Here is a 111,487-nt window from a genome sequence, read left to right as displayed (position 1 = left end):
CGGCACGCCCTGGATGCCCTGCACCGCATGCACAGTCGCATTCTGGCGGGTGTTATCGCCGCACCCGATTCCTACGAGCTCGAAGGCGCCCTGACCGCTGTGCGGGCCCATCTCGACCTCGGCCACACCCTGCCCGCCTGTGAGCTGCTCGCCGAACTGCTGCCCCGGTACGCCCAGGATTGGCGCATCGAATGGTTCGTCGGGGTGGCGGCGCTGCTGGACCGGCACCCCGATCGCGCGTACCGGCATTTCGAGACCGTCGCGTCGCTGCTGCCGGGCGAGATCGCACCGCTGCTGGCGCTGGCCGCCAGCGCGGAACTGGCGGTGGAAACCGAGTCCGCCGTTGCCGATCCACAGCGATGGCGTACCGCGGCGCTGGAGTACTACCGCACGGTGTGGCAGGTCAATCACGGCGTGATCAGCGCGGCGGTCGGATTGGCCCGGCGACTCGTGGCGGACGGAACGACACTGGGTGCGGTCGAAATCCTGGACCAGGTGCCGGAGTCCTCGCGGCATTTCACCGTGACCCGGCTGACCGGCTGCCTGCTGCTGGTCTCGCGGCCCGTCGCCGAGATCACCGATACCGATCTCGACACCGCCGCCGCCCGGCTCGAGGAGCTGGCCGACGAGCCGCGCACCGCACAGCTGCGGGTGATCGTCATCGGCGCGGCGCTGGAATGCCTACGCGGCGGCGGCCGTCCGGAACGCCCGGCGGTCATGATTCTCGGATTCCCGATGACCGAGGAAGGCTTGCGAATGGGTCTGGAGTCGAGCCTGCGTGATCTGGCGCGCACGGTCGCCGATCGCTTCCATCGCTATCGACTGGTGGATCTGGCCAACCATATTCGGCCGCACACCCGCTGGTAGCGGTGTCATCGCCGGCGCCTGGCGAGCAGCAGCAGCGCCGGGATCACGCCGAACAGCAATAGCCACAGCACATTTCCCAGCACCAGCCAGCACACGATCGCCGCGATCGCGACCGCACCGGCCCGCACCACCATCCCGGGGATCGGGCCGACCTCCGATCCGGGCACCAGCGCGGGGGCCGCGGGCAGATCGGCGAAGGTCCGGGCCAGCTCCCGCCGGGTGTCCGCGGCCCATACCGCGGTGCTGCGCTCCTCGAACTCCGGTGCGGTCAGGCGGCCGCCGCTGAAGTGCCGGGACAGTTCACCCAGGGCGCGCTCGCGTTCGTCCTCGCTCACCCGGGTGTGCGACGATTCGTTCATCGAGTCAGGATAGAGCCGGTTGGCCCCCGCATCGGCAGACCAATTGCCAACGGCGGGAAGAGATTCCATGGTCGATCGGGATCGAGGGTCGAACCGCCCCGCCGACACGGGCAGCGGGGGTAACCCGTCGCCGAACGGCGCACCGATCGGCGCGACACCAGGCATAGGACCCGCACCGCCTCGATGTGGTTTCCTTTAGATATGACAGGAGGGCCCGAATACACGATCGACGAGCTCGCGCGTGCTGCCGACAGCACCGTGCGCAGCGTCCGCGTGTATCACGAGAGGGGGGTTCTCCCGCCGCCGGAGGTGCGCGGGAGAACGGGCTATTACGGGGCGGAACATCTCAATCGAGTCCGCACCATCAGCCGTTTGCTTGATCGTGGCATCAAACTCAATGGAATCAAGGAATTGCTGGCGGCCTTCGACCGCGGCGATGATCTGGGTGATCTGCTCGGCGTGCCCGAGTCCGATCAGCTGCCCCGCGAGCTCGGGGACGATCAGGCCGTGGTCACCGCCACCGATCTGCAACAGCGCTTCGCCGAGGTGCCGAACGGGTTCGCCCGGGTGGTGACCGCCGGGGTGTTCGAACCGGTGGACGCCACCACCTATCGAATCGCCGATGCCGATCTCGCGAGTCTGCTGGACCGGCTCGAGCTCGCCGGGGTGCCGATCGCGGCCGGGCTCGGCGAAGTCGAGCGGCTCAAGGCCGATTGCGATCGAATCGCGCGCCGCGTGGTGGATCTGGTGCGCGAACACGCCTGGGGGGCATTCTCGAATTCGGACCGGACCGCGGCGGATATCGCCGATTTCAGTGCCCGCGTCGATACGTTGCGGGTGGTCCCCGGCCATACCGCGGCGGGTCTGCTGAACCGTCTCATCGATCGTCAACTCGCCCAGGATGTCGAGATCAGCGCGGTGCTGAACCCCGATTCCTGACAGTCGTCTGCTTCCCACGTCTGGCTACAACGCGGGCCTAATGTGCCGTTAGCCATCGGTACATTATCGATGTCAGCGACAGTGCCGCAGCACGGGTAAATCTCGGCGCGGAGCGGCAGACGGTAATGGAGACATCGATGTTCACGAGCACTACGCGCCCTCGAACCACTTCTCACAATCCCCGGATCGGACGGCGCGCCCGCGTGCTGTCCGCCGCCCTGGCCGCCTTCGGTGCGCTCACCTTCGGAATGGCCACCACCCCCGCGCAGGCGCAGGCTTCGCGAGTGCCCTGCCTGTGGGACGGGGCGGGCTATATGCAGGGCGGCACGCTCTACGCGGGCGGCAACGCATTCACCTGCGGCGCAGACGCTTTCGGTGCGGCGCGGTGGTTCCGCGGTCCGAGCGGCGGGCATCGCGGCGATACCGTCTTCAGCCCGGGAACCGGAAATCCGGTGGGCCAGTTCAGTCCCGGTGCCCGCCAGCCAGGCAGTGCTTACAACGACTACTGCGTCGGCAACCAGCTCATCCCGGGCACCGACGACGTCTACGAACTGTTCGTGGTCGGCGGCACCATCATGTGGAAGGCGGTCGGCCCGATCTCGGACTGGGTCTTCGACTCCCCGGTCGTCCGCCCCGCGGCGACCTGGCGTTCCTCGAGCATGTGTTACGACGGCGTACTCAGCTGAACACACGAAAAAGCCCTTACCGGAATCGATTCCGGTAAGGGCTTTTTCGTATGCTCACTTGCCGCGGACAACAGGCACGCGGGTGTTCGACTGCGCGTCGTCGCTGTGGCCGTTGTCCCAGGGCGCATCGCCGGCGCCGGGGGCCTGGTCACGGTCGCTGCCGCGGCGGTTGTCGGTGGTGTCGCCGCCGTTGTCCTGCTCGTCGATGCGGCGGCCCTGAGTGTTGCCGGTGCCGAGATTCCGGCCGTCGAGGCTGCGATTGTCGGCACCCGCGTTGGCCTGGGGGCCACGGCCGTAGCGGCCGCCGGTCTCCTTGCCGCCGCCGTTCTTGCCGCCGCCGGAGTGGTCGCTGTCATGGCTGCCGCCCGCGTGGACCAGCAGGTTCGCCGGTGCGGCGGTCGCGGAGGCCGCGGTCACGACCGGGACCACGGCCACCGAGGCGGCGAGCAGGGAGGAGGCGACGATCTTGCGGATGGTGGGGACGCTCATCACTGGTTCCTTCTAATGTGCCGTTAGATAGCGTTACATCAACTAGTGTTCCACTAAGTGACTTGGCCAGTGTTCCCCTGAATGAGAAGCGCGGAATCGAGTCCGGAAACGCCGAACGCCGGGTCCGCCGCAGGTGCGGCAGACCCGGCGTTCACGGGTTCGGTGCAGCGATATGCGGGCTGATCAGCCCGCCGCGCTACTCGAGTTGTGGCTCAGCAGCTTCCGAACGAGCCACTGCATACGCGCGGCGGCAGGAACGGGCGACCGTGACGGTAGTCGCGCGGGCCGTCCCAGGAGGGCGGGAACATGCCCGGGAACGGCGCGCCGGGCAGGCGACCGGTCCAATCGGACATATCGCGCTCCCAGTTGTTATTGCGCGGGTAGCCGTCATTGCGCGGCCAGCCGTCATTGCGGTGATGCGGGCGCTCCACCGCGATCGAGGTGCCCGGATCGATGGGCTCGGCGGAGGCCGCGATATCCACTGCGGCCAGCGGCAGCACAGCCAGCGCGGTAATCACGCACGCCCGTGCGGCCGTTCGGCGCAAAGCCGGTATTTTCGTGTCTGACATGGGGTTTCCCTTCTTGTTGGACCGGTACCGCAGTGCGGCCCGGCTACTTATCGAGGTGGTTCGTCGCCCAGGACCGCGCCCTCGCGGCGAGGGTCGGCACCGCCGATCCAGCCGCGCCCGTCCCGGGCCAGCGCGGACGCGCCGCTCGATTGCGGTGCGACCGAGACCTGATGGCCGAGCTCGCGCAATCGCCGCACGAGCGCGTCGTGGTCGCCGTTCGAGGTGGCATCGACAGCGGGATGCTCCCCGCCGACATTGGTGGTGCCGGTATTGGCCGCGCCGAAATCGATCATCGAGACCGCCTGCTGCGGATCCAGGCCCCAATCAAGCATGGCCACAAGTGTTTTCACCACGAACTGGATGATCACCGCACCGCCCGGCGAACCCGCGACATGGCTGAGTGGACCGCGCGAACCGTCCGCGGCGCGCTCGAAGACCAGCGTCGGAGCCATCGAGCTGCGCGGCCGCTTACCCGCTTCGAGCCGATTGGCCACGGGTACACCGGCGGCGTCCAGCGGTTCGGCGGCGAAGTCGGTGAGTTGGTTGTTCAATACGAACCCGTCGACGAGATGGAATGCGCCGAAGGCGGATTCGACCGTTGTGGTCATGCTCGCGGCATTGCCGTAGCTGTCGACGATGCTGATATGGCTGGTGCCGTGCTCGATCTGCTGGGTGCCGTTGCCGACCGGGACCGGGCCGAAGTCCCCGGGCTGGGCGGTGCCCATACTGTGTGCGGGATCGATCAGCGCTGCGCGCCGCGTCAGATAGGCCGGGTCGATCAGCGTTCGGGGTGAATTACCGGGCGGGGCAACGAAATCCGGATCGGCGAGGTATTTGTCGCGGTCGGCGTAGGCGAGCCGTTCGGCCTCGGAGATCACGTGTACGGCGGTGGCGGTGGGCTTGCCGCCATCGCGGTCGGCTTCGGAATCTCCGCCGGTGTGTTCGGGTTTCATCGCGGCCATGTCGCTAGTGGCGAGCATGCCGAGCACCTGCGCCACCGCGGTACCGCCCGAGGATGGCGCGGGCATCCCGCAGACTTCATGGGTGCGATACGGCGCGCACAGCGCGGTGCGCTTCTTGGCCTGATATGCGGCCAGATCCGCGGTCGTGGTCAGCCCGGGGGTGCGCCCGCCCGAGGCATCGGCGATCGTGGCCGCGATATCGGCGGCGATGGCCCCGGTATAGAAGGCGTTCACTCCCTCCGACGCGATCGCCGAAAGAGTTTTGGCCATAGCGGGATTGGTCAACGTGGTGCCCGCGCGCTTGGGGCTGCCATCCGGCTCGAGGAAGTAGGCGCGGGATCCGGGATCCTTGGCGAGATCTGCGGTCGATTCGGTGATCTGGGCAGCCATCCGAGGGCTGATCTTGAACCCTCGGTCGGCAAGATCGACAGCGGGAGTCATCAATTCGCGCCACGGCTGCCGACCATGCTCGCGCTGGGCGAGTTCGAGCAGCCGCAGCACGCCCGGCGTCCCGATCGATCGGCCACTGGCGCGCGTATTCGGCTGCGGCGCAGTGTGATCGGTGTCGCTGACCCACCGCAGATAGTCCGGTGTCGCGGCGGCGGGCGCGGTCTCGCGGCCGTCATAGGCGTCCACGCTCTTGGTGGCGGCGTCGTAGTAGAGCAGGAACGCCCCGCCACCGATGCCGGTGGCCTGCGGCTCCACCAGACCGAGCACGGTTTGCGCGACGACCAACGCGTCCGCGGCGGTGCCGCCGTCGCGCAGCACCGCGCATGCCGCCTCGGTGGCAACGGGATTGGCGGTGGCGACCGCGAAGGTGCCGGTGCGCACCGGCGTCATTCCTGTGCGGTAGCCGGTCGCGACCTCGGGGTGCAGGGATAGATCGGTGGTGGCGGAACCGACCGCGGTGGCGGCCGTATGCGGAGTCCCGTTGGGGACGGTGATGCAGGATGCCGGACGCTGGTCGTTATCGGACGAGCAGGCGGTGAGCAATCCGATCAGCAGCAGTGGGGCGACACAGGTGGCGCCCCAGGCTCGCGTTCGTGTGCGCCTCATGTCTTCGGACCCTATCGGTGTGGCCACCACTGGGAAGAGGACGTGACATGCACTTCGAACGCTGAAATGCTTTCTCACACATGGGAATCCGCTGAACAAATACTTGCCACCGGCGGGAAGTCCGTCCCGTCGTATCGATGCGATACTCCTGGTATGACTCGAACTCGCCGCGTTCGTGGGCGGGCCGGCACCGCACCGCGACCGACGCGTGGTGCGGTGTCTGTGCCACGGCTAGTTTCGGGCACACCTGCGATAGGCGTCCGGCGTCTGTCCGGTCCAGCGTCGGAACGCCCGGCCCATGGCGCGATGATCGCTGTACCCGAGCTGTCCGGCGATCGAGCCGACCGGCAGCTCGGTATCGAGCAGCAGCCGCACGGCTCGTTCATGGCGGACGGACTCGATTTCGGCGCGCCCGCTGGTGCCGTGTTCGGCGAGCCGGCGTTGCAGCGTGCGGGGGCTCACCGAAAGTCGCTGTGCCACATCATCGAGAATCGTTCCGGTGGCGGGTCCGGTGCTGAGCACCATGAGCAGCACATCGCGAAAGTTCTCCAGCCAGCTGCGCGCGGGCCGCGCACTCGCCATGATCGAGCGCGCGTACACCCGCATGATGCGGCTGAGTTCGGGATCGCCCGCGGTGCCCGAACCGGCCCGATCGGGATCCAGGAAAGTGAGCGTATCGGCATCCTGATCGAAATGGATGTTGCCGGTACCGAATTCGTCGACGAGATACGCGTGCCGCGCGGGCGCGCGATGCGCGAAGCCGACCCGTACCGGTGTGGCGGCGGCCCCGCGTGCCTCCCGTGCCCGGCGCAGCAACAGTGCCAGTGCGAACTCGCTGATCTGCCAGTCCACCGCCTCGGAGTACCTGGCCCCGTAATACCCGACGGTCAGGCGCGGTCCGTCCGAGATCACGGTGAGCACCAGCGCCGGATCGGCGACGGTCGAAAGGTATTGCGCCGCATCGACAAATCCCTCGGCCAGCGTGGTCGCACTGGTGAGCATATAGTCCCAGACGTGCAGTCGGCCGACCTCGGCCATGCGCGCGGCCTGCAGTCCGACGCCGGGCCCGCCGCTGGCGTGCACGATTTCCCACAGTCGATGCTGTGCGCTCGTCGGAACGCGATCGAGATTGTCCTGCCCCGCGGCCAGGTCGCTGATGAATGCGGTCTCGTGCGGTGACACGCCCACGTGCGCGGCCACATCGAGGACCAGCGTGGTCAGGCGCGCGGACACCGTATCGGCAAGTGCGCTGGGCTGCTGGGGGATTGGCTCGGACCCGCTGTGCGGTGTCAGATGCGGCATCCGATTCGCGTGGTCCATGGCGTCCTTCCGGTGTGCTCGTCGAGCGGGGTCGGCCCGATTCAGTGGGCGCGTCGGAACGCGTCCGGGGTTTGCCCGGTCCAGCGGTGGAACGCCCGGCGCAGCGCGCGCGGGTTGCGGTAGCCGACCCGACCGGCGATCGACTGCATCGGCAACCGGGTGTCTCGCAGCAGCAGCGTGGCCTGCTGACATCGCACGGTCTCCAATTCCCGCCGCCACGAGGTGCCGTGATCGGCGAGCCGTCGTTGCAGGGTACGTGGGCTCAGCGCCAGCCGCTGGGCGACGACTTCTATTTCCGCGCTTTGTTTTTCGGCCAGCGCGGCGGTGATCTCCGCGCGCAGGGTGTCTTCCCAGGTCGGCGCGGGCCGAGCGGTGTCGATAATGAGCTGGGCGTAGCGCAGCAGAATATGGCGCAGTTCGGGATCGTAGGGGCGGCCGTCGCGCGCGCGTTCGGCATCGGGCAGCGTCACCGCGGTGCGAGGCTGATCGAAATGAATATTGCCGGTGCCGAATGTCTCGATGAGATAGCTCGGATCGGGTGGCGCGGGATGCGCGAAATCGAGGCGAATCGGCGCGGCGGCGCTACCGGCGAACGCACGCGCCCGATGTACCAGCACAGCCATCGAGAATTCGTTCACCACCGGGGCGATGGCCTCATCGTATGGCCTGCCACGGAATTCGGCGATGAACTGCCCGTCGAGCATGGTGACTACGAGCGCGGTGTCGGGGTCCGCCATGACCGAGGCGAATCGCGCGGCATCGGCAAAGCCGTCGGCCAGACTCGACGCCCCGCTGATGAGGTAGTCCCAAATGTGCAGCCGTCCCGGTCGCGCCACCTCGGCCACTCGCACACCGGCCCCGATTCCGCCTGTCGCACTTATCAATTCCCACAGGCGCAGCAGCGCCGTCGAGGGGATGCGGAGGAAGTCATCGCCGAGTAGTTCCTGCCCGAGCCCGCTGATCGTGGCGATATCCCCATCGGATACGCCGATCTGCAACGCCGCCTCCAGCACCCATCGCGTCAGATGCGATGAAACGGTGCCTTCGATCTCGGACAAGAGTGCTCCCGTGGTTGCGCGCGAAAGGTAGTTCCGATCAGCCTGCTTTCCATCGCGCTCGGGAACAACATCGAATCTCTACACGAACGATCACTATTGCTAATCAACGAATCCTGCGAACGCACGATTGCGCGCCTCAGAGCTGATCCAGCGTGCCCAATTCACGGACGACATCGGCGAATGCCCGGATCGGTTCGGTCTCGAAGTCGCTGCGCCACACCGGCGCCCACCGTACTCGATGTGAATCGGCAATGGGTACATAGGCGACGCCGGGCCGATTGTAGTAACGGGCGATATGGCTCATACCGCTGGTGAAGGTGCCCGAGGTGCTGGCGGTGGTGAGAATGTCCTCGAGGGTCGAGATCGGGGTGACCCGGTCGATGGGCCGCCCGCGCGGGGTGTAGAACGGGCTCACCGCGTCCTCCCAATAGTCCGGCATCGGATCACTGGGCGCGAAAACCCCGCGATCCCCGAAAACCTCCATCGACACGTATTTCTCACCGGCCAGTTCGTGATCGACCGGCATGATCGCCACCATCGGCTCGACGGACATGATCGGGCCGACCGTCAACCCGGGCTCGTCCACGGGCACCCAGGCGATGACGATATCGGCCTCCCCGCGGTGCAGTGGCCCGAACTGATCGCTGAACTCACTACTGCGCACCCGCAATTCCCACATCGGATGTCGTCTGCGAAAGGCATCCCAGAACGGCCGGTAGTCATAGGCGTTATAACCGATCATCGAAACCCGCAGCGTCCCGGAGATCCCCGCTGCCGCCTGCCGGGCATGCTCGACAGCCGAAATCACGTCCCGATACGCGGGTTTCAGCTCCGCGACCAGCTGATGTCCCAGCGGAGTGAGCTGCACACTGCGAGGATTCGACCGATCGACCAGCAGCCCGCCGATCCGGCGTTCCTGACTCTTGATGGACTGACTCACGCGCGCCGTCGAAAGATACAGTCGCTGAGCGGCTTTGCCGAAATGTAGTTCCTCGGCCAGGGTCAGGAAGATCTCGATATCCCGCAACTCCACGCTGATCCTCCTGACAGCAGATACGACATCGTCTTCCGATTCTCGAGCGTGAATCCCGCCGATCCATTTCCGAGCTTCCCGAAGCTGGGAAGGCGCCGCGCCCCCGACTGGCTAGGCTGCGGGAGGGTAAGTGGCCGAGGAAGGTGAATGATGGTTGCCTCGTTGGACCTACCAGCCGCCGGTGCCGACGTGAAGCTCAACCGAGTCTCGCAGGCACCGATGCTGAACGATTTCATCGGCACCACCGAGCAGGTCATGCAGCTGCTTCTGGACACCCTCGGCAAGGGCATCGCCCAGCAAATTACCGCCAAGGCGTTGAACGACGCCACCGGTCAGTCGGCGGGCACCGGTGCCGCCGCGACCCAGTACCACGCGACCGACACCCAACTCACACAGTACAAATCCGAACTGAATTCACTCGACACCCATATCGCCGATATCGCGCAGAAGTCCGCGGGCATCACCGAGAAGACCCGCGCCGAGGTGAAGGCATTGCGCGACACGATCAACGGCATCATCGGCACCGTGCCCGCAAAGCCCAGCGTGCAAGCACAATTGGGTGCCATCGATCAGATCGACAACGCCGTGGGCAAAGCCGAGGACGCCGTGGTGCAGGCCTGGGATCTGAACAACGCCCACGGTGCCACCGTGCCGCAGAGCTATCAGGGCGGCGATGGGGGTTCGTCGGGTGGCGGTTCAGGTGGTTCGAGCTTCCCGGGCTTCATTCCGAGCAGTTCCGGTGGCAGTGGATCGGGCGGCGGGAGAAACAGTTACGTGCCCACCAATGGCAGCGGTGGCTATAACAGCCAATACACTTCGCCGGTCAATTCCACCGGTGGTTCCACTCCGCACCGCCGCCTCAGCTCAACCGAGATCGACGCCTACATCGGCAAGGCGCTCGATGCTCTGGGTATCACCGATCCGGTCGCCCGCGCGAACTGGACCCGCGGCTACCGCGTACTGATCGAGCGTGAGTCCGGCGGCGATATCGGCTCGATCAACCTGAGCGATTCGAACGCCCGCGCCGGTACTCCGTCGCAAGGCCTCACCCAGACCATTCCCGGCACATTCTCCGCGTACCACGTCGCCGGCACGTCCTCGAATATCACCGACCCGCAGGCCAATATCGCCGCCAGTATGAACTACGTCATGGCCCGGTACCACGTTTCGCGAGATGGTTCGAACCTGGCTGCGAACGTGCAACAGGCCGATCCCGGTCGTTCGCCGAAGGGTTATTGAACCGGCGCCCGTGATCGGCCGAGGCCTCGATGGCCGCAGAGTTCTCCGCTAATCTGTCCAATGCGGCAATTGGCTTGGTACGCACGCTCATTCGGGAAACCGAACTGGCTGTCGAGTCCCCGACCAGTGTGAGTCGACAGGTCGCCTCACGCATGCGCGCCGTATGCACCGATGCTGATGGTGTCGAGCGCACCGCTGTGCGCGCGATAGCCGATTCCCAATCCTCGCGGCTGTCCGCTATTACCCACGCGAGCAATGAGGCGGGGGAGCGGTACGGCGAGAGGGTGCTCGGTCCGATCCGAGATCGCTTGCCCCGCAGCGAACTTCAGGAGGCATACATCTACACCTCTGGTCCGGTACTCAATCGCGTACTGCGATTCGACGATCCCGGCGTGGGGTTGAACTGGATGCGGGCCGAAAGCGAACGCTATCGACGGCTTCGCTCTCTCACTGATTCCCACCTGCCCGAGCCGGAAGACATCACCCGCGTACTGCGGAATCCGGAGCTGCCCTCGTCGGATAGGGCCCTGCTGGAATCGATTCTCTCCCATCCCGCTCCAACTGCCCGAGTCGAGGAACTGTTCACCAATTTCGCACACTACGACCACCTCTGGGAGATCTTACAGTCCAGGCCCTCGCTCGCACTCATCGAGACACGCGTCACGCGTATGGACCGGGCGGTAGCCCAACCCCTGCCCGATTCCGTTCGCGCGGTGCGAGGTCTGGAATCCATCGACCATCTGGTCGATCAGAACGGTATTCCCATCGGTGCTCGCGATCCCGCACTGCTGCGGGGAGTCGTCCAGAAGGAACGCGGCTACAGCTCGACAAGCCTTGGCGCGGCCCCACCGGATTACTACGCCCGCGGCTACCGCCTCGAACTGGACGTGCCCGCGGGATCACACGGATTGTGGATGGGTCAGGAGAGCCGCAACATATACCAGCGCGAGCTGATCCTGCCCCGCGACCTGGAATACCGTATCGACGAGGTGATACCCAACCCCTCCGGCAAGCACTATGAGGGTGTGGATTACCTGTTCAGGGCGACGGTTATCCCGCCGGGCGTCTGACAATCGCGTCCGTGCCACACATGCGGATGTCCCCGGCATCGGGAAACGGCGGATCAACTTCTTCCCAAGAACGGGAACAGTGCCGCGCGTCGGGCATTCTGCGGCGGTGCCGATGACCGAACCAGTTGGTAGGTAACGAGATAGCTATAGGGCAACCCGCCAGGCAAACTCGTCGAGCTGATGAGCAGGGTCAGTTCAACGATCCAGGTCGAAGTAGCTCTCGGCTACGAGCAAGCGGCTGCCCGTACCCGCAAGATCTCCAGTGCGGTACGGCGCGCGGCGCTATTGTTCCTCAAGGACCACACGGGCGAACGCCATGTCACTGTGCACGAGGGCGACCGGATCGAGTTCGCCGGACAGTCGTGATGCGTCACGACGGTGTACGAGTCGGTCGCCGGTGCCGGCAGGGGTCCGGTGGCAACGCTCACCGAGATCCCGCCGGTGGCGAATCCATGAGGTCTCGCCGGACCTCGCCGGACATCGGACCGCTTAAACGAATACCGACTGTGCGAACTCGTGCTGTTCCACCGCGTCCACGAATGCCATGAACTCGCGGTGGTCGAAGTACAGCCGAGCGTCTCCCGCGGACGCGCTGCATTCCGCGTCCGCGCTGAATTCGTAGAGCCCGTCGAATCTTCGGTTGATCACCAGGAAGCGATCAACCGGTTCCCCGGCTCGGATCGCTTCCTGGATCACTTCGAATTGCTCGTGGTCGAAGCTCAGGCACTGTCCCGGCGGGACGTGCGGGGTGTCGACGGTGGCGGCGAGTTTGTCGTCCCAGATCAGCGTGCGCTGGTCGTCGCGGTAGACCATGACGCAGGCTTGTTGCGGGGAGCTGGAGCTGGCCTTGCGGAATTGTCCGACGGTCGGTGTCGACAGCATGGTGGATCCTTTCGAACGTGCGCCGGCGACATCGGCGGCCGCACAGCACACCTATCTATTCGCGCTAGGGGAGGGTTCCGATAGCAGCGAAGTTGCATGGACGGGCGTAATCGGTGGTGTCCACCGGTTCTTCGGGATGCCAGTCCGTGGCGTAGGTGATGCCCGGATCCGCCAATTTCCAACCGGTGAAGAAGGTTTCGAATTGGTGCCGGGTGCGCAGGGTGACGGGGGTGCTGGCGTCACCGAAGACCGCCGCGCCCGCTGCTACCTGCTGCTTTATCTCGGTGCCCGCGTCCTCGAGGGAGACGTGGGTCATGGCGAGTTGGCTGCCGGGCACCACGGCGGCGCGGAACTGCCCCAGCAGTGACGCCGGATCGGCCGCGTCGGGAATCCAGGGCAGCACCGAGATCAGCAGCAGCCCAACCGGTTCGGAGAAGTCGATCAGGCGTTTGGTGTCGGGATGATCGAGGATGCGCGCGGGTTCGCGCAGATCGGCGTCGACCATCGCCGTGGTTTCCAGCACGTCCTGTTGACGCAGCAGGTCGCGGGCGCGGTTGATGGCTTCCTCGTCATTGTCGACGTACACCACGCGGGTGCCGGGGGCCAGGCTCCGGGCCACCTCGTGGGTGTTGCCGCCGGTCGGCAAACCCGAACCGATATCGAGGAATTGGCGGATTCCGGAGTCGACCATATGCCGCACCGCGCGGCCCAGGAAGCGCCGATTGTGCTGCGCCCACAGGGGATAGAACGGAATCTCCTCGTACAGCCGGTGAATGAACGGCAGATCGGATTCGAAGATCACCTCACCGGTGATCATGTGGTGGTAGATCCGCGCCGGACTCGGCTTGTGGGTGTCGATGGGGCGGGGCTCGAAGTCACTGCTGGACATCGTGTTTCCTATGCAATTGGGGTGTCATCGGACGGTGGGGCGGCTGCGCAGTCCGCGCACGAGGTGTTCCATGAACTGTCGGGAGTCGGCGAGGGACAGGGCGGTCATGGCCAGTCGATTGAAGATGCGGTCGCGGATGCCGACCGCGGGTTTGTCGTCGATATAACGGATTTCGCCCTGCGCCTCCACGACCACCATCTCCAGATCGCCCGCCGCACCGGGGGAGGGCACGCGGACCAGGATGTAGCGGTCCTCCATTCCCGCGCCGGGGGCCTGGTGTGTGAAGGGCATGATCTGGATCTGGATATTGGGCCGCTGGGTGAGTTCGATGAGGTGCCCGAGTTGATCGAGCATCACGCTGTCCCCGCCGTAGGTGCGCCGTAAACAGGATTCGGACAGGATGGCGTGGAACTCGGGCGCACCTTTTTTGAACAGGATCTGCTGCCGCGCGGACCGCGCTCGCACGTAATCCTCGACCGTCACCGCATCCGGATCGTCCGGATCCGGTTGCAGCGGTTCATGTAACGCGCGGATGTAGCTGGGATGCTGGAGCAGACCGGGCACGATCTCCGCACCTGTCTCGCGCAACCGGTCGGCCACATTCTCCAGATCGACCAGCAGCCGCAGTTCCTCGATATAGGCCCGCCGGTATCCGGAGTTCCAGAACCCGCGGCGATGGCTGTCTTCGCGCAGGTCCAACAGGATTCGCAGATAGCCCTCATCGGTGACGCCGAGTCTGCGAGCGAGCTCACCGAGGTCCTCGGCCGTCAGATTGCCGGTGCCCGCTATGGCCGCCGCAATCCGGGATTGACTGACTCCGATGAGTTTGCCCGCCTCGGCCTGGGTTGTCCGCGCGCGCCGCAGCATCGCGTCGATTTCCCGTCCCAATAGTACTTTTCGCGCGGTTCTTGGCATGGCTCCCCACCGTATCGGGCTGTGTCGCCTTGGGCCGCTTCAAGTTTCGCAATCCTGATTATCAGGATAGATTATCGGACACGATAATTCCGCGAACAAGCCCGAACGGGAAACCGAACCGTGACCGGCCTGCCGCGGGTAGTGAGCCGGTGAAGGACGGGGCCACTCATGGACGCCACGGACCCCAGAGACCCGCACGCGGGAGCGACGACCACCTGGGGACGACGCCTACGTAGCTTTCGACGCGCCCAATTGGGGCTCAGCCGTGGGGATTTCGCCGAACTGGTCAACGAGCACGCGCGCCGGTTGGGTATCAACGCCGCCTGTTCGGAGCGCCATATCGCGCGCTGGGAGCTCGGCGAGGTTCGCAGACCGAACAAAACATATCGAGACCTGCTGGCCGCCGTCGGCGCACCCGAACCCGACTTCGTGCCCACCGCAACGGATTCGAATGTCAGGTCCGAGCCCGTGATGTCATGTTCGGAGGATTCCGGCACCGGCCGCACGGAGAATTCGACCTTCCTGGAAGCTCTCGCGACCGCGGTCGTCGGCTCACCGGACATTCTGCTGCCGTGGCTGCCGTCCCTGGGCGGGCCCGAGGCGGTGTTCGGCGGTACTGAACCGGACCTGGACTTCGTGCGCGTCACCACCGCCAGATTGCGCGAAATCGACCAGCGCCATGGCGGTTCCGCCATTGTGTCCGCGGCCGCGAGCCTGCTCAAATGGTCGACGACTCTGCTATCACGCTGTCGGGGCCAGGCCCGCGAGCACGCCATGCTGATCGCGTCGGCCGATCTTGCCCGCCTGGCGGGCTGGGCCAGCCACGATATCGGCGACCAGCATCGCGCTCGCCAATTCGCGACCATGGCAATGGTTTTCGCGCGGCGTGCGGGCGCGGACAGCCTGGTCGCGTCAATCCTGTACGTACTGGGCCGAATCAGCCTGATCGAACGCGATCCGCGCACCGCGCTGCGCATGTTCCAGCTCGGCCAACTCCCCGCTCAGGATGCCGCCAACGGCGGGGAATCGGCCCGCCTGTACGCCAATGAGGCGTGGGCACACGCGATGATGAACGACGCCGGTCGCATGCGCCTGGCGCTGGCCCGCGCCGAGGAGGAGATCGCCCGCGTCGGCGATCTCATCGACCCGTGGACCCGGGTCTTCTTCAGCCCCGGCGAGTTCACGGGCATGCAGTCGGTGATCTACAACGAGTATGCACTGACCGCCGACGGCAACGAGGCCGAGCAGTACACGCTCAAAGCCGTTGACAGCGCGCGTGCCTCGCTGGCCGCATACGCACCGGGTCGGCCCGCGCGCAGCCTGCTGTTCGACAACATCACCCTCGCCACCGGCGCTTTCCGGCTGCGTCAGATCGATGAGGCGGTGGAATTCGCCGGTGCCTCACTGAGTTTGACCGGTCAGGTCGACAGCGGCCGCGTCGCCGACCGGCTGGGCTGGATGCTGCGTGCGGCCACCCTGTCCTCACCTCGCTCGGATGTGCGTGATGTCTGTCAGGAGATCCGGCAAACCATCGAAATGCCCTCGCACCAGCTGTATTCGCCGGTGGAGCACCGTCTGGCTACCGCGTAGGAGGACACTATTCAGCATGTCCGGCATGACATAGTCACGCGTACATGACATTTCGAAATGTCATGGTGGTGAGGACGATGTCCTGCCCGCGACAGGTCCTCGTCCGCAACTGACCTACCGAATGTCATTGCCGCAGAATCAATTTCCCGCTTGACTCGATATATGTGGTTCGGATACGCCCGCCTCGAGTTGCTGGCGGATGCCCCTGGTGCGGTGGCGCACGCGATCCGCGAGTATGCCGCCGACGCCGGGTTCAGTGACGGCACAGTGATTTTCGAGCCCATCGCCGCGGAAGTACTACTACGCGAGATGCTCAGCGAGATCGATCGCGGCAACCCCGCGGCACCCCTGCTGCGTCAGCTCGAACATGTCGCGCAATCGTGGAACGTCGATCTCGCGCGGCTTTTCAATCCCTGGCCCCGCGCCGACACGCTATGGCACATCCTCGATGCTCTCGACGATTCGGTGCAGACGCACCTGATCGTGCCCGGCCGGGACCACCTGATGACGCTCGGCCCATCCGGCCGGGCACTGCTGGCGCAGTTCGCCCGCGCGGGCACCGCCATCCACTATCTCGACGCACCCCACCCGACCGAGCCGCTCGCCCGGCCCGATGCCCAGGTGCACATTCTCGTCGAATCCCGGATCGGCGCCATTCCCGCCGTGGCCCAACTCGACGCGGCCACCGAGCTTTTCCGCCTCGGCCGCATCGCGGCCATCCAATCGGTCGACATGATCTACGCGGCCCTGATCAACGATGCCATCCGCCCGGCCACACCCGAATCCGAATCCGCGGTGATCCGTCTGCTCGGCACGCCTAGCGGCCGACTGGTCATCGAACTCGAAGAACCTCACCCGCGCGACGACGAGGTCGCCACCCGCCTGACCACCCTGTGCGAGTCCACCCATCGATTCATCGACGGCGGCCGCACCTTCACCCGCTGCACCCTGCCCCTGGAAACCTCCGCCCCGGACGTCATGACGTGAGACCGAGAACCAGATCGATGATGCGCGCAGCCCCTTCCCACGACACCCGATCCGACAGCGAACGCGCCCGCCCCACCGAGGGTTTGCTCGAAGCGCGCCACCTGCTGCTGGCCGTGGCCGGAACCCTGCAAGGGGGCTCGCCGCTGATCGGCTGGTCCCGCGAACTGGCCTACCTGCACGCCACCCTGCTGACCGCATCGGTGTCACCCACCCGTCGCCCCACCGGTTTCGACGCCACCGTCACCCGAGGCCGGATCAATATCCTCATCGGCCTGATAGACGACTGGTCCGCCTTCCACCTCCCACGCCCCAGTACCGGCCGCCGCCATACCCATTCGCTCGGCGAGGTCATCAGCCACGTCGCCGCCACCTATGCCCAGATGCAATGGACCCTGCGCCACAGCTCCAGCGCTCAACAGCAACACGACGCGGCGCTGCGCTTCGCCCAGATCCAGGAGGGTTATGCCGACCTGGTCGAGGAGATCCGCACCCTGCGCGTCGCACTTCCACTGGGCTGGAGTGGAATCCGCCCCACCTGAGATCCCGAGCACTCACAGGCAGGCCGATACCGCTGTGTCCCAGCGGTATTCAGAGTGCTGCCAGCTCAACGGCCAGCTCGTCGAGTCCCAGCGAACCCTGCGAGACCGCCGCCATATGCCAGGCTTTGAGGTCGAAGGAATCCCCGTGCGCCTTGCGGGCGGCATCTCGGCCCGCGAGCCAAACCCGTTGCCCTAGTTTGTAAGTGATGGCCTGTCCAGGCAAACTCAGGTACCGGATGATCTCGGCGTCGAGCTGGTCGCCGGGCAGCCCGCAATAGGCACCGAAGAAGGCCCGTGCGTTCTCGGGGCTCACCGGCTTTCCGGCCAGCATCGGTGCCGATGCCGGAAAGCTCAACCCGGCGTGCATACCGATATCGATGATGACGCGCTGGATGCGCTGCATCTGCGCGTTGAGGTAGCCCAGCCGGATCGCCGGATCTTTGTCGTAGTACCCGAGTTCGTCCATGAAATGCTCGGCGTACATCGCCCAGCCTTCGGCATTGGCGGCGACGAAGCCCATGGTGCTCTGGTAGACGGTGAGTTCCTTTGCCAGATACGTCCATTGGCCCAGCTGAACGTGATGCCCCGGAACGCTCTCGTGATACCACAGGTCGACCAGCCGCCAGATCGGGAATCGGGTTTTGCCGCCGGTCGGCAGCCAGGTCCGGCCGGGGCGGGAGAAATCGACGGCGGGCGGGCTGTAGTACGGCGCGGCGGCGGACGCTCCGGCCGGAGCGATCATCGCCTCGACCTTCAACAGCGGTTCGGCGAGGTCGAAGTATTTACCCTGCATATCGCCGATCGCCCGGTCGATCTGCCGTTGCAGATACGCGCGGATGGCATCGGTGCCCTCGTACGCCTCGCCGTGCTCATCCAGCCACGCCATGGCCTGAAGCGGTGCCGCGCCGGGCCGCACGGTCTGTGCGACCTGCCGCATCTCGGCCTCGACATCGGTGAACTGCCGCCAGGCCCAGTGGTAGGCCTCGTCGAGATCGAGGTCCGCCCCGCACCAATACCGGACCCAGCGCGCATAGCGTTGCTGCCCCACGGTGTCCGGTTGCTCGATCACCGCGGGCGCGTAGACCTGTTCCAGCCAGTCCTTCATCCCGGCCATCGCCGTGCCTGCCGCCGTGGCCGCCGCATCCACTTCCGGGCGCACCGATTCCGGCGCGGCGGAAGCGAAGTCGCCGAACCAGCCGCCGGCACTGCTCCCGGATATCAACTGTTTCAGCGCCCCGAGCACCTCGGACACCTGCTTCGGTCCGCACAGCAGATCGCGGTGGATCGCATCGGTCAGAGTCGCGCGGTACTGCTCCAGCGCCGCGGGGATATTCGCCATTCGCCGCCCGATGACCTGCCATTGCTCGGGGGTTTCGGTGGGCATCAGGGTGAAGATGTCGCGCAGACCCATCACCGGCGATGCCGACGGCGCGGTCAGGGTGAGGGCGTTGAACGGCAGCACGGTACGCCGGTCCTCACCGGCCGCGCGCAAATCCAGTTCGATGGTCAGTCGTTCGCGAAGCAGCGTGGCGCAGCGCTGTTCGCCCGCATCGGTGACCCGGTTGCCCTTCTCGGTGGCGTCCAGCTGGGTCAGTGTGCGGCGGGCCAACTCCGCGACGGCGGTCAGGCCATCCGGCGACAGATCCGGCAGTGCGCCATCAGGGGTGTCCAGCCCGGTGCGCACCCCGAGAAAAGCGTCCAAGGCTGCCAACTCGTGAATGTAGGTATCGGCGATGGCGCGGGGCGTGCCGGCATCGGTGATCGGGTCGTGTGATCTGGACATCGCGGCTTGCCTCCATGGTCAGCGATCGCGGTCGATTGCCTACGAGAAGTCGAGCGGTTTGCGGTGTAGTCCTTCGATCAGTGTCGCAGACCCGCATGCCACGCCCCGATCGGCATAGCCTGCTGGGCTGAGGCGAGCATGTTACTGATCAATCTTCAGAGAACTGGCAGGTCGAATCGGGTTCTCTCAGGCAGGCCAACAGACTTCCGATCATTGACGCCTATCGCCCAGGGCAATTAAGTTACTATCCATTCTGATCGGAGTGGGAGTTGCTCCGCGGCTGTGCCGATTTGCCCGTACGACCAAGGGAACCATCATGACCGCTGACCCGGAACCGCAGTACGAGGACGTTCCGAAGAGCCGCTTCGCGGTTGTTCCGGATGGCCCCGTCGCCGCGGGCGGTAAGCCGTTGACCAATGCGCAGACGCGGATTCCGATTCCGTCGATTCATCGCTCCGAGACCAAGCGGCCGCCGCAATTGCAGGACGCGCTGGACTTCTGGCAGTTCTCCGGCGCGGCGGCCAATGTCGCCATGCAGTTGGCGCATCCGGGGGTCGGGCGCGGGGTGCTGGAGAGCAAGGTCGAATCCGGTTCGCTGATGGCGCATCCGTGGAAGCGCTTGCGTACCACCGCCTCCTACCTGGCGGTCGCGATTCTGGGTTCGCCCGAGGAGAAGGCGATATTCCGCGAGGCGGTCAATGTCGCGCATCGGCAGGTCAAGTCCGAGCCCGGTGCGAAGGTCAAGTACAACGCCTTCGATCGGAATCTGCAGCGCTGGGTCGCGGCGAGCATCTATGTCGGATTCGAGGATTCGTACCAATTGCTGCACGGCAAGATGAGTCCGGAGCAGGCCGAGGCGTTCTATTCGACGTCCTCGACGCTGGGCACCACATTGCAGGTCACCGAGGATATGTGGCCCAAGACCCGCGCCGATTTCGACGTGTTCTGGAATGAGGCGTGCCAGAGCATCGCGGTCGATCCCGAAGTGCGCGCGTACATCGACGATCTGCTGCACCTGCGGATGATCCACTGGTATCTGCGGCTGATGTTCGGGGGTCTGCTGCGATTCCTCACCGCCGGATATCTGGCGCCGTACTTTCGCGAGGCGATGGGGGTGGAGTGGACCGCGACCGATCAGCGGCGCTTCGAGCACCTGTTCGTCTTCGTCGGATTCGTGAATCGGTTCGTGCCCAAGTTTCTGCGCTTCGCGGGCACCAAGTCGATGATGCGAGATGTGCAGCGCCGCATGCGTAAACAGGCCGCGCTGATTTAGCGGCGCTCGGGCGCGCCCTGTCGTACTCGATCGAGTACGACAGGGCGCAGGTTCATGCCGAGCGCGGATAGATCTCGGCCGGTTCGGTCAGCTGCGCGGCCGCGAGTTCGCGTTCGATAGCCGTTGCCGCGTAATGCATTCCGTTGACGTGCAGTTGCTTGATCCGATGCTGGACCGAATCGATTCCATACGAGCGAACGACATCGGCGATGTCGAGCCTGTGATAGGCGCCGGAGCCGAGTCCGGCGGTGGTGTAACTCGTTTCCATGTGAGCCCCCAAAAAGGGATCCCGGCAGATCCCGCACGCATCATACCTCGCTGCACGTGCATCGGCACGTGCACAGTTTTTCGAACTCGTGATGGAATAGGTTGTGGCACACTCGTGTTCGCGACACCGACGCCGACAGGAGTGGCAGTGATCGAGGACTCTAGGCAAACCTGCGCTGATGACGACCCGGGGGAGGACCCCGCACTGCTGCGCAGGGTGCTCGGGGTTCGCCTGCGAAAGCTCCGGGAAACGGCCGGGATCAGCGGCGAGACCGCCGGGCGGGCGATTCGCGCCTCGCATTCCAAGATCAGCCGACTCGAAGCCGGACGGGTGATCTTCCGCGCCAAGGACATCGACGATCTGCTGACCGCCTACGGTGTGCGCGATGCCGCCACGCGTTCGGAATTCCGGCGACTGGCCGAGCGCGCCAACGCCACCGGCCGCTGGCAGGCCGGTGCGGATCTGGCCACCGCGCGACCGGACACCTACCTCGCGCTCGAGGATTCCGCGGCGCTGATCCGCTGCTACGCACCGAGTCTGCTGCCGGATCTGGTGTGGACGCCGTCCTACGCGCACACCATTTTCGCCATCGCCGATCAACAACCCGCCGCCGCCATCCAGAACCGCATCGAGTTGCTGACCCGCCGCCAGCGCCTGCTCACCCGCGCGGACGCGCCCAAGGCGTGGTTCGTCATCGAGGAGGCCGCGCTGCGCCGCCCGCTCGGCGGAGCCGCCATCTGGCAGGGCCAGGTGGACCATCTGGCCGAACTGGTTGCCCGCCCGAACATCACCGTGCAGGTGCTGCCCGATCACATCGGCGGCCCCGCGATCAGTGGCACCGCGTTCACCATGCTGCGGTTCGCCGCACCCGAACTCAGCGATCTCGCGCACTTCCCGCACCCGTCCGGCCCGCAATTCCTGGACCGGCCCGGCGATGTGGACCGATTCAACGCGACCTGGGCCCGCCTGTGCGTCTGCGCGCTGCCGCCCGACCGCACCGCTCACCTGCTCGACACCTTCCGCACCACCCGCCCGCGACACTGATCGGAATACAGTTCCCATGCCCGACGACGCTTTCGACACCCAGCTACCCACCGAGATCGACACCACCATCGCCCACGAGGCCCGCGTCTACGACTATTGGCTAGGCGGCAAGGAGAACTACCCGGCGGACCGCGCGCTCGGTGACGCCATCGCCGAACACGTCCCGACCATCAAGACCATGGCGCGCGCCAATCGCGCCTTCCTGTCCCGCGCGGTCCGGCATCTGGTCTCCGACGCCGGGATCACCCAGTTCCTCGATATCGGCACCGGAATCCCCACGGCCGGAAACACACACGAGGTCGCCCAGCAGCTCGATTCGAACGCGCGGGTGGTCTACGTCGACAAGGATCCGATCGTGCTGGCGCACGCTCGCGCGCTGATGGACAGCACCCCGCAGGGGCGCACCCGCTTCATCCACGCCGATCTGCATGATCCGCGCTCGATCCTGGAGCATCCGGATCTGACCGGCACGCTGGATCTGTCCGAGCCGGTCGCGATCATGCTCGTCGCCATCATGATGTACTTCGGGGACAAGGACCGTCCGCAGGATATCGTCGCCGAGCTGCTGGCCGCGGTGCCGTCCGGCAGCTACCTCGTAATCACCCACCCCACAGCGGATTTCGCGCCCGAGGCGATGGCCGGCGTGGTGGGCGCGGCGGTGGCCTCGGGTATCGAATTCCATCCGCGTAGCAAGTCCGACACCAGCGATCTGTTCGCGGGCACCACGCTCGTGGATCCGGGCCTGGTCCCGGTCGCGTCGTGGCGGCCCGATCTCACCGACCGGCCGGTGGCCGTCGGCGAAGCCGAAAGTGCTTGGTACTGGGCGGGTATCGGCCGCAAGCCCTAGCGAGACGATGACACCGACCAGGTTCTCCGGAATGTTCATCGAAGATCTGTTGCGGGAGTGGAATATTCGACCCGGTGGCGAAGTGGTGTTGAAGCATCCCTTCGCCTCGGGTGGGATCGCGGACCCGGCGCTCGTGGCCAAGCTCAGTGAAATACTGGCGGCCCCGTTGTCCTCACTGGACCAAACGCTGGCGCTCGACTCCGAACGTCTCAAAGCGCGTTGCTGGACAGCGGGATTCGAGGGCGAAACGATTCACGGCATGACCGTCGGGCAGCGCACGCGCGCGGGTGTCGAGATCCAGGTATTGCTCAGCTCGTATCCGGGTACGACGGAATGGGGCGATCGGGTGCGGATGCTCAGTGGTGATCTATTGCCCGGGCAGTCGTGGGATCTGCCCGCTGGCACCGATTTGACTGTCTTACCACTGGATTCGGGTGAGCGGGTCGATCCTCGCCTGCCATTCGACGCGACCGCAGATATCGTCCTGCACAGCCCAGTCTCGCTGCGTCCAGTCGCGGGGATCGATGATGTGCGGACCATCGTCTCGCACGCGGCGGCCGTCTACGGTGAGCGTGATACCGGCCTGCGAATGATGGCGAAGCCGAATCTGTTGAGCCTGTGGACATGCGAGATCTCGGGCATCCCGGTCGAGGCCGCCAGCCTGATTCGCGTCGATCACGAACTGCGCGTTCAGACAATGACTCTCGCGTTCCGCCCCTGGCCAGTGGTGCGGCTGTTCCGCGATCGGGTTATCGCGCGGACCCGCGATCTCATCGATCCGTCCTACTACGATCCGAACTGAAATCGACTGTCAGGCACGCAAATCCAGTGCGTGTCCCAGTCGTTCCAGGGCATCGGCGAAGTCGTCGACGTTATCGGGGCCGACGGCCTCTTCGAGCAATTCATTGATCACCGCGAGTGCCTGATGGAGCCCGGTCATCGCCTCGCGTCCCGCCGTCGTCGGCCACAGCTCCCACGCGCGTGAATCTGCGGCGCTGGGGCGGCGTTCGACCAATCCGGCGGTCTCGAGCCGGGCCGCCATCGTGGTGATCGCCGATTCGCGCTGACCCAGCTCATCGGCGAGCAGCCGCTGCGCGCAGCCGGGATTGCGCACCACGATCGCCAGTGCCGCCGCCTGCGATGTGGTGATCCCCCCGGCCACCCGGAACTGTTCATCGGCGGCCACTTTCAACCGCTGCGCGACCCTTTGCAGGTTGAAATACACGCGCCGATTGCCCGAGTGAAACTGTCTGGGGGAGTCCATGATTGACGACACTACACTAGTGAAGTATGTTTGTCCGGTATGACACGAATCATCGACGCCTGGTCACAGCAACCGAACGAGTTATTCCTGAGCCAGCCCTGGCTCGCCACCCTGCTGCGCTGGACCCGTCAGGATGGCGGTGCCCTCGCTGCCGCCTCCATGACCGATGCGACGCTGGCGGCAATGGACGCCGCCGGCGTCGAACGCGCACTACTGTGCGCGTGGTCGAGCCCGCAGGGCATGCTGATCGACAATGACGAAGTCGCCGCCGCCGTGCGCGCACATCCGGACCGCTTCACCGGCGTAGCCGCGGTGGACCTACGCTACCCGGTCGACGCCGTCCGCGAATTGCGCCGCGCGGTAACCGATCTCGGCCTGGTCGCACTCCGAGTGGTGCCCTGGCTGTGGAACCTGCCCCCGGACGACCGCCGCTACTACCCGCTCTACGCCACCTGCGTAGAACTCGGCATCCCCTTCTGCACCCAGATCGGCCACACCGGCCCACTGTGCCCCTCCGAACCCGGCCGCCCCATCCCATACCTCGACAATGTCCTGCTCGAATTCCCCGACCTCGTGGTCGTAGGCGGCCACGTCGGCTACCCCTGGATCGACGAGGTCATCTCCCTGGCCACCAAATACCCCAACTTCCACGTCGACACCTCGGCCTACGCCGTGCACCGCCTCCCCGCCACACTGATCGACTACATGCGAGGCCCCGGCCGCACCCGCGTCCTGTTCGGCACCAACTGGCCGATGCTGTCCGCGGACCGCTGCCTGCAACACATCGACAAACTAGGCCTCGACGCCGAAGCTCGAGATCTGTTCCTCGGCGGCAACGCGGCGCGAATCTTCAACCTCTGACACGGGATCGGCGTCGTCTACCGCAACCGCTCCATGCCGGCACCACTGATCCCGACATCGACGTTACAGCCAGCAGCAATTCTCTGGCGCACTTGTGTGGCCAGTCGCGCACTCACCCTGACGTATGTTGGCGCTGCGCGAGACGCGCGACCAGGCGATCCGCCTGCCGTTCCGCCCATTTGACCGCGCGGATGTTTTTACGGTCGCGGGCGATACGCTTCTCCCAGGCCAGCCGATCGCGCTCCCGAGTAACTTCGTTCGTCACACCTGCGCTCGATTCGCTGGAAGGAACGGTCGATTGCGGCTCTACGGCACGCGCTGTTCGCGCTAAATTTCACTGTCACGCAACCAATCGAGGAGTATCGGTGACGCCAGACGGTGAGTGGTTCCGGTTTCGGGTCGAGGCCGCGTACACGCTGACGGGGCGAGGGACCGCAGTTGTCGGATATGTCGAGTGCGGTGTAGTGGCCGTTGGTGATCGGGTCATGGTGGTGCGGACGGACGGAAGGTTGGGTCCGGCGGCGACCTGCGTCGCTATCGATGGCTCGAACAGGGTGGGACCGGAGGGCGTAGTTCAGCTCGGACTCGTGGTTCCCGAGCTGCGGAAGTCGGATTTCGAGGCTGGCGACGTCATCGTGAGTGTTGTTGAGGGGGAAGAGGATTTGCCGCGCTGATCATGGTGAGGACGTCTGCGGTGGGGCGGACGTCGCCGAACGATCTGTAGATCGTGTGGAGGGTGGCGTTGTGTTCGGTATCGAGGCGGGTGGCGTTGGCGTCGGCGATCATGATTACTCGGAAGCCGAGGGTGGAGGCGTCGCGGGCGGAGGATTCGCAGCAGACGTTGGTGACGGTGCCCGTGATGAGGACTGTGTCGATGTGGCGCTGTTCGAGTAGGTGGCGCAAGGGGCTGCGGCCTGGGAAGAAGGCGCTGAAAGCGGACTTTTCGGCGAAAAGGTCCCGAGGTTCGGTGTGTAGGTCCGGCCAGATGCGGGCGTGGGCAGGGCCGGAACCGCCTGTCTTGCTGTAGGTCTCAGCCAGTCGGGGGCCGAAGAAGTCGATCATCGCGGGGGTCGGGGCGGTGGCGCCGGGTATTACCCAGGCCACGGTTCCGCCCGCCGCGCGCAGTGATGCGGCCAAGCTGTTGATATTGGGCACTATCCCTCGGCAGTAGGGATTGTCGGCGACGTGGAACGGCACCGTGTCGATGACGACCAGGGCGGTGGTGCGAGGGTCGATGTCGGGGTAGGCGAAGCGGCGGCCGCGGTGGGATTCCTGGCGCTCGTACTCGCGTGATGCGATGTGCCAGTTGTGTATCCGTGCCTCGGGAGTGGTGTCGTCCACAGTCGCCGAGTATCTCACCGCGTGGTGGCGATATGGCCTCTGTCGCAGAGTGTTCGGAGCGCGGGTGATCTTGCCGAAATGGCCTGCCGGTGTCATGATGGCTGAAATTGGATCTAAGTTACCGGACAGTAACTTGAATGTTTGTGCTGTTCAGGGGCTTTCTCGAGACCGGGGGGTCGGTGTGAGTACCGCGACCATCACGTTGGGGATCATCGGAGCGCTCATCACGCTGTACTGCTGGGGCGTGCTCGGCGTCGGGTTGGCGCGGATGGTTCGGGTGCTGCGGGCTGGGCAGGCGGATCGGTCGCGGTGGCGGCCGGTGGTGCCTCGGCTGAAGACCGTTGTCGTCGAGGTGGCGGCGCATACGCGGATGAACAAGTTCCGCACTGTCGGGTGGGCGCATTGGCTGGTGATGGTCGGGTTCCTGCTCGGGATGGTGTTCTATTTCGAGTCGTACGGGCAGACTTTCGATCCCGAGTTCGGGTGGCCGATCGTGGGCCATACGGTCGGGTATCACCTGCTCGAGGAGATTTTGAGTATCGGCACCCTGCTCGGTATCGGGGCGTTGATCATCATCCGGCAGTTGAATCATCCGCGTCGCGCCGATCGGCTGTCGCGGTTCGGCGGATCCAACTTCCGGGCGGCGTACATCATCGAAACGATCGTGGCCACACACGGTTTCGGAGATGTGCTCGTCAAGGCCGGGCGGATTGCCACCTATGGCGGTGGGCATCTCGCGACCGATCCGGTGACGATGCAGGTGGCCAAGTTGCTGCCCGCCAGCCCGGTGCTCATCTCGTGTTTCGCTTTCGTCAAAATGCTTGCGGGAGCCGCGTTTCTGTATCTGGTCGGCAGGTATCTGACCTGGGGCGTTGCCTGGCATCGGCTGTCGGCGTTCGTGAATATCTACTTCAAGCGTGAACCCGACGGCGGCGTTGCGCTGGGTGCGGCCAAGCCGATGATGTCCGGCGGCAAAGTGCTCGATATGGAGAGCGCAGACCCGGACGTGGACGCGTTCGGTGCGGGCAAGGTCGAGGACTTCAGCTGGAAAGCGTTGCTGGACTTCACCACCTGCACCGAGTGCGGTCGGTGCCAGAGTCAGTGCCCGGCCTGGAATACCGGAAAACCGTTGTCGCCCAAGCTGCTCATCACCTCACTGCGCGATCACACCTATGCGAAAGCGCCGTACCTGCTCGGTGGTGATACGGCCAAGCTGTCGGAATCGCAACGCGCAGAAGCTGAACGGCCTCTGGTGGGGGAGTATCAGGGCCCCGACTCCGGCGGTGTGATCGATCCGGAGGTGTTGTGGTCGTGCACGACCTGTGGTGCGTGTGTGGAGCAGTGCCCGGTCGATATCGAGCATGTGGATCACATCATCGATATGCGCCGTTACCAGGTGCTGATCGAGTCGGAGTTCCCGTCCGAGCTCGCGGGTCTGTTCAAGAACCTGGAGAACAAGGGCAATCCGTGGGGTCAGAACGCCAAGGATCGCCTGAACTGGATCAGCGAAATCGATTTCGAGGTCCCGGTTTTCGGTAAGGACGCCGATAGCTTCGACGGGTACGAGTACCTGTTCTGGGTCGGTTGTGCCGGTGCGTACGAGGATCGTGCGAAGAAGACCACCAAGGCCGTGGCCGAGTTGCTGGCCACCGCGGGTGTGAAGTTCATGGTGCTGGGTCAGGAGGAGACCTGCACCGGTGACTCGGCGCGGCGTGCGGGTAACGAGTTCCTGTTCCAGCAGTTGGCCATGCAGAACATCGCGGTGCTGGATTCGGTGTTCGAGGGCGTCGAGGCGTCCAAGAAGAAGATCGTGGTCACCTGTGCGCACTGCTTCAACGCGTTGAACAATGAGTACCCGCAGGTCGGCGGCACCTACGAGGTGGTGCACCACACCCAGCTGCTGAACCGCCTGGTGCGTTCGAAGAACCTGATCCCGGTGTCCCCGGTCGCGCAGAACGTCACCTACCACGACCCCTGCTACCTGGGCCGGCACAACAAGATCTACGACGCGCCGCGTGAGCTGATGGAGGCCTCGGGCTCCAAGCTGATCGAAATGCCCCGCCACGGTGAACGTTCCATGTGCTGTGGCGCCGGTGGCGCGCGCATGTGGATGGAAGAACAACTCGGCAAACGCATCAATATCGACCGTGCCGACGAAGCTCTCGCCACCCTCTCTGCCACGCCGACCCCGGGCAAGATCGCTACCGGCTGCCCGTTCTGCCGCGTCATGCTCTCGGACGGCGTCACCGCCCGCCAGGACGGACTCGACACCGCGCAGAAAGTCGAGGTCGTCGATGTCGCCCAGCTCATGCTCGACGCCATCACCCGTATCGATCCCGCCACCCTGTCGCAGAACCTGCGGGTGGACCGGACCTCGGAGATTCGCGGCACCGATCCCACCGTGGTCACCGCCGACTCTCCCGCCCAAATCCAGAGTCCGACAGCGGATCTCGACGACGAAATCTCTGCCGCGGTTCTCCCCGCGCCCCCTGCGAAGGGTCTGGCAATGAAGGGCCTCGCCAAGAAACCGGGAGCGAAGGCCCCCGGCGCCGCGACAATCCCGACTGCCAAGTCGGCCCCGGTCGCAGGTCTGGCGATGAAAGGCTCGATCAAGGCACCAGGCAAGCGAGGCTAACGTCGCCGAGATCGCCGCAATAGCAGGACCGAGCCTCCCGCCACAGCCGAACCGGCGACGATGAGGAACCCATCGGTCGAATGGCGAAGTGACCGTTGCTGTTCGAAATCCCGCGTCACGGCATGCCCCTTCTCGGTTCGGGTGCACACCTCGGTCGATCCCATGGTGTGCCCCGAACATTGAACGGGCACCAGCGCCAGACGAATGACCCCGGCCAGCAGGAGCGCCAAGCCCACACAGATGCCGATCGTGTGGGCGATCGTCAGTGATCGTCGAGTCGGACTGGACACGTTCATTCCCATGCTGGTCGCTTCGGTCGGCGTATTGGTACCGGAGTTTCGCGAGGCCGTCAACATTTCGATCTGCCGCCGAAATTGCCCAGCGCGCACCGATGAAGATGATCGAGGTGATCAGAGCGCGTTGAGGTCGACCGCTGCGGCCATCGCCTGGTACCCCGCGCCGTTGGGATGTTTGTGGTCACCGGAATCGCAAGCGGGATTGAGCTTTTCGCTGTCGAACTGGTCGGCGACCGCGGCATTGAAGTCGGCCACGGCGTCGTACTCACCGCTGGTGCGCATCCACTCGTTGAACTCGCGAATCTTCGCCGCGGAAGTCGCCGTGTAGTACTCCGCTCCCTTCATCGGAAGCAGGGTCGCGCCGATGATCCGTACCCCGGCGTCATGCGCCGCGGCGATCAGCCTGCGGTGCCCATCGATCAACTGCTGCACCGACACTTGCGGATTGGGCTTGTAGGTGGGCAGATCCACCTCGGAGAATCCGATGTCGTTGAGTCCGCCCAGCACGATCACGCTCTTCACATCCGGCTTGGACAGCACGTCGCGCTCGAACCGCGCGACACCGCTCTCCCCGAACCAGGCTGAATCATGCAGGACCAGATTGCCTCCGATCCCCTCGTTGAGCACGGTGCGAGGTATCCCGGCGGCAGCGAGCCGCTGCGCGAGGTGATCTGGATACCGGGTATTGGTGTCGTTGGCCGATCCGAATCCGTCGGTGATCGAATCACCGAAAGTCACGACAGTGGAGCGAGTTTCGGCGTCGGGTGCACCGCTGACCTGGACATCGGTGAGGTAGTACCAGGAGTGGGTGACCGCGGTGAAGGAGTCCGCCGCCGCATCGGCGGCATGTTCACCGTCGGCGCGATAGCTGCTGGCGTACGCCTGCGAGTGGAAAGTGGCCGGACCGGTCGGACCGGACAGATACAGGGTCACCGTGACCGAATCGAACGGTGCGAGAGGCAGATCGGCGGCATCGCTGGTCAAAGTGCCACCGGCTGAGATGTCGATCGCCTTATCGCCGTGGAAGGTCAAGTCCCGCAGTGAATTCGGATCGACCGCGGCTCCCTGCGCGGTACGGGCGACGGTGGCGCGTCCGATACGCAGCGCGTGATCACCGTATTGGTTGGACAGGGTGATCCGAGCGGCCGATCCACCGTCGGTAATCCGCACGACCTGCCGCACGGTCTGATTGTCGAAACCCTGCTCGGCCCAGTTCGGCTCGAATCCGATGCTCGGCAACTGCGGAGCCGCCGACCATGCGGCATCCCACGCGAGGGCGGGTTCACCATCGGCGCGAATGGCCGTCAGTCCGATTCCGCCCGCGACAACCACGGCAGCAGCTCCGGCGGCCAAACGTGCCCACCAGGTGTTCTTCATCGATCTGTCCTTCCGACAACTCCTTAACGGTTCTGAAGTTCCGTTAAGTGGAGACGGAAGGGGTAACCAGCGCTAACGGGACTTAATTCCCGTTTGGGTGATCAATTCCGAACCCGGGGATTCCGTGGGCCGGGAGCCTTCGCGCCGGGGGAACAGTAGCGGGCTGGCGAGGATCAGCAGCCCCGCAACCGCAATCGCCGTGCGCGCACTGGTGAGAGCCGCTATTGCTCCGCCGAGTGTGCTCAGCGTGGCAATGGCTGCGCCCGTGCCGACGGACCAGGCTGAAAGCGTTCGCGCGACAAGCTCTTCAGGTGTGTGCTCGAGTCGATAGGTGGCCAGCACCGGGTTGTACAGGCTCATGCTGATGATAATCGCGAGCTCAACGCCCATCACGGTCACCAGACCGACGAGCCCGGGCTGAACGAAGACCAGGCCGATCAGCCAGACCGCGCGCAAGGCGCCGACCACTCGCAGGATCCGGTCTCGCCCATATCGCGCCACCACGCGACTCGCCAGCCGCGAGCCGATCAGCCCACCCAGGCAGGGCGCGGCGAAAGCGAGTCCGTATTGCCAGGGCGCGAATCCGAGCTCTCGCAGTAGCAGGACAGCCAACAGCGGTTCGGTAGCCATGATCAATCCGCTGACGATCAGCTGATTGAGATAGAGCGCACGCAGGCCGGGGTGCGTGAACAAATGCCGCCAACCGTCGAACAGTTGCCCACCCCGCATCCCGGGTGCGCCGACATGTGGCGGCTCTTCGTCCCGATCGCGAATCGCGCTGAGCGCCAACGCGGAAAGCAGGTAACTCAGCGCATCCGCCACCACCGTGACCACCGGCCCGAATACCCCGATCGCCGCGCCACCCAGTGGCGGGCCGACGGCAATGGAACTCCAGTTCGTCGATTCGAACCGCGCATTGGCAACGAGCAGATTCTCTTGCCGGACAATGGATTTGAGATAGGCCCCGCTCGCCGCGTTGAACGCGATCTTGGCGGCGGCCACCACCGCCGAAACAACAAGCAGCTGAACGAATCCGAGCCACCCCACCGCGTACGCAATCGGAATCGACACCATGGCCGCGCACCGAATCACATCCATCGCGACCATCACCGGCCGCTTACGCCGAAACTCCACCCAAGGCCCGAGCGGCAGCGCGATCAGCGCCCCCACCGCCGGCCCCATCGCCGCCAGCATCGACACCTCGATCGGACTGGCATCCAATACCAGCACCGCGATGAGCGGTAGCGCCCCGAACCCCAACCCCGAGCCATACGCGCTGACCGCATAGGACGTCCACAGCCATCGGAACCGGCGGCCCAAAGATCGTCTGGCAGCCACGAAATCCACCTCTCACCGAACAACTCACTGTTGATCGCTGAGATCAAAGCAAGGCCGAAGAGTGCCGATCAAACAACAACCCGATCGGCGAGCCACAACCAACGGTTGTTCGACTAGGTTGGCTGCGTGGATCTCAACGCCGTGCGCACCTTCGTCACCGCCGCGGAGACGGGCCAATTCTCCGAAGCCGCCGACGCCCTGTCGATCACCCAGCAGGCTGTCTCCAAACGCATTGCGGCACTGGAGAAATACCTCGACGTGCGACTGTTCGCCCGCACTCCCCGAGGCGCGCAACTGACCATCGACGGCCAAGCCTTCCTCCCGCATGCTCGCGAACTCCTCCGCGTAGCCGACCGCGCCGACGCTTCGGTGCGCCCCGGCCGCCGGGCGCTGCGCGTCGACATCGTCGCCCGCCGCATCATCACCTCCACACTCTTGCACGACTTCCACCGCGCACACCCCGGCATCGACCTGGACATCATCACCCTCGACGCCGACCTGGACGGGGCGGTCACCGCCGTCGACACCGGAACAATCGACGCGACCTTCCACGCCGTCCCCACGCACCACCGCCTCCCCGAATCGATCCGCACCGCTCGAATAATCGACGAACCCCACCAACTCCTCGTCGGCCCCCGCCACCCCCTCGCCAACGCCCGCACCCTCAGCCCGCATCAACTACCCGGCCACCGAATCTGGATGCCCGGCCTCCCCACTCAAGGCGAAGTAGCCGACTATTTCACCGAACTCACCACCACCTTCGGCTTCACCATCGACCGACTAGGCCCGGTCTTCGCGAAAGAAGCGCTCCTGGAGGAGATCTCCGAATCCAATGACCTGGCCACCCTGATCGGCGAAGGCACCCGCTTCCTCTGGCCCGACAGCTACGACCTACGCCGCATCCCCATCCGCAAACCCGCCCTGATCTATCCCCTCTCGATCATCTGGCGCACCGACAACCCTCACCCTGCCCTGGTGACTCTGCGCGACTATCTGCACTCCCGGCGAGAGTCCGCACCCGTCACCGAGGGTTGGACGCCTCGGTGGGCGTAACCCTTTGGAACGCACAGACCGCGATGGCCCGCAACTCGGCGTTCACAGCGGTTTCTCAACGGGCTGCTGCGAGTCTGTGCGCGTGACAAACCCTGTGACGGCGCCTGTTTCGCCCGCGCGTCAGTTGTTGAGCAAAGTCCCCGAGATCAGCGTGCTGTTCTGGCTGATCAAGATCCTGTCCACCGGAATGGGGGAGACGTTCTCCGATTTCCTGGTGAACACCTTTCCGCCGGAGGTGGCGGTCGGTGGCGGAGTGCTCCTGTTGAGCGTGAGTCTGTGGCTGCAATTCCGTGCGTCGAGGTATCAGGTGTGGATCTATTGGACCGCGGTGGTGATGGTGAGCATCGTGGGCACCATGGTCGCCGATATCGTCGATTTCGTGGCGGGTATTCCGCTGCCCGCGTCCACGATCGCGTTCTCGATCGCCGTCGCGAGCATTCTGGCGGCCTGGTACCGGAGTGAGAGAACACTTTCCGTGCACAGCATTACGACGCGGCGCCGGGAGGCGTTCTATTGGGCGACGGTCATGACGACCTTCGCGCTGGGCACCGTGGCCGGGGATCTGACCGCTGCGACCCTGCATCTGGGTTACCTGGCCTCGGCGGTGTTGTTCGGTGTCGCGATCGCCGTGCCCGCCGTCGCGCATCGCTGGTTCGGGATGGGCGCGGTCGCGGCGTTCTGGTCGGCCTACGTCGTCACCCGCCCGCTGGGTGCGTCCATTACCGACTGGTTGGCGTCATCGCATTCGGACGGGCTGGGATTGGGGACGGGCTGGATATCGCTCGCGGTGACGATCCCGATGGTGGCCGGAATCGCGGTGGCGGCTCGCCGAGAGCGCTTGCGGCGCAACGAGATCTGAAGGTCGATGGTGTCGGGACGACGTGGACTGCGTGGCGCTACACGCTCTCGGTCGGTGAGAAATGCGTGGGTGGGCAGTCCTGTGACGAGTGATATCCCGACGTCTTCGTGCCATTCGATAACACTCCGGGCAGGCCGGCCGTGTCTCTCAGCGTGTCCACAGCGAGGCTGCGGCAGGGTTGCCGGCATGACACCGTTGATCGCCGAGGACCTGCTGTGGCTATTGCATGATGACCGCACCGGGGAGCCGATGCTCGCCCGTCCGGTCATGGACAGAGTGGTGGCCGGTGCGGTGCTGCTCGAATTGACCAGTGTCGCACCGAACCGGCCGGTGCCGGCGGTACGGATTGTCGAGAGCCGCCGCGCACCGCGCGCGATCGCGAACCTCGATACGCCGCTCGCGGACACCGATGGAATCCTGCTCGCCGCGCGGGCGGCGATCGCGGGTAAGCCGCAGACTCCGGCGCGACTGCTCGATGGGCTCGGGCGTGGCTTGCGCGACGATCTGCTGGTCCGGCTGATCGCACGGGGGCGGGTGCGATGTGAGCGCACGCGCGTACTGGGTGTGTTCGGGGTCGATAGCTGGCCCACCGTCGACGTGGCGGGCAAACGGCGGCTCCGCTCGCAATTGCAGCGGGTACTGCTGGACTGCCATCCTGCGGACTCGAGGACCGCGGGATTGCTCGCGTTGCTGTCATCGGTGCGCGCTACCGGAGCCCAATGTGCCGGTTGGGCACCGGATGTGGTGGAGCGGCGGGCCCGCGCGCAGCAGCGCGAGGGCGTGTGCGCACCGGTGGTGCAGGTGATCGAACGCGCCGTGCACACCACTCAGGCGGGCCTGTTCACCGGCGCTGTCTGATCGGATAGTCATGCGGGCGCTCGGTGCGGAACTGGCTTCCGGCACCGAGCGACCGCTGAGGTGGACCCGCTCTCACACACCCAGGGCGGCGGCGAACACCGGCCACGAGTCGTGCAGATCGTCCTGCCAGTACGGCCAGGCGTGCGTGCCGTTGCGGAAGACGGTGGTAGCCGGGATACCCAGCGCCGCAAGACGATCGGTCAGGGACCGGGTGCAGTCGTGCACCACTGTTTCCATGGTTCCGCCGATCGCCAGCCGGTCGGTCAAGCGCGGGACATCGCCGCCGATCGAAGGATCGCCGAGGGTGTCGTGGATGCCGGGCATCCCATTGCCCGCCGAAATGTACAGCGCCACACCGCGTAACCGCTCGGCATTGAGCACCGCGTCGTTGGCCGCCCAGGCGGGATCACCCGGAGACCACATATTGTCCGGGTTCGCGCCGAACAGCCGGAGCTGCGCCCGCACCATCGCCCGCGAGACCGGATCGTCGGTGCGCGGGCAGCCGCTGTATGAGCCGACCGCCGCGAACCGCCCGGGTGCGGCGGCGGCCAGAGCCAAGGCCGACCCCGCCGACATCGATGTTCCCGCAATGGCATTGGCGCCGTTCAACGCGAATCGATCGGACAGCACGGCGGGCAGTTCATCGAGCAGGAAGCTGGACCATTTATTGCGTCCGAGCACCGGATCGTCGGCGGCCCAGTCGGTGTAGAGCGAGGCGCGACCGCCGATCGGCTGGATCACGGTCACCGGTTTATCGGCGAAGAATGCCGCCGCGTCGGTGCGCTGGGTCCAGGGCCCGCCCGCCTCGCCGCCGTCGATCGCATTGAGCAGATACAGTGCGGGCGCGGAATGCCCCGGGTGAGAAATCCACACCGGGACAACCCGATCCATCGCCGCCGAATACACGCTGGCCTCGAACTGATTGCCGCCGAGCGGCCGTACGCCCAATAGCGCCGGGCCACCGCCCGGATCGGCGTGCGCCGCAGCGGGCAGCAGCGCCGCCAGCAGCAGGCATATCGTCGTGAGACCCCGCAGCAGGCGGCGAGTCATTTTGTGTCCCTTCTGAATACGAGGGTGTCAGTGACAGTTGGAAGGTGCCGGAATGCCCGCGAAACGGTCCGACAGATAGTTCATGGCCCGCATCGCGCCCGGCAGCATCGCGGTGGCGTGATCGCCGCCGATGATGTCGAACTGCACGGGAGTGCCCGCGGCGCAATAGCGTCCGGCCGTGGCCAGCGCTTGATCGAGCGGCACCTGATCGCTGCCGCCGTGCCACTGATAGATCGGCGCGCGCGGCACCTCCGGGGCGACCTCGAGCGCATTGTCATGCATGGCCGCGATCATGGTCGGATCGTTTTCCATACCGCGGTTGAACATTTCGCCGATCGAGTGACCCGCGCCCGCGGAGATGATGTCGTCGGTGCAGGCGTTGGCGATGCGATCACGCAGTGCGAATCCGGCCGGGGTCAGCGCTCGATCCAGTGGCAGCGCGGACGGGTATTCGCGTTCGACGCCCATCGCCACCGCGAAACCGAGCCCGAACAACGGATGCGGAGTATCGCCCACAGCGATGGCCATCTTGCCGGGATTGACCGGCAAACCACCCTGTGCGGCACCGACAATCGGCAACTCGGGCGCGTACTCGGGTGCCAGCGCGGCGGCGAAACCGGTGGACATCGCGCCACCGGAGTAACCTGCCATGCCGACCGGGGACCCCGCGAGTCCGGCGGGCGCGAAGCGCTTGACCGCGCGGATGCCGTCGAGGGTGATCTGCCCGCCGAGGCGAGCCGCACCGTAGGCACTGGTCGGTCCGAGGTGATCGGGCACCGCCAGCGCCCAGCCGCGCGCCAGCAGCATATTGAGCGCGCCCGCCTCCTTGAGTCCGCCGTCGAACAACGCGTGCGAAGGAGCGCATTGCAGGCCCAGGGAATTGACGAACGGCTGATACGACAGCAGCGGACGGTTCGCGCCGCCCCCTGCTGGGATGATCAGGGTCGTGACGGCGGGGATGGGTGCGCCCTGGGAATTGGTCGAGCGAAAAGACAACTGCCACACCGTGGCTCCGGGCCACGGGTGTGCGGCCACCGGTCGGGAACCCAGAATGTCTCCGGGTGCGAAGTCACCGAGATTAGCGGGACCGTAATAGAACCCGTCGGGCTCGGCTATCGGGTAGAGCGCGCCCGCGTGTGCGGCCGGGGCTGCGATGGCGAGAGCTGTCGTCGCTGCCGCCATGGCAATCAGCGCCCGGATCAGCGCCCTGGGTAGAGCCGAGGTGAGCATCGGTGTCCCTTCGGTTGGTCCATCCCCCGAGTAAGACTTCGTCCAGGTGGTAGCTAAGGGTTGGCTGAAATGTGTGATCTACACCACACCTACCGGTTCGAAGGTGAAGTTCTAAGGCGATTATCTCTATTCGTCTGAGGTAAAGCGCGTTTGCTACTTGCTAGCCATTCTCGATCACGACGGGTGGTCTTGCCGCGCGGCTCGCACGAGCCGGCTGTCGGGCGGCCATCGAGACAGTTGCAAAGAGGCTTTGCAAACTACCTTTGCATGAATTATGGTCGGAGCCATGGCAGATCGACCACCCGCTCGGACCATCACCGATATCGCCGTTCTGCGTCTGCTCGCCCATCCGCTGCGCCGCCGGATCGAAGAACAGCTACGCAAAGGCCCGGTGAATGCCACCTCATTGGCCCAGGCATTGGGCGAGAGCACCGGCCTCACCAGCTATCACCTGCGCCAGCTGGCCAAACATGGCTTCGTCGAGGAGGTTCCCGAACTCGCCAGCGGCAAGGAGCGCTGGTGGCGCGCGGTGCCGGGCGACCGTCGCTTCCCTGCCTACAGTGAACAGACCGACGAAATGCGCACGGCCACTGCGGAAATGACCCGGCACAACCTGGCCGAACTGGTCGAACTCTACGAAGCGTACGAGCGCGCGGCGCCCGAGCTGGGGGAGTGGGCCGACGCGTTCCTGTTCTCGCGCGCCACGATTCGCGTCGATCCTGCACAGCTGCGCGAGTTCTTCGAGGAATACATCCAACTCGTCCAGCGCTACGGCCTGGCCGACGACTCCGATCCCGACCGAAAAGCCGTCCTGCTGCGCATGTTCGGCTTTCCGGAGATCTGAAGACCGCTCCAAGGGGCTAGCCATGAACCACCTCCCTGTCAGCCGCCTATTCGGCGTCGCATGTGTGCTCGCGCTACTCATGGCGGTCTTGTCCATCGCCCCGGCCGGACCGGCCACCGCCACAACGCCATTCGACTGCGACGGCTTCACCTGCACCGACGTGACATTCACGGGCGGCAACGGCCTGACCCTGCACGGCACCGTGATCGGCCCGGCCGAGCCACACGCGCAGCTGCCGGGGATCGTCCTGGTGGGCGGCTCGGGCCCGGTACCCCGCACCCAAGTCCAGTACGAGGCACGCGCTTTCGCCGCGGCGGGACTCACCGCACTCGTTTACGACAAACGCACGGACGGCTACTCATACGCCCATCGAGACTTCTCGCTACTGGCCGACGACACCCTGGCCGCAGTCCAAACCCTGCGCCGCACAACGGGTGTCAGAGCCGATCAGGTCGGAGTCTGGGGATTCAGCGAAGGCGGCTGGGTCGCCCCACTCGCGGCCTCACGCTCCGGCGATATCGCCTTCGTGCTCACCCTCGGTGCATCCGGCTTCAGCCCCCTGCGTACGCAAACCTGGAGTCTGGCAATGACATTGCGCCATCGCGGCGCGGGCGGATCACTGAGCGACACCATCGCCGGTCCCGCCGCCCGCCTCCTCGGCGACACCGGCGCCTTCCCCGAAGCAAACTTCGACCCACTACCCGCCCTCGCCGCCCTGCACATTCCCGTCCTCGCCCTCTGGGGCCAATACGACGTGCAGGTGCCTCCCGCCGAAAGCGCCGCGGTACTGCGGAACACACTCACCGCCGCACCCTCGGTCACCATCGGCTTCCTCCCCGATACCGCACACAACGGCCGCGCGACCACCGACGGATTCGACCGACTCGGCACCGCACCGAGTCCGGGAGCGCCTCGTGGAGCATTCGCACCCGGCTACCTCGACACCATGACGACCTGGATTCACCGGGTAACGGGCGGCACTCCACCTCCGTCGTCCGCGGCCACCCCACCGATTCAAGCTGTCACCAGTAGCGATCCCGGCCACGGCTGGACAACCTCCGCGCGAACACAACTGGCCCTGATCGCTGCCCTGGTTCTCGTCTTCACCATCTGTCTGTGGCGGACGTTTGCTCATCGAGATACCCACACCGGTTCGACCACTCGACGCCGCACCCGCGCACTTGTCTGCACCGGACTCCTGTCGGTACTCGCTACGGTCGCCTACGCAATCTCGATCCTCGCCTTCAACGCTCGAACAACCGGCCCGATCATCGCGTCGCGTCCATTGGCATGGCTCGTCCTGCAACTGCTGGCGGTGCTCACCGCCGCATTATTCGCGGGCAGCGCACTGGCGGCGGTCCGCACGAAACTGCCGATACGGCAACGATTCTCACAGGTCGCTCCGCTTCTCGCCGGTTGCCTGTGGTTCACGTGGTCGATCACCTGGGGATTGTTCACCTTCTGACGGCAGCGCAACCCCCGCATGCGAGGATTGCGGTGCGTTCGATGCTCAATCAATAAGGGAGACTTGGTGTCCGCAAGATTTGTTGGGGTCGGCATGCTGTGCGCGGGACTCATGGTCGGCGTAACCGCGTGCGGGGGTTCGACAAACAGTGAATCGCGGTCACCCGCCACGGCGACGACGGCCGCATCGGTCACCGATCAATGCCACGCTAAACCGTGGCCGCTCGCCCTGCCCGATTGGCGGGGACAACGGCTCGACTCGGCGATTCAAGGCGACGGCGCGTGCTTCCACGTGACGACCGCAAGCGCACCCGATGGACACAATGTGCTATTCGACAGTGGCGACAGTCCAACGTATTTCGTCGTCGATCAGAGTCCGGCCCCCGGCACGGTGGTTTCCGAAAGGCAGCCGATCACGGTCAAACTCGCTCTGACACAGGGCGGTTAGTACTACGACGACCCGAGCCGGCGGCTGGTCCCGGTTCGACGCTGCGTTCATCCGATTCGATACCCACGCGACCGACCTTGACGGGCTAGTTCATCGAGGTCGGCGAGCAGGCTCGGGCGCATGAGTCGGTACCAGGTGACGTAACCGGCGCAGAGCAACAGGTACAGGACCAGAATCCCGGTCGGCACGAGCCGAAATCCCGCAATCGATGCTTGGGCGACCAACATCGCCGCTGCCCACAGTCCGAACAGGGCGATCACCCATCCTTGGAGCTGTTGCTTCCGCAGTCGGTTCCGCTCGGCGATGATGTGCTCATGCCACCACGGCGGATGGATTCGATCGGGGAGTCGACGCTCGTCCTGTGCGGTGTAGAACTCGAGTTGGAGTTCGCGGGCACCGAATCGGCGCGATGTATCGATCCTGCGAAAGTACGCTCCGCCGGCGAACCCTATGACGAAATACACCACTGCCCACACCGGGCCGGGCCGGCCGAAGGCAGCCAAAATGACCACCATGGAGACTCCGCCCAGCATCGGCGCTGACGCCCACCAGCGACGAAGCGCTCGAAGTGGGCCGCGCAAACCATCCGCCATCGATGCGGTGGAACTGGTTGTCTGCACCGTTCCTCCTGGTGGCTACCGGCATACTGTGCATTCGCTGATTAGTTGCTAAATTCTGTAACCTCGATCGATTGATATCCAGGGAAAGGCATCAAGTGAGATAGCTATCTCATAGCTGTTGTCGATATCGCGGTCGCCGTGCCCGTTCCTCGATGGCTCGTTGGCGGGGCCACCATCCCACTCCGCGCAGGCCGCCCGGTACTCAACAGTGACGAGGCGTACCGTCGAAACCGCGGACGGAAGGGGTTTGTATGACCGTCGTGTGGGTGATTGTCGGCATCGTCGTGTTCGCGATTGTCTTGGATCGGGCCCTCGTCTTCGCGGAGCGTCGGGGCTGGATCTCCTCGCGCAGCGAGTCGACAGGTGGCGGTGGGGCGGGGCTGTTCGGGAAATTGCAGGCACTGGTGGCCCCGTCGAGTCAGCACACCCAGGAGGAACTTCGCAGCCGTGAGATGCGCGGCGAACAACTCGAGACTTCCGGGGACCCGCTCGGCGTGGACCTGGCAAACGGCATCGTCCGATTGCCGAGCGCCAATCCTGAGCCGCGCCAGTCGGATCCGCCCAAGGGCTGAACGTTCGGTGGCACGTTGGTCCCGCTGAGCGGGGTGCCGAATTGCGGAAATATTGATTTTCAAAACCCGTCCGCAAGGACTCTTTGCAGTGCTAACGTCTGCCTGCCCGTAAGGGCACTTGACACATGGGAGACGTATGAAAACAACAGCAGCACAAGGCCGTTGGTTTGGGGCGGGCATACTGACCGCGGCGGCTGTCGCCTCGGTGGCGATGGGTGCGGGGCAATCGGTCGCCGACACCACACCGCCCACGCCGACTTCGATCACGATTTCGGGCACCGATCACTATGTAGGGACCGCCTACACGATCACGGTGCACTGCCAGGTGCAGAGCACGGTGGGGGTCGCGATCGACTCGGATCCCTATGACGGTGACCTGCTCGGCGGACGCGCTATCGCCCCGGACGCCAATCTGCTTGCCACCGTGCAATGGACGCCCACCACCACGGGCACGCACGTGGTCCAGGCATACGGCTGCGCGAGCGGCGCCGGCTGGCCGGGCTCCCGACCGCCGACCGCGACTCTCGCTGTCGTGGTGACCAACCCGCCACCCGCGAGCACCGGCAGTGCGAGCGGGAGCGCGGGCATCCCGATCATCGGTCCGCTCTTGAGCAAACTGTTCGGCTGATCCGAAAACCGAGTGGGCCCCGACCATTTCGCGGTAGGGGCCCACTCCGTTCGTCACCGTTTGGCGATCGGCTCCTGGAGTTCGGTCACCCAATCATCTTGATCGGCAGGGCATTCCAGGTTGATCTCCCTCGGATAGCCGGTCGAGCGATAGCCATTCGCATCGATCCAGCGGCCCAGTGTCTGCACGGTCGGCAGCACGGTCGCCATCGAACCGCGGTGCACAATGGTCGCCGCACTCTCGACCGGCGGCAGATCCACGATCCGCAATCCGTCATCCTCCCCGAGCGGTGCGCTGACCTCGACGCCCGCGTGCACCAGAATCCCGCCGTCGGGAGCGTCCTCGTAATACGCGATACCGGGGCCGGAGAGGGCGATCCCCGCCGCCTCCAGGCGTTTGGTCAACTCGCTGTACAGCGGTCCGATGACTGGACTGATGTTATCGAAACCGGTTGCCACACCGGTCAATTCGGCAACCCGCACACTGGGCAATTTCTTGATTACGACATCGTAGGCAGGCATGCGCCCCTCACTTTCGATCGAACGGAGCCTCGCCTCGACCTGAACCAGCCGGTCCGCAGCCGCCTGCATGGCCGCTCCCAGCTCGGCCTGCCGCAATCGCAGCATCGCGCGCAGTTCCCCCGTCGTCACCTTCTCGTCCAGGATTTCCTGCACCTGAGCGAGCGTGAATCCGAGATCCTTGAGCGCGATTATGCGATTGAGGCGAGCCAGCTGTGCGGCGTTGTAATACCGGTAGCCGTTGACCAGGTCGACCCGGTCGGGCCGCAACAGGCCGATCGCGTCATAGTGGCGCAGCATCCGGACCGAAATGCGGCCGTGCCGGGCGAAGTCTCCAATGCTGAACATGACCCCTCCTACCTGACCACCTGACACCGTGTGAGGGTCAAGACTCTATCGAGCGACGGTTGAGCGAACCGAAATCCGGTGGTCGCCAACACCGCCCCGAGGCGATGATGACCGCCATGAGCCTGATTTCCCATTGGCCTCTGGCCGGATTGCGAATTCGCACGCCGAACCTGGAATTGCGACTCCCCGACCTGGATGACCTGGGTGCACTCGCCGCCTTGGCGGCCGCGGGCGTCCACGACCCCGCGGTGCAACCGTTCCGAATCGCGTGGACCGATGCCGAGCCTGATGAGGTGGCACGGAGCGTGATGCAGTGGCATTGGCGCTGTTGGGCCGACTGGCGCGTGGACGAATGGGAACTCAACCTCGTCGTGCTCCGCGATGGTGAAGTCGTCGGTTCGCAGTCGATCGGCGCGAAGGATTTCGCCGTCTGCGGCGAAGTGAGCACCGGATCATGGCTGGGCAGAACCCATCACGGTCAAGGAATAGGAACCGAGATGCGCGCGGCGGTCCTGGCGCTGGCCTTCGTCGAGCTCGGGGCCGAGACCGCGCTGTCGGGCGCTTACGAGAACAATCTCGGCTCGAACGGCGTCTCACGCAAACTCGGTTATCAGCCCGACGGCGTCGAGATGCACGCCGTGCGTGGCAAACCCTTGGTGCTCAACCGATTCCGTTTGACCCGTGCCCGATGGGCAGCCGGTCGCACCGTGCCGGTGGAAGTGACCGGACTGGCCGAGTGCCTGCCGCTGTTCGGGAGATCGGCGACTGGCGCTTGATCAACGGCAGCTGGTCCGAGCCGCTGAGCGTGCTTAGGGTCAAGATCAGCGGGTAGCCGGTGTAGATGACCGAATCCACCATCGCTGTCCTGGACATCGACGGGACGCTCATCGACTCCAACTATCAGCATGCTTTGGCATGGTTCCGGGCTTTGCGCTCGGTCGGTGAGACGTACCCCATCTGGCGGCTGCATCGGCTCATCGGCATGGGCGGAGACCAGTTGTTGACGGCGCTCGGCGGTGCGGATCTGGAGCGGCGCGTGGGTGATCAGGCCCGCGATCAGCAGGGCAAAGAGGTCGACGCACTGATCGAGGAGATGGTGCCGCTACCCGGTGCGCGCGAGCTGCTCCTGGCCATCAAGCAGCGCGGTCACCGGGTGGTGCTCGCCAGCTCCGGTCAACAGCGCCACGTGGACATCTTTCTGGACAAGCTGGACGCGCGCGACATCATCGACGATTGGACCACCAGCGACGATGTGGAGACATCCAAACCAGCGCCCGATCTACTGCGGGTGGCTCTGAAGAAGCTGTCCGCGCCGCAGGACGCCTCGAGCGTCATGATCGGCGACTCGGTGTGGGATGTCGAAGCGGCCAAACGCGCCGCCATGCCAGCGATCATTGTGCGATCCGGAGGTTTCGGAGACGACGAGCTTCGCGGTGCGGGCGCCCTCGAGCTGTACGACACCCCGGGCGATCTGGCGGAAGTGCTGGATGACACTCCGTTGGCGTGAGGTTCGCCGACGCCCGTCTCCACACAGCGACCTCGGGTTTGCGCTGTGTGCGTCCGGGTATGGCGCAGATGCGCTCCACATGATCAACACGCAATTCGCCAAGGCATTGGGAAAGGACCGAGGATGACCGCGAAATCCGACAAAGAGCAAGCCGAAACCATCGCCTCCCGGCGGGACGATGACGAGCAATCGACGGCGCGGAAAGATCCCGAAGCCACCACCGAGGATCAGGCCGCGAATATGGACTTCGAGGGCGACGTTCCGCGCTGAGGCGATTCCGGGTCCGCTCGTCGCCGATCCGAAATCCGCTCCGCCTTTACCCGCGCTTCGTCGGCGCAGTCGGCGACTCCTCAGGCATGCTGACCTGAGATGCCTTGTCAGGGAGGAACTGTGGATATCACCGAGCTGATCCTTGATGACCACCGCGAGCAGCGGCGGCTCTTCGCGATCCTGGAGCAGATCGATCGCTCCGACACCGGTGTGCTGTCGGCGATATGGGCCAGACTGGCCGCATTTCTCGAGTTACACGCCCTTGCCGAGGAGGAGATCTTCTATCCGGCATTGCTGCGGGTCGGCATCGCCGCACACCGTAAGGGCGGGGTCGAGGACGAGACGCTCGACGCGATCCACGACCACAACGAGATTCGGGACGCGATCGCCGATGTGGCATCGCATCCGGTCGGTACCGACGCCTGGTATGCGGCCGTGGCGGCGGCGAACCTGGCCAATAGCGATCACATGGCCGAGGAGGAGCGTGAAGGGCTCACCGACTTCCGTCGCCTGGCCGGGTTGCAGACGCGGCACCAGCTCGCGGTGTCGTTCGCTGCGTTCGAGGCGCGGAACTTCACCGGTGTCGAACCTGTGGACAAGGACCCCGCCGAGTACGTTCGCGAGGTGGAGCAGGGACAGCGGGTTCAGGCGAGCGGATCGTTGAGTGTCGGCAGCATGAAGCGGAACTGACCTTTCATGGACCAGCGGTCGGCCTGGGAAGCCGGGCCACCGTCCGGCGCTGGGCGGAACGCGGTTTATGCGGCGGCAAATCGGCAACCCGGGTTTCATGATCGGAAACCTTCGCTCGGTAGTGCTCGACAGTAGGGATCCCGCCGCCTTGGCGAGTTTCTATCAGCGCGTACTCGGCGGCACCGTCGAAACCGCCGATGACACCTGGACGGTATTGACCGACGCGCAGGGCCGTCGACTCGCGTTCCAGTTGGCACCCGAACACGAGCCACCGCGATTCCCGGATCCGCGCGGTTCCCAGCAGTTCCATCTCGACATCGAGGTGGACGAGATCGAGACTGCCCAGCGAGATGTGTTGGCGCTGGGCGCGACTCGGGTGACCGACGCCGAGGGGGAGGACAACTTCAGGGTCTTTCGTGACCCGGCGGGGCATCCTTTCTGCCTGGTCTGGGGCACGATGGCGAGCGATAGCTGAGGTCAGGGATTGGTGGCCAGCTCTCGGGCGGCACCGGCGGCGGCCGACACGGTGGGCCGGGTGGTGTATCGGTAGTGGTCCAGCGGGAAATGCCGGTTGCTCCAATACATTCCGGCCTGGGTGGTGGCTCGGAAAGCCGGGCCATCGCCTTGGTAGTTGATGTAGTAGGTGCGTGATTCGGCGCACCCTTGCTTGAACAGGTAGGTGTTCTTGTTGCGTGCGTACATGCGCGCGAAGTACTCATCGTGCGGCTGCTGCCGGATCTCGACGCGAGTGGCGTTGCGGCGCAATGTTTCCTTGATCGCCCGGGCGCTGTGTGCGGCGGTCGCCTCGATGAGCGGGATGACCGAGCCGGGGGCGTATCCGTAGGGGCCGAAAATGTGGAACATATTCGGGAACGCGGGCACTGAGACGCCCTCGTAGGCCTGGTATTTGTTCTGGTCCCAGAACTCGCCCAATTCGATTCCGCCGCAGCCATATACGGGATATGGCGGGGTCGCGCCCTTGTCCATGACCTGGAAGCCGGTGGCGGTCACGACCATATCGAACTCGCGCAGCGTCCCGTCTTCGGTGGCGATGCCGTCGGCGGTGAACTTCTCGATCGGATTGGTGATCAGCTCCACGTGCGGCTGGGTGTAGGTCCGGAAATAGGTATTGGAGATCGAAGGCCGTTTGCAGCCGAGCCGGTAGGTCGGGGTGAGCGCCTGTCGCAGCTGAGGATCGCGAATCTGGGTGTACAGATAGGCTTTCAATGCCGCCTCGCCGGTCCCGAGCACCGCGGAAGTCAGTCGCGGATAGTCCGACAGCGCGAATCCGATGCCCAGGAACGCGTTCACCGCGACATTGCCGATGAACCGCACCGCCTGCTGCGCGGGCGGAAAGTCCAGTGCGCGATTGCTGATCGTGCCCATCGGGAAATCGGGTTTGGGCGCGACCCAGATCGCGGTGCGCTGGAATACCGTCAGCTGTTCGACCTTGGCTGCCAGCTGCGGAATCACCTGTAGCGCAGTGGCTCCGGTGCCGATGACGGCGACCCGCTTACCGCTGTAGTCATAGGAGTGATCCCAGCGCGCGGTGTGCATGAGGCGTCCGGAGTAGCTGTCGATGCCCGGAATCGCCGGTGGCTTGGGCTGTTCCAGCGCGCCGACCGCGCTCACCAGAAAGCGCGCGGTGATCTCGTCACCGTCGCTGGTGCGCACCCGCCACATATCCGCGGTCTCGTCGAAGCGGGCCTCGCTCGCTCCGCAGCCCAGGCGCAGCTTGCCACGCAAACCCTGCTGATCCACTACCTCCTCGGCATAATGCTGAATCTCGTTGCCGGGCGCGAAGAATCGCGACCAGCGTGAGCGCTGCTGGAAGGAGAAGTTGTAGATCGGCGAGGGGACGTCGACGGCGACGCCCGGATAGGTATTGGCATTCCAGGTGCCGCCGACGCTGTGCCACTTGTCGATGATCAGGAAGTTCTCGATGCCCGCGCGGCGCAGGGCCGCGCCGGTCCCGATCCCGCCGAATCCCGCGCCGATGACGAGTACGTCGAAGGATGGTGTGCTCTTCGTGCCCATGGGTGTCTCACTAGGTGATCAGGTTCAGCAGTGGCTCGGTCATGGATGTCCGGGCACGAATGCGACAGTGAGCAGCACTCAATTACCGGACAGCAATGTCATCAAAATAAGCTGTCCCAGACAGATTCGCAAGAGTGTGCGCGACGAACGGTTCTGCGGTTACGCCCGATGCTGCGGGTGGTAGTGGCTGAGGAACATGTCGACGCCGTCGCGAATGAGACGATCGGTGAGGTCGGAGTCGATGGAGCTGCCGAAGGAGCCCATGATCAGGTGGGGGTAGACGGTCAGTCCGAAGAATTGGATGACCGCTACCTCGGGATCGGGGATCTCCAATTGACCTCGGTCGCATAGGTCTTGGAGGGCGGCGGCGAGGTTGGCCGCGGATCGCGCCGGGCCGCGCTGCTGCCAGGCGTCGCCGAGTTCGGGGAAGCGATGTAGTTCTGCGGTGACCACATTGCGCAGACCGAGCCGTGAGGGATCGTTCGCGGTGTTGATCAGGGCCCAGGCGATGCGAATCAGGGCTTCGCGGGTGTCCTCGGCGTCGGCGAGGTCGGCGCGCACATCGGCCAGGGTGGCGTGGGCTTCGTCCATCGCCTCGCCGATGACTTCGCTGAACAGGTCCTGTTTGCTCTTGAAGTGGTTGTAGACGGTCACCTTGGAAACCCCGGCCGATGCCGCGATCGCATCCATGCCGATGTCGAATCCATTGCGCACGAACGCTTCCCGCGCGGCGGACACAATCGCCTGGCGGCTGCGTTCGGCGCGCTTGCCGGTGGGAGCCGCGGCGGGGACTCGTTCCTGATCGGTCGTCACAGGTCCCATAGTACCTACTAACTGAACTGTTGAGTACGGATCAACTGTCCTGTACCGTTCAGTTAAGTTAGTCGGACAGCATGGCTTGACGCACAGGAGTGCCCAATGATTTCCGAATCCGTTGTATCCACCCCCGCCCACACCCTCGAGGTCGACGATGCGCGCCTGCACTATGAACTGCGCGGCACCGGCCCCCTGATCGCTCTGGTCGGAGCGCCGATGGACGCGTCGGCGTTCGCGCCGCTGGCCGAGCTGCTGGCGGTCGACCACACAGTGCTCACCACCGATCCGCGCGGTATCAATCGCAGCCCGGTCCATGATCCCGAGCAGGAGTCCACCCCGCAGCTGCGCGCGGGGGACTTGTCGCGGCTGCTCGCCCATATCGATGCCGGGCCGGCCACGGTATTCGGTTCCAGCGGTGGCGCGGTGACGGTGCTGGCGCTCGCCGAGGCGCATCCCGAACAGGTGCATACCGTCATCGCTCATGAGCCGCCGTTGATCGAACTACTCGACGATCGGGTGGAACTGCATGCCGGTACCGAGGAGATCATCGCCACCCATCTGAGCGGCGATACGCTAGGCGCCTGGGGAAAGTTCATGAGCCAGGCCAATATTCAGTTGCCCCCGGGCCTGCTGGAGATGATGTTCGGCGGGGAGCGCGATCCGCGCCAGCTCGCCGACGAGCACCGCTGGTTCACCCGTGAACTGCGTGCGACCACGCACTTCTCGCCCGATATCGCTGCCCTCCGCGACGCGAGCGCACGCATCGTGATCGGTATCGGCGAGGATTCTTCCGGGCAGCTCTGCGATCGTTCGTCGCGGGCGCTCACCACGGCGCTGGGTAGCGAACCCACACTGTTCCCCGGTGACCACACCGGATTCGTCGGTGATCCCGACTCGTTCGCGACCCGGCTGCGTGCGGTGTTGCGCGAGAGCTAGTCCGAATCTTTCGATGACATCACGGCTCACTGCCGAACGATCTTCGATACTGTGCGGAGGTGCGAAACGATCCTTTGGTGCCGATGACAGCCGTGGACCCGATGCGAACCGCACCGGCGCTCGATGCCGTTGACCTGGTGCTGCTGGACGAGCTCGCGCGCGATGGCCGTATGACCAATAGCGCGCTGGCCGCGGCCGCGGGTATCGCACCCTCCACCTGCCTGGGGCGGGTGCGAAACCTCGTCGAGCGCGGGGTGATTCGCGGATTCCATGCCGATATCGATCCGGCCGCGCTGGGCCGCGATCTGCAGGCGATGATCGCGGTTCGGGTGCATTCGGACGCTCGCGGCCAGCTCGCCGCCTTCGGTGAGCAGATGGCCGCGGTGCCCGAGGTCGAGAACGTCTATTTCATCGCCGGAGCCGACGACTATCTGATTCACGTGGCGACGGCGAACTCCGATGCCCTGCGGCGGTTCGTGCTCGACAATCTCAGCGCCCATCCCGCGGTCGCCTCGACCGAGACCATCCTGATCTTCGAACACATCCAGACCGCAGGACGCGAATCATCCTGAGCTGCTAGACCGCCACCCGCTCGACGGCGTAATCATGCGCGGCGGCAACCGATTCCGAGAGCAGCGCACCGGCATGGGTGCTCAGCCCGGCGGCCAGTCCGGGATCCGCGGCGGTCGCACCCCGCCAGCCCTTATCGGCCAGCGCCACCACGTACGGCAGAGTCGCGTTGGTCAGCGCAACCGTCGAGGTGTGCGGCACCGCGCCCGGCATATTCGCCACGCAATAGAAGATCGAGTCGTGCACGCGATAGGTGGGCTCGTCATGGGTGGTGGGTCGCGAGTCCGCGAAGCAGCCACCCTGATCGATCGCGATATCGACCAACACCGAACCCGGCTTCATGTGCGAGACAAGGGCATTGGACACCAGCGTCGGGGCCTTCGCGCCCGGCACCAATACCGCACCGATCACCAGATCCGCTTCGAGCACCAGGTTGTCGATCTCGGTGCGATTGGACACCACGGTGCGCACCTGCCCGTGATACAGATCGTCGATCTCGCGCAGCCGTGCGACATTCAGATCCAGCACGGTGACATCGGCGCGCATCCCGTGCGCGATGGCAATCGCATTGCGCCCGGCCACACCCGCGCCGATGACCACCACATTCGCGGGCCGCACGCCCGGCACGCCTCCGAGCAGCACGCCGCGCCCACCGCCACTGCGCATCAGGTGGTACGCACCGGACTGGGTCGCCAACCGCCCGGCCACCTCGCTCATCGGAGCCAGCAGCGGCAGCGATCCGTCCGCGGCGGTGACGGTTTCGTAGGCGATGGAGGTGATTCCGGAGGCCAGCAGCGCATCGGTGCAATCGCGCGATGCGGCCAGGTGCAGGTAGGTGAACAGCACCTGCCCGGCCCGCAATCGCGAATACTCCTCGGCCACCGGCTCTTTCACCTTCAGGACCAGGTCTGCCGCACCCCACACCTCATCGGCGGACTCCAGCACCCGCGCCCCGGCATCGAGGTAGGCCGCATTGTCGAACGAGGATCCGATTCCGGCATCGCTCTCTATGTAGACCTCATGTCCGCGATGCACCAACTCCCGCACGCCCGCGGGCGTCGACGCGACCCGGTACTCGTGATTCTTCACTTCGCGGGGGATTCCGATCCTCATTCAGTACTCCCTGAACGTCAGCGACTGCGGCCGAATGACCGCTCACGGAGAGTATGAATATGATTCGAATCGATCGCTATATCTCTGAAGATAATTCTGTAGGCGCCGCGTTCATCATTCAAAGTTGCTGAATTGTGGCACGAGTCACCCGCTCAGCTGAAGGATCTTCGCCCGCCCGCCGGAACTCGCCGGGCGAGCGACCGGTCTGCCGCTGAAAGGCCCGCTGCAGCGCGCGCGGGTCGGTGTACCCCAGCCGGGTCGCAATCGACCGAATTGGAAGATCGGTCTCCCGCAACAGTTCAGCAGCCTGCTCGTGGCGGATCGCGTCGACCTCATCACGCCAACTGGTGCCCTGTTCGCGTAGTCGCCGCTGCAGCGTGCGCGGGCTGATCGACAACCGCTGCGCAACCAGCTCGAGCCGGTATTCACCACCCCGAACCGCTTCGTGCAACGCCATTCGCACCCGATCACCCTGATGCGGCGGCAGTTTCGCCTCGACCAGCAGCAGTTCGGCATGCCGCCGATGAATCCTCCCGAGCTCCGGATCGCTACCGGTTGGCAACTCGGCCACGTCGAGAAATGTCATCTCGGCATACGGTGCGTCGAATTCGATACGGTCGGTGCCGAATACATCTTTCAGATGCCGGTGCTCACGAGGCGCCGCGTGCCGAAAGCTCACCCGAATCGGCACCAGATGCTGCCCTGTAGCCTCGCGCGCCCGCTGCAACATCACCGACAGCGTGAACTCATCCACCATCCCCAGAATCGGCCCGGGCTCAACCGCCGACAAATCCCGCACCGTCAACAGTCCACCACTGACGATCACCTCGGCCCCACCGCGCGGATCAGCCACCACCGCACGCATTCCCGTCACCGTCCGCAAACTCTCCGCGAGCGTAGCGCCACTGGTGAACAAGTAGTCCCACACCGTGAGCCGCCCTCGCGTCGCGGTCGCCGCCACCCGCAACCCCGACCGACATCCCACAGCCGCATAAAGCAATTCCCACATCCGCCAAGCGGACTCGGTAGGCACCCGCACCAAATCATCCCCCAGCACCGCGGCGTCCACCCCCAGCCCACCCGCCAACTGCGCCCGGCACACCCCAGCCCGCAACGCCGTCTCCCACACCAGCGACGCCAGCCGCGAGGAGATGGTGTTCTCGATCATCGAAGCACCCTATCCCCAACCACTTGCTTCCACCTGGTGGTTTCCCCACCCGCCAACTCTTCTCGAAGTCGCGCGCCGATGTAGCTGTGTGGAAAGAGTGCACAGCTCGTACCATTCGGCGGGCATGAGGTAGGTGCGAAAGGCAGCGATCGATGAGTGCGTTGACGGAGCAATCGATGTTTCTCGTCCGTAAGACGCTGACTCCCGAGCAGGTTGAGAAGCGACGCCTTGATGCCGAGAAGATCTTGGGCCGTCAATTGCCCCCTCGCTCGAGTCGCCCGGCCGAACGTTGATCAGACCATCAAGCTGGCACGGCGGGTAGGGTCCACGGTGGTGCGTGTGGGCCGCGGAGGATATCCCTAGCAAACCGTTCGGTCTTGAATTGCCGATATGCTCCGCCGGTGATCGAAGGCACCATCCCCACTCGCACCGCGCTCGTGCTCCAGCAGACCGCATTGACCGTCGGTGTGTCCCCGACTCATCTGTCCGGCGCGGTGGAGATGGATCCGGTCGCGTTGGGGGACGATCGGATACGGGTGCCCATCGAATCGGCGTGGCGGATGTGGGAGATGATCGGGTTCGCCGGCGGGCCGGGGGCGGGACTGTGCGCCAGCGCTGCGGCTGGGCGCGGGACGCTGGGGGTTTGGGATTATCTGTTTTCCAGCCGGGCGACGCTGGCTGAAAGTCTGCGCACGGTAATGGAATTGCGGTCGGCGGTGACTGATCCGTCGGTCGACTGGCAGGTGCTCGAGGACGGTGGCATGCTCACCGTTCGAGTCGGGGTGGCCGTGGAGGCCGATCCGGTCTTCGTGCCGGTCGAAGAATTCGTGCTCGCGCTGGTGCTGCGCCGGGTGCGCGAGGCCACCGGAACGCACATCATTCCGATTCGGGTCGCGTTCACCCATCGCGCCAGCGGGCGACATGCGCATTTGATCGACGAATTCGGCACCAGCCGAATCGATTTCGGCGCCTCGCATTCGGAGATCAGTTTTCTCGACATCGCGGATCTGCCCACCGGGCGCGATCCGCACCTCGGTGATCTGCTGTGTGACTACGCGCGGCTGACGCTCGCTGGAGCGCGGCCGCTCCCCTCTTGGCTGGATCGGTTTCACACCGCCGTCGCCGATGCGATCGCGTCCGGTGATCTGAGCCTGGGCACGGTATCGGCTCGAATGCTCACCAGCCCGCGCACCTTGCAGCGCCGACTGACCGAACTGGGCACCGGCTGGCGCGACGAAGTCGACCGGGTGCGACGGCAGCGGGCCATGGATCTGCTGCGCGAAACCGACCTCACCGTGCAGGCGGTCGCCGCGCGGGTCGGTTTCTCCGATGCCCGCGCGCTGCGACGCGCCTTCGTGCAGTGGACCGGGCAGAGCCCGGCCGATTTCCGCACCGGCCAGCCGGTTCAGGCCCACCGCGGACCCCTCTGACAGCGGTGAACCGAACGACCAACCGGGCGTTGCCGCCCCGCTATGACACGAGGCGGGCTATCCGGAGGTTCAGCGAGTCAGCACCGAACGGAAGTGTGCCGCGGCGGCGTCGGCGGCGGCATTGATCAGCCGCGGATCGTCGTAGAAGTCGATCTGACCGACCGAGTCGAGCCACAGCTCGGACTTGGGGCTCGACACCGTCGCGTAGAACTTGCGGGCGAACGGCGGCACCAGCGCGTTCTCCGAATGCACCATCGTGAACGGCACCGCGAGCCGGGCAGCGGCCTCGATGGTGTCGAAATCCGAGTAGGCGAAGGATTGCACCGCGTACCCGTTGGTGTAGTTCGGCACCGCGCCCCGGGAGGTGCCGTAGTACTCGTACGCCTCGCGCAACGGCATACCCACATCGCCGCCATCGGGCGCGACCGCCGGAATCGTCTCCGCGACACCGGTTTCCCGCCACACCTGCTCGGCGGCCCGCCCGCGAGCGATCGCCTCCTGGCTCGGCGGGGCGTCGGCGGTATCGGAGTAGTACCCGGCCACACCCGCGAACGCCTGGATCCGCGCATCATCCGCGACCGCACGCGCCATGTATCCCGCTCCCGCGCACACCCCGACCGCGACCACCGGCAGCCCGCTGGTCCGCTCATCGGCGAGCAGCGCGGTCACCGCCTGCTGAATATCCTGGGCCTTGCCGATCGGATTCTCGAACTGCCGTGGCTGGCCTTCGCTCTCACCGAAGGTTCGGTGATCGAAAGCCAGTGCGGCGAAACCGCGTTCGGCCATCGCCCGGGCATACGCACCGGCGGCCTGCTCCTTGACCGAGGTCAGCGGGCCGCTGGTGACGATCGCGGCGAGCGGCTCGCCCTCGGGCAGGTGCAGGACGCCTACCAGCTGATCGCCGTCGTTGCTGAAGGTGAAGTGTTCGGTTCTCACGCCGGAAGCCTATGGCGGGTTCGGTCACCCCAAACGGTCATCCCGCGTCAATAGGGGGACGTGGAACGCCAACCGCACCATCCGGAATCATTGCCGCCGCTCACGCCGCCGCGGATTTGCTAGCCTGCGCGAGTGGGATCGGCAGGTGAGCACGCTCGACTCTGGACCGCCGACGCCAGCTCCCAGGTGGATCTGCTGGCCGCCCGCTTCGAAACGTTCGAATTCGACAAGCACAGCCATGATCAGCTGTCGGTGGGGATGATCGAACAGGGTGCGGAGGGGCTGCACATGGCGGGCGGCAAGGTGGTGATTCCGGCCGGTCAGCTGGTGATCATCAATCCCGGCCAGGTGCACACCGGTTTCGCCGCCGCCGAATCCGGATGGCGCTATCGGATGTTCTATTTCGACACCGCTCTGGTCGAGGAGCTGGCGGGCGCGCAGCTGGGGACCCGTGAGGTGTGGTTTCCCGAAACTGCGGTGCGCGATGACGAATTGTTCGCGCGACTGCGGATCGTGCATCAGGCCCAGGAGCAGGCGACCGATCCGCTGAGCGCGGAGTCGTTGCTGCTCACCGGGCTCGGCGCGGTGCTGGGGCGGCACGCGCGGGGCGGTCGTGAGCGTGCGGGAATTCCACTGCCCCGCCACGGAGTCGAGGCCGCACGCCAACTCCTGCATGATCGATGGCGCGAAGCCGTCACCGTCGCCGAACTCACCGCCGTGTCCGGGATTTCGCGCGCCACGCTGATCCCGGCGTTCCGGCAGGCATATGGTCTACCGCCACACGCCTACCTATTGCGGTTGCGCGCCAACCACGCTCGCCGATTGCTGCTGACCGGTGGGCAACCGGCGGCGGTGGCGGCCGAGACCGGTTTCGCCGACCAGGCGCACCTGACGCGAATCTGCAAGCGCTACTTCGGCGTGACGCCTGGCGCGATCAGACCCTGACCTTCGAATCCGCCGGGCGATGTCCACTCATCGCCCGTGCTGAGATTTTTGTTCAATACCTCGCCCCACCCCGGCGGCCAGGCTGTGTCGCAGTAGGAAGCGACGAACCGCCGTGGGAGGCAATGATGTGGGCATTAGCGGTATCGCCGCTGGTCGTGGTGCTGGGCATGATCATGGGACTGCGCCGCCCGGCGCACTGGGCGGCCACGACCGGCGCGGTCGTTGCGGCACTGTTGATTTGGTGGCGGCCGGAGTTCACTCTCTCCGGTGACGCCATGCGCGGGGGCGCTGGGGGAGCCGGACTGCTGGTACTCAACGCGGCCGCTGTCATGCTGCCCGGTGTCTACCTCAGCCAGGTACTCACCCGCCAAGGCGTGCACCATTCCCTACAGGAATGGGTCCGCGGGTTACCGCTCTCGGGGCCAGCGAAAATCGCATTGGTGGTCGCCGGAATCGCCCCAACAGTGGAGGCGCTCACCGGATTCGGAGTCTCGCTCCTGGTCACCGTTCCGGTGCTGCTGGCCCTCGCTCCGCCCGCGACCGCGCTGCGCCAAGCCATGCTCGGCATGAATATCATCCCTTGGGGCACACTGGGTTTGGCCACGGTGATCGGAGCCGCGCTCACGCAAATGCCGGTAGCCACCCTCGGCACCGCCACCGCGATTACCAGCGCCATGATCTTCCCATTGGTGACGGTCTGGGCGGCGTTGCTATCCCAGCCCGAAAACCGCATGCGCACAGCGGTTCTCGCCGCCGGAGCCGGTTCGCTACTCTCCCTCGGACTGCTGATCATCAACCGCCTGGGTATCGTCCCGCCTGCTGGTGTCCTGGCCGGACTGTTCGCCACGACGGTCGGCCTCACCCTGAGCGCGATTCGACGGCATCGCATCGAATCGCAAACGATCCGATCGCAAAGCGGCACACCCGGTGACAGTCCTGCGGCTGCCGAAATCGGTGCGTCCGAGGGGAACAGCCTGCTTGCGGAAAACGGCGGCTCCGGCGGCACCGCTCTGGTTACGGCAGGCTCCGTACCCGCGGGGCGATTGCTTCCACCGGGCGCTGTTCTGCGCGCCTACGGAATTGTCTTGGGCGGCATCGCAATTCTGCGCATAGCGACCGCGGCAGGTGTCCCAACCCTGGCCCTGCACGCCGGAGGCGCGAGCTTCGCCCTGCTGTCCTCCCTGGGTCTGCCACTGCTGGCCGCCGCCCTGCTGCTGGACCGAGGCCGCCCGCACCTGCCCGACGCCCGCGCCGCCCTCACCCGCGTAACCCGACCCCTGCTCGCCCTGACAGGTTTCGTCATCCTCGGCCGCCTCATGGCCGACAGCGGCATGATCGCCCACCTCGGCGCGGCGGTAGCCACCGCCCCCGAACTCGTTGTCGCCCTTGCGGCCCCCGCCCTCGGCATGCTCAGCGGCTTCGTCACCGGCTCGAACGTAGGCGGCAATGTCCTGATGATGTCCCTCCAACAGCAACTCGCCCCCACCGGCCTCACCACCTGGTTCGCCGCCCTCCAGAACAGCGCCGCCGGCCACGCCGTCTTCACCTCCCTCCCGATGATCATGCTCATCCTGGCGGTAGCCGGCGACCGCGCCACCACCGCGGGCATTACCGAAAACCAATTGCTGCGCTTCGGATTACGAGTAGCCGCCGTGATCTACCTACTGCTTGCTCTGACGGCGGTTGTCGTGGTGTCCCTCGCCTGAACCTTCGATACCCTCGAGCAAATGGAGTCTCCTATGAGCCTGTTGCCCGTGCTGTCCGCTGTCGAGATCGCAGCGGACAGGGTGCTGCTACGCAAGGCGCGCGCCACCGATCGAGACGGCCTCATCGAGCTGCAAACCGACCCGCAAGTCTGGACCCACATCGCTGCTCCACGCACCCGTGAGGATGCCGAGCAGCGTCTCGACAGAATCGGAGGCCCAGTCAACACGACCGCCACTCCAGGCCATTTCATCGTCGCCGACAAGATCACCGACACCATGCTCGGCACCTTCGAAATCAAGCGGCGCCCCGCCGACTGGCCCGGCCATGTCGTGGACGGCGGCGGCGAACTCGAACTCGGCTACCTGATGCGCCGCGAAACCTGGGGCGCCGGACTGGCATTCGAGGCCGCGACCGCCGCCTTGCGCGCGACCGCCGCCGAACTCCCCGACCAGCCGGTGCTGATAGCGACCCGAACGGCAAACAAGCGCTCACTCGATCTCGCGGCCCGCTTGGGATTCGAAACCGTCAGTACCTTCGAATGGTTCGACACCGACCAGACCCTGCTCCTCGCAAGCCTGCATTCATTCAAAGTGTGAGCGGCGCGTCGATCCCGAACTCCTGCCTGAGATGCGAGCTATCGCATAGGGATCGGTGACGTGGAGTGCACGGCGACCGACTTATCGTGCCGTCACGGGTGTTGAGTATGGCTTGTGCCAGCGATGACAACTACTGTCGCACTCGGGGATTCGAGGGTGGGCCATGGTCTCGCGCTCACCGGATGTGGTCGTTTGGCTATTTGGCCGCATCCGCTTCGGATGCCCGGGGCCGCCTGCCCTGCGGCTCCTGAATGGTCCTTCTGCCAGCCATGGAAGTGACCGAGTATGAGGTTGCCCGGCCGTCGGCGGGGGAGTGCATGTCCGTGCTCTCCCGTCAACGGTGCTAAGTGTCTGACGATTCTAGCGGAAATCGAGGATTTGACAGCGTCTTATATGGCTGTAAGTTAGTCATTGTTCGACGCCAATGCCCTGCTGACCCGCAAACGGCAGGGGTCGGACCCGAGGGTCGTTCGCTGGACGCGCTGCCCCGTGTGAACAGCGGCGATGCTTCGACGCGGTGCCGGAGGAATCCCACTCCGGCACCGCAATTCGATCCTTGGCCCGGCTGGGCCGGAGGCTTCCGCGGCGCGGGAGATTCATTCACGCAGCCCGAGTGCGGCACATTCCGGACCGAATTTGATGTACGTCACTTCGCGCGTGCGGCGGCACACGGATAGCCGATAATTTGCCAACCGGATCATCCGGATAACCACCAACTCGTTCGTGAACTCCGAGTGAGAAGAGGGCAGTCATGGTCGGTGTACAGCATTTTCTCGCTGCGGGTTCGATTACCGCGGCTATGTTCGCGGGAGCGGCCGGAACAGCGGTGGCCGATCCGGGCGGAGCCTGGTGTTCAGGCAATATGTGTTACAACGATAGTGACTCCCCAGCGCTCGCGACCGGCGACTACACCTGCCCCAGCGGACTGGTGTTCCCCTCGTTCGCGATCGTGCCACCGCGCACCGCGGTGCCGATCTTCCCCGCCCGCTGCTCCTGACCGGGATCGTTCAGGTCTGGCGAATATCGTGAACCGAATGCGTTTGCTGTACGGTTCCCGGCTGGTCGGACGCGCCGGGTGGTGGAGCTTCATCGTGGTCTCATGCCTGGTCGGCGGGGTGTGGTGGTTGCCGGACGGCCAGGCCCGGCAGCTCGATTTCGCGTTCATAGGCAACCGATCCGCGGGCACCCTGACCTACGGCACCGGCGACGGAATCCGCCGATATGCCGATTACCAGCCCGCCGGCTGGTTCGGGTCGATCGGCAGCATTTCGACGTTCGGGATGGTCGCATTCATCGTGGTGGTCGCGGCGGCTGTGGTCGAAGCCGCCGCGATCGGCCGGTGGCGGCGTGGCATCGTGACGATCGCGGTGCCGTTCCTATGTCTGCTCCTCGTCGCATGCACACTTCCCGACGGGCGCTGGGGATTTCAGCCGAGTCTGGCGATCTCGGTTTTCGGTGTGCTCATCGCGGTCGCAATCCGCGAGACCTGGGCTCGTCGATCGGTGACCGCCGCCGAGCCCAGATGAGTTGTCCCTGAGGCGAATTGGGAATCGGCTACGTGAGGCGGACATCCATCGTGGCGAGGCCGAAGATCTTGCGCCCGGCCGACTTCGCGATGAGAACCACTGTGGCGGTGTGGGTTTCGGGGTCGATCGATTTGACCTTGCCGCTGAACTCGACGTCACCAGCCGTGCCGGCTTCGATGACGGTGTAGTTCGACAGGCGGGCTCCGAATCGGACAATGGCGCCCGGATCGCCCAGCCAATCGGTGATGAACCCCGCCCCCAGGCCCATGGTCAGCATGCCGTGTGCGATCACATCGGGGAGCCCGGCCAGCGAAGCGACTTCCTCATGCCAGTGGATCGGATTCACATCACCGGCGACGCCCGCGTAGTTCACCAGATCGCCTCGGGTCAGTTTGACCGTCCGCGCCGGTAGCTCATCGCCTACGGCGATATCCTCGAACCGGAGTGCGGTGTGCGGCAACCGCGTTCGTGAGTGCTGCGAATACCGAGCACTCGCCTGTACCGGCTGATCCATCACCGTGTGCGGCACCGCGGACACGGGCGACGACCCGTCCAGACCACTCATGATCACCCCGTCGACCGCATCGCCGATATCGGCCCCGACGTCGTCGCCGGTAATTCCGACGACGGTCGTATGCATGACATGGACGACCTCGCCGGACTGATCGGTGAAGGTATTGGTGATGGTCAGCAGATCCTTACCCGCCACCGTGCGCACCGAGGACAACTCGACATCGCTGGTCAACCGATCCCCTGCGAGCACCGGCTTGTACATCTCGAAAACCTGATCGGTATGCACGAACGTGTCGTACCCGGTCATCACGCTTTCGAGCAGCACCCGATTGGCCCGCATGGCCACGATCGACGCGAACGTCGTAGGCGCGATCAGGCCGTCGTACCCGAGTTCACCGGCGGCCGTCTCGGTCCAATGCGCCGGATGGAAATCCTGCACGGCCCGCGCGTACTCGCGAATCTTCTCCCGCCCGACCTCGTAGTAGTCATCCACGCGATACCGATAACCAACCAGTTCAGCGACATCGAACGCCGTGTCCATCAATCAACCCTTCATCATTCAACCGACTCGGCTCCGAACCTACACATGCGAATTCCCGAGCGGGTGAACTCTTTCCGGCGGAAGCAGTGCGTTATACGCCGCACCTGGCTGATTGGGTGAATTCGGTAGGGATCAGCCATGATTCGTCCGGGTCGGGAAGACGTGTTCACGAAGGAAAGTGCTTGATGAAGTTCATAGGCAAGGCAGTTGTCGCGGTGGCAGCGGTGGGTCTTGCGGGTGGGACAGTGATCGGGGCGGGTACCGCGAATGCGGCTGGGCTGCACGGTGCGATCGCATTCAGCGTCGAGAACTGGAGCTACGGTTCCAGTGTCAATGCGAGCAGTCGCGAGCAGGCGATGGATCTGGCGCTGGCCAATTGCAGTGAAGGCGGCCGTCCAGGCTGCTTCATCGTCGAAGCCTGGTCGAATGGCTGCGGTGCGCTCGTATATCGCAATGATCCGGCCGTCTACGATGGCACGGCTCAATACGCGGCGGGCAGCGGTTCGGGCCGCGACCGCGCGAGCGCGTTGCGCGCCGCCTACGACAGCCTCGCGCGCCACTATCCACGCGCGATGCTGGCAAATGTCGGCTCGGCTGACCTGTCGGCAACGGCGGTCAGCGTTCTGTTCTGCACCGCCAATGCTCGATAAGCGGCGTTAATTCGCCGGCGAATCCATCGGTGACCGCGCCCCCTGCTGTCAATTCGGTTGGGGGCGTGGCGAACCCCGCTCAAACCACTGGAGAACTCTCCGAGAGGGAACGGTCGTCGATCCAGTCGAGCACTTGCTCGCGCTGGGAGAACCGCCAACTCCCTTCCTGTTCGACATAGACGTCGAGGTAGCGCGAGTGCATCACCGCATCGCGCGGCCCAGCGGGAGTTCGATACAGGTGATGCGCTTCGCTATACACCTCTCCGTGCACCTTCCCGTCGACGACGGTGAGGGTCTGCTGGAACATCAGATGCCGCGTGGCCTCGAACATCGAAGTCAGATTCGGCACGATCGTGGCGAAATCGCGCAGTTCTCGATTGCCGGTGCGGCGCGCGATCAGCTCCGGCAGCAGGATCACCGCGTCCGCGTCGAACAGGGCCTCGAGCTCTGGTGACAGGCGTGAGTCGATGGCTCTGGCATAGCGATCCACCAGGTCTCGCAGCGCGAATCGAGTCTCGATATCGAGGGTGTGCAGGGTGGTCATGAGAGTCCTCGCCGTCGAAGTGCCGCCCGGGCGTTAATCCGTCGCGGATGTCATCGGCGATAGTGGCCCGCACAAAATGGACCAGCAAGTCCATTCTGTGTAGAACGGAGGGATGACTCCGCGACCGCTCACTGCCAAGGGGCAGTCGACCAAGGCGCGCATCCTGTCCGCCTGTGGTGCGCTGATCGTGAGCCGCGGCCTCGCGGCAACGACCTTGGACGACGTCTGCGCCGCGACGGGCACCAGCAAAAGCCAGCTCTTCCACTACTTTCCGGGCGGCAAGGACGAGCTGCTGCAATCCCTGGCCCAGCGCGAGGCGGACAGCGCCATGGATCGAATGCGTGCCCGTATCCCAAGTCTGAGCACCTGTGAGGGCTGGTCGCAATGGCGTGACCAGCTCCTGGGCGAATACGATCTGGACCGCAACGACTGCCCCTCGGGACTACTGCTGATCGATCTCGGCCGCGCCGGTTCGGGCGCCCGCGCCGTCATCGCCGAATTCACCGAGCAGCTTCAGCGGGTCGTCGAGTCCGGCATCGAAAGTCTGCAAGCCAATGGCTCGGTCCGAGCCGATCTCGATGCCCGCCGCAGCGCCGCGGCACTGGTAGCGGGCATACACGGCGCGAACGCATTGCTACTCGCCACCGGATCGACAACCTACCTGGCCGCGGCGTTCAATACTGCCATCGAGAATCTCCGGGCCGGTCCGTCTCGAATGGCGGATACGCCAATCGATTTCGGCTGACCGCCGGGGCTCGAATACCTGCCGCTACACCTTATTCGACAGCCCCAGCTTGCGAACCGCGTTGCGCCACAGCGCGCGTCGGTTGGTGGCGTCCGAAGGCTCCGGATGATTGTCGGGCGGGGGCGGCGGCGCATCCCGGCGGACGAAGGCGGGGCGGAGGTCGGGGTTGGGCGGGTCGTAGTAGCGGTGGAAGGTGGGGGTGAGGCTGGCCGAGAGTGGGGGATTGATCCAGGTCCAGTCGGTGGGGCAGGCGCGGCCGGCGGCCTGTTCGCGGTCGACGTGGTCGAGGAACTGGCGGGCCACGGTGTGGTGGTCAACGAGGTGGACGCGGGATCGCTTGTAGCTGAACAGGATTGCGCGGCTGAGTTCGATGAGGGCTTGGTCGCGCCAGAGGGTGCGCTCGTTGCTGCGGTCCAGGCCCATGCGATCGGCGATATCGGGCAGCACGTTGTAGCGGTTGGTATCGCCGAGGTTGCGGCCGATCTCCGAGGAGACGTACCAGCCGTTGAACGGCGCGCAAGCGTAAGTGAGACCGCCTATTTCGAGATCCATGTTCGAAACAGCCGGTACCGCATGCCATTTCAGATCGAGATCGGCGAACCAAGCCAACTCCGGATGGTGCAGCGGCACTTCGAGAACGAGATCGGCGGGCACATCGAAGATCTGGACGCTCTCATCGGGCGACTGAATCAGCAAGGGCAGCACATCGAATCGGCCGCCCTCGCCGCGCCAGCCGTGCTCGTACGCGAGGTCGGTCAGGTCGAGATTGGCCGGATCGCCGACGATGCCCTGCGGGGTGCGGTATCCGGCGTACCGGATGAGCTGCGAATTGATGATGCGGAAGCCGCTGCCGTCGGCGTCGACGGGCGGTCCGATGGTGATGATCGAGCGGACCGCACCCCGGTTGGTGGCCTGGCGCAGATGCTCCCAGCATTCGGCGGCGAGTTCGGCCGGATTGGTCGCGGTGCGCGCATCGCGGACATCGAGCGCGCGCCAGTGTCTTCGGCCCACGCATCGATCATGGTTGCGCCAGGCGAGTTTGGTGCCGATGCGCAATTCGTCGAGGGTGTGCCAGTAGGTCCCGGCGGCGCGCAACCGGCGGGTCGCATCGGCCCCCCGCCCGGGTTCCAGATGCACTAGTTCGGGCTCGGCGAAGAAGCGCGCGCACTCCTGAACGCGGTCCTCGATCGGTGTCACCCGGCGCGCCAGCATCGTGTGCGCCGGTGTGTTGCGGTACGGGCAAACAAGTTCGGCCGCAGCTACGAGATCGGACTGCGCGGCCACGGTATGGGTCGTCATCGAACCGGTGCCTCCGTGGGTTGTGCCGGTGGCGGCCCGCATGCATGACCGCCTGCTTCACCTTCCCCCTCCCGCAGACCAATATCGCACGGTTGTGCCTGAGATTTGCCCGAAATCACCGATAAGAACTGGAACTACGGTCGGCAAATCTCCAGCGACACAAGCGATCTGTCATGACCAGCCGTGCCAGCGACGGAACTTCAGTCGGTTTCCCGGGCGCCGGGCATCACGCCGGAGCCGCTCGACAAGATCGGATTCCGCCGTGTATCCATGGCATTCATGAGCGAGATTCTGCTGTTCTCGTACGGCACACTGCGACAGCCCGAAGTGCAGCGCACGGTCTTCGGCCGCGAACTACCCGGGCATCCCGACGAGATCATCGGGTACGAACTGGGCGAGGTCACCATCACCGATCCGCAGGTGATCGCCACCAGTGGCAGTGCCGTGCACCCGATGCTGGTGCCCAATGCCGAGTCCCCCGGTGTGCCCGGCACGGTATTCGCGATCTCGGCCGCCGACCTGGCGGCGGCGGATGCCTACGAGTCTCCGACTACAAGCGTGTGCTCGTGCCCCTGCGCTCCGGTGACAAGGCGTGGGTGTACGTGCTCGCCGCGACGGACTCGGCCCGATAGCTCAGGGCCACAGCGGATTTCACCATTAGGAAGTACCAACCGGTCGGCCTGCCGAACGGTCGCGGAGGTCCTCGATGCCGCGTGTTCCTCGCATCGGTCAGTGAAACACGCCTTGAGTTGACCAACCGGGATATGTAATGTCCCGGTTATGAAGATGAGCGAGGGCGTCGAGTGGGGGCTGCACTGTTGCGTACTGCTGCACTGGCTCGAGGATCAATGGCCCGCGCCCACGGCTCGTCTGGCCGCGCAATTCGAACTGCCTCCGGAGTACTTGAAGAAGCGGTTGCAGACGCTCGTTCGCGCGGGAATCCTCGAATCCATTCCGGGCGCGCAAGGGGGTTATCAGCTGGCCCGCACACCCGATCGCATCACACTGATGGACGTGGTGGCGGCTATGGACGGACGCGAGGATGCGTTCCGGTGCACCGAGATTCGTCAGCGCGGTGCCGGGGCCGAGGCGAATCCGGCGGAGTTCAAACGACCCTGCGGCATTTCCAGCGCCATGCGCCGCGCCGAGTTGGCATGGCGGCGTGAGCTGGCCGCGACCACCCTGGCGGACGTGATCGCCGAGACTCCGGCACCAGCTCGCCGCCGAGCCTTGGCGTTCTACGAGCGTCTCGGCAACTAGTACCCAGCCCGGCTGCGGCCGGGCTTTTTCGAGAGGAGAACCGGGATGTTGAATATCCCGATTAAGCGCCGGAATGCGACCGCGGAGTCCGCTCCGCAGCATGGCTTGAGTGCGACCCTGATCCTGGCACTGGGAACGTTCGCGGTTGGTACGGATGCCTTCGTTCTGGCGGGCTTCCTACCCGATACCGCGAGATCGCTGCACGTGTCGACCGCGACCGCAGGGCAGTCGGTGACGGTATTCGCCGCCGCCTACGCGCTGCTGTCACCGATCGTCGCGACACTGACCTCGAGAATCGGGCGGCGGCCGCTACTGGTGGCCGCGCTGCTCGTGCTCGCGCTGGCCAATCTCGGATCGGCGTTGTCTCCGACCTTCGCGGTGCTGCTGGTGACCAGAGTGCTGGCCGCAGCTGGTGCGGCGGCATTCACGCCAAATGCCGGTGCCGCAGCGGCCTCGCTGGTCGCCCCGCATCTGCGTGCGCGCGCCCTGGCGGTGGTGGTGGGCGGGCTGACCATTGCGACCGCACTCGGTGTACCGCTGGGCACCCTGATCGGCGCCTGGATGGGCTGGCGCTGGGCGCTGGGCTTGGTCGCACTGGTCTGTCTGCTGGTCGCCGCAGGCGTCGCGGCCGTCATGCCGGACCTGCCCGGCAGCCCCCGCGTGCCGTTGCGCAGTCGCCTGGCGGTGCTGCGCGAGCCCGCGGTGCTCGCGGTACTGCCGCTGACCCTGCTCGGTATGGCGGCGGCCTACATCCTCTACGCCTATGCCGTACCCGCCCTGAGCGCCGTCGGCATCACCGGTTCGGCCACCGCGTGGATGCTCGCGCTCTACGGAATCGGTGCCATCGCAGGCAATCTCGGCGGTGGCTACGCCACGGACCGCTGGTCCACCACCCGAGTACTCGTCGCCGGTTACTTCACCATGGCGGCGGCAATGGTGATCTGGTCGGCCCTGGCAGCCACGCACACCGACGCGCCAATCCTCATGGGCGGGTTGATGATCGCCTGGGGCGCGGCCAGCTGGTGCCAAACCCCACCCCAGCAACACAGACTCATCACCGCCGCACCTCAGGAAGCACCCCTGGTAATCGCCCTGAACGCCTCCGCCATCTACCTCGGCATCGGCGCGGGCACCCTGCTCGGCGGACTGACCACCCCCGCCGGAACGGCGACGATGGCGGCAACCGCTGCGGCACTGGCGATTGCGGCACTCGGTTATCTATTGCTTACCGGCAGCCGAAAGGTGAACACCTCGAATTGATCAGTGCCACCGGTGTTCCCGCGCCTTTTCGGATTGCGCACGCGGCCGTCCTACGGCATCTTTGCAATGGTGACACAACCGCTTCGTGATGATCAGGGCACCGAAATCGTCTATCTCCGATTTGGTTTGGGCTGGGATCCGGCCCGCCGCAAACTCTGGGGCAAAACCTCCGAAATCGATCTGAATGTCGCGGCGATGATCTACAGCGACACCGATCTCGTCGATGTCGTCTACCACGAGCAGATGCTCTCCGCCGACACCTCGGTGCGCCTGCACGGCGACAACCTCACCGGGGAGGGTCCCGGCGACGACGAAATCATCACCGTCGACCTGACCCGCGTCCCTCCCGCCGTCACCGCCATCATCTTCGTGGTCACCTGCTACACCGGCCAGCCCCTAGCCCGAGTCGAAAACGCCTTCTGCCGCATGGTGAATAGCGCCACCGCCACCGAACTCGCCCACTACGACATCGCCACCGTCCCCGGCACCGGGTTCATCATGGGCGGCCTATTCCGCCCCACCGGTGCCTGGGAATTCCGCGAGATCAACCGCGGCATCGCCGCCAAACACCCGGTGGAGGCAACCGCCGAAATCCTCGGCCACCTCTAGCGGAAATCTCGAAAGCCCCCACGGCGGAATAGATTTCGATTCCTCGGACTTTTCGGCACAATCGCCAGGTTGTGCCGTATGGAAACCGCTGCCCACCCCGAGGAATCTTCCATGCGCCTGCACGTCGTACTTCCCGACGAATCAGCCACGATGCCCATGTCCACGCTCGTGGAACTCGCCCGGCAGGCAGAGGAATTGGGGTTCGCGGGCATCTGGCTCCCCGACCATCTCCTGCCTCCGAGCGACTACGGCCCGGTGTACGGCGGGGTCTACGAACCCCTGACAACACTCGCCTACCTGGCCGCGGCCACCAACCGCGTCGTCCTCGGTACATCGGTGCTCATCCTGCCCCTGCGCGAGCCCATCCTGCTGGCCAAACAAGCCGCGACTCTCGCCCACGTGAGCGGCGGCCGATTCATCCTCGGCGTCGGCACCGGCTGGGAATCCTACGAATTCGATGCCGTAGGAGCGGATTTCGCAACCCGCGGTGCCGCAACCACCGCAGCGCTACACCTGATCCGCCAGCTGCACACCGGCTCATACGCCGACGAACCCCACACCTTCGACGCCCGCGCAGTCTTCCAACCCGAACCCGAAACCCCGGTCCCCGTCCTAATCGGCGGAAACTCCGACGCGGCCCTACGCCGAGCCGCCCTCCTCGGCGATATGTGGCAGTCCGTCGGCCTCACTCCCACAGAATTCGTCGCCCGTCGAAATCGCCTGCGGGAATTGGGCGGCGACGCGGTATCAGCGGGAGCCCGCGACTCCTGGGACGACAACGCCCACCCGGTCGACGACCTGATCGACCGAATCCAAGAGTGGAACAAAGCCGGTGCCGACGACCTGGCACTGCATTTCGGCCCGGTCGATGGATTCGGTGAACGCATGCACACCCTCGCCGCCGCTTTACGACACTTGTGACCGACGGCGACGATTGCGCCGTCGCCTTCGTACCCACCGGCCGAGCGGAACTGCTGAATCAGCTCGGCGCTGCCGCAGGTCAGCGCGTCCGCACCATTGGGGAGTTCGGTGCGGAGTGCCCCCACTAGCCGATGGGGAGCGCGCTCAGAATCGGGTTGTACGCCCAATTCAGCATGCGCTCGGCGTCCTCCTTCGCCGCGCGCCCGCTACCCGGCGAGCTGTGCAGCACGACCCCGATCAGCGGGATTCCCGCACGGACGGTCTCGAAGAGCAGGCACGCCCCGGCTGCGTCGGTGGACCCGGTCTTGATGCCCAAGGTGCCCGGGTATGCGCGCAGCAGCAGATTCGTGGTCTCCCAGAGGTGATCGCGATTGGCCGGGCCGGCGGGCACGTGATAGTTCTGCGTGCCGACGACCTCGCGGAACACCGGCGACATCATCGCCCGCAGGGCGAGGCTCACCAGATTCGCGGGCGTGGAGTAGGTGGAGCCGTCAGTGGGATTGGGCAGCCCGCTGGGATCGGTGAAATTGGTTGCGGCCAAGCCCATTTGGCGCGCGGTATCGTTCATCCGGCCGATGAATGCGTCCTGGCCGGGGCCGTATGCTTCGGCGATGGTGTAGGCCGCGTCGCAACCCGATGGCAACATCAGCGCGTACAGCAGTTGCCGGGTGGTCAGCACCTCACCGGCGGCCAGGCCCGCGGTGCTGCCGTCGTAACTGATGCAGTACGAGATGCTTTCCGCCGGAACGGTGATGGCACGCTCGAGATCGCCGCTATTGATTGCGATCAAGGCCGTCATCACCTTGGCGATGCTGGCGATCGGCGCCGGGGTGTTCGCCTCCCGCGACCACAGCATCGTGCCGGTGATGCCATCCGCGAGCGCGGCTCCGGGTGCCTGCACGCCGTCGGGTTCGGATGTCGGCCAAGGCAACTGGGTGTGCGGAGCGCTCGCGGCGGGCGCGGCCGCGACCCCTTGACCGGCCACCACCACCAGCGCCCCGACGACGACAGCCCGCAACAAGGGGGCAAATGTTCGCATGGGCGATATTCTGCCTCCGGCACGGCCTCGGAGCCGGGATTGATCGGCCCGATCAGCGAGCCGCGGGCACCTTCACCCCGATTTCGCCACCGAGCTGATATCCGCCCTCCAAACGCAGGTTGTCGCCACTCCAAAACCGGCCCGGGTCATACCAGTTGGGGCGTTTCTCCGGCAGCAAGCCCATGGCCTGATACGTCATGGCGACGATCTCGGCGCAGTAGGCGTTCTCCAGACCGGCGTCGGAAGGGCGCGCTTCGGCCCGTTTCGGCCACGGCACCCGTCCCCGGAACCAGCGCCCGGCCAGCGCGCTGGTCGACGGGAATGGCATCCCGTCCAGCCGCGCCACCGTGCGCAGCGCGGCGTCCTCCATCTCGCGGGTGACCGGCCGATCCAGTTGGCGAATCCACGCCTGCTGCTCGTATTCGTTCGACCACCGCATCACCGCCGCCCGCAGATCGTGCAATTGCGCACCGCGATGGTGGTTTCCGGACCAGATATCCGGTAGCGCCCGGCCCAACTCGGCATGCCAGATCAGCGCGGGTAGATCATCGACCACCACCGCCATCCCGACATGATTGACCGGGCTATTGGTCAGGCCGCGGATCGCCCGATCCGCCCCGGAATGCCCAAGGAACAACCACAAATCACCCGTCCGGGTGAGCTCGACCGCTTCATCCAAACCGACACTCGACAGCGCTTCGCGTGACACAGCGACTAGCCTAGGCGGATGCGCTGGTGGAAGGTACTCGGATTGGCAGGTGCGGCGGGTGTCGCGACGACCGGAGTCATCATCGTCCGGTCCGAACGAAAACGACGCGCCTATACCCCGGACCAGGTCCGGGATCGTCTGCACGCCCGGCTCAGCGAGCAGCCCGAGTCGGCCGGTGACACTCAGGGCTGAATCGGTCAGATGAGGTCGGCGCTGGGCGCGGCCCAGCGAATATCGTTGCCGGACAGTTCGGTCCGCGGAATACATCCGCGAGCAAGCACCTCGAGCACCAGTTCGGGGTCGCACCCGTACACCCCGGCACCGAACGCGCTGTTGGCCTCCACGACAGCCCAGCCTCGGCCCTCGATGAGACCGATGTCGACGACAATCGCGGGCGGAGTCGGAACCTCCGCGAACAACCGCTCCGCGCAGGCCCGCACCGCATCGGCTTCGGCCGAGGTCATCGGCCAGCCCCCGTCGTCGGCGCGCGCGAGTTCGCCATCACGCAGGTAAGGCGACATGGTAAGCACCGCCGCATCTTTGATGAAGCACCGAAACTCCGCCTCCCATCGCACAGGTTCGGCAATCAATACCGGTGTCTCATCCGGGCACGCCTGTGCCGACGGCAGCCCCTGACCGTCGCGATACACCGCCCCCGCAAACCCCTTACGCCCGTCCGCCGGTTTGACGAATACCGGGTCAGCCGATCGCCGCGCCTCCCCGAGTGTCGACACCCGAATATCCCGCTGCCGCAATGACATCGGCAGATCAGGCAGCCATTCCTTCGGCGCATCGAGTAGTGCGATCCCCAGCTGAGCCGCGATCACCTCGGCGAACAACGGCTCCCCGTAAAGCGCTCCCACACTGTCTGTTTGGCCTTCGGGAACGCGCCAGCCGCCCAGCCGCAACACATTCCATCCGGCCCGAATAGCTGCCGCCCGCATAACGCGCGAATCGTCGGAATAACGCGGAGACAAGATCAAGGTAGACATCGCCTGCGAGTGTAGCCAGCGTTGCGGGGCTCGCCTGGGTCCTGCGACGGGCAACCCGAATCGCCTATCGCGGAGGGCCTTCCGCCGCGATGAGGTGGATCGTATCGTCGTGAATATCGGCGAATGCGTATCCGGTGGACCAGACTTCCAGCAGAGCGGCGAAGGGATTCGGAAGGTCCGCCAGAAGGTGCCCGACCGCCTGGGGACAGTCGATCGATGACGGAACGACAAATTCCCGCTCCGCCAGTAGGCACCACGCCCGGCTCAATGTCAGATGCCAGGCGGCGCGCTCCAGGAAGAGGGAGCGCGGGTCGGTGCACAGCAGACCCGGACCCAGCGCTCCGAACAGCGCCCACCACTCGCTGAAAGTCCACTGGTCTCGAAGGAGTTTTACCAGCACCTCGGCCCGCGGATGCGGGTTGGTGTCACGGTTCGGACGGTTCACCGGGCCACCGATCCGCCACACAATCCGGTCCGTTTTCGGCACACCCCATACTGCGAGGCGTTCGATCGCCGTGCGTGCGGCGCCTTCCGCCCGCATCACGCCTTCGACGTCGAGCGTCAATGCGATGACCGCAGCCGCCGGTGGCGAGTCGACGATCGGAGAATCCAGCAGGATTTGGCCAACCGTGCCGCACTCACCGCAGGTGAAGGCGTCTTCCTCCCAGTCATCCTCGGCCGAGGTGTAGCCGCCGACAGTGCCTCGCCCCTTGCAGCGGGAGCAGGTCGCGAGTTCGGCTACCTGGAATCTCCGGCGCGGATCCCCGTCCAACGCGGTCGGTCGCGCGGCCCGTGCCGGGCGCATGACTTGCTCGAATAGTCGCTGACGTTCCATCTGTCCGTCCATGACGCCCCCCGAATAGCTCGTGGTGACCACATCGATCGATCACTCGAATGCACCATAACGCCCTTCGCCCCGGCCGAATGCGCCGATTTACGCCATCTCCCGCGCCTCGAGCGGGACCATGAGTACCGGGCCGCAGCAACCGCCTGGCCGTATGGGAAAGAGATGCCTGTGAAGCCGTCCGACCTGCCCCGTGATCCACGCTTCTACACCGCGGCTGAGCCGTTCGAGGAGCAGGGGATGCTGCATTTCACCCGGATGGCGGACGTCGTCGAGATCTTCCGGTTGGAGAAGAAGGGCGCGTTCACAACGGATTTCAGCTATCTGCTGGAGTTTGTCGGGGGGATGGGGGTGCCGATGCCGGAGCGGCCGCATCTGAACATGTTGTTTCCGTGGACGCGGGGTGAGACGCGAGCGGACGGGTCGCCGGGCAGACACGCGGTGCTGCACGAGCTCCTCGCCAAGCATTTCGGTAAGCACTCGATCGCCGAGCTGGAACCGACGGTTCGTGATTTGGCCGCGAGGGGAGTGCGTGAAGGAGTCGAAAACTCCTCGGGTGACTTCGATTTGGTGGAGTTCGCGAGCACTCTGTCCTCGCGGGCGGTCTCGTCACTGCTGGGGCTGCCGCTGGATGTGGCCACCATCGTCCGGGAGGAGGTCGAAGCCTACGAGAAACGCCCGGGATTCGAGGCCCTCGAACCGGAGTCGCCCGCCCTGCGCTCGTTCTTCCAAGGACTGTTCGACAACCAGCCCGAAGACGGTCTGCTGGCGGATCTTTCGGCCGCCCACGCCGCGGGCACCATCGACGTGGACGAGCGCGACGCCCTGGTCTGGGGCTGCTGGGCAGCCGGACTGAGCACCACCGCGACCGCCATCTGCCTGCTCATCGGCCTCGGCATCGAACTCGACTTACTCCCCGCCGCAGCCACCGCCGACGAACAATGGCTGGATGCGGTGGCTCACGAAACCCTGCGCTACGCAACCCCCTTCACCCTGGTACCGATGTTCGCCACCCGCGACATCACCCTCACCAACGGCGTGAACCTCCAAGCCGCCCAACCAATCCAACTCGCCCTATCCGCCGCCAACCGCGACCCGGCAGTCTTCGGCCCCGACGCCGACACCTTCCAGCCCGGTCGCCCCCACGCCCACATCGCCTTCGGACTCGGCATGCACTGGTGCCTCGGCGACAGCCTCGCCCGCCTCGAAATGCGCACCGCACTCAGGGAACTAGCCCGAACCCTCACCCCAGCCACCATCCGGGAATGGCACCGCGACGCCGGTCTGCTCGACCGCGTCGCCGTCGCCCGACTCGACTTCCGGCCGACCGCAGTGTGATTCGCGCACGTCGACTACTCATCCTCGGCACCACTCAGGTCGTACTCGTCGACATCGAGACTGGATCCGGTCGATGTCAGGAACTCCAGCACCGGCACCGACAGATTCCATCCCAATGGTCGCGGCCAATTCCGTACTTCGCTCGAGGGTGTTCCACCCGGCGCAGCCCGGACACCGTCTGGATCATGGAAGTACCGGACGACCTGCATCACCGAGTACACGTCCTCCTCTCGGCACAGCGAGATCACCTTGTCCCGAATCGGATTCAGTCTGTCGATCAGATGCTGGATCTGATCATCGATACTCTCATCGGACGTACGGACGATCCGCCAGTCGCCACTTCGATCAACGGCCTTCCTGGCTGATCGGCTGATTCTGCCCGGCTGTTCGTCCGGTGCAATCCCCAGGCGTGCGGTCAAATCCGCAGTCGACAAGTTGAAGGAATGGACCTTGAAATAGCAGTACTGACGGGTCTTCATGGGCGTGATCCCACCACGCACCCGGGACGGGCCGCGAGCCGATAACCATCGGAGCGGTTGGATCACGTTCAATCAGAACGGAGCATTCCGTTTCAGCTGCTAGCCTGGAGTCATGCCGATAACACCCGATACCTCACCTCGCCCGGCCCTATCCGGCCGAAAGGCGCGGGCGACTCGCAATGACGAACTGATCTTGGACGCCGCCCGCGAGGTCTTCCTGGCCGATGCCCACGCACCGATCGCCGCTGTCGCGGAGCGGGCAGGGGTGGGAATCGGCGCGCTGTATCGGCGCTACCCGAGCAAGGAAGCGCTGCTGCGAACCCTCTGCTCCGAGGGCCTGCGCCGCTACAATCTGGAAGCCGATACGGCACTGCGGAATTCGGATGGATGGCAAGGTCTGGTCGACTTCCTGCAACGAGTCGTCGAGGCCGACGTGCACTCGCTGACGGTGCATCTCGCGGGCGAATTCACCCCGGACGAGTCGATCCTGCCGGTCGTCACACGCCCAGCCGAAGCCAACGACGAGATCGTGCGCCGCGCACACGCCACCGGACGCCTGCGTCCCGGCGTCACCGCGCAGGACCTGGGCCTGATTCTGGAATCGTGCGCCGCCATCACGACATCCGATCCGGAGCGCACCGCGCAGCTGCGTCGTCGGCTGCTTGCCATGCTGGTGACGGGTCTGACCGTGGAGGGTGAACTACCTGGCCCACCGCCTGGACCGGCCGAGTTCGCCTGGCGTTGGCAGCGGCGGTAATCCGGTCAGGAACCTGCTTCGCCTGCCATCCGTGTCAGCCGGGTCAGCGCCGCGAGATGTGCGTGATATGCGGTGCGGCCCTTGTAGGTAAGAGCCAGCCAGGTCTTCGGCTTGCGACCGTCGTAACCCTTGGTGACCTTGATATATCCGGCAGACTCGAGCAGTGTCATCGCCTTGGACAGCGTCGACTTGTTCAGCTCGCACAGCTCGGTGATGACCAGGAATTCGGCCTCGGTGCATCCGTCGAGGAATGCCACGAGCTTGAGCCGCGGCAGGGAGGCGAACAGTTCGTTCAGTTGATCCACGGCATGGTCCGAGGCCGTGCCTGTGTCATCCAAATCCATCCACCCGCAATCACTCCGGCCAAACCGCACAGCCATCCGTACAACGCCGGAAACGCGAGACCAAGCATAGGCACCATCGGTGCCAGCACCACCACGACCAGGATCAGCTTCCACATCGAGACCGGCGCCGGGACCAGACCCCGCTCGCGCCGGACCCTGGCCAGCCAGCGTGAAACCCCGAAAAACGCTGCCAGCGAGAGGGCTCCGCCGATCAATCCGATGAGGTTGAGCGCGCTGGTGAAGTCGGTCTGGGCCTCGGCCATGCCGAAGAGTGCGACGCCGAATCCGGCGAACAGCCCGGCCGCGACGGGTCCCCAGGTGGGTAGCTCGGCGGCATCGTGAGCCTGACGGGTGGCCGCGGCGGCGATTTCCAGCGCCTGCTCCGGCGTGTGCATGTCGTGCATGAACCGACCGTATATCAACTGGTTTCCATTCGCCAACCAGTTTCCCAACTCGAACGGATTTCGCGGGTACGGTACCGAATATGCTCGACTACGACATCGAGGCCGCGACCTACGACCGAACTCGGGGCGGCGACGAGCGGGCAGCGGCTGCCGCCGAAGCTGTGCGCACGTTACTGCCCGCCGACGCGCGCACGGTGGTAGACGTGGCATGCGGAACCGGAATCGTCAGCACCCGACTGCGCGCCCCCGACCGCATCGTCCTGGGCGTCGACCTCTCGGCAGGCATGCTCGAATACGCACGCCCGCGACTGGACGGCGCGGTCGTGCGCGCCGATGCGACGAGCCTCCCCATCTCCGCCGCGACCGTCGACGCGGTCCTGTTCATGTGGTTTCTGCACCTGGTTGGACCCGAAATCGCCGAACAATCGATCGCCGAAGCCGCCCGCATTCTGCGACCGGGCGGGGTGGTGATGGCCACGGTCGACAAGGAATTCGCCGTCTATGGCACCCCGAGCGATCTGGCCACGATCATCGAACCCGTCCACCGCATGCTCGTGACCGAAACATCCGATGCCCCAACACGATTAACCGAAGTCGGCCATCGTCACGGTCTCCAACCGGCTGGGCAAGCCACATACACCGGACACGGCCAAGGGCGCTCGCCCCGCCAACTGCTCGGTGCGTTGCCGCACATCGCCTGGTTCCAGCGACTGGACGACGACGCCGCGGCCGATCTCCAGTCCAGGATCGTCGCACTACCCGATCAGGACGAGCCTCGCCCCGACCCGGTGTATCGCATTGCGCGCCTGCGGAAAACGTCCTCCTGACGCACTCCGGTGTTGCCCGGAGCGGATATTCGCTGGAATCCCTTACCGAGCCCCCGTATACCTGACAGGCACGACGAAGTTCGGGTATGGAGTTGGAGGTGGCGGAATGACGTTGAGCCGCAAGGGATCACGACCGATTACGGTTGATGGGATCGGGTATCGGTGGAGGTTGCGGGGGCGGGCGACCTATAGCCAGGCGATGGGGTGGACGCCCTGTATCTACGCGGTTGATCGCCCGGAGCGGGGTGGTTCGACGTTGCTGGTCACCACTGATCGTTTGCATCCGAGCGTCGCCTGGATCACCGAGGAGATCCGGCCGGTGCTGCCCGGGGAGGTTGCCGACACCATCAGGGAGGCGTTGGCGCGGGGGTGGGAGCCCGATGTGGACGGCGCGCCGTTCCAGCTGGATCTGTCAGGTCGAACCGTCGCGCGCCACTGAGCGGTCACAAGTGGCCCTACCGCGCTCGATGTCGCAATTTTGGGCCGTTGTATCCGCTCGGTCGGTGGATGCGTGTTCGGTGGATCGGAATTCTGTTGGTGCTCAGTGGGATTGTGGTGATCGGCCTGGGGTTCGCCGCATCCTGCCCATCACCCGGCTGATCGATTCGGTGCGACCAATGGACTGGATCACCGACAACGCCGCCCGTCGCCGAGCTCGGCGCCTTTCGTGCCAAGCTTGCCGGAGCCGCACGGCAGGACGACGCCATAGGTTGGAACACTTCGCAGTCAACGCCGCGCTACCGAGAGCCGCCGTTCTCGGTGGAGATCCACGCTGTGGGCTCGCGATCGCTTGGGTGTTCGTCGTTTCCGGGGCCACGGCGGTCGACGGTCGACGTCTCGGAGTACATCTGCCTGGTGAGTCGCCTCGAGATCAAGGTATCGATTCGCCCGGGCGTTACGTGTGCACGAACCGCGCGTGCGCCCGTGCTTCCGAGCGAGGACCGTGAGATCAGCGTATCGATGTCGTCAGTGGGAATTCCGTTCACCTGCTGATCTGTAGTGTTCGGCTCGAGATTGTGGTTGGTCATTTCACTCCTTCCCAGCCAGTCGGCCGATCCAGTCCACACTTTTGGTCAAGGTCGACCAACGGTGCTCCACGGCGCGAACCGATCTCTCGCCGTAAATTTCGGCGATTTCACGGTTCGAGTACCCGTTTGCTTTGCCCCACACGATGTTTCGGTCCCTCGGTGACAACTCGGAGAGGTACTGCTGCAGGATCACGTTATCGATCGCTTCTTGGCTCGGATCGGCAACATGGTGGTCCTGGCGGGGCCGATCGGACTCCTGGCGCAGAGCGGCCTTATGAGCTTTGTGCTTTCGTTCCTCCATACGCCGGTGTTTGGCCAACTCGTTCGATACCGCGTGCAGGCAGGCGACGATGAAGTACGTGGTGAGGGTGGCTCCGCCGTCGGCGCGCCACCCGGTACCGTCGAGCGCGCGGCGTCGAAAGCTGTAGAGCGCGTCCATGACCGCGGTGTCCAAGAGCGAGGTGCGGAATTCCGCGTCGTAGACGATTCGCTCCGACTCTCGCTGGGAAGGAACTGACCAGACCTCGTTGAGCCGGAACATCTCGGGCAAATGCCCCGAACGCATCCAAGCATCGAGTACCCCGATGGCGTACTCGATGAGTGCATGCCTGAACTTCCCCCAGGCTGGCCCGGCGAATCCGGACTCCTTCAGAGTGGCGAAGAGCGCAGCGTCCCCGGCCAATCGGTTGACGCCGCACGCGCGCTCGAAAACAATAGTGGTGAGCATGTCGAGCTCGGCGTTACTGATGCCTTCCAGCTGCAATGTCGTTGCGTCGCTCCTTCCGCGCCCAGTCACGAGATACCTGCGATTCGGAGACGCTGTCCTATCAACGCGGGTGGCATACGTTTCGAATTGAGGGTCTCCTTCGGGGAACACGTCTTCGGAGTCTCTGCCTTCGACAGTCACTCGGGCGCTCCTTCACTGTTGCGGGATGACCGGCCCGCTCGCTCATGGGATATCCGATGGCAACCGGACACCTTCGTTATATGCGTAGTCCGCGGGGAACACCCCACCCCGAATCCATCAACAACACGGCACGTCCGATTCCAGCCGGAATCGGTGGACACTGGATTCGTACGCATACAAGCTGAACATGATCGAGCACATCCTTACCGCAGCTGGCGTTGTGAGCACGACAGGCGGTCTGGTCTGGTGGCTGCGCCACGACGGTCCGGTCCGCCTCTATGCGGGCATCACCGCTGTACGACACCCCGACCAGGCAATCCGCCGCGACGCCCGTGCGGTACTGGAGTGCACACGGAGATATGCCGGTCGTGGACGATACCGTCGGTGAGGTTCATGTGGCTCGGCATTCGGATGCCCAGTTCAACTGAGTTATGTTCTGAAGGAACGGTATTCGCGGCGTGGCGCGATTCCGGGCGTGGGTAGGGTGGGCGCATGGAACAGGGTGGGCGGGACGTTCTGGCTTCATCGTTCGGTATTGCTGCGGCTGACTATGCCGCGCATCGGCCGGACTATGCGCCCGCTGCGGTGAGCTGGGCGCTGGCGGGTGCGCCCGGTCCGCGAGTGCTCGATCTCGGGGCCGGGACGGGGAAGCTGGCTGGGACATTGGTTGCCATGGGCGTCGATGTTGTTGCGGTTGAGCCTGATTCGGCGATGTTGAGTGAATTGCGGCGGGAGTTGCCGGGGGTTCGGGCGTTGCAGGGGAGTGCCGAGGGGATTCCGCTACCGGATGGTTCGGTTGATGCCGTGCTGGCCGGCAATGCGCTGCACTGGTTCGATATGGATGTCGCGGGCGCGGAGATCGCCAGGGTGCTGGCGCCCGGCGGTGTCTTGGCCGGGTTGTGGAATGTCATGGATGACAGCGTTGAGTGGGTCGCCGGGTTGGCGCGGGTCGCTGGAAGTGCGGCGATCGGGGTGCGGGATACGGTGAGTAGCTGGCGTGGAGCCACGGCGGCTCTGCATCTTCCCGGTGCCGGTGGGCTCGGCCGGTTCGGATCAGCCGAGCAAGCCGAGTTCGCGCATGGACAGCGGCGTACCGCCGAATCGCTTGTCGCGACGCTCGGCACTCGTGCGGGGGTATTGGTCATGCCGGATCAGGAGCGGGAAGCCCTGCTCGGGCGCGCTCGGGCTTTCTTGACGAGCGATCCCGCGACAGCCGACGGTGAGTTCACCCTTCCATTGATGACCGGTGTGCTGCGCACCCGTCGTCTATGACCCCCGCGGTCACGCGATCTCACCACTGGCAGCGATCCAACTCCAGTTCGGGAACACGATCGATGCGGTATCTGGCGTAACCCAGTGAGTGTGTGATGTTGCGCAGGAAGCGATCCGAGGTCAAGGGTGCGCGCGCGGAGTCCAGGAGGTCCCGGGTCTGCGGGCAGGTCAGGGCCGTGCCGATGCGGGCCACCCAGCCTTCGTCGAGGTACAGGGGCAGGCGGGGGTGGCGGGTGGCCATATCGGAATCGACTACGGCCCAGTCGGAGTCGAGGTTCTTGTCGTGCCCGATGCGGGCATTGGGGAAGCGGAAGGTGTGCGCCGCCAAGGGATACGCCAGGCCGACGGGATCCAGGACTCGGACGGCCAGGGGCATGTTCATGCTGATCATGCCGAGGTTGACGTAGAAAACGGTGTGGGAAGACGCCACGTTGGGGGAGTGGGGCGGGACGACGTACCACGTGGTGAATGACGGTGTGTTGATGAGCAGGCCACCGGCGGGATTGGCCGCGAGGTCGACGATCATGGGCCGGAGCCGAGGGTAGTCCAGGTAGTCCTCGGCGCGGATCGGGTGGGCGTGACCGGTGCTTTGGATGTAGTAATGCCGTTCGTCGGCGATGCCGGTGGGGGTGATTCCGTTGGGAGTGGTGATGGCAATGACGTTGGCGGCGTGCAGAGCCCAGCCCGCGACCGCGGCAATGGACACGATACGAAGGACTGTCGCACGTGGATTCATCTGCGCGGCAACAATGTTCACTGGCATGACCATGACGGGCAGCAGTACGCAGAACAGCGGCGGTAGCAGCATGCGACCGTGCATGAAGTCGCCGCCCACCCGAGTTTGGTAGACCGTCAGCAATGCGGCTGCGCCGAGCATCAAGACCACGACTGCCGACGGAGTTCGCAGCCACATCCTCAATAGCCGAATACGCTGGCGCGGAGTGGCTTTCGAGCGGTTGATCAACCGAATCCTATGGCCCAACCCGCGCGAGCGCACCGTCGCCAGCGCCGCGAGGGCCAGTATGACCAGGGGCACCCACAGCCAATACGGTCCGATCAGATTCCACAGATAAGTCAGTCCCTGCCGCCATTTCGCTCCACTCGCGTCCTTGGCGACGGCGGTGTTCGGGTAGGGCAGACCGTAATAGCCCATTCGCCAGATCTGATAGCTGACCGGGACCATACCCGCGAACAGGACACATGACAGCCGGAATATCCACGGGCGCAAGCGGATACCTGGCATCGGCGCACATACGATCATGAGCACCGCGGGAATTCCGATCATGGCCATCTCCGGCCGGATCAGCGGCGCCAGCCCCGCGAAGAAACACAGTCCGAATACGTCGGCGCTGCCCATGGTCTGGGCGCGACTCCAGCGGATCATCCACCACCACAGCACCGCGAGCCAGCAGATCACCAGGCTGGATTCGAGTCCCGAGGTGGCATAGTCCCGCGCCGGCGGTAACGCGATATAGACGAGAGCTCCTGCCGGAAGCAGCAATTGGCCACCGCCACCCCACAGCCGTGCCGTCCCCGCCATGGCGAAGACGACCGCGGTGACCGAGAGCGTCAGTGCGATGCCGAGCACCACGTACTCGAGCCGAGCCTCGGTCAGCCAGCTGAAGAACCAGATGAGATAGGTCCACGCCGTACTGGTGTTGACCTCGACGCGCTCGCCCGCGTTGAAGACGGGCCCGTTGCCCGCCAGCAGATTTCGCACCGTACGCAGCACGGTCAATCCGTCATCGGCGATCCAGCGGCGATCCCAGGCCCCGAAAGCGAAAGTCCCTGAGGTGAGCAGAATTCCGATCACCAGAACCGCGCGAGCGAGCCGTCGGTTGATCGGCGCGTGTTCCCGCTCCTGCGCGATTTCGTCAGCGGTTCCGCTCGTCGTCACGGCCGAAGCGGTCAGCGTCACCCGCGCGAGCCGAACGTCACGGTGACAGCGGAATCCGCTCCTCGCGGTCCGAACAAGTAGCTCATGAAATCCCCTCGACTGGTACGGCCGAACCATATCGCCTGGTCCGGCAATCCCCCAGCCACCAAAAGTGGGGCTTTCACTTCATCTGGCACACCCGTACCGGTAATGCGGTTCCGGTCCATTGACCGGCTTCGAGCTCACGCTCGATAGCCGTTGCGGCGTAGTTCATTCCAGCACTGCGCAGCTGAGCGATCCGCCCCCGCACACTGTCGATCCCGTATGACCGGACCACGTCATCAATCCCGATCCGGCGGGATTCGACCTCGAATCCCGCAGTGGCATAGCTGATTTCCATCACCACCCCCAAAGGGAACCCTGCCGATTCCCCCGCCGAGCCTAGCCTGCTGCAAGTACACCTGCACATGCAGAGCCCGGCTTTGTGATACGTAATAGCCTGTGGCACAGTCGAGTTCTCGGATCAGGAGCGCACGGGCAGGCGAACCAGCGCCAGTGGGCGATTCGTCGATACCACCCAGTGCTCATAACCGTTCAATGCGGCGATCGCGGCGGTGACAATGATCAGCGTCACGATCCCGGGCAACAGCGCCCCCACCGCGGCGACGACGAACAACCCCAGCGCGGTGACGGTCCGCCCGACCGTCGGAGCGCCGAACATCCGCCAGCGGGTGAAGCAGAACCCGAGTACGAATAGCGCGGCCCCGAGCGCGAGCAGGTGCCCGTTGACTCCGTGCGCGATCTCGGTGGGATGTTCGACCACCGCGCGCGCACCCACCGAGACCAGCACCAGGCCGACCACCAGCAGCATGTGCCCGTAGCTGAGCACATCGCGAACCACGGTCGCGCGAATCGCATTGGTGCGCAGCGAGTGTTCGATGGCGGCGAATCCGTACGCGAAGTACAGCCACCATAGTCCGCAGCCGAGCGCGAAGGTCAGCGCGATGGCGATCCAGGCGGACACTCCCAGATGCGACTCCGCTGCCCCATTACCCACCGAGGCAACCGACTCGCCGAGCGCGATGATCACGAACAGTGCGAACCGCTCGGGCAGATGGGTCGCGCCGAACTGCATCCCCTGCAGCGTTCGCGACCGCACAGCCGGACTGGCGAAGGCCAGCAGCACCGCGGCGATCCAGATTCCGTCGCGCGCACCGCCGCTCGGCACGAATGCCGCGATGACCAGCAATACCGAGCTGACCAGCGTCACCGAGTACGGGTTCATCCAGGTCTCGAACGCCTTCTTGCGGCGCATCGCATTCCACAGCAGCAGTCGCAGCACCAGATGTGCGCCCGCGAAGATCAGCGGTGTGGCGCGCCCGGTGAACGCGTGCGGCGCGGTGATCGCCATGACGAACATGCACAGTCCGGCCACGAACAGGAAGAACCGCTGCCGGTCGGTGTCCTCCACCCCGTGCACCGCGAGCGTGACGCCCACCCATGACCACCACATCACGGCCAGCAGCAGTACCGCCTGCCCCACCGCGCCCCAATTCGGATGTCCGACGGGCAGATGCGCCGCCTGGGTCACCGCGAATACCAGCACCAGATCGAAGAACAATTCAGCCCAACTGGCCCGGTCATGCGCCTCGTGCAGAGGTTCGGTCAACGTAAATCCTTGTCTAGCGGTCGATCGAAAGCGTCCCACTGTAACCAGGCAATGCCGACGAAATTCCCGCGCCACCGGCGTGACCATCGGGAGTGGAGGGTTTGCGAGACTGTCCGGTATGTCCGAAAGTTTGCCGATGGCCGGTACAAGTCCCGAGATTGTGTTGCGCGGCTCGACAATCCGGCCAGGGGAGGCTCTTGCCGGGGTGGTTCGTTGGCTGGATAGCCCGCCACCATACGAGGCAGAACGATGGGTCGCACGATTGCTGATGGAGGGGACCGGCGACCAACCCGCTGACGAACTGGTCCTTGCCTTCCAGTACTTGGTGCCGAACACGGCGCGCGAGTGGGAGTTCGCGCTGGCGGTGCCGTTCGAGGCTCCGCTGTCCGTCGGCCCCGGCAATGCCGGGGCGCTGGTCGATGCGGGGATCGAGATCGACGGGCACTCCCACAGCGCCCAGCAGGCGGTCTGGGTCGATCCGGTACCGGCTCAAGCGGCGGTCCTGGCATCGTTGTCCGGCTTGGGTTTCGACGTCAGGGGTACGCGGATCGAGCCGGGCTGGCTGCGGGGTATGCAGCAGGACCTGCCATTTCACCAGGTGATCGAGTTCGCCGAATCAGCGCGGTTGCCCGCGCTGACCGCCGTGGAGATCAGCTTCCTCACCGGCGAGGACGGAGTCGAGGTGACGTGGCAGGCCCGCACGGACGGCGGCAAGCGAAGCGGTGGTTTCTACCTCGATCACACCGAGGCGGATGAGGACGAGGTCGCCGCCGTCGTGGCAGCCGAATTGGCCGCCGACTGAGCTGTCGCGTGATCGTCCACGGTCGATTCACTGAGACCGAATCGACGGTGCCAGCGGGCCAGGGGACGCGGCGCCCACCAATTGGCGCGGCCGAGCAGGGTCATGAAGGCCGGGACCAGGAGGGTGCGAACCAGGAAGGCGTCGACGAGAACCCCGATGGCCAGGCCGAAACCCAAGGCGCGCATGAATGAGACCTGGCCCGCGCACATGGCGGCGAAGACGATGATCATGATCGTTGCGGCCGCGGTGACCAGTCGGCCGGTATGAGCCATACCGAGCGCCACCGAGCGTTCGTTATCGGCGGCGGTGCGTGGGGAGGCGAGCCATTCCTCTCTGATGCGGGCGAGCACGAACAGTTCGTAGTCCACGGCCAATGCGTAGGCGACGCAGGCCAGGAACGGCGGGTTGATCGGGTTCACCGCGCCGGTGGCGGTCGTGCCCAATGCGCCGAGGTGCCCGTCCTGGAAGATCCACACCAGCGCGCCGAGTCCCGCGCCGAGCGAAAGCAGGTTCAGCAGAAAGGCTTTGATCGGCAGGACGACACTGCCGGTCATGGCGAACATCAGGATCAGGGTGATCACCGCGACCAGGAGTAACACCACGGGGATCTTGCTGGTGACCCCGCGCGTGTTGTCGATATCGCGCTGAGCGAGTCCGGTGAACAGAGTCGGCGCGGGCGGGGAGGTCCGCTTCAATTCGGCGAGTTGGCGTTTTCCGCTGTCGCTGAACGGATCTCGGTTCGTGGAGACGGTCAGATAGGCCGCATGACCCCTGAGCGCGGCGCCGAGCGTCGCGGGTCCGATCGAACGCCCTTGGGCGTAAATACCGTTGGGGCTCGCGACCGTGATCACGCCGTCGACATCGGATAGCGCGGCGGCATATCGCGTGACATCGCCCGGTGCGGTGATGCCGTCAGGGATCACGATGACGACCTGTCCGGCGAGATTCTGCTGCGGGAAGTCCGCGCGCAACATATCGCCGGTCTGCCGCACGGACGTCGAGGGTTGCAGCGCACGGTCATCGGGGAATCCCAGTGTGATGCCCGCCAGCGGTGCGGCCATCACCGTCAGCACACCACCGATGACGAGAACCACCGCGATCGGCCGCCGGGTGGCGAAATGCGCTGCGCGATACCAGAACCGCTGCTCCGGAGGCACGAATCTGGTTGGCGGCCTGCGCAACCATCGGCGCACCGGCGTGCGCAGGTCGAAGGCGTCCAGCCGGGAGCCCAGCAGCACCAGCAGCGCGGGTGCGATCAGCAGCGCGCCGATCAGCGCGAATCCGATCGCGATCGCGCCGCCGAATCCCATGGATCGCAGCATGTATTGCGGGAACACCGTCAACACCAGGAAGACCGACCCCATGATCAGCGCCGAGAAGGTCACGGTGCGTCCGGCGGTCTGCATGGTGATCGACAATGCCCGGTGCGGTGATCTGCCGGTTCCGATCTCCTCGCGATATCGGCTGACCATGAGCAGCGTGTAATCCACCGCCATCGCGAGCCCGCATGCGGTGGCGACGTTGATGGCGAAACTCGAGACGCCGGTGAACCAGTGCAGCGCCCACAGTGTCGCGGTGGTTCCGGCAATGGCGAAGAACGCCACCAGCAACGGGATGACAGACGCCACCGCACTGCCGAAAATCCACACCAGGGCAAGGAAAGTCAGCGGTATCGCAATGGCTTCGAGCAGCAGCAGGTCACTGTGGGTCTGCTTCTGCATTTGGCTGAAAACCATGGCCTGCCCACCCGCGGTGACGGTCACGCCGTCTCGGGTACCGAGCAGTGGTTCGACCAACTCGCGGGCGCGCACGGGTGCGTCCACGTCATCGCCGATGATTTGAGCGGCGACCAGGGCCGTGCGGTGGTCCTGGCTCAGCAATGATCCGCTCAGTTGAGTGGGGGTCGTCCAATACGAAATCGGTTGCCGGACATAGGATGAAGCTTGCAGTGCGGTGAGAATCGCCCTGCCGCGAGCGGCTGTTGCGGGGCTGTCCGCGCCCGCGTCGCTGCTTACCGTCAGAACGATCGGTTCACCGCCGGCCGAGAAGATCCCCTCCAAAACCTGCTCGGCCCTTGTTGATTCGGCACCGGGTTCATTGAAGAAGCCCCCGGCCGCCAGTTTCCAGGTGGCGGGTGCGGCGTACACACCGGCGAGTACCAGGAACAGCACCGCCGCGGCGACGATGCGGCGTGGTGATCGCCGTGCGATATCGGTCAATCGTGTCAGGAACATGTGTCGTGCCCTCTTCCCCGTGAGGTCAGCTGTTGTATGTCGTTGCGGGGCAGCGGAATCCGCCGCCGGGCAGATCAAGTGCAGATTGGCGAGGTCTGCTGCAGGCTGGCCGCCAAGCCGCATGCCCAGGTGCGTTCGAGTTTCCAGCGACCGTCTTCGGCGACGATCGGCACCTGGGCGGGGCTGGTCCGGCCCGAAAAGCTCAGCGTGGCATCGGCATTGGCGGTGCCGTTGCAGTAGTCGGTGACGTTGTCGATGACGACCGAGAAGTTCGCCTGCTGTAGTGCGGGCAGCATGCGGTTGAAGAGTCCTGGATCACCGGCCGCGCCTTGAATCAGGTCGACCTTGTCGGCGGTGGGGACACTCGGGTCCAGGCCCTTGGTCAACAGGCCATTGAGCAGGTCGACGGTGGGGGACCGGGGATATTTGCCGTGCTGGGTGCAGTCGACGGCGGTGGTGACGGTTGCTTTCGCCGGTGTTTTGTCCTGACCCCCGCAACCGGTGAGAAGCACGGTGGCGCAGGCCAGGAGTGGAAAAGCGGTGGACGCAGGTCGCATGGGCTTTCCTCAGCGCGATCGAATAATTCACATACTCTGAGTCTGAACCATACTTCGAGTCGCTCACATGTCAATAGTCGGTCACGCCCGCGTGTGATTGTCTGGTGCGGTGGTGTCGAAGTGGGTGGGGATCAGCGCGGGCGTAGTCGGATGGGCCGCGACGCTGACGGGAGTTGCCGGAATCGGGCTGCATTTCAGCCGGTCAGAGGCAGAGGTCCTGGTATTGGCGGCATCGGGTGCGCCGTATCTGATGGGTGCCGCGCTGGTGGGCGCCGTGGCGTTCGCGGCCACGCGACGCTGGATCGGCGCGGGCGTGGCAGGTGTCGTCGTGGCCGGTGCGGTGTGGACGCAGGCCCCGCTGTACCTCGGGAATTCAGGCGGGGCGAATGGGCCCGAAGTGCTGGTGATGCAATCGAACCTGCTGTTCGACGGTGCCGATCCAACCGCGGTTGTCGAGCGGGTTCGGTCGCGAAACATCGCTGTGCTCACCGTCAATGAGCTCACCCCGGCCGCGGTGGCGGGCCTGGGTCGGGCCGGGCTCGACGAGGTACTTCCGTACCGCTACATCTCGCCCGGTCGGACCGCGACCGGGACCGGTATCTGGAGTCGATATCCACTGTCGGACACCGTCGAGTACGACGGGTTCGTGCTGAATCAGCTCTCGGCGACCGCGACTATCCCCAGCGCGGGACCGGTGTCGATCTACGCGTTCCATCCGGTGCCGCCGGTCTACGGGACTCGGGTGTGGGCGGACGAACTGTCCAGGCTGCGTGCGATTCTCAAGCAAGCGCCCGCGGATCGGCCGGTGATCGCGGCCGGTGACTTCAACGCGACCTACGATCACGCGCAGTTCCGCGCGCTGCTGTCGGAGCGTTTCGGCGATGCCACCGAACAGGCGGGTGCGGGACACCTGGTCACCTATCCCACCGACAAACGGTTCCCGGCGCTGGTCGGGATCGACCATATTCTCATTGCGCGGGGGAGCGCGGTCACCGTCGAGACGGTGAATCTGCCGGGCGCGGACCATCGTTCACTGGTCGCGCGGATCCGCCTCGACCACCCGTAACCCCACTTCCGCTGCGAAAGTGAGGCTTTCGGGATCTCGGCTCAGCGGCGCTGGAACAGGCAGAACGCTTCGGACGAGGCCGCCGCCGAACCGGTGCCGCCGGTCTGGCAGGGGCGGTTGGCATCTCGGGTTTCCAGGTAGAGCGCGTAGTAGTAATCCCCGGTCGACGAATTCGGTGACGTGGCGCTGCACCGGAAGCCGAGAACCTCGCCGCGCACCTGGGTCTTGCCGGCGTATTCGCAGGCCGCGCGGGTCGGGAAGGTCCCGCCGTCGATGGTGCGGGCCTGCGCGGCGCCGGCGGCGAAACCGGTGAGCGCGATACCGGCCAGGGCGAGGGTGATGACCCTGTTCAAAGCGTATGTCCTTCCGTTCCAGCCTGATTCGGCAATAGTGTCGCCGATCGGCCGAACGGTATCAATGGAAATGTCCGAATCACAAACTAGGACTTCGGTTGTGCGCGTAATCCCCTGAGCATGGTGAACGTGACGAGTTCGACGTCCTCGGTGAGCTGTTCGGGATGCTCGGCCAGGGCCACTGTCATGGACGCCTCGGCCAATAGCCGGAAAACCAGCTGCGCGGCGACATCGGTATTCACCGGACGCAATTCGCCGACCCGGGCGAGTTCGGCCAGCATGCCCTCGATCAACGGCATGGCGACGGTGGCGTCCAGCTCGCGGGTGCGTTCGGAGCCGAGCACGCTGGTGGCCTGCCGCAGCAGTGCGCGGGTGTCCGGATCGGCGGCATAGCAGGAGATCGCCTGCTGCGCGGCGGCCTCGGCTCGATCCCAGGGGGAGAGGTCGGGCGCGGCGGCGGCCTTGGCGACCTCGAGCATGACGATCCGCTCGGCCTCGAGATACACCTCGGCGAAGACCTGCTGTTTGTCCTGGAAGTGGTGATAGACCGCGCCCTTGCTCAGCTGGGATTCGCGCGCGATGTCATCGACCGAGGTCGTGTCGAATCCGCGCTCCACGAAGAGCTTGCGGGCCGCGTCGAGGATCGCGGTCCTGGTCAGCGCGGCGTACATATCGCGGCGGCTGCCGCCCTTGACCTCACTCACGGTTGGTAATCATACTGAACAGACTCAGAGTCGGTCTGCGACTTACAGTCGGTCACCGGCGTGGAGACGGTCCGGAGCCCTCCGGACCCGAGGGATAGGGGAAACGCGATGAACAGTCGAACTGTGCTGGTGATCGGCGCTGACGGAGTCCTGGGCTCCACCGTCGCCGCGGCATACGCCCGCGCCGGGTGGCATGTGCTGCGCGGGACACGCAGATACCGAGGCGACCCGGATTCGGTCTCCGTCGACGTGTCCCGCCCCGAAACCATCGATCCGGCCCTCGCGCGCGCCGACCTCACCGTCAACACGGTCGCCGACGAGGACCTGCGCGCCGAGCAATGGGCCCTCGAACACGGTCACCGCATCCTCAATATGGCCACGGTCCCGGTGAACTCGGCCCGCAGACTCCGAATTCGCGCCGCTCAGAGCGCTTCTCGCGGCTCGGTACTCCTCAACGCCGGATTGGCGCCTGGGGTGACCAACCTGGTCATCGCCGATATGCTTGCGCGCCACCCGGAGTCGGACACCATCGACTTCGTGATGTGCCTACCGGCGAGCGGTATGGCCGGCCGCGCAGCCGTGCATTTCGTACACGAGAACCTCACCACCATCGGCCAGCACGGCGTCTACAACAAACGCTCCCCCCGCCACGACACCCGCACGGTCACCCTCCCGAACCCGATAGGCACAAAGAAATGCTTCGGCTTCGCCGAGCGAGACCGAGCCTGGCTCCTGGACACCGCGGGCGGCCGCACCATCCGCACCTACGCCTACCTCGATCGCCCCTACCTACACCGCCTGGTAATCGCCCTCAACCCCCTCGGCCTCCTCCCGGACATCCCCGAAGCCCCCTTCCACCTCGGCCGCCACTCCACCCCGCCCCACCCCACCACCGAACCGATCCTGCACTGGATCGCAACCAGCCGACAGGGCACAACCCTCGACATCCGCACAGTCGAATGCGCAGGCGGCTACCAACACGCCGCCCAAGCCGCCCTGATCTTCGGCAACTCCCTCCTGCAAACCTCCCCACCCGGCTGCTTCAACCCCGAAGAACTCCTCACCCTGAATTCCCTACACCCCCAACTGAATACGGCCGCAATACGCGTCACCACGAGAAGCCCGGAACCCACCCCCTCCACCGAACCTCGCCCACGTACGGCCTCACCCCGCCCAGCCAGGACCGCTGCGATCTAACGGCATCATGGACGAATGGGGTCGACGGAGCGGAATGAATCCGATGAGGTTGCCGGAGAGCGGGAGACGCTTATCGGAATGCTGGAGTTCAATCGGGAGACGTTGGCGCGGAAGTGCTCTGGGCTGACGGCTGATCAGCTCCGGTTACGAGCGGTGGAGCCGTCGCGATTGTCGTTGATCGGGTTGGTTCGGCATTTGACCGATGTTGAGCTGGGATGGTTCGGGCGGGTGTTGTCCGAGGCGGAGGACACCCCGTTCATGTATTGGCGGGATGGCGCTCCCGATGGCTCCGATTTCCATGTGGACGATGCCGACGTGGATGAATCATTCAGGTTGTGGCATAACGCATGTGCTCAGTCGCGGCGGATCACCGATGCCTGCGCGTCGGTCGAGACGTTCGGCGTGTACCCGGAGGGCGGAGACCGCTACAGCCTGCGCTGGATTCTCACGCACATGATCCAGGAATACGCCCGGCATAACGGACATGCGGACCTGCTTCGCGAACGGATCGACGGGAAAACGGGGGACTGAGTCGGGGGCGGGGGCGACACTCGGCGGTGGTGTCCGGGAGGCGTGGTCAGGGCGACGTAGGTTGTTCTGGTGCCATCGAAGGGGCGAGTGCCTGTGCCACCGAAGGGATGCGATGACGAACAGTGTTGCCCGTCAGGTACTTCGCAATATGGTCGAGGTGCCCGGTGGCGAGTTCGATATGGGCTCGGACGAATTCTTTCCGGAGGAGCGGCCCGTTCATCGAAAGCGCGTTGATCCGTTCTGGATCGATACCCACCCGGTCACCAATGCCGAGTTCCGCCGTTTCGTCAAGGACACCGGCTATCGCACGGTGGCTGAACGTCCGTTGGATCCCGCTGACTTTGCCGGTGCGGATCCGGCTGAACTGGTGCCTGGCGCGCTGGTCTTCCAGCGCGCCAGGGGGCCGGTCGATCTGAACGACTGGCGGCGGTGGTGGGCGTATGTGCCGGGTGCCGATTGGCGACATCCTCGAGGTCCGGGCAGCACACTCGATGGCCGCGAGCGGCATCCGGTCACCCAGGTCAGTTTCGAGGACGCGACCGCCTACGCCGCATGGGCCGGGAAATCGCTTCCCACCGAAGCCGAATGGGAATTCGCCGCCCGCGGTGGGCTCGACAACACCGTCTACAGCTGGGGAGACGACTTCGCGCCCAAATCCCGGCGTATGGCGAACACCTGGATCGGCGAATTCCCCTGGCAGTTCCTGCCCGGCCGGGGGCAGTCCGACCAACCCGGTACCACCGCTGTCGGCACATACCCGCCCAACGGTTATCGCCTGTTCGATATGACCGGCAATGTCTGGGAGTGGACGACCGATCTGTTCGCCGCGCACAATCCCACTTCCGCGTGCTGCGCCCCACGGCATCCGGCCGCGATCGTCGAACCCGGTGAACGCTTCCCGCGTCGAGTCGTCAAGGGCGGCTCCTATCTGTGCGCGCCCAATTACTGTCTGCGCTATCGTCCCGCTGCCCGCCAGGGGCAAACCGAGGACACCGCGACCGGGCACCTCGGATTCCGTTGTGTGGTGCGGCAATAGCTCGGGCCGAGTCACCGCGCGGCAGTGGTGTCAGCGGCCCTTCAAGGTTGCTCGGAGCAGGTCCTTGTTGAGGCGGCCGATGACGTCCTGGGGGATTTCCTTCGGGCAGGCGAGGGTGCATTCGCCGGTGTTGGTGCAGCCGCCGAAGCTCAGATCGTCGTGGGTTTCGAGCATGTCGACCACGCGGGAGTAGCGTTCGGGCTGGCCCTGTGGGAGTAGGCCGAGGTGAGTGATCTTGGCCGCGGTGAACAACATGCCCGAACCGTTGGGACAGGCCGCCACGCACGCACCGCAGCCGATGCACTCCGCGGCCTGAAAGGCGTAGTCCGCGTCCGGTTTCGGGATGGGGACGGCGTGGGCTTCGGGGGCGGTGCCGGTGGGGGCGGTGATGTAGCCGCCCGCTTCGATGATCTTGTCGAAGGCCGAGCGGTCCACGACCAGGTCCTTGACGACCGGGAAAGCCTTGGCGCGCCAGGGTTCCACCGTGATGGTCTCGCCGTCGGAGAACTTACGCATGTGGAGTTGGCATGTGGTGGTTGCTTTTTCGGGGCCGTGCGGGGTGCCGTCGATGACGAGGGAGCACATGCCGCAGATGCCCTCGCGGCAATCGTGGTCGAAGGCGATGGGTTCCTCACCCTCGGCGGTGAGGTGCTCGTTCAGCACGTCCAAGGTCTCCAGAAATGAAGCGTCGGAAGAGATTTCGACCGGGTAGTCGACCAGGCGGCCCTTGTCGCGGGGGCCGCGTTGCCGCCAGATGCGCAATGTCAGCTTCATGTGGCTGGTCCTGTCTACTTGTAGGAGCGAGTGGTCGGGTGCACGTAGTCGAACTCGAGTGCCTCGCGGTGCAGGGTCGGCGGCGCGTTGTCGCCGCCCCATTCCCAGGCGGCGACATAGGAGAATCGCTCGTCGTCACGGCGCGCCTCACCGTCCTCGGTCTGGGATTCGGCGCGGAAGTGCCCGCCCGCGGATTCGGTGCGATGCAGCGCGTCGATCACCATGAGTTCGGCCAGCTCCAGGAAGTCGGCGACTCGACCGGCGCGTTCGAGCGATTGGTTGAGGTCATCGCCCGAACCCGGGACATTGACCCGCTGCCAGAACTCCGCCCGCAGCGCGGGAATGAGCCCGAGCGCCTTGCGCAGACCCTCCTCGGTCCGCTCCATACCGCAGTGCTCCCACATGATGTGCCCGAGCTCGCGGTGAAAGGAGTCCACCGTGCGATCACCCTTGATCGACAGCAGCGTGTCGACCATTGTTCGAACCCTGTTCTCGGCCTTGCTGATTGCCGCCTCGTCGACTTCCCCGACGGGTCCGCGCGCGAGATAGTCCCCGATCGCGGTCGGCAGCACGAAATACCCGTCGGCCAGCCCCTGCATGAGCGCGGACGCGCCGAGCCGATTCGCCCCGTGATCGGAGAAGTTGGCCTCACCGATCACGAATAGTCCCGGGATATTCGAGCGCAGGTCGTAATCGACCCAGAGCCCGCCCATCGTGTAATGCACCGCCGGGTAGATCCGCATCGGCATCTCGTACGGATTCTCACCCGTGATCCGCTCGTACATCGTGAAGAGGTTGCCGTACTTGGCTTTTACCGCCTCCAGCCCGAGCCGCTCGATCGCATCGGCGAAGTCGAGGTAGACCCCGAGTCCGCCCGGCCCGACCCCGCGCCCCTCATCACAGACGTTCTTCGCCGCCCGCGAGGCGATATCGCGTGGCACCAAATTGCCGAACGCCGGATAGATCCGCTCCAGGTAGTAATCACGCTCAGCCTCGGGGATATCACCGGGTGTGCGCTGATCCCCGGCTCGCACCGGTACCCACACCCGGCCGTCGTTGCGCAGCGACTCCGACATCAGGGTCAGCTTGGATTGATGATCGCCTGAGACCGGAATGCAGGTCGGATGGATCTGGGTGAAGCAGGGATTCGCGAAATACGCCCCGTGCTTATGCGCCCGCCAGCTCGCGGTCACATTCGAGCCCATCGCATTGGTCGACAGGAAATACACATTGCTGTAGCCGCCCGAGGCCAGCACGACCGCATCGGCGGTGTAGGACTTGATCTCTCCGCTGATCAGATCCCGCACCACCACCCCGCGCGCCACCCCGTCGGCCATGATCAGATCCAGCATCTCGTGCCGCGCATGCAATTCCACCGTGCCGAGCTCGACCTGGCGCAGCAGCGCCTGATACGCGCCCAGCAGTAACTGCTGTCCGGTCTGCCCGCGCGCGTAGAACGTGCGCGAAACCTGTGTGCCGCCGAAGGATCGGTTGTCCAGCAGCCCGCCGTACTCTCGCGCGAACGGAACCCCCTGTGCCACACACTGATCGATGATCTGCGTGGAGATCTCCGCGAGCCGGTGCACATTCGATTCCCGGGACCGGTAATCCCCGCCCTTGACCGTGTCGTAGAACAGGCGGTGCACGCTGTCGCCGTCATTGCGATAGTTCTTCGCCGCGTTGATACCGCCTTGCGCCGCAATGGAATGCGCGCGCCGCGGGGAGTCCTGGAAGCAGAACTGAATGACGCGGTAGCCTTGTTCGCCGAGCGTGGCGCCGGCCGAACCACCGGCGAGACCGGTGCCGATGATGATCACCGTCTTCTTCCGCTTGTTCGCGGGATTGACCAGCTTTGCCTCGAATTTACGTGTGGTCCAACGATTCTCGATCGGACCGCCCGGGACGGCGTCGTCGGTGATCGCCGCGCCGATGTCGTAGAACTCGCTCATGATTACCTCACCCATCCGAACGTGACGGCGATCGGAACCGCCAGAAACCCCGCGACCAGCAGTAGCGAGAGCGTCGTGGCCAACCGGTCGTATGCGGCGTAGCTGCGACTGCTCGCCAGCCCCAATGTCTGGAACGCACTGCGGATTCCGTGCCGAAGATGCAGGCCGACCAGGATCACCGCCGAGACATAGAACGTCGTGATGTACCACCGAGACGGCTCGAAATCCGCGACGACCTTGGCGAACGGTGTCGCATCAGCACCTTCGGGATTCACCGCGCCCGCGGTCAGATCCAGCAGATGCCAGATCAGGAACAGCACGATGATGACTCCGCCGTACCGCATGGTGTGCACCGCGTATCCGCTGGCATGGGACTTCTTCTTGGCCGCGTACTTGACCGGCCGCGCCTGCCGCGCGGTCCATGCGAGGCTGACCGCCGACCACATATGCAGGATCACGCTCGCGGCGAGCATGACCTCCATGGCCGAGAGCAGCCACCGGTGCGGCAGCAGTGGCTCGCCGACCGTGCGCAGCCATTCCGCGTAATGATTGAAATCCGATGCCCCCAGAAAGACTTTGAGATTCCCCGCCATGTGGGCGATCAGGAACAGCACGAGAATGCCGCCCGTCACCGCCATTACGGCCTTCTTGCCCACCGTCGAGCGGTAGAGCGCCGGTATTGCCATAGCCACCAGCGAAAAGTACGTCCGGGCAGTTCAGGCGGTCCAAGTCCGCGATGCTCTGATCTCCATGGCCGCAGTCTATGAACCAAGCTGCGACGCCAATTACTACGCGCTGTAGCGGAAATTGGCGTGAGGGCTTTCACACGCGCCGCATGATCCTTATCTCTCGGAATCGAAAACCCGAAGTCGGTAGTCCTAGGCTATCGAGTGTGCAGTTGCAGCAATTGTCGTATTTCCTGGCGGTGGCGCAGACCAGGCATTTCACCCGGGCGGCCGAGGTGCTGGGCGTCGCGCAGCCGTCGCTGTCCAAGCAGATCCGGGTGCTCGAACTCGAGCTGGGCGCACCGCTGTTCAGCCGTGCCAGAGGCAATATCACGCTGACCCCGGCCGGTGAGGCGCTGTTGCCGTTGGCGAATCGCATTCTGGCCGATGTGGATACCGCTCGGCTCGAGGTGCAGGAGCTCGCGGGACTGCGGCGCGGCCGGGTCCGGCTGGGAGCCACGCCGTCACTCTGCTCGGGACTGCTGGCCGATATTCTGCGCCGCTTCCACGACGCCTATCCCGGTATTCGACTCATCGTGGAGGAGAGCGGATCTCGCGACCTGGTACGGGATCTGACCAAGGGCGACCTCGATCTCGCCTTGGTGATCCTGCCGCTGGCTGAGGACACTCCGCTGGTCACCAGCCCGATCCTGCGGGACAACCTGGTGGTGGCCTCGCAGGCGGGCGATGATTCGCTGCCCGCTCGGTCTCGCATGCGAATAACGGACCTGAAAGACCGGCCGCTGGTGATGTTCCGCCAGGGCTACGACCTGCGTGAGGCCACCATCGCCGCGTGCCGCCAAGCCGGATTCGAACCGCGTTTCGCGGTCGAGGGCGGGGAGATGGACGCGGTCCTGCGGTTTGTTGAGGTGGGTCTCGGGGTGGCGGTAGTGCCCAGTACCGTGCTGGCGGGTCGGCCCGGTCTGCGCGGGACTCCATTGTCGTTGCACGACAACACAGGTGGGCAGAGCCTGCACCGAACGGTCGCGCTCGCACATCGCAAGGATGTCGTCCCCACGCACGCCGCGACCGCGTTCCGCGCGACGCTGGAAGGCTTCCTTATCGACGCGGCAGCCGAGGGCACCCTGCCGACCGGCGTCGAATCGCTGCTCTCGGCCGGTCGATTATGAAGTGCGCGAAGGGAATCGGCCCGTGCGAGGCGAGCGCTAGCCGAACAGGACCGTGCGCATGAGATAGGCGACGTGCACCTGCGCGCACGCCGGATGCGCCGATCCGAACCGGCGGCCCAGGTCGACCACGAGTGCCAGCGCGGAGTGCACGAGCAGCCGTGCCTCGGCGGCGGTGAGCTCGGGACGCGCGGCGACCAGCAGCCGAGCCCACTCTTCCACGTTGAGCCGCTGCACATTTCGCAGTAGCGTGCGCTCGGTGGGTTCGACATTGCCGATCTCCGCGTAATAGACGAAGGTCAGCTCCCGTTCCTTGAACGAGCCCGCCACGTACTGCTCGATCAGCGTGGTCAGGGCCTGTTCGGGGGAGGTGGAAGCCGCGACGGCGGGTCCGACCGCGTCCGAAACGAGTTTGGCCGCGCGGCGGAAGGCAGCGGTCAGGATATCGCCCTTGCTGCGGTAGTACCGGTACACCGCCGACGGGGCGGGCAGGCCCGACGCCTCGGCGATATCCTCGACGCTCACATTCGGGTAACCGCGTTCGTGGAACAGCTCGATTGACTTGCGCAGCAATAGATCCGGAGTGAAAAGCGTGCCCGGATCCGGCGCCAGTTCGGGCTCGGGCATCGGTACGGGTCCGGGTAGATCGCCGTGTGACACAGCCACGCACGCCGCGTGTAGTCGGCGGTTCAGGGCTTTCACCGGAAGCGTCACATGATGATCGCCGATGCTGGTGATGATGCTGTAAAGCGACTGCGAGAGAACGGCATTGGAGTCCTCGCTCAGTTCCGGGCGGAGTTCGGCCAGCAGCGCCCGCATACCCCGATCGGCGGCAGCCAGTTCCGCACCGAGTTCGCGGCGGTCCTCTGCGGTGAGATAGCGCCCCTGCCAGCGCAGCAGTGCCGCGCTGCGCCGATGGGCAATCGAGGCCGCGATGAGCGAATCGATCATCACGCGCACCCGATCATCGGGCGGCAGATCCGAATCACCGGAGGGCAGCGCGACGGCCTGCAGGCATACCGAGCTCAGGCGCAGCATCTCCTCACGGAAGAGCGCGTATTTACTCGGGTAGTGCCGGTACAGCGCCGTGGAACTGATATCGAGCTGGGAGGCGATCTCCTCCATGCTCACCCCGTGATAGCCGAGCGTGCTGAACGCCTCGGCGGAGGTGGCGGCGATCATCGCGCGCCGGTTCTTGGGCCGGCGGCGCACCGGGCGCGGCTGTCCGGAGGCGGCCGCGGCCCCATGATCTTTTCGGTTGGCACCGGCTGACATGGACGCGATGTTACGGCAGCGAACAGCGCTGTTCGGCGTTCTATCGGGAACAGACTCGATTTGAATGAAAACTCACATATGTGTAGCAAATGGCACTTGACGAACGATATTCGTCAACGCCGATTCGGAAGTCAGGGTAACTTATGCCATCGCGCGGGTGACTCCCAGAACAGCGCGATCTGCATGAGCCAGATGACCCAGCGCTGCGGGCACAGCTTCTCATCGTCGCCGTAGACGCGCCCGAAGTCGACCACCAATCCCAATGCGGCGTGCACCAGGATGTGCGCTTCGGCCGGGGAGAGTTCATCTCGCGCGGCAATCAGCAGCGCCGCCCACTGGTCCACGATCAGACGGCGCACCGTGCGCACCGGGGTGCGTTCGTCGACCGGCAGGTGTCCGGCCTCGGCGTAGTACACGTAGGCGAGTTCGCGTTCGGTGAGCGCCTCCGAGGCGTAGTAGGTGACGATCTTCGACAATGCCTCCGCGGGACAGGAGGATTCGGCGATGGTCGGGCCGATGATCGCCACCATCCGATCGGTGACGCGGTGGAACGCGGTGGTGAGCAGATCGCCCTTACTGCGAAAATAGCGATACAGCGCCGACGCCGATTGCAGATCCGCCGCCAGCACAATGTCTTCCACGCTCACGTTGGCGTAGCCGCGCTCATAGAACAGGTGAATCGCCTGCCGCAGCATGAGCTCATGCTTGAGCGGGGACGCGACCTCGGTGCCCGGGCGATCCGAGATCGATTCCGGCTCGGGTAGATCCGTCTCGACTATCGCCCAGCACAGCGAATCCAGCAGTGCGGAAATCGATTTCGCCGACAGCCCTACCCGATGGTCGCCGATGCTGCTGACCGCGCTGAACATTGCGATGACGCGCACCCCGCACTCGCGCGCCGACAGTTCCGGCCGCACACCCGCGACCAGTTCCGACAGCATCGCCGTCGCCGTGGCGAACCGGTCGTCGAGGGTGGCGCGATCGGGAGGGTCCAGGTAGCGAGCTTCCCTGCGCGCCAACGCCACCGTCGGCCGATTGGCAATGGTTCCGGCGACAATGGCCTCGAGCGCGTGCCCGAGCCGCTGCTGGGGTGTCCACTGCTGCGCCTGCGGCGGCAGGGTCACCGCCGCCACCGTCACCTCGGCCAAGCGGAACAATTCCGCGGCGAAGATCGCGTACTTGCTCGGGTAGTGCCGGTACAGCGCCGCGGACGTAATGCCCAGGCGCGCACCGATATCGGTGATGCTCACCTGGTGGTAGCCGAGCTCGGCGAACGCGGCGGCCGAGGTCGCCGCGATCTGGGCACGCCGATCCTTGGGGCGGTGACGATGCACCCGCACCTCCTCGGAAGTCATTGCCCGGCTTCACATCACGACTGCGGCGGCTGAACCAGCGGCGAGTTCAGCTTGTTGACCAGCCAGCGATCACCCGAATGCTCGAGACGCATCACCATCGACAGCTGCCCCGGCGCGGGCTTGCCCTGGGTGCCCAGGCTGGTGATGGTCTGCCCGATCACCACGATGGCCTCGGCGGAATTCTGATCGCCGGTGCGGATGGCGCACTGCACCTCATTGGCCTTGGCGACCACCTGGCCCTGCGTGAGCACATCGCGCAGATCCTTGCTGGTGTTGTCGAATTGGGTCTTCCACTCGCCGGTGGCACCGGCGAGCACCGCGTTGAAGTACGCATCCAGGTTCTTGGCGTCATAGGTGACCAGCACCGGAGCGTATTTGCACGCCGCCGCGCGGGCATCGGCCTGGGCGGCGAGCAGATCGCTGTCGTGCTGGCTGCGCTGGAAGAAGAACACACTCGACCCGATGGACGCCGCCAGCGCCACCACCGCGGCGGCCCGTAGCGCGATGCGTCCCCGGGGACCCACCGCAGGCAGGGACAGTGCGCGCAGGCGCGACTTCTTCTCGCCCACCGGCTCTTTCGCGGACTCCTCCGGATCGGAGGGCTTGGCGACCGACACGACCGCGCTCTCCTCCGATGTGGCCGATTCCGCGGGTGCCTGCGCAACGACCTCGTCGGGCCTGTCGTCCTCGGTTTCCTTGCCGCTCATAAGTTTTCTCCTATCGACCAGTGACGGGTTGGGACAGTTCGTTACCGGTCACACCGGGTGGCGCGCTCGCGCCGTTGTCGGCGACATCGGGACGCGGGGCATTGGCCGAGCCGCGTACCTGCAACGCTGGATTGTTGGTAAGGCAGTAGTTGTAAAGCCTTGTACGCGTGTCGGTTTGGGCATTGGTCGGCACCACCGGGATGGTGTCGTACTCGCACCACGGACGCGGCCACGGATCCACCAGCGTGTGATAGCTGCCGTCGTGTGCCGGAATGCCCAGGGCTTCCGAACCCGCGCGGATGGCCGGGAACAATGCCGCGATCGCGGGGGCCCGCAGTTTCGCGGCCTTGGTGATGGCCACGAAGTTGGTGACCAGGTTGGTGATGGGATCCTTTGTCTCGGAGACGAATCCGCCGATGGTGGCCAGCTGATCCGGTCCGGTTTGCAGTAGATGCCGGACCTCGGCATCGGCCGCGGTCAGCTGCTGGAACAGCGCGGTGCCCGCGGCGGTGATGGTGCCCAGGTCGGGTTGTGCGTGCGAGGTCGTCGCCCCGATGACGCTGAGATTCTCCAGCAGCTGTTTGGTCTGCGGGAGCAGATCATTGAGCCCGGACATGGCCCGGCTGATCCCGGAAACCATATTGCGCAACCGATCCGGTCCACCGGCGAGCGCCTTGTCGAGTTCGTCGACGATCACATTCAACCGGTCGGCGTTCATGCCGCCGATGAAATCGCTGAGGTTGGCCAGTACCGACTGAATCTGCACCGGTGTCTTGGTGCGGGTGCGATCCACCACCGCGCCATTGGAAAGGTAAGGGCCGGAATCGGAGTCGGGGCGGAAGTCCAGATACTGCTCACCGGCGGCGGACAGTCGGCCGACCGCGACGACACCGTCCGAGGGGATGTGCGCCGAGTCGTCGATCTCGGCGACCGCGGCCACACCGTCGCCCGCCACCTTGATCTCATCGACCCGGCCCACCCGCAGTCCGCGGAAGGTGACGTCATTGCCCGAGAGCAGCCCGCCCGAAGTGGACAGCAGCACCGTCACCTTGTAGGTGTGCGGAATCGGATTGAACCGCAGCACATTCGAGCCGATATACCCGCAGCCCAGCACCAGCACCACGATCAGTCCGACATTGGCGATAGCTATCCGGCTGCGCACCACCCATTGCCACAGGGGAGTATTCATCGCCCACCGTCCTCGGTGGCCGGGGCGGGCGCGGGTACCGGCTGCGGTGGACTCGTCAAACGACCGAACACCTTCTCCAACACCTGGACGAAACTTCCGATGAACGCCGGTACGTCACTGAGTTCGGGCAGTCGGCTGCCACTGGGATCGGTGAGCGCGCCGATGCTCAGATACGACACGGTCGCCGCGATTGCCAGTGTCGGGCCCTTGAAGCTGGCCATGAACGAGGGATACAGCTGATGCAGCCCGTCCAGCGTCGCGGTCAGATCGGTCGATTGCGCGAATCCGGACATCAACTGCTGAATGCTGTTGAACAGACTGACGAAATCCCCGCCGGTGGTATCGCTGAAATCGTGCAGTGCGGCCATGGTGGTCGAGACCTTGGTCAGCAGGTCCACGATGCGCTGGTTGTTCTCGGTGAACAGTCCGATCAGGCCGGGGAAGGTGTCGGCGGCCTGGCCGAGTTCGGCCTTGCGGCTGGCGAGTTCACCGCCGAGCGTATTCAGCCCGGTCAGCACATTGTCGATATCCCCCGTGCGCTTGTTCAACGCCTCGATGGTCGCGGTCATCTCGGTGAGCAGATGCGCCAATTGCGGTCCGCGCCCGGCGAACATGGAGTTCAACTCGGTGGTGATCTTGGCGGCCTGGTTGATGCCGCCGCCGTTGATCAGCATCGACACCGACATCATCAGCTGTTCCACCGACGCGCCCGTGGCCGTGGAGTCGGTGCCGATGGTGTCGCCCGAATGCAGCAGCGGCCCGGCGTCCTGCGCGGACGGCAGCGTCATCGCGACGAACACATCACCGAGCGGAGTGGCTTGGCGCAGTTCGACCGTGGTGCCCTTGGGCAGCTGAATGTCCTGGCGGATAAGCATTTCCACATCGGCGATGAAATTGGTCGTCTTGATTTTGGTGACGACGCCGATATCGCTGCCGCCGATCTTCACGTGCGCGTGATCGGGCAGATTGAGCGCATCGCGGAACGCCGCGTGAATGGTGTAGCCGGGCGCGCCGATTCCGGGTTTGGGCATCGGCATGTTCTGCACCGTGACCGCACAGCCGGTGCTCCCGGCCAGCGTGGCGGCGGTAATGGCCGCCGCCGCAAGGGATCTGGTTCGTCTGCTCATTTCATCTCCGTGATGCCCAGCAGGGCGGCGGTGAGCCCGAAGTCGGGGCCGAAGTCGGCGATCTTGCCGGTGCGGCAGCCGTCCATGCGCATCTGAATGCGCTCGCAGAACGTGGAGAGCGCCTCACTGTCGAGCACGATCTTGTCGAGCAGGCCGTGCAGGCGCAGCGCCTGATGTTCGCGGCTGGTGGCATTGGATAGGTTCTGGAACATGAGCGGGCCGACATCGACGATCTCGGTCAGTGAGCGGGCATTGGCTCGCATCTGCCCGGCGATATCGACGAATCGGGTCAGCGCGCCCGATAGTTGATCCTTGTTGTCCCCGACCAGGGCAGCGGTGTTGTTCAGGAAGTCATTGAGCTGGGTGAGCACCGATTGCAACCCGGGAGCCTGCTGCCCGAGCAGGTCCACCAGCTGGGTGAGCGTCCCGCTGAAACTGCGGACCGTGTCATCGTTGGACGCGATGATCTGGGTGATGTCGTTGAGCTTGACGATGGTGTTGGCGATCTGGTCCTTATTGGCCAGGGTCACCTCGAACGCCGACGACAGCGCGTCCAATGTCTCGCGCAATCTGTCGCCATTGCCATCCAGCAGCGGGAACAGCACCCGGCTGGCCATCGGCCCGGTCTCGTTATCGCCCTTGAGCGCGGCGCCGAGCTTGTCGAAGTTCTCCAGAATCCGATCGAGCTCGACCGGAACCCTGGTGCGCGGCAAGGGAATATGCGCATCGGCCGCCATGACAGGTCCGTCGCCGGTGTAGGCGGGGGTGAGCTCCACATGCCGATTGGTGATCAGCTGCGGATTCACCAGTGCGGCAAAGGCATCGGCGGGAATCTTGACCGTCGAGTCGACATTCATCACGACCTCGACGTAACTGCCACGCGGGGTGACAGATTCGACGCTGCCGATCGGAACACCCAGCACCGCGACCTCATTGCCCGCGTACAAGCCCGCGACGCTTTCGAAGTCGGCGCTGATGCGCATGCGCTTGCCCAGATACTCATTGGGAATCGCGGTCAAACTGTCCGGCAGCAGCCCACATCCGGCCGCCACGGTCGCCGCGCAGCACAGCGCGGCCAGCTTGGCGATTACTCGGCTCTTCATCACCTACACCCCTGAATGGCCTGGGCGAAGCACAACCAGTTGTCCGGGAACAGCCACGGCGCGTACACCTCGCCGTAGGGGCCATTGCCGAGCGCATTGTTGAACTGCCGCAGTGCGACCGGCATGATCTCGTAGAGCCGGTCGAGATTGTCCTTGTTCTTCTGCAGACCCTGGGACATGGTGTTCAGGTCCTGGATCAGCGGGCCGATCTGGTTGTTGTTCTCGAGGCCCATGTCCTGCAAGGTCTTGGACAGCGAGGCCACATTGTCGAGCAGTTTGCGCAGCAGATCCTGGCGCTGCTGTACCGCGGTGCCGATGGCCTGGCCCTGGGTGAGCAGCAACAGCACGCTGTTCTGATTGTCCGAGGCCAGCTGGGAGACCTTGTCCATACCCTTGAGCAGGCTGTCCACCGCATCGCGGCGATCGTTGATCACCTTGGCCAGCGCGCCGATACTGTCCAGCGCCTGCACGGCCAGCTGCGGGGAGTCACCCATCTGCTGATTCACCGTGTCCAGGGCCTGGCGCAGTTTGGCCGGGTCGATGCCCTCGATACGCTCGAACTGGTTCTTGTACTGCGGATCCTGGACCACCTTGCCGAGGTTGTACGGCACGGTGGTGCGATCGAGGTGAATGCGGTTGCCCGGCAGCCCTTTTCCATCCCCGGGTGTCAACTCGACATGCAGTCGGCCCAGGATGGTGGAGAGTTTGATACCGGCCGTGGCATCCGCGCCAAGGCGCAGATCGTTGCGCACCTTCATCTCCACCAGGACCTTGCCGTTGTCCAGGTGGACCGAACTCACCTGCCCGACATCGATTCCTGAGATATCCACCGTCGCACCGGATTTGAGACCGGCGGCCTGGGCGAACTCGGCCTCGATGGTCTTATCGCCCAGCCGCGCCTGTTTGATCGCGGTCGAGCCGACCAGCAGCAGCACCACGGTCAGCGAGGCCAGTACGCCCACGCGCAGATAGCGATTGCGCCACGCACCGAAGAGCAGTTCACGTGCGGTGGTAATCATCGGCACACCTCCGACTGGGCGGGGCCGCCGACCTGGGAGAACAGGCCCGGGGGCAGGAGCACGCCCCACAGCGAGACATCCAGGCGGCAGATGTACGCATTGGCGTACGCGCCGTAACTGGTGAAGGTGGACACCCGGTTCAGCATCGCCGGGAGCTCGACCGCCGCCTTGTCCAGCGACGCGCCATTGAGCAGCAGCAGTGCCACGCCTGCGGAGGCGTCGTTCTGCGCGCGCGCCAAACCGGGTTTGACAGCGCCGATGAGCGAGACGAGCGAGTCGGTCGCGGTGGCGACCTGATCGACCGAACTCTTGAGCGCCTCACCCTGGGCGTACAGGCCCTGCATCAGGCTGCGCGCCTGGGTGATCAGCGTTTCGAGTTCGCTGCTGCGATTGGCCAATCCGGAGATCACGCTGCTCAGGTTGGTCAGCACATCGCCGAGGATCTGATCGCGCTGGCCGAAAGTGCCCGCCAGCTGCGCGGCCTGGGTGATCAGCGCGCTCATCGAGACGGTGTTGCCCTGTAGCGCCTGAATCAGGGTGTCCGACAGCGAATTCACCTGATCCGGTTGCAGCACGCTGAACAGCGGTTCGAAGCCCGAGAGCATGGCCGAGACGTCGAAGGACGGTTCGGTGCGCTCGATGGGGATGGCGTCACCGGGGCGCATCGGCGATCCGGGGTCCTTGCCCGCGATCAGCGCGACATAGCGCTGTCCGATGAGATTCTGATAGCGCACAAGGGCTTTCGTCGTATCGGTGGGGTGCTGATCGTCCTCGATGCGGAAGTCGACGCGGGCCCGGTAATCGTCGGTGAAATCGATCTTGTCCACCCGGCCCACGCGCACCCCGGCCATGCGGATGTCATCACCGATCCGCAGACCCAGGACATCGGAGAACACGGCCGAATAACTGTGTGTGCCACCGGCGACCGAGCGCTGTAGCGTCGACCAGATGGTGTAGGTCAGCACCACCGCGATAATCGCGAACAGGCTGAACCCGATCGTTGCCCTACCCGATTTCACTGCTGGTCACCACCTTTCGCGTACGCGACGTGCCCACCGGCCAGCACCGGTCCGAGCAGCAGCACCTGCGCCATATTCGGTTCGCCGCCCACCACCGCTGCCACCGCGTCCTTGCCGCGCAGTGCGGCCGGAGCGACGGTGCCGTCACCGGATGGGGTCGTCGACGCCGGTGCGGTGAGACCCGGAATCTGTGGCAGGCCGGGAATCTGGAGCGGCGGCAGCCCAGGAACACTGATCTGTCCCGGCGTCTGAGGTTGCGGTGCGGGTCCGGCCGAGTTGAGATGCTGGGGCAGCAGCTGGGACGGATAGTCCTGTGCCGGAGCGGAATCCGCGACGGTCGGGGTTCCGCAGCGCGGGCCGTACAGGTTCCCGTAGTGCGGGCAGTCCTTGGCCACGTACTGCTGGAACGGGGTCAGGCTCACATCCATCGTCCACACCATCTGCTTGTGCGGGCCGAAGCTGAAGGTCGGCTGTAGCCGTTGCAGCGCGGTATTGAGGTTGGAGATCGCGTACGGGATGGCCTGCGGATCCTGGGCGAGGCTGCCGAACAGCTCGTTCAGTCCCGATACCAGGACCTTGCCCGAATCCGGGCTGGCCGCGAACAATTCGTTCACCGAATCGATGGCGGTGCCACCGTTGGTCAGCAGGGCGACCAGCGACGCGCGCTGTTCGGTGAGGGTTTTGGCGGTCGTCACCGTTTGCGAGAGCACTTGCACCAATTGCGGTGCGGACTGGCTCACCGCGGTGGCGGCGCGACCGAGATTGCCCAGCAGATCGCCCATTTCGGGGAGACCGCGCACCTGGGTCATCCAATTGTCGAGCCGCTCGATGGTGGATCCGGGCACGCGGGCGCTGGGATCCAGGGCCGCGGCCAGGGTGGCGAGCACCCGGCCCAGTTTCTCGGGCTGGATATTGGACAGCACCGTGCGCAGCACATTCAGGGTGCTCTGGAGCTGCACGGTGGCCGCGCTGGTGTCCTCGGCGATCGTCGCGCCCGCACGCAGGGTCTGCGTGGTGGGTGTGGTGTCGACCAGCTCGATGGCGGTGACGCCGAAGATATTGTTCGGGATCACGCGTGCGGTCACCGTCGCCGGAATCGTCTGGGCGATACCGGGTTTGAGCCACAGCGAGGCGCGCTGGCTCGCACCTTTGGACACGATGTCGACGGTGTCGACCCGGCCCACGACCATGCCTCGGAACTTGACGTCGGCATTGGTGGGCAGGCCGTCGCCGGTGCTGGTCAAGGTCGCCACCACGGGCACCTTGTCCTCGAACCGGCCGTTGTAGCGCAGCGCGAGCAGGTAGAGCAGTACCGCGATGGCGGTGAGCAGGATCAGGCCGTAGAGGGAGAGTTGGCGGGCGGTGGGACCGCGACCGCTGGGGTCGAGCAGCATATCGAATCACCTACCCCGAGATCCGGAATCCGGGGTCGATGCCCCAGATCGCAAGTGTCAGCAGCAGATTCACCGACACCATGACAACGATGACCATCTTGATCGCGCGCCCGGCCGCGACCCCGACGCCTTCGGGGCCGCCGGTCGCGGTGTAGCCGTAGTAGCACTGGATGAAGGTCGAAATCAGCACGAAGACAACGACTTTGAACAGCGACCAGAACACGTCCGGGCCGAGCAGGAATTGAAAGAAGTAGTGGTCGTAGGTGCCCGCGGTGGTGCCGCCCAGAAACAGCACCGACAGCTTGGTGGCCAGATACGCCACTGCGAGGCCGACGCTGTAGAGCGGGATGATGGTCAGCGTCGCCGCGATCATCCGGGTGGTCACCAGGTACGGAAGTGGCCGGATGGCAATGGATTCCAGCGCGTCGATCTCCTCGGAGATCCGCATGGCGCCGAGTTGCGCGGTGAACCGGCATCCGGCCTGAATGGCGACCGCCAGCGTCGCGATGACCGGCGCGAGTTCGCGGGTGGTGGCGAAGCCGGAGATCGCACCGGTCAGCGGGCTCATGGTAAGCAGATTCAACGCGGTGAAGGACTCCATACCGACTGTGACACCGGCGAATCCGCACAGCATGATCACCACGCCGATGGTGCCGCCGCCGACCACGAGCGAACCGTTGCCCCAGCCGACATCGGCGGTCAGGCGCAGCACTTCCTTGCGATAGTGCTTGAGCACGAACGGAACCGCGATGAACGCCTGAAAGAACGTGTACGCCTGATGGCCCAGCCGCTGATTGGCCTGCACCGGCGCGGTGACGGCGTTGCCCAGCACGCGGACCGGTCTGAGCGCCGGGGGAGTGTAGCTGCTGCCCACCTCAGATCACCTTCGTCGGGAAGAGGGTGTTGTACAGCTGGGTGAGAATCACGTTGGTGGCGAACGTCATCAGCGCCGCGGTGACCACCGCCGAGTTGACCGCATTGGCCACGCCGCCCGGACCGCCCTTGGCGTGCAGGCCGATATCGCAGGCGATCACCGAGGTGAGCAAACCGAAGACGGCCGCTTTGACCAGCGCGATCACCAGATCGTTGGCGACGGCGAAGGATGCGAACGAGGCGATGAACGAACCCGGCGTACCGGATTGGGCGTAGACGTTGAACAGGTACGCGGTGGCGAAACCCACGAACACGATGAACCCGCACAGCAGCATGCTCACCAGCACCGCCGCGGCCAAGCGGGGCGCGACCAGCCGTCGCACCGGGTCCACGCCCATGACCATCATGGCGTCGATCTCCTCGCGAATGGTGCGCGAACCCAGATCGGCGGCAATGGCCGAGCCGACCGCACCGGCCATCATGAGCGAGGTGACCAACGGCGCACCCTGGCGAATGATGCCCAGCCCGGCCACCGCACCGATGAACGTGGTCGCACCGACCTGATTCACCAACGCGCCCAATTGAATTGAGACCACGACCGCGATCGGCACCGCGACCAGCACGGTCGGAATCGCCGAAACGCTCGTCATGAACGAGCACTGCTTGATGAATTCGCGATACGGGAAGCGCCGCCGGAAAATCGATATGAGCAACTGCGCCAACGCATCTCGGCCCAGGCTCACCTGCCGGCCGAGGGTCTCCAGCGACTGCTGGGGGTGGCGGCGCCACAGCTCGGTGGCGCTGGCACTGAATTTCTCCAGTTCGCCCGGTTCCGGAGCGCGCTCGCGCGCCGGCGCTCTTTCCGAAGTGGCAGTCACGGGTCGCCGATCCTTTCTAGCCGCTCACCGCCGCCGGAATATGGGATCGATTCCCCAGCGCTGGGGCGGAGCGTGTGAAGTGTTGCACACCACAGTGGTGTGGGACAAGAATTATGTAACTGAGCATTCTCGTCGTGTTGCCTGACTGCTACCGCGTCTGACAACGGGAGCAGGTCAGCACAAGTAATTGTTCATTCGTCCGATGAAATCGGAGGATCAGGCCGTGCCCGACAGTTGCCGCTCGAGCATTACCAGGCCGAAGCCGAGAACCGCGACGCCTGCGGCGACGGTGCTCAGCACCGCGAGCCAGAGGCCGAAGCGGAGTACGGGATTGACTTTCATGCGCCCACCGAGGATCTTGACGCCGATCACCAGGATGTCGATGAGCCAGACCAGAATCATCATCTACGTCATGCACACATTCGAGAAGGTGAGCACCGGCCAGCACACGATCGAACCCAGGAATGAGACGATCACGTCGATTCCGTGCATCTGCTTGAGATGTGAAGTGTGCGTGAGGGTCCAGATGAGACCCACCAGCCCGTAGGGGATTCCGAGAATGATGAGCGTGCCGAGAAACTCCGACACCTTCATCTCATAACTGAGTAGCCGATCCAGCCGCTTGAGCATCCGGATAATCCTTTCGCATACCTGCCCGTCGGCACGTGCGCGCTGGTCCTCTCGGCCGGCTGCGTCGTTGCCTCCCACACGCTCAACGCGGCATTGCGAAGAGCTGGCGCAGCGTATGTTACTCACAATTCACGCCGATGGAAGAACCTTTCGAGACAACATGCGGGAAGTTTTACCAGCAAGCCCGCCAGGCGCACCGCCGGTTGACGTCGGGTTGCGACGGCTCTAAGTTATGTTCCATTCACATCGAAGCAACTGGGAGGGGCGGATGTGAGCGGACAATGGCGTGCCGGTGACCTACTGCGTCGGCCGCTGGGCGATCGATGCTTCCTACTGCTGCTGCCCCGAGCGGTCGGCCTGCAGATTCTGCATCCTGCCATCGCCGCGGCGCTACAGGAACACGCACCGAATCGCCTGTGGTCGCACAAGAAACGCGCGATCACCCAGATGATCTACATGGCGTGCGAGGACCGGGATATGCGCTCGGTGATCCGCAACGCACACGAGCACGTCACCGGATACGACGAGTACGGCGACCGCTATCACGCGCTGCGCCCCGAGATCTTCCTGTTCCAGTACGCGACCTACGTCGACGCACTGATGACCGCGAGCGCGACATTCGGTCCCCGGCTCTCCGAAGACGCACGCGCACAACTGTATTCGGAATGCTGCGACTGGTACCGCTCGCACGGCATCAGCGATCGCCGACTCCCGGCCACCTGGGGCGAGTTCACCGACTACTTCGACACCGCCTGCGCCTCGGAACTGCACTTGGGAACCGCGGGGGCCGCCCTTGCCGAACAAGCACTGCACCCGGATACCTGGATCGTCCGATCACTTCCGCGAGCGGCGGTACGCGCCATGCAACACGACCGGGCGAAGGAGTTGCTCGGTATCGAACCCGCGTCCGCCGACCGGCTCGCACTGCGCACTCTGGCCGGGGTGACCCGCGTCGGCTTCGCCGTCTCGCCGCCCTGGATCCGCCGGGTTCCGCAAGCCAGACCGTGAAGACGCCCGAGATCGACAAGACCCGAAGGAGTGTCGAATGAACGAGTGGACAGGAGCCACCTGGATATTGACGATGAGTGCGGTGCGACCGCGCGCATCGACGGCGTGAACGCCATGTTCACCGTGGAATTGGAGCGCACGATCACCGCGCCGATCGGTGAGGTGTTCGACTGGCTTACCGATATCACCAACTATTCGGTGGTCTTGATTGTGCGGCGGGTCAACCTGATTCGGCCCGGGGATGTGCATTCGGCCGGAGCCGGAGCCGGAGCCGTACGTGAGGTGCGGACCCGGCTGCTCACGCTCACCGAACGGATCATCGAATACCGCAGGCCGACACTGCTGCGCTACCGGATCATTCGATCGCGCCCGCGTCTGCGGCATGAGGACGGCTATCTGGCTTTCGACCAGACGCCCGCGGGCACTCGCGTGCGGTGGCATACGCGATTCGAGGTCGCCAGCCCGCTGGGCTCCGGGCCACTGACCGCCGCAATGGGTTTGGTGATCGCCACCGGGTTCCACATTGTGCTGCGCACCGCGGCCGACGAACTCGGTCGCCTGCCCGCGCACCCCGGTCCAGACCATGACCAATACCGGCAAAGGAGCAGGCCCGCACCATGGGATCCCTCGTAGTGACCAGGGTGGTGCCCGCCACCCCTCAGGCGTTGTTCGACACCATCATCGAGCCCGCGAGCTGGGATCACTGGTTCAGCATCCATCGCGAATTCGTTCACGAACCGCCCGCGCGACTGAGTGAAGGGTCCACCCTGCGATCGAAGGTCGTCATTCTCGGTATGGACAATGAATTCGAGTGGACGGTCGAGGTGCTCGACGCCCCACATCGAATCGTGTTGCAGGGCAGTGGAAGTTCGGGGTTCCGGAGCGAATTCACCTACTGGCTGCAGCCGTGCGACACGGGCACCCGGTTGACGATCGGCGGGGTCTTCACCAGCCCGTACATCACGACGGCACTCTCGCGCACGCTCGAACGGCACGGACAGTTGGAGTTGGTGCGCACGCTCGAACAATTGGCCGCGCTGGTGGGGCCCGAGCGCGTTCAGTGCGGCGAAAGTCGTTCGTACGAAGCGTGATCGCGGGCCATGGCGAACCCTCGGTCGGCCTCTGCGATCATGGGCGCGTGTCGATGTGGTTGACGTTGGTCAAGGTGGATCCGAGTGTGCTGGGACGGGCGCTCGAGAGCCCTGATGTGCTGCAATCACTGGTCGAGGACGCCGATTCCGACGAGGATATCGACGGATTTCGCCCGGACGCGGACCGCCATGACGAGGACCTGGACAGTCTCATTCACATCGCCGAAGGCCGTGCGGAGGTGGAGGAGGGCCTCGCCGATTGGGTAGTGGCGTACCGCTATCTGGCCAAGGCCACCGGCTTCGATCCGGACAGCGCGCTCGATGCCGATGATCATCTGTTCGTCTTGAACCCCGCCGACGTGCGGGAGGTGACCGCGGGACTGACGACCGAAGGCTGGACTCGGTTTCTGGATCTCGGCCCGTTCTTCGTAGCCGCGGCACGCGAGGGGAAGTCCGTGCTCGGCTCGGTCAGTTGAGGGACCGGCTGGCATGATCGCCGAGTGAACCTACGATTCGGTATTCAGTTGGCGCCCACCGCGACCGAGCTGCCGCAACTGCGCGCGATGGCCAAGGTGGCTGACCGGGAAGGCCTCGATCTGCTCGGCATCCAGGACCACCCGTACTCCGGTGGACTGGCCGACACCTTCGCGGTGATCGCGACGATACTCGCGGAAACCGAACGGCTGCGGGTCTTTCCGGACGTGGCAAGCCTGCCGTTGCGCGGCCCCGCGATGCTAGGCAAGCAGGCCGCGACCCTGGATCTGCTCAGCGGCGGCCGCTTCGAACTCGCCCTGGGCGCGGGTGCGTTCTGGCCCGCGATCAGCGCCATGGGCGGCCCAACTCGCTCCAATCCCGAAGCGCTGCAAGCCCTCGAGGAAGCGACGGAGATCATCCGCGCCATGTGGCAGCCGGGTGCCAAGGCGAAAGTGGACGGCACCCTCTACCGTGTGCACGGCGTCCAATCCGGCCCCGCCCCCGCCCACCCTGTCGGAATCTGGTTCGGCAGCGTCGGTCCCAAGGCCAATGCCCTCACCGGCCGCATCGCCGACGGCTGGGCCGCCCCCATCCCGCACTACCTGCCCTACGAGAAATGGCGAGCCACACAGGACATCATCTCGTCCGCGGCAACCGATGCCGGCCGCAACCCCGCCGACATCACCCGCATGGCCCAACTGGTCGGAACGATCACCGATACTCCCGGTCCGGTCACCCTGCGCGGTGAGGCCCCCATCCGCACCGACGCCGCGGGCTGGGCCCGCATCTTGGCGGACCTGGCTACCGACACCGGCTTCGACACCTTCGTCTACTGGCCCGAATCCGCCGAGGACACCCAACTCCGCCGCTGGATCGGCGACGTCACCCCCGCCACCCGGGCCCTTCTCTGAACTCCTTTGCAGCGGTGGCACCGTCGGATTCCGTAGAGCTCCTACTGGCAGCGATTACTTCGCGGACTGTGAGCTCTTGCGCTGAGCGGCGTTGAAACGCGCCTTCTTCTGGCGGTTTCCGCAGGTGTTCATGTCGCACCATCTGCGGGTGCGACTCTGGCTGGTATCGAAGAAAGCGGCTCGGCAGGTCGGTGACGCGCACAGGGCGAGTTTTCCGTCGCGCTCGCCCGCGATGACGCTGATCGCGTCGGCGGCGATCACGCCGAGGGCATCCGCTACGCCGCTATCGGGGTTGAGTCTCCATTGCCGATTGCCTTGGGGCGTCAGGGTAGCCGCGGCTCGGCCCGCGATGGTGCGGTCATTGATGACCTGGACGGCGGCCGCGGGAAGCGGCTCATCGCTCGCGGCCGCCGTCGCGACGGTATGAATCGCTTCCCTCAACTCGCGGGCGAGGTCGAGCTGGGCCGGAGTGCAGGAGTCCACGGCGAGGCCGTACACCGCCAACCAGTCGATGAGTCGCTGCGGTGTCGGAATGCGTTCCATGGCGATGCCGTGACGCTCTGACAGCGTCCCTGTGAAGCTGGTCGCAAGCACGCTACCCAGGCGAAATTCGGGAAACCCAGCACGCATGGAACCACCTTAGCTGGTTGCGGACCGGCGAGACGACATGTTAGAACCGTCTTAGCCGGTTCGGAGTGAGCATTGGCCGGTCACACGACGATCAGGAGGACTCATGACCCGTCCGACCAGCGACGTGCAAGCGTTCGAAACCCATGTATCCGACGCCGACCTCGAGGATCTGCGCGCGCGGTTGGCCGCGTCTCGGCTGCCGGAAGCAGAGACGGTCCGCGGGGCCGCGCCCGGGCCGCGTCGATGGGATCAAGGCGTCCCGCTCGCCGATCTCATCGATATCGTGAACTACTGGCGCACCGAGTACGACTGGCAGCGGTTCGAGGCGCACCTCAACCGAATCGGCCAGTACCGCACCACGATTGATGATCTGGGAATCCACTTCCTGCACCGGCGATCCGCGCGCG

General features: G+C 65.1%; 119 protein-coding genes and 1 pseudogene (2 of these 120 running past the window's edge). 60 read left to right on the top strand and 60 right to left on the bottom strand.

Annotation, left to right across the window (positions count from 1 at the left end; all coding sequences use genetic code 11):
- Window positions 1–867 carry the final stretch of a tetratricopeptide repeat protein gene (locus tag ACFC4D_RS26655; protein ID WP_376067532.1) on the top strand. The gene continues 1,575 nt to the left of window position 1, outside the view, so the window shows 867 of its 2,442 coding nt (coding positions 1,576–2,442); its start codon lies beyond the left edge, outside the window; it ends in the stop codon at window positions 865–867.
- Window positions 868–872: 5 nt separating this feature from the next.
- Here ACFC4D_RS26655 and ACFC4D_RS26650 read toward each other — a convergent pair whose 3' ends face one another.
- Window positions 873–1,226 carry a DUF1707 domain-containing protein gene (locus ACFC4D_RS26650; RefSeq protein WP_376067530.1) on the bottom strand — a complete coding sequence of 118 codons (354 nt, stop codon included), beginning with the start codon at window positions 1,224–1,226 and terminating at the stop codon, window positions 873–875.
- Window positions 1,227–1,427: 201 nt separating this feature from the next.
- On the opposite strand from ACFC4D_RS26650, the gene ACFC4D_RS26645 reads away from it, so the two are divergent.
- Both ACFC4D_RS26645 and ACFC4D_RS26640 read left to right on the top strand, forming a co-directional pair.
- On the top strand, window positions 1,428–2,165 hold the full coding sequence (locus tag ACFC4D_RS26645) for a MerR family transcriptional regulator (protein WP_376067527.1): 738 nt from the start codon (window positions 1,428–1,430) through the stop codon (window positions 2,163–2,165).
- Between the two features lie 137 nt (window positions 2,166–2,302).
- Window positions 2,303–2,851 carry a hypothetical protein gene (locus tag ACFC4D_RS26640; protein ID WP_375957413.1) on the top strand — a complete coding sequence of 183 codons (549 nt, stop codon included), beginning with the start codon at window positions 2,303–2,305 and terminating at the stop codon, window positions 2,849–2,851.
- Between the two features lie 54 nt (window positions 2,852–2,905).
- On the opposite strand, the gene ACFC4D_RS26635 is transcribed toward ACFC4D_RS26640, so the two are convergent.
- The 6 genes from ACFC4D_RS26635 to ACFC4D_RS26610 form a co-directional block, all read right to left on the bottom strand.
- Window positions 2,906–3,340: a hypothetical protein gene (locus tag ACFC4D_RS26635; RefSeq protein ID WP_376067525.1), complete on the bottom strand. Its 435-nt coding sequence runs from the start codon at window positions 3,338–3,340 to the stop codon at window positions 2,906–2,908.
- 212 nt (window positions 3,341–3,552) lie between these two features.
- Window positions 3,553–3,909, bottom strand: a complete 357-nt coding sequence (locus ACFC4D_RS26630) for a hypothetical protein (RefSeq protein ID WP_375957419.1) — start codon at window positions 3,907–3,909, stop codon at window positions 3,553–3,555.
- A 47-nt stretch (window positions 3,910–3,956) separates the two neighbouring features.
- Window positions 3,957–5,927, bottom strand: coding sequence for a gamma-glutamyltransferase family protein (locus ACFC4D_RS26625; protein WP_376067523.1), 1,971 nt, complete (start codon window positions 5,925–5,927; stop codon window positions 3,957–3,959).
- Window positions 5,928–6,158: 231 nt separating this feature from the next.
- Window positions 6,159–7,247 (bottom strand): helix-turn-helix domain-containing protein, encoded by a 1,089-nt coding sequence (locus ACFC4D_RS26620; protein ID WP_376067520.1) that lies wholly within the window; start codon window positions 7,245–7,247, stop codon window positions 6,159–6,161.
- A 41-nt stretch (window positions 7,248–7,288) separates the two neighbouring features.
- A complete protein-coding gene (locus ACFC4D_RS26615; protein WP_375957427.1) occupies window positions 7,289–8,305 on the bottom strand; it encodes an AraC family transcriptional regulator ligand-binding domain-containing protein in 1,017 nt (338 codons plus the stop codon).
- Between the two features lie 136 nt (window positions 8,306–8,441).
- Window positions 8,442–9,338 (bottom strand): LysR family transcriptional regulator, encoded by an 897-nt coding sequence (locus tag ACFC4D_RS26610; protein ID WP_376067517.1) that lies wholly within the window; start codon window positions 9,336–9,338, stop codon window positions 8,442–8,444.
- Between the two features lie 147 nt (window positions 9,339–9,485).
- On the opposite strand from ACFC4D_RS26610, the gene ACFC4D_RS26605 reads away from it, so the two are divergent.
- From ACFC4D_RS26605 to ACFC4D_RS26595, 3 genes are all read left to right on the top strand, one after another.
- The gene (locus ACFC4D_RS26605) at window positions 9,486–10,577 is read left to right on the top strand and encodes a hypothetical protein (RefSeq protein ID WP_376067515.1); all 1,092 of its coding nucleotides are present in this window, start codon (window positions 9,486–9,488) and stop codon (window positions 10,575–10,577) included.
- Window positions 10,578–10,729: 152 nt separating this feature from the next.
- Window positions 10,730–11,647, top strand: a complete 918-nt coding sequence (locus tag ACFC4D_RS26600; RefSeq protein ID WP_376067512.1) for an ADP-ribosyltransferase — start codon at window positions 10,730–10,732, stop codon at window positions 11,645–11,647.
- A 180-nt stretch (window positions 11,648–11,827) separates the two neighbouring features.
- Window positions 11,828–12,013 carry a hypothetical protein gene (locus tag ACFC4D_RS26595; RefSeq protein WP_376067510.1) on the top strand — a complete coding sequence of 62 codons (186 nt, stop codon included), beginning with the start codon at window positions 11,828–11,830 and terminating at the stop codon, window positions 12,011–12,013.
- 123 nt (window positions 12,014–12,136) lie between these two features.
- Here ACFC4D_RS26595 and ACFC4D_RS26590 read toward each other — a convergent pair whose 3' ends face one another.
- The 3 genes from ACFC4D_RS26590 to ACFC4D_RS26580 all read right to left on the bottom strand — a co-directional run bounded on the left by ACFC4D_RS26590 (window position 12,137) and on the right by ACFC4D_RS26580 (window position 14,333).
- Window positions 12,137–12,529 (bottom strand): hypothetical protein, encoded by a 393-nt coding sequence (locus ACFC4D_RS26590; RefSeq protein WP_376067507.1) that lies wholly within the window; start codon window positions 12,527–12,529, stop codon window positions 12,137–12,139.
- 64 nt (window positions 12,530–12,593) lie between these two features.
- Window positions 12,594–13,418 (bottom strand): SAM-dependent methyltransferase, encoded by an 825-nt coding sequence (locus ACFC4D_RS26585; protein WP_375957458.1) that lies wholly within the window; start codon window positions 13,416–13,418, stop codon window positions 12,594–12,596.
- 24 nt (window positions 13,419–13,442) lie between these two features.
- Entirely contained in the window at window positions 13,443–14,333 is an 891-nt protein-coding gene (locus tag ACFC4D_RS26580) for a Scr1 family TA system antitoxin-like transcriptional regulator (RefSeq protein WP_376067504.1), read from the bottom strand.
- A 168-nt stretch (window positions 14,334–14,501) separates the two neighbouring features.
- Between ACFC4D_RS26580 and ACFC4D_RS26575 the strand changes: the two genes are divergently transcribed.
- From ACFC4D_RS26575 to ACFC4D_RS26565, 3 genes are all read left to right on the top strand, one after another.
- A complete protein-coding gene (locus ACFC4D_RS26575; protein WP_376067502.1) occupies window positions 14,502–15,923 on the top strand; it encodes a hypothetical protein in 1,422 nt (473 codons plus the stop codon).
- A 162-nt stretch (window positions 15,924–16,085) separates the two neighbouring features.
- Window positions 16,086–16,910, top strand: coding sequence for a hypothetical protein (locus tag ACFC4D_RS26570; protein ID WP_376067501.1), 825 nt, complete (start codon window positions 16,086–16,088; stop codon window positions 16,908–16,910).
- A gap of 17 nt (window positions 16,911–16,927) precedes the next feature.
- Window positions 16,928–17,449 carry a hypothetical protein gene (locus ACFC4D_RS26565; RefSeq protein WP_376067498.1) on the top strand — a complete coding sequence of 174 codons (522 nt, stop codon included), beginning with the start codon at window positions 16,928–16,930 and terminating at the stop codon, window positions 17,447–17,449.
- A gap of 49 nt (window positions 17,450–17,498) precedes the next feature.
- Here the strand turns inward: ACFC4D_RS26565 and ACFC4D_RS26560 are convergent, their stop codons facing one another.
- Window positions 17,499–19,232, bottom strand: coding sequence for a DUF885 domain-containing protein (locus ACFC4D_RS26560; RefSeq protein ID WP_376067497.1), 1,734 nt, complete (start codon window positions 19,230–19,232; stop codon window positions 17,499–17,501).
- A 316-nt stretch (window positions 19,233–19,548) separates the two neighbouring features.
- On the opposite strand from ACFC4D_RS26560, the gene ACFC4D_RS26555 reads away from it, so the two are divergent.
- Window positions 19,549–20,505 carry an oxygenase MpaB family protein gene (locus tag ACFC4D_RS26555; protein WP_376067494.1) on the top strand — a complete coding sequence of 319 codons (957 nt, stop codon included), beginning with the start codon at window positions 19,549–19,551 and terminating at the stop codon, window positions 20,503–20,505.
- A gap of 52 nt (window positions 20,506–20,557) precedes the next feature.
- On the opposite strand, the gene ACFC4D_RS26550 is transcribed toward ACFC4D_RS26555, so the two are convergent.
- A complete protein-coding gene (locus tag ACFC4D_RS26550) occupies window positions 20,558–20,773 on the bottom strand; it encodes a hypothetical protein (protein WP_376067491.1) in 216 nt (71 codons plus the stop codon).
- A gap of 147 nt (window positions 20,774–20,920) precedes the next feature.
- Here ACFC4D_RS26550 and ACFC4D_RS26545 point away from each other — a divergent pair, with 147 nt between their 5' ends.
- The 3 genes from ACFC4D_RS26545 to ACFC4D_RS26535 are packed head-to-tail and all read left to right on the top strand — an operon-like array spanning window position 20,921 to window position 23,466.
- On the top strand, window positions 20,921–21,817 hold the full coding sequence (locus ACFC4D_RS26545; RefSeq protein ID WP_364650953.1) for a helix-turn-helix transcriptional regulator: 897 nt from the start codon (window positions 20,921–20,923) through the stop codon (window positions 21,815–21,817).
- A gap of 16 nt (window positions 21,818–21,833) precedes the next feature.
- Window positions 21,834–22,664 (top strand): SAM-dependent methyltransferase, encoded by an 831-nt coding sequence (locus tag ACFC4D_RS26540; RefSeq protein ID WP_364650956.1) that lies wholly within the window; start codon window positions 21,834–21,836, stop codon window positions 22,662–22,664.
- Between the two features lie 31 nt (window positions 22,665–22,695).
- Window positions 22,696–23,466 (top strand): hypothetical protein, encoded by a 771-nt coding sequence (locus tag ACFC4D_RS26535; RefSeq protein WP_376067488.1) that lies wholly within the window; start codon window positions 22,696–22,698, stop codon window positions 23,464–23,466.
- 9 nt (window positions 23,467–23,475) lie between these two features.
- Here the strand turns inward: ACFC4D_RS26535 and ACFC4D_RS26530 are convergent, their stop codons facing one another.
- Window positions 23,476–23,928: a MarR family winged helix-turn-helix transcriptional regulator gene (locus ACFC4D_RS26530; protein WP_376067485.1), complete on the bottom strand. Its 453-nt coding sequence runs from the start codon at window positions 23,926–23,928 to the stop codon at window positions 23,476–23,478.
- Window positions 23,929–23,967: 39 nt separating this feature from the next.
- Here ACFC4D_RS26530 and ACFC4D_RS26525 point away from each other — a divergent pair, with 39 nt between their 5' ends.
- Complete coding sequence (locus tag ACFC4D_RS26525; RefSeq protein ID WP_376067482.1) at window positions 23,968–24,789, top strand: amidohydrolase family protein; 822 nt, start codon at window positions 23,968–23,970, stop codon at window positions 24,787–24,789.
- Between the two features lie 112 nt (window positions 24,790–24,901).
- On the opposite strand, the gene ACFC4D_RS26520 is transcribed toward ACFC4D_RS26525, so the two are convergent.
- Window positions 24,902–25,054 carry a hypothetical protein gene (locus tag ACFC4D_RS26520; RefSeq protein WP_376067479.1) on the bottom strand — a complete coding sequence of 51 codons (153 nt, stop codon included), beginning with the start codon at window positions 25,052–25,054 and terminating at the stop codon, window positions 24,902–24,904.
- A 365-nt stretch (window positions 25,055–25,419) separates the two neighbouring features.
- Window positions 25,420–26,130: an isochorismatase family protein gene (locus ACFC4D_RS26515; protein ID WP_376067477.1), complete on the bottom strand. Its 711-nt coding sequence runs from the start codon at window positions 26,128–26,130 to the stop codon at window positions 25,420–25,422.
- 181 nt (window positions 26,131–26,311) lie between these two features.
- On the opposite strand from ACFC4D_RS26515, the gene ACFC4D_RS26510 reads away from it, so the two are divergent.
- The gene (locus ACFC4D_RS26510; protein ID WP_376067475.1) at window positions 26,312–28,765 is read left to right on the top strand and encodes a (Fe-S)-binding protein; all 2,454 of its coding nucleotides are present in this window, start codon (window positions 26,312–26,314) and stop codon (window positions 28,763–28,765) included.
- 410 nt (window positions 28,766–29,175) lie between these two features.
- On the opposite strand, the gene ACFC4D_RS26505 is transcribed toward ACFC4D_RS26510, so the two are convergent.
- A complete protein-coding gene (locus tag ACFC4D_RS26505) occupies window positions 29,176–30,438 on the bottom strand; it encodes an SGNH/GDSL hydrolase family protein (RefSeq protein WP_376067472.1) in 1,263 nt (420 codons plus the stop codon).
- Window positions 30,439–30,510: 72 nt separating this feature from the next.
- Window positions 30,511–31,776 (bottom strand): MFS transporter, encoded by a 1,266-nt coding sequence (locus ACFC4D_RS26500; protein ID WP_376067469.1) that lies wholly within the window; start codon window positions 31,774–31,776, stop codon window positions 30,511–30,513.
- Window positions 31,777–31,902: 126 nt separating this feature from the next.
- On the opposite strand from ACFC4D_RS26500, the gene ACFC4D_RS26495 reads away from it, so the two are divergent.
- The 3 genes from ACFC4D_RS26495 to ACFC4D_RS26485 all read left to right on the top strand — a co-directional run bounded on the left by ACFC4D_RS26495 (window position 31,903) and on the right by ACFC4D_RS26485 (window position 34,546).
- Window positions 31,903–32,829, top strand: a complete 927-nt coding sequence (locus ACFC4D_RS26495) for a LysR family transcriptional regulator (protein WP_376067466.1) — start codon at window positions 31,903–31,905, stop codon at window positions 32,827–32,829.
- Between the two features lie 82 nt (window positions 32,830–32,911).
- Complete coding sequence (locus ACFC4D_RS26490; RefSeq protein ID WP_376067464.1) at window positions 32,912–33,688, top strand: hypothetical protein; 777 nt, start codon at window positions 32,912–32,914, stop codon at window positions 33,686–33,688.
- 186 nt (window positions 33,689–33,874) lie between these two features.
- Window positions 33,875–34,546 (top strand): GPP34 family phosphoprotein, encoded by a 672-nt coding sequence (locus tag ACFC4D_RS26485; RefSeq protein WP_376067461.1) that lies wholly within the window; start codon window positions 33,875–33,877, stop codon window positions 34,544–34,546.
- A gap of 72 nt (window positions 34,547–34,618) precedes the next feature.
- Here ACFC4D_RS26485 and ACFC4D_RS26480 read toward each other — a convergent pair whose 3' ends face one another.
- Together ACFC4D_RS26480 and ACFC4D_RS26475 are read right to left on the bottom strand one after the other, a co-directional pair.
- A complete protein-coding gene (locus tag ACFC4D_RS26480) occupies window positions 34,619–35,596 on the bottom strand; it encodes an alpha/beta hydrolase (RefSeq protein WP_376067459.1) in 978 nt (325 codons plus the stop codon).
- A gap of 27 nt (window positions 35,597–35,623) precedes the next feature.
- Window positions 35,624–36,826, bottom strand: coding sequence for a lipase family protein (locus tag ACFC4D_RS26475; RefSeq protein WP_376067456.1), 1,203 nt, complete (start codon window positions 36,824–36,826; stop codon window positions 35,624–35,626).
- A 286-nt stretch (window positions 36,827–37,112) separates the two neighbouring features.
- Here ACFC4D_RS26475 and ACFC4D_RS26470 point away from each other — a divergent pair, with 286 nt between their 5' ends.
- Entirely contained in the window at window positions 37,113–37,670 is a 558-nt protein-coding gene (locus tag ACFC4D_RS26470) for an ArsR/SmtB family transcription factor (RefSeq protein WP_376067453.1), read from the top strand.
- A 22-nt stretch (window positions 37,671–37,692) separates the two neighbouring features.
- Window positions 37,693–39,135 (top strand): alpha/beta hydrolase family protein, encoded by a 1,443-nt coding sequence (locus tag ACFC4D_RS26465; RefSeq protein ID WP_376067450.1) that lies wholly within the window; start codon window positions 37,693–37,695, stop codon window positions 39,133–39,135.
- A 494-nt stretch (window positions 39,136–39,629) separates the two neighbouring features.
- Here ACFC4D_RS26465 and ACFC4D_RS26460 read toward each other — a convergent pair whose 3' ends face one another.
- Entirely contained in the window at window positions 39,630–40,097 is a 468-nt protein-coding gene (locus ACFC4D_RS26460; RefSeq protein ID WP_376067449.1) for a hypothetical protein, read from the bottom strand.
- Between the two features lie 356 nt (window positions 40,098–40,453).
- On the opposite strand from ACFC4D_RS26460, the gene ACFC4D_RS26455 reads away from it, so the two are divergent.
- Both ACFC4D_RS26455 and ACFC4D_RS26450 read left to right on the top strand, forming a co-directional pair.
- A complete protein-coding gene (locus ACFC4D_RS26455) occupies window positions 40,454–40,774 on the top strand; it encodes a DUF6191 domain-containing protein (protein ID WP_376067448.1) in 321 nt (106 codons plus the stop codon).
- A gap of 136 nt (window positions 40,775–40,910) precedes the next feature.
- The gene (locus ACFC4D_RS26450; RefSeq protein WP_376067446.1) at window positions 40,911–41,402 is read left to right on the top strand and encodes a hypothetical protein; all 492 of its coding nucleotides are present in this window, start codon (window positions 40,911–40,913) and stop codon (window positions 41,400–41,402) included.
- Window positions 41,403–41,455: 53 nt separating this feature from the next.
- Here ACFC4D_RS26450 and ACFC4D_RS26445 read toward each other — a convergent pair whose 3' ends face one another.
- Entirely contained in the window at window positions 41,456–42,268 is an 813-nt protein-coding gene (locus ACFC4D_RS26445; protein ID WP_376067443.1) for a MerR family transcriptional regulator, read from the bottom strand.
- A gap of 116 nt (window positions 42,269–42,384) precedes the next feature.
- Between ACFC4D_RS26445 and ACFC4D_RS26440 the strand changes: the two genes are divergently transcribed.
- The 5 genes from ACFC4D_RS26440 to ACFC4D_RS26420 all read left to right on the top strand — a co-directional run bounded on the left by ACFC4D_RS26440 (window position 42,385) and on the right by ACFC4D_RS26420 (window position 45,210).
- A complete protein-coding gene (locus tag ACFC4D_RS26440; RefSeq protein ID WP_376067441.1) occupies window positions 42,385–43,044 on the top strand; it encodes a GNAT family N-acetyltransferase in 660 nt (219 codons plus the stop codon).
- Window positions 43,045–43,109: 65 nt separating this feature from the next.
- A complete protein-coding gene (locus ACFC4D_RS26435) occupies window positions 43,110–43,775 on the top strand; it encodes an HAD family hydrolase (protein WP_376067438.1) in 666 nt (221 codons plus the stop codon).
- Window positions 43,776–43,898: 123 nt separating this feature from the next.
- Window positions 43,899–44,045, top strand: coding sequence for a hypothetical protein (locus tag ACFC4D_RS26430; RefSeq protein ID WP_376067435.1), 147 nt, complete (start codon window positions 43,899–43,901; stop codon window positions 44,043–44,045).
- Window positions 44,046–44,165: 120 nt separating this feature from the next.
- Window positions 44,166–44,735, top strand: coding sequence for a hemerythrin domain-containing protein (locus ACFC4D_RS26425; protein WP_376067433.1), 570 nt, complete (start codon window positions 44,166–44,168; stop codon window positions 44,733–44,735).
- Window positions 44,736–44,832: 97 nt separating this feature from the next.
- Window positions 44,833–45,210, top strand: coding sequence for a VOC family protein (locus tag ACFC4D_RS26420; RefSeq protein WP_376067431.1), 378 nt, complete (start codon window positions 44,833–44,835; stop codon window positions 45,208–45,210).
- A gap of 2 nt (window positions 45,211–45,212) precedes the next feature.
- Here the strand turns inward: ACFC4D_RS26420 and ACFC4D_RS26415 are convergent, their stop codons facing one another.
- Window positions 45,213–46,772: a flavin-containing monooxygenase gene (locus tag ACFC4D_RS26415; RefSeq protein WP_376067429.1), complete on the bottom strand. Its 1,560-nt coding sequence runs from the start codon at window positions 46,770–46,772 to the stop codon at window positions 45,213–45,215.
- A gap of 159 nt (window positions 46,773–46,931) precedes the next feature.
- Window positions 46,932–47,585: a TetR/AcrR family transcriptional regulator gene (locus ACFC4D_RS26410; protein WP_375957595.1), complete on the bottom strand. Its 654-nt coding sequence runs from the start codon at window positions 47,583–47,585 to the stop codon at window positions 46,932–46,934.
- A 105-nt stretch (window positions 47,586–47,690) separates the two neighbouring features.
- Between ACFC4D_RS26410 and ACFC4D_RS26405 the strand changes: the two genes are divergently transcribed.
- A complete protein-coding gene (locus ACFC4D_RS26405) occupies window positions 47,691–48,524 on the top strand; it encodes an alpha/beta fold hydrolase (protein WP_376067426.1) in 834 nt (277 codons plus the stop codon).
- 83 nt (window positions 48,525–48,607) lie between these two features.
- Window positions 48,608–49,096 carry an Lrp/AsnC family transcriptional regulator gene (locus ACFC4D_RS26400; RefSeq protein WP_364651262.1) on the top strand — a complete coding sequence of 163 codons (489 nt, stop codon included), beginning with the start codon at window positions 48,608–48,610 and terminating at the stop codon, window positions 49,094–49,096.
- Between the two features lie 4 nt (window positions 49,097–49,100).
- On the opposite strand, the gene ald is transcribed toward ACFC4D_RS26400, so the two are convergent.
- Together ald and ACFC4D_RS26390 are read right to left on the bottom strand one after the other, a co-directional pair.
- Window positions 49,101–50,207, bottom strand: coding sequence for an alanine dehydrogenase (ald, locus tag ACFC4D_RS26395; RefSeq protein ID WP_375957601.1), 1,107 nt, complete (start codon window positions 50,205–50,207; stop codon window positions 49,101–49,103).
- Between the two features lie 118 nt (window positions 50,208–50,325).
- Window positions 50,326–51,375, bottom strand: a complete 1,050-nt coding sequence (locus ACFC4D_RS26390) for a helix-turn-helix domain-containing protein (RefSeq protein WP_376067423.1) — start codon at window positions 51,373–51,375, stop codon at window positions 50,326–50,328.
- Between the two features lie 401 nt (window positions 51,376–51,776).
- Between ACFC4D_RS26390 and ACFC4D_RS26385 the strand changes: the two genes are divergently transcribed.
- On the top strand, window positions 51,777–52,805 hold the full coding sequence (locus ACFC4D_RS26385) for a helix-turn-helix domain-containing protein (RefSeq protein WP_376067421.1): 1,029 nt from the start codon (window positions 51,777–51,779) through the stop codon (window positions 52,803–52,805).
- A 69-nt stretch (window positions 52,806–52,874) separates the two neighbouring features.
- Here the strand turns inward: ACFC4D_RS26385 and ACFC4D_RS26380 are convergent, their stop codons facing one another.
- The gene (locus tag ACFC4D_RS26380; protein ID WP_376067419.1) at window positions 52,875–53,741 is read right to left on the bottom strand and encodes an alpha/beta hydrolase; all 867 of its coding nucleotides are present in this window, start codon (window positions 53,739–53,741) and stop codon (window positions 52,875–52,877) included.
- Between the two features lie 132 nt (window positions 53,742–53,873).
- On the opposite strand from ACFC4D_RS26380, the gene ACFC4D_RS26375 reads away from it, so the two are divergent.
- From ACFC4D_RS26375 to ACFC4D_RS26355, 5 genes are all read left to right on the top strand, one after another.
- Window positions 53,874–54,686, top strand: coding sequence for an AraC family ligand binding domain-containing protein (locus ACFC4D_RS26375; protein WP_376067416.1), 813 nt, complete (start codon window positions 53,874–53,876; stop codon window positions 54,684–54,686).
- 122 nt (window positions 54,687–54,808) lie between these two features.
- Window positions 54,809–56,392, top strand: coding sequence for an L-lactate permease (locus ACFC4D_RS26370; protein WP_376067413.1), 1,584 nt, complete (start codon window positions 54,809–54,811; stop codon window positions 56,390–56,392).
- Window positions 56,393–56,425: 33 nt separating this feature from the next.
- Complete coding sequence (locus tag ACFC4D_RS26365) at window positions 56,426–56,989, top strand: GNAT family N-acetyltransferase (RefSeq protein WP_376067410.1); 564 nt, start codon at window positions 56,426–56,428, stop codon at window positions 56,987–56,989.
- Between the two features lie 751 nt (window positions 56,990–57,740).
- Window positions 57,741–57,986, top strand: coding sequence for a hypothetical protein (locus ACFC4D_RS26360; protein WP_376067407.1), 246 nt, complete (start codon window positions 57,741–57,743; stop codon window positions 57,984–57,986).
- A gap of 37 nt (window positions 57,987–58,023) precedes the next feature.
- Window positions 58,024–58,515 carry a hypothetical protein gene (locus ACFC4D_RS26355; protein ID WP_376067405.1) on the top strand — a complete coding sequence of 164 codons (492 nt, stop codon included), beginning with the start codon at window positions 58,024–58,026 and terminating at the stop codon, window positions 58,513–58,515.
- Between the two features lie 28 nt (window positions 58,516–58,543).
- Here the strand turns inward: ACFC4D_RS26355 and ACFC4D_RS26350 are convergent, their stop codons facing one another.
- Window positions 58,544–59,569: a fused (3R)-hydroxyacyl-ACP dehydratase subunits HadA/HadB gene (locus ACFC4D_RS26350; RefSeq protein WP_376067403.1), complete on the bottom strand. Its 1,026-nt coding sequence runs from the start codon at window positions 59,567–59,569 to the stop codon at window positions 58,544–58,546.
- A gap of 185 nt (window positions 59,570–59,754) precedes the next feature.
- On the opposite strand from ACFC4D_RS26350, the gene ACFC4D_RS26345 reads away from it, so the two are divergent.
- Window positions 59,755–60,219 (top strand): DUF4189 domain-containing protein, encoded by a 465-nt coding sequence (locus ACFC4D_RS26345; RefSeq protein ID WP_375960714.1) that lies wholly within the window; start codon window positions 59,755–59,757, stop codon window positions 60,217–60,219.
- A gap of 79 nt (window positions 60,220–60,298) precedes the next feature.
- Here ACFC4D_RS26345 and ACFC4D_RS26340 read toward each other — a convergent pair whose 3' ends face one another.
- Entirely contained in the window at window positions 60,299–60,763 is a 465-nt protein-coding gene (locus tag ACFC4D_RS26340) for a nuclear transport factor 2 family protein (RefSeq protein ID WP_376067400.1), read from the bottom strand.
- 112 nt (window positions 60,764–60,875) lie between these two features.
- On the opposite strand from ACFC4D_RS26340, the gene ACFC4D_RS26335 reads away from it, so the two are divergent.
- Window positions 60,876–61,508 (top strand): TetR/AcrR family transcriptional regulator, encoded by a 633-nt coding sequence (locus ACFC4D_RS26335; RefSeq protein ID WP_376067398.1) that lies wholly within the window; start codon window positions 60,876–60,878, stop codon window positions 61,506–61,508.
- 24 nt (window positions 61,509–61,532) lie between these two features.
- Here the strand turns inward: ACFC4D_RS26335 and ACFC4D_RS26330 are convergent, their stop codons facing one another.
- Window positions 61,533–62,720 (bottom strand): nitric oxide synthase oxygenase, encoded by a 1,188-nt coding sequence (locus ACFC4D_RS26330; protein ID WP_376067829.1) that lies wholly within the window; start codon window positions 62,718–62,720, stop codon window positions 61,533–61,535.
- A gap of 366 nt (window positions 62,721–63,086) precedes the next feature.
- Here ACFC4D_RS26330 and ACFC4D_RS26325 point away from each other — a divergent pair.
- The 5 genes and pseudogenes from ACFC4D_RS26325 to ACFC4D_RS26305 all read left to right on the top strand — a co-directional run bounded on the left by ACFC4D_RS26325 (window position 63,087) and on the right by ACFC4D_RS26305 (window position 66,857).
- Window positions 63,087–63,439 (top strand): annotated as a pseudogene (locus ACFC4D_RS26325) (gamma-glutamylcyclotransferase family protein).
- Between the two features lie 148 nt (window positions 63,440–63,587).
- Window positions 63,588–64,067 (top strand): RrF2 family transcriptional regulator, encoded by a 480-nt coding sequence (locus tag ACFC4D_RS26320; protein ID WP_376067395.1) that lies wholly within the window; start codon window positions 63,588–63,590, stop codon window positions 64,065–64,067.
- A 105-nt stretch (window positions 64,068–64,172) separates the two neighbouring features.
- Complete coding sequence (locus ACFC4D_RS26315; RefSeq protein ID WP_376067392.1) at window positions 64,173–65,327, top strand: MFS transporter; 1,155 nt, start codon at window positions 64,173–64,175, stop codon at window positions 65,325–65,327.
- 69 nt (window positions 65,328–65,396) lie between these two features.
- Window positions 65,397–65,936, top strand: a complete 540-nt coding sequence (locus ACFC4D_RS26310) for a TerD family protein (protein WP_376067390.1) — start codon at window positions 65,397–65,399, stop codon at window positions 65,934–65,936.
- Window positions 65,937–66,047: 111 nt separating this feature from the next.
- Complete coding sequence (locus tag ACFC4D_RS26305) at window positions 66,048–66,857, top strand: TIGR03619 family F420-dependent LLM class oxidoreductase (RefSeq protein ID WP_376067387.1); 810 nt, start codon at window positions 66,048–66,050, stop codon at window positions 66,855–66,857.
- Between the two features lie 124 nt (window positions 66,858–66,981).
- Here the strand turns inward: ACFC4D_RS26305 and ACFC4D_RS26300 are convergent, their stop codons facing one another.
- On the bottom strand, window positions 66,982–67,896 hold the full coding sequence (locus tag ACFC4D_RS26300; protein ID WP_376067385.1) for a D-alanyl-D-alanine carboxypeptidase family protein: 915 nt from the start codon (window positions 67,894–67,896) through the stop codon (window positions 66,982–66,984).
- A 52-nt stretch (window positions 67,897–67,948) separates the two neighbouring features.
- Window positions 67,949–68,605, bottom strand: coding sequence for a hypothetical protein (locus ACFC4D_RS26295; protein ID WP_376067383.1), 657 nt, complete (start codon window positions 68,603–68,605; stop codon window positions 67,949–67,951).
- Between the two features lie 18 nt (window positions 68,606–68,623).
- Here ACFC4D_RS26295 and ACFC4D_RS26290 point away from each other — a divergent pair, with 18 nt between their 5' ends.
- The gene (locus ACFC4D_RS26290; RefSeq protein ID WP_364651153.1) at window positions 68,624–68,797 is read left to right on the top strand and encodes a hypothetical protein; all 174 of its coding nucleotides are present in this window, start codon (window positions 68,624–68,626) and stop codon (window positions 68,795–68,797) included.
- Window positions 68,798–68,802: 5 nt separating this feature from the next.
- Here ACFC4D_RS26290 and ACFC4D_RS26285 read toward each other — a convergent pair whose 3' ends face one another.
- Together ACFC4D_RS26285 and ACFC4D_RS26280 are read right to left on the bottom strand one after the other, a co-directional pair.
- Window positions 68,803–69,597, bottom strand: a complete 795-nt coding sequence (locus ACFC4D_RS26285) for an ATP-grasp domain-containing protein (RefSeq protein WP_376067381.1) — start codon at window positions 69,595–69,597, stop codon at window positions 68,803–68,805.
- Window positions 69,598–69,661: 64 nt separating this feature from the next.
- Window positions 69,662–70,162: a hypothetical protein gene (locus tag ACFC4D_RS26280; protein ID WP_376067379.1), complete on the bottom strand. Its 501-nt coding sequence runs from the start codon at window positions 70,160–70,162 to the stop codon at window positions 69,662–69,664.
- A 450-nt stretch (window positions 70,163–70,612) separates the two neighbouring features.
- Between ACFC4D_RS26280 and ACFC4D_RS26275 the strand changes: the two genes are divergently transcribed.
- Window positions 70,613–71,779 (top strand): cytochrome P450, encoded by a 1,167-nt coding sequence (locus tag ACFC4D_RS26275; RefSeq protein ID WP_376067377.1) that lies wholly within the window; start codon window positions 70,613–70,615, stop codon window positions 71,777–71,779.
- 14 nt (window positions 71,780–71,793) lie between these two features.
- On the opposite strand, the gene ACFC4D_RS26270 is transcribed toward ACFC4D_RS26275, so the two are convergent.
- Window positions 71,794–72,258 carry a DUF4279 domain-containing protein gene (locus ACFC4D_RS26270; RefSeq protein WP_376067375.1) on the bottom strand — a complete coding sequence of 155 codons (465 nt, stop codon included), beginning with the start codon at window positions 72,256–72,258 and terminating at the stop codon, window positions 71,794–71,796.
- 112 nt (window positions 72,259–72,370) lie between these two features.
- On the opposite strand from ACFC4D_RS26270, the gene ACFC4D_RS26265 reads away from it, so the two are divergent.
- Window positions 72,371–73,015 carry a TetR/AcrR family transcriptional regulator gene (locus ACFC4D_RS26265; RefSeq protein ID WP_376067373.1) on the top strand — a complete coding sequence of 215 codons (645 nt, stop codon included), beginning with the start codon at window positions 72,371–72,373 and terminating at the stop codon, window positions 73,013–73,015.
- Between the two features lie 5 nt (window positions 73,016–73,020).
- Here ACFC4D_RS26265 and ACFC4D_RS26260 read toward each other — a convergent pair whose 3' ends face one another.
- Window positions 73,021–73,320, bottom strand: coding sequence for a transcriptional regulator (locus ACFC4D_RS26260; RefSeq protein ID WP_376067370.1), 300 nt, complete (start codon window positions 73,318–73,320; stop codon window positions 73,021–73,023).
- A complete protein-coding gene (locus ACFC4D_RS26255; protein WP_375957667.1) occupies window positions 73,308–73,763 on the bottom strand; it encodes a hypothetical protein in 456 nt (151 codons plus the stop codon). Before ACFC4D_RS26255 ends, ACFC4D_RS26260 begins: the two co-directional genes overlap by 13 nt.
- Before the next feature lie 80 nt (window positions 73,764–73,843).
- On the opposite strand from ACFC4D_RS26255, the gene ACFC4D_RS26250 reads away from it, so the two are divergent.
- Both ACFC4D_RS26250 and ACFC4D_RS26245 read left to right on the top strand, forming a co-directional pair.
- Window positions 73,844–74,590: a class I SAM-dependent methyltransferase gene (locus ACFC4D_RS26250; protein WP_376067368.1), complete on the top strand. Its 747-nt coding sequence runs from the start codon at window positions 73,844–73,846 to the stop codon at window positions 74,588–74,590.
- A 256-nt stretch (window positions 74,591–74,846) separates the two neighbouring features.
- A complete protein-coding gene (locus tag ACFC4D_RS26245; protein WP_376067366.1) occupies window positions 74,847–75,029 on the top strand; it encodes a hypothetical protein in 183 nt (60 codons plus the stop codon).
- A gap of 590 nt (window positions 75,030–75,619) precedes the next feature.
- Here the strand turns inward: ACFC4D_RS26245 and ACFC4D_RS26240 are convergent.
- Entirely contained in the window at window positions 75,620–76,381 is a 762-nt protein-coding gene (locus tag ACFC4D_RS26240; RefSeq protein ID WP_376067365.1) for a hypothetical protein, read from the bottom strand.
- A 636-nt stretch (window positions 76,382–77,017) separates the two neighbouring features.
- Between ACFC4D_RS26240 and ACFC4D_RS26235 the strand changes: the two genes are divergently transcribed.
- A complete protein-coding gene (locus ACFC4D_RS26235; protein WP_376067362.1) occupies window positions 77,018–77,797 on the top strand; it encodes a class I SAM-dependent methyltransferase in 780 nt (259 codons plus the stop codon).
- 19 nt (window positions 77,798–77,816) lie between these two features.
- Here the strand turns inward: ACFC4D_RS26235 and zomB are convergent, their stop codons facing one another.
- On the bottom strand, window positions 77,817–79,715 hold the full coding sequence (gene zomB, locus ACFC4D_RS26230; protein ID WP_376067360.1) for a flagellar motor control protein ZomB: 1,899 nt from the start codon (window positions 79,713–79,715) through the stop codon (window positions 77,817–77,819).
- A 481-nt stretch (window positions 79,716–80,196) separates the two neighbouring features.
- Window positions 80,197–81,342, bottom strand: a complete 1,146-nt coding sequence (locus ACFC4D_RS26225; protein WP_376067357.1) for a low temperature requirement protein A — start codon at window positions 81,340–81,342, stop codon at window positions 80,197–80,199.
- Between the two features lie 268 nt (window positions 81,343–81,610).
- Here ACFC4D_RS26225 and ACFC4D_RS26220 point away from each other — a divergent pair, with 268 nt between their 5' ends.
- Window positions 81,611–82,144, top strand: a complete 534-nt coding sequence (locus tag ACFC4D_RS26220; RefSeq protein WP_376067354.1) for a sporulation protein — start codon at window positions 81,611–81,613, stop codon at window positions 82,142–82,144.
- Here ACFC4D_RS26220 and ACFC4D_RS26215 read toward each other — a convergent pair.
- Entirely contained in the window at window positions 82,081–84,378 is a 2,298-nt protein-coding gene (locus ACFC4D_RS26215; RefSeq protein ID WP_376067352.1) for an MMPL family transporter, read from the bottom strand. The two genes, ACFC4D_RS26220 and ACFC4D_RS26215, sit on opposite strands and share 64 nt — an antisense overlap.
- Before the next feature lie 74 nt (window positions 84,379–84,452).
- Complete coding sequence (locus ACFC4D_RS26210; protein WP_376067350.1) at window positions 84,453–84,935, bottom strand: hypothetical protein; 483 nt, start codon at window positions 84,933–84,935, stop codon at window positions 84,453–84,455.
- Window positions 84,936–85,047: 112 nt separating this feature from the next.
- Between ACFC4D_RS26210 and ACFC4D_RS26205 the strand changes: the two genes are divergently transcribed.
- The gene (locus tag ACFC4D_RS26205) at window positions 85,048–86,001 is read left to right on the top strand and encodes an endonuclease/exonuclease/phosphatase family protein (protein WP_376067348.1); all 954 of its coding nucleotides are present in this window, start codon (window positions 85,048–85,050) and stop codon (window positions 85,999–86,001) included.
- 41 nt (window positions 86,002–86,042) lie between these two features.
- Here the strand turns inward: ACFC4D_RS26205 and ACFC4D_RS26200 are convergent, their stop codons facing one another.
- Complete coding sequence (locus ACFC4D_RS26200) at window positions 86,043–86,354, bottom strand: hypothetical protein (RefSeq protein WP_364648190.1); 312 nt, start codon at window positions 86,352–86,354, stop codon at window positions 86,043–86,045.
- A gap of 86 nt (window positions 86,355–86,440) precedes the next feature.
- Complete coding sequence (locus ACFC4D_RS26195; protein ID WP_376067345.1) at window positions 86,441–87,058, bottom strand: TetR/AcrR family transcriptional regulator; 618 nt, start codon at window positions 87,056–87,058, stop codon at window positions 86,441–86,443.
- Between the two features lie 108 nt (window positions 87,059–87,166).
- Between ACFC4D_RS26195 and ACFC4D_RS26190 the strand changes: the two genes are divergently transcribed.
- The 3 genes from ACFC4D_RS26190 to ACFC4D_RS26180 all read left to right on the top strand — a co-directional run bounded on the left by ACFC4D_RS26190 (window position 87,167) and on the right by ACFC4D_RS26180 (window position 89,822).
- The gene (locus ACFC4D_RS26190) at window positions 87,167–88,255 is read left to right on the top strand and encodes a hypothetical protein (protein ID WP_376067342.1); all 1,089 of its coding nucleotides are present in this window, start codon (window positions 87,167–87,169) and stop codon (window positions 88,253–88,255) included.
- Between the two features lie 78 nt (window positions 88,256–88,333).
- On the top strand, window positions 88,334–88,786 hold the full coding sequence (locus tag ACFC4D_RS26185) for a DinB family protein (protein ID WP_376067339.1): 453 nt from the start codon (window positions 88,334–88,336) through the stop codon (window positions 88,784–88,786).
- A gap of 112 nt (window positions 88,787–88,898) precedes the next feature.
- Window positions 88,899–89,822 carry a formylglycine-generating enzyme family protein gene (locus ACFC4D_RS26180; RefSeq protein ID WP_376067336.1) on the top strand — a complete coding sequence of 308 codons (924 nt, stop codon included), beginning with the start codon at window positions 88,899–88,901 and terminating at the stop codon, window positions 89,820–89,822.
- Window positions 89,823–89,852: 30 nt separating this feature from the next.
- Here ACFC4D_RS26180 and ACFC4D_RS26175 read toward each other — a convergent pair whose 3' ends face one another.
- Genes ACFC4D_RS26175 through ACFC4D_RS26165 form a run of 3 tightly spaced genes read right to left on the bottom strand, consistent with a single transcriptional unit; the run spans window position 89,853 to window position 93,231 of the window.
- A complete protein-coding gene (locus tag ACFC4D_RS26175; RefSeq protein WP_376067334.1) occupies window positions 89,853–90,596 on the bottom strand; it encodes a succinate dehydrogenase/fumarate reductase iron-sulfur subunit in 744 nt (247 codons plus the stop codon).
- 14 nt (window positions 90,597–90,610) lie between these two features.
- Window positions 90,611–92,545 (bottom strand): fumarate reductase/succinate dehydrogenase flavoprotein subunit, encoded by a 1,935-nt coding sequence (locus tag ACFC4D_RS26170; RefSeq protein ID WP_376067331.1) that lies wholly within the window; start codon window positions 92,543–92,545, stop codon window positions 90,611–90,613.
- A 2-nt stretch (window positions 92,546–92,547) separates the two neighbouring features.
- On the bottom strand, window positions 92,548–93,231 hold the full coding sequence (locus tag ACFC4D_RS26165) for a succinate dehydrogenase cytochrome b subunit (RefSeq protein ID WP_376067827.1): 684 nt from the start codon (window positions 93,229–93,231) through the stop codon (window positions 92,548–92,550).
- Window positions 93,232–93,437: 206 nt separating this feature from the next.
- On the opposite strand from ACFC4D_RS26165, the gene ACFC4D_RS26160 reads away from it, so the two are divergent.
- Complete coding sequence (locus ACFC4D_RS26160) at window positions 93,438–94,400, top strand: LysR family transcriptional regulator (protein ID WP_376067328.1); 963 nt, start codon at window positions 93,438–93,440, stop codon at window positions 94,398–94,400.
- A gap of 36 nt (window positions 94,401–94,436) precedes the next feature.
- On the opposite strand, the gene ACFC4D_RS26155 is transcribed toward ACFC4D_RS26160, so the two are convergent.
- The 13 genes from ACFC4D_RS26155 to ACFC4D_RS26095 form a co-directional block, all read right to left on the bottom strand.
- Window positions 94,437–95,672 carry a TetR/AcrR family transcriptional regulator gene (locus ACFC4D_RS26155; protein WP_376067325.1) on the bottom strand — a complete coding sequence of 412 codons (1,236 nt, stop codon included), beginning with the start codon at window positions 95,670–95,672 and terminating at the stop codon, window positions 94,437–94,439.
- A 131-nt stretch (window positions 95,673–95,803) separates the two neighbouring features.
- Window positions 95,804–97,027 (bottom strand): TetR/AcrR family transcriptional regulator, encoded by a 1,224-nt coding sequence (locus ACFC4D_RS26150; protein ID WP_376067322.1) that lies wholly within the window; start codon window positions 97,025–97,027, stop codon window positions 95,804–95,806.
- 14 nt (window positions 97,028–97,041) lie between these two features.
- Window positions 97,042–97,734 (bottom strand): hypothetical protein, encoded by a 693-nt coding sequence (locus ACFC4D_RS26145; protein WP_376067320.1) that lies wholly within the window; start codon window positions 97,732–97,734, stop codon window positions 97,042–97,044.
- 10 nt (window positions 97,735–97,744) lie between these two features.
- A complete protein-coding gene (locus ACFC4D_RS26140; protein WP_376067318.1) occupies window positions 97,745–98,923 on the bottom strand; it encodes an MCE family protein in 1,179 nt (392 codons plus the stop codon).
- Window positions 98,920–100,050, bottom strand: a complete 1,131-nt coding sequence (locus tag ACFC4D_RS26135) for an MCE family protein (RefSeq protein ID WP_376067316.1) — start codon at window positions 100,048–100,050, stop codon at window positions 98,920–98,922. Before ACFC4D_RS26135 ends, ACFC4D_RS26140 begins: the two co-directional genes overlap by 4 nt.
- Window positions 100,047–101,153 carry an MCE family protein gene (locus ACFC4D_RS26130; protein ID WP_376067314.1) on the bottom strand — a complete coding sequence of 369 codons (1,107 nt, stop codon included), beginning with the start codon at window positions 101,151–101,153 and terminating at the stop codon, window positions 100,047–100,049. The genes ACFC4D_RS26135 and ACFC4D_RS26130 overlap by 4 nt, the downstream gene beginning before the upstream one ends.
- Complete coding sequence (locus ACFC4D_RS26125) at window positions 101,153–102,172, bottom strand: MCE family protein (RefSeq protein ID WP_376067312.1); 1,020 nt, start codon at window positions 102,170–102,172, stop codon at window positions 101,153–101,155. Before ACFC4D_RS26125 ends, ACFC4D_RS26130 begins: the two co-directional genes overlap by 1 nt.
- Window positions 102,169–103,191 (bottom strand): MCE family protein, encoded by a 1,023-nt coding sequence (locus ACFC4D_RS26120; protein WP_375957736.1) that lies wholly within the window; start codon window positions 103,189–103,191, stop codon window positions 102,169–102,171. The genes ACFC4D_RS26125 and ACFC4D_RS26120 overlap by 4 nt, the downstream gene beginning before the upstream one ends.
- A complete protein-coding gene (locus ACFC4D_RS26115) occupies window positions 103,188–104,585 on the bottom strand; it encodes an MlaD family protein (RefSeq protein WP_376067309.1) in 1,398 nt (465 codons plus the stop codon). Before ACFC4D_RS26115 ends, ACFC4D_RS26120 begins: the two co-directional genes overlap by 4 nt.
- A gap of 10 nt (window positions 104,586–104,595) precedes the next feature.
- Window positions 104,596–105,459, bottom strand: coding sequence for an ABC transporter permease (locus ACFC4D_RS26110; RefSeq protein ID WP_376067308.1), 864 nt, complete (start codon window positions 105,457–105,459; stop codon window positions 104,596–104,598).
- Window position 105,460: 1 nt separating this feature from the next.
- Window positions 105,461–106,279, bottom strand: coding sequence for an MlaE family ABC transporter permease (locus ACFC4D_RS26105; protein WP_375960720.1), 819 nt, complete (start codon window positions 106,277–106,279; stop codon window positions 105,461–105,463).
- 273 nt (window positions 106,280–106,552) lie between these two features.
- Entirely contained in the window at window positions 106,553–106,741 is a 189-nt protein-coding gene (locus ACFC4D_RS26100; protein WP_376067307.1) for a hypothetical protein, read from the bottom strand.
- Window positions 106,742–106,966 carry a hypothetical protein gene (locus ACFC4D_RS26095; RefSeq protein ID WP_364648245.1) on the bottom strand — a complete coding sequence of 75 codons (225 nt, stop codon included), beginning with the start codon at window positions 106,964–106,966 and terminating at the stop codon, window positions 106,742–106,744. It abuts the gene before it with no gap.
- A 270-nt stretch (window positions 106,967–107,236) separates the two neighbouring features.
- Here ACFC4D_RS26095 and ACFC4D_RS26090 point away from each other — a divergent pair, with 270 nt between their 5' ends.
- Genes ACFC4D_RS26090 through ACFC4D_RS26070 form a run of 5 tightly spaced genes read left to right on the top strand, consistent with a single transcriptional unit; the run spans window position 107,237 to window position 110,450 of the window.
- Window positions 107,237–107,974 (top strand): oxygenase MpaB family protein, encoded by a 738-nt coding sequence (locus ACFC4D_RS26090; protein ID WP_376067304.1) that lies wholly within the window; start codon window positions 107,237–107,239, stop codon window positions 107,972–107,974.
- Between the two features lie 45 nt (window positions 107,975–108,019).
- Window positions 108,020–108,607, top strand: a complete 588-nt coding sequence (locus ACFC4D_RS26085; RefSeq protein WP_376067302.1) for an SRPBCC family protein — start codon at window positions 108,020–108,022, stop codon at window positions 108,605–108,607.
- Complete coding sequence (locus tag ACFC4D_RS26080; protein ID WP_376067300.1) at window positions 108,592–109,065, top strand: SRPBCC domain-containing protein; 474 nt, start codon at window positions 108,592–108,594, stop codon at window positions 109,063–109,065. Before ACFC4D_RS26085 ends, ACFC4D_RS26080 begins: the two co-directional genes overlap by 16 nt.
- Window positions 109,066–109,112: 47 nt before the next feature.
- Window positions 109,113–109,541 carry a hypothetical protein gene (locus ACFC4D_RS26075; protein ID WP_376067298.1) on the top strand — a complete coding sequence of 143 codons (429 nt, stop codon included), beginning with the start codon at window positions 109,113–109,115 and terminating at the stop codon, window positions 109,539–109,541.
- A 24-nt stretch (window positions 109,542–109,565) separates the two neighbouring features.
- A complete protein-coding gene (locus ACFC4D_RS26070) occupies window positions 109,566–110,450 on the top strand; it encodes an LLM class flavin-dependent oxidoreductase (protein ID WP_376067296.1) in 885 nt (294 codons plus the stop codon).
- A gap of 54 nt (window positions 110,451–110,504) precedes the next feature.
- On the opposite strand, the gene ACFC4D_RS26065 is transcribed toward ACFC4D_RS26070, so the two are convergent.
- Window positions 110,505–111,080: a CGNR zinc finger domain-containing protein gene (locus ACFC4D_RS26065; RefSeq protein WP_376067293.1), complete on the bottom strand. Its 576-nt coding sequence runs from the start codon at window positions 111,078–111,080 to the stop codon at window positions 110,505–110,507.
- 103 nt (window positions 111,081–111,183) lie between these two features.
- On the opposite strand from ACFC4D_RS26065, the gene ACFC4D_RS26060 reads away from it, so the two are divergent.
- On the top strand, window positions 111,184–111,487 hold the start of the coding sequence (locus tag ACFC4D_RS26060) for an epoxide hydrolase family protein (protein WP_376067291.1). It continues 866 nt past the right edge of the window; the window shows 304 of its 1,170 coding nt (coding positions 1–304); its start codon is at window positions 111,184–111,186; its stop codon lies off the right edge, out of view.

Source organism: Nocardia sp. NPDC056000 (genome assembly GCF_042269265.1).
Lineage (GTDB): Bacteria > Actinomycetota > Actinomycetes > Mycobacteriales > Mycobacteriaceae > Nocardia.
This window is presented reverse-complemented; position numbering and strand designations above follow the sequence as displayed.

Excerpts from the sequence above, each read along its gene's own strand:
- ACFC4D_RS26235 (WP_376067362.1), top strand. The coding sequence starts at position 77,018 with ATGGAACAGGGTGGGCGGGACGTTCTGGCTTCATCGTTCGGTATTGCT.
- ACFC4D_RS26650 (WP_376067530.1), bottom strand. The coding sequence starts at position 1,226 with ATGAACGAATCGTCGCACACCCGGGTGAGCGAGGACGAACGCGAGCGC.
- ACFC4D_RS26300 (WP_376067385.1), bottom strand. The coding sequence starts at position 67,896 with ATGCGAACATTTGCCCCCTTGTTGCGGGCTGTCGTCGTCGGGGCGCTG.
- ACFC4D_RS26265 (WP_376067373.1), top strand. The coding sequence starts at position 72,371 with ATGCCGATAACACCCGATACCTCACCTCGCCCGGCCCTATCCGGCCGA.
- ACFC4D_RS26370 (WP_376067413.1), top strand. The coding sequence starts at position 54,809 with ATGATGTGGGCATTAGCGGTATCGCCGCTGGTCGTGGTGCTGGGCATG.
- ACFC4D_RS26355 (WP_376067405.1), top strand. The coding sequence starts at position 58,024 with ATGCGTTTGCTGTACGGTTCCCGGCTGGTCGGACGCGCCGGGTGGTGG.
- ACFC4D_RS26415 (WP_376067429.1), bottom strand. The coding sequence starts at position 46,772 with ATGGGCACGAAGAGCACACCATCCTTCGACGTACTCGTCATCGGCGCG.
- ACFC4D_RS26220 (WP_376067354.1), top strand. The coding sequence starts at position 81,611 with ATGGAGGGGACCGGCGACCAACCCGCTGACGAACTGGTCCTTGCCTTC.
- ACFC4D_RS26535 (WP_376067488.1), top strand. The coding sequence starts at position 22,696 with ATGTTCATCGAAGATCTGTTGCGGGAGTGGAATATTCGACCCGGTGGC.
- ACFC4D_RS26190 (WP_376067342.1), top strand. The coding sequence starts at position 87,167 with ATGAACAGTCGAACTGTGCTGGTGATCGGCGCTGACGGAGTCCTGGGC.
- ACFC4D_RS26600 (WP_376067512.1), top strand. The coding sequence starts at position 10,730 with ATGCGCGCCGTATGCACCGATGCTGATGGTGTCGAGCGCACCGCTGTG.
- ACFC4D_RS26400 (WP_364651262.1), top strand. The coding sequence starts at position 48,608 with ATGACAGCCGTGGACCCGATGCGAACCGCACCGGCGCTCGATGCCGTT.
- ACFC4D_RS26540 (WP_364650956.1), top strand. The coding sequence starts at position 21,834 with ATGCCCGACGACGCTTTCGACACCCAGCTACCCACCGAGATCGACACC.
- ACFC4D_RS26135 (WP_376067316.1), bottom strand. The coding sequence starts at position 100,050 with ATGAGCAGACGAACCAGATCCCTTGCGGCGGCGGCCATTACCGCCGCC.
- ACFC4D_RS26635 (WP_376067525.1), bottom strand. The coding sequence starts at position 3,340 with ATGAGCGTCCCCACCATCCGCAAGATCGTCGCCTCCTCCCTGCTCGCC.
- ACFC4D_RS26345 (WP_375960714.1), top strand. The coding sequence starts at position 59,755 with ATGAAGTTCATAGGCAAGGCAGTTGTCGCGGTGGCAGCGGTGGGTCTT.
- ACFC4D_RS26575 (WP_376067502.1), top strand. The coding sequence starts at position 14,502 with ATGGACGCCACGGACCCCAGAGACCCGCACGCGGGAGCGACGACCACC.
- ACFC4D_RS26145 (WP_376067320.1), bottom strand. The coding sequence starts at position 97,734 with ATGAGCGGCAAGGAAACCGAGGACGACAGGCCCGACGAGGTCGTTGCG.
- ACFC4D_RS26420 (WP_376067431.1), top strand. The coding sequence starts at position 44,833 with ATGATCGGAAACCTTCGCTCGGTAGTGCTCGACAGTAGGGATCCCGCC.
- ACFC4D_RS26590 (WP_376067507.1), bottom strand. The coding sequence starts at position 12,529 with ATGCTGTCGACACCGACCGTCGGACAATTCCGCAAGGCCAGCTCCAGC.
- ACFC4D_RS26170 (WP_376067331.1), bottom strand. The coding sequence starts at position 92,545 with ATGAGCGAGTTCTACGACATCGGCGCGGCGATCACCGACGACGCCGTC.
- ald (WP_375957601.1), bottom strand. The coding sequence starts at position 50,207 with ATGAGGATCGGAATCCCCCGCGAAGTGAAGAATCACGAGTACCGGGTC.
- ACFC4D_RS26095 (WP_364648245.1), bottom strand. The coding sequence starts at position 106,966 with ATGCTCAAGCGGCTGGATCGGCTACTCAGTTATGAGATGAAGGTGTCG.
- ACFC4D_RS26450 (WP_376067446.1), top strand. The coding sequence starts at position 40,911 with ATGAAAACAACAGCAGCACAAGGCCGTTGGTTTGGGGCGGGCATACTG.
- ACFC4D_RS26185 (WP_376067339.1), top strand. The coding sequence starts at position 88,334 with ATGCTGGAGTTCAATCGGGAGACGTTGGCGCGGAAGTGCTCTGGGCTG.
- ACFC4D_RS26620 (WP_376067520.1), bottom strand. The coding sequence starts at position 7,247 with ATGGACCACGCGAATCGGATGCCGCATCTGACACCGCACAGCGGGTCC.
- ACFC4D_RS26430 (WP_376067435.1), top strand. The coding sequence starts at position 43,899 with ATGACCGCGAAATCCGACAAAGAGCAAGCCGAAACCATCGCCTCCCGG.
- ACFC4D_RS26560 (WP_376067497.1), bottom strand. The coding sequence starts at position 19,232 with ATGTCCAGATCACACGACCCGATCACCGATGCCGGCACGCCCCGCGCC.
- ACFC4D_RS26115 (WP_376067309.1), bottom strand. The coding sequence starts at position 104,585 with ATGCTGCTCGACCCCAGCGGTCGCGGTCCCACCGCCCGCCAACTCTCC.
- ACFC4D_RS26335 (WP_376067398.1), top strand. The coding sequence starts at position 60,876 with ATGACTCCGCGACCGCTCACTGCCAAGGGGCAGTCGACCAAGGCGCGC.
- ACFC4D_RS26630 (WP_375957419.1), bottom strand. The coding sequence starts at position 3,909 with ATGTCAGACACGAAAATACCGGCTTTGCGCCGAACGGCCGCACGGGCG.
- ACFC4D_RS26645 (WP_376067527.1), top strand. The coding sequence starts at position 1,428 with ATGACAGGAGGGCCCGAATACACGATCGACGAGCTCGCGCGTGCTGCC.
- ACFC4D_RS26580 (WP_376067504.1), bottom strand. The coding sequence starts at position 14,333 with ATGCCAAGAACCGCGCGAAAAGTACTATTGGGACGGGAAATCGACGCG.
- ACFC4D_RS26140 (WP_376067318.1), bottom strand. The coding sequence starts at position 98,923 with ATGAATACTCCCCTGTGGCAATGGGTGGTGCGCAGCCGGATAGCTATC.
- ACFC4D_RS26440 (WP_376067441.1), top strand. The coding sequence starts at position 42,385 with ATGAGCCTGATTTCCCATTGGCCTCTGGCCGGATTGCGAATTCGCACG.
- ACFC4D_RS26330 (WP_376067829.1), bottom strand. The coding sequence starts at position 62,720 with ATGCTGGCGCGCCGGGTGACACCGATCGAGGACCGCGTTCAGGAGTGC.
- ACFC4D_RS26130 (WP_376067314.1), bottom strand. The coding sequence starts at position 101,153 with ATGAAGAGCCGAGTAATCGCCAAGCTGGCCGCGCTGTGCTGCGCGGCG.
- ACFC4D_RS26605 (WP_376067515.1), top strand. The coding sequence starts at position 9,486 with ATGATGGTTGCCTCGTTGGACCTACCAGCCGCCGGTGCCGACGTGAAG.
- ACFC4D_RS26405 (WP_376067426.1), top strand. The coding sequence starts at position 47,691 with ATGATTTCCGAATCCGTTGTATCCACCCCCGCCCACACCCTCGAGGTC.
- ACFC4D_RS26360 (WP_376067407.1), top strand. The coding sequence starts at position 57,741 with ATGGTCGGTGTACAGCATTTTCTCGCTGCGGGTTCGATTACCGCGGCT.
- ACFC4D_RS26565 (WP_376067498.1), top strand. The coding sequence starts at position 16,928 with ATGATGCGCGCAGCCCCTTCCCACGACACCCGATCCGACAGCGAACGC.
- ACFC4D_RS26595 (WP_376067510.1), top strand. The coding sequence starts at position 11,828 with ATGAGCAGGGTCAGTTCAACGATCCAGGTCGAAGTAGCTCTCGGCTAC.
- ACFC4D_RS26065 (WP_376067293.1), bottom strand. The coding sequence starts at position 111,080 with ATGCGTGCTGGGTTTCCCGAATTTCGCCTGGGTAGCGTGCTTGCGACC.
- ACFC4D_RS26150 (WP_376067322.1), bottom strand. The coding sequence starts at position 97,027 with ATGACTTCCGAGGAGGTGCGGGTGCATCGTCACCGCCCCAAGGATCGG.
- ACFC4D_RS26585 (WP_375957458.1), bottom strand. The coding sequence starts at position 13,418 with ATGTCCAGCAGTGACTTCGAGCCCCGCCCCATCGACACCCACAAGCCG.
- ACFC4D_RS26530 (WP_376067485.1), bottom strand. The coding sequence starts at position 23,928 with ATGGACTCCCCCAGACAGTTTCACTCGGGCAATCGGCGCGTGTATTTC.
- ACFC4D_RS26470 (WP_376067453.1), top strand. The coding sequence starts at position 37,113 with ATGGCAGATCGACCACCCGCTCGGACCATCACCGATATCGCCGTTCTG.
- ACFC4D_RS26165 (WP_376067827.1), bottom strand. The coding sequence starts at position 93,231 with ATGGCAATACCGGCGCTCTACCGCTCGACGGTGGGCAAGAAGGCCGTA.
- ACFC4D_RS26365 (WP_376067410.1), top strand. The coding sequence starts at position 56,426 with ATGAGCCTGTTGCCCGTGCTGTCCGCTGTCGAGATCGCAGCGGACAGG.
- ACFC4D_RS26320 (WP_376067395.1), top strand. The coding sequence starts at position 63,588 with ATGAAGATGAGCGAGGGCGTCGAGTGGGGGCTGCACTGTTGCGTACTG.
- ACFC4D_RS26570 (WP_376067501.1), top strand. The coding sequence starts at position 16,086 with ATGTGGTTCGGATACGCCCGCCTCGAGTTGCTGGCGGATGCCCCTGGT.
- ACFC4D_RS26285 (WP_376067381.1), bottom strand. The coding sequence starts at position 69,597 with ATGTCTACCTTGATCTTGTCTCCGCGTTATTCCGACGATTCGCGCGTT.
- ACFC4D_RS26640 (WP_375957413.1), top strand. The coding sequence starts at position 2,303 with ATGTTCACGAGCACTACGCGCCCTCGAACCACTTCTCACAATCCCCGG.
- ACFC4D_RS26350 (WP_376067403.1), bottom strand. The coding sequence starts at position 59,569 with ATGGACACGGCGTTCGATGTCGCTGAACTGGTTGGTTATCGGTATCGC.
- ACFC4D_RS26480 (WP_376067459.1), bottom strand. The coding sequence starts at position 35,596 with ATGACTCGCCGCCTGCTGCGGGGTCTCACGACGATATGCCTGCTGCTG.
- ACFC4D_RS26215 (WP_376067352.1), bottom strand. The coding sequence starts at position 84,378 with ATGTTCCTGACACGATTGACCGATATCGCACGGCGATCACCACGCCGC.
- ACFC4D_RS26270 (WP_376067375.1), bottom strand. The coding sequence starts at position 72,258 with ATGAAGACCCGTCAGTACTGCTATTTCAAGGTCCATTCCTTCAACTTG.
- ACFC4D_RS26210 (WP_376067350.1), bottom strand. The coding sequence starts at position 84,935 with ATGCGACCTGCGTCCACCGCTTTTCCACTCCTGGCCTGCGCCACCGTG.
- ACFC4D_RS26155 (WP_376067325.1), bottom strand. The coding sequence starts at position 95,672 with ATGTCAGCCGGTGCCAACCGAAAAGATCATGGGGCCGCGGCCGCCTCC.
- ACFC4D_RS26455 (WP_376067448.1), top strand. The coding sequence starts at position 40,454 with ATGACCGTCGTGTGGGTGATTGTCGGCATCGTCGTGTTCGCGATTGTC.
- ACFC4D_RS26340 (WP_376067400.1), bottom strand. The coding sequence starts at position 60,763 with ATGACCACCCTGCACACCCTCGATATCGAGACTCGATTCGCGCTGCGA.
- ACFC4D_RS26305 (WP_376067387.1), top strand. The coding sequence starts at position 66,048 with ATGCGCCTGCACGTCGTACTTCCCGACGAATCAGCCACGATGCCCATG.
- ACFC4D_RS26175 (WP_376067334.1), bottom strand. The coding sequence starts at position 90,596 with ATGAAGCTGACATTGCGCATCTGGCGGCAACGCGGCCCCCGCGACAAG.
- ACFC4D_RS26080 (WP_376067300.1), top strand. The coding sequence starts at position 108,592 with ATGGGATCCCTCGTAGTGACCAGGGTGGTGCCCGCCACCCCTCAGGCG.
- ACFC4D_RS26445 (WP_376067443.1), bottom strand. The coding sequence starts at position 42,268 with ATGTTCAGCATTGGAGACTTCGCCCGGCACGGCCGCATTTCGGTCCGG.
- ACFC4D_RS26250 (WP_376067368.1), top strand. The coding sequence starts at position 73,844 with ATGCTCGACTACGACATCGAGGCCGCGACCTACGACCGAACTCGGGGC.
- ACFC4D_RS26435 (WP_376067438.1), top strand. The coding sequence starts at position 43,110 with ATGACCGAATCCACCATCGCTGTCCTGGACATCGACGGGACGCTCATC.
- ACFC4D_RS26465 (WP_376067450.1), top strand. The coding sequence starts at position 37,693 with ATGAACCACCTCCCTGTCAGCCGCCTATTCGGCGTCGCATGTGTGCTC.
- ACFC4D_RS26255 (WP_375957667.1), bottom strand. The coding sequence starts at position 73,763 with ATGCACGACATGCACACGCCGGAGCAGGCGCTGGAAATCGCCGCCGCG.
- ACFC4D_RS26475 (WP_376067456.1), bottom strand. The coding sequence starts at position 36,826 with ATGCTCACCTCGGCTCTACCCAGGGCGCTGATCCGGGCGCTGATTGCC.
- ACFC4D_RS26180 (WP_376067336.1), top strand. The coding sequence starts at position 88,899 with ATGACGAACAGTGTTGCCCGTCAGGTACTTCGCAATATGGTCGAGGTG.
- ACFC4D_RS26625 (WP_376067523.1), bottom strand. The coding sequence starts at position 5,927 with ATGAGGCGCACACGAACGCGAGCCTGGGGCGCCACCTGTGTCGCCCCA.
- ACFC4D_RS26555 (WP_376067494.1), top strand. The coding sequence starts at position 19,549 with ATGACCGCTGACCCGGAACCGCAGTACGAGGACGTTCCGAAGAGCCGC.
- ACFC4D_RS26100 (WP_376067307.1), bottom strand. The coding sequence starts at position 106,741 with ATGATGATTCTGGTCTGGCTCATCGACATCCTGGTGATCGGCGTCAAG.
- ACFC4D_RS26505 (WP_376067472.1), bottom strand. The coding sequence starts at position 30,438 with ATGAAGAACACCTGGTGGGCACGTTTGGCCGCCGGAGCTGCTGCCGTG.
- ACFC4D_RS26390 (WP_376067423.1), bottom strand. The coding sequence starts at position 51,375 with ATGATCGAGAACACCATCTCCTCGCGGCTGGCGTCGCTGGTGTGGGAG.
- ACFC4D_RS26485 (WP_376067461.1), top strand. The coding sequence starts at position 33,875 with ATGACACCGTTGATCGCCGAGGACCTGCTGTGGCTATTGCATGATGAC.
- ACFC4D_RS26125 (WP_376067312.1), bottom strand. The coding sequence starts at position 102,172 with ATGATTACCACCGCACGTGAACTGCTCTTCGGTGCGTGGCGCAATCGC.
- ACFC4D_RS26525 (WP_376067482.1), top strand. The coding sequence starts at position 23,968 with ATGACACGAATCATCGACGCCTGGTCACAGCAACCGAACGAGTTATTC.
- ACFC4D_RS26550 (WP_376067491.1), bottom strand. The coding sequence starts at position 20,773 with ATGGAAACGAGTTACACCACCGCCGGACTCGGCTCCGGCGCCTATCAC.
- ACFC4D_RS26460 (WP_376067449.1), bottom strand. The coding sequence starts at position 40,097 with ATGGTGGTCATTTTGGCTGCCTTCGGCCGGCCCGGCCCGGTGTGGGCA.
- ACFC4D_RS26290 (WP_364651153.1), top strand. The coding sequence starts at position 68,624 with ATGCGCTGGTGGAAGGTACTCGGATTGGCAGGTGCGGCGGGTGTCGCG.